Source organism: Emticicia aquatica (genome assembly GCF_923079645.1).
Classification (GTDB): domain Bacteria; phylum Bacteroidota; class Bacteroidia; order Cytophagales; family Spirosomataceae; genus Emticicia; species Emticicia aquatica.
The window spans coordinates 1,326,447-1,441,789 of the sequence record NZ_CAKLPY010000002.1 but is presented as its reverse complement, the minus strand read 5'-3'; the positions used below and the strand labels follow the sequence as shown (position 1 = coordinate 1,441,789).

Below are 115,343 nucleotides of genomic sequence, written 5' to 3'. Positions count from 1 at the left end.
CAAACGTCGCTCCAACTCTTCCATTGATGGCACTTTTACGTAAATTGCCAAAGCATCATCACCAAAATATTTTTTGAGGTTCATTCCACCTTTCACATCCACATCAAAAATTACATTTTTACCTGCATCCCAAAGTCGTTGAATTTCAGTTTTTAATGTTCCATAGTAAGCCCCTGGATAAACCTCTTGCCATTCCACAAACTCTTCACGGTCAATTCTTTCTTTGAAATCATGGATATCAAGAAAATAATAATCTTTTCCATTTTCTTCGTTGCGTCCACGTTTATCACGCGTACAAGCCGAAATCGAAAATCCGAGATTAGTATATTTGCCAATTAAATGTTTGACAATAGTGGTTTTGCCCGAGCCAGAAGGGGCACAAAAAATAATTGCTTTGCCTTTCATTGGAAGATTAGTTAGTGGTTTGATAATTTGTTAATCAAGAACCATAACTGTTTTTAAAGTATTAAAAAAGCCATCAAATTTAAAATTTGACGGCCGAATATTTTTGCAAAGATACTAAAATCAACAACTAAACAATATATGATATAATTTTACTTCGATAAATATAAATCCTAAAAGTACTAGTGCCAAGCCAATTTTTGCTCTAATATCAACGATTGTAGATTGTGGGCAGCATTTCTTCTCAACTTTCATCTGCATCGCTTCTTTGACGCTTTTTTCTAATTTGTAGGTTTCAATACATGGCATACAAGCATCCATGTTTTGTTTGAAGTGTTCTACTTCCTCAGCAGATGCAGAGCCGTCAAGAACAGCCTGTATCATTTTCATGCACTTCTGATGATTTTCACACTGGTACTTCATTGATTTAATAATTATAGGAACAGTAATTTTATTTTGTCCACTTAGTGGTGCTAAAGTATTTTCTTTTGAAATCTCGCTTTTTAAGCACAAATTATTTTGATAAATAATTTACTTAATCATGCGTTTTAACAAATTGACAACAGTAAACTTTTAATATTTGTTCATTTGTGTTGTCATATCTACAAAAAATCTTCCTCTTCTCCTTCTAACTCTTGGGTTTTATAACCCATTGACGAAGCATAACCTTTCAATTTTTCTTTCAAAAGATTTCTTGCACGGTGCAATCTCGACCGAACAGTTCCGATTGGAATATCTAAAATCTTTGCCATTTCTTCATACGTAAAACCTTCAATATCGCACAAAATAATTACTGTTCTGAAATCTACTGGCAAACTATTGAGAGCATTGGCAACTTCGTCGCCAATCATATCTTGTACAGTTTCGGTTCGCAAGTCGGTTGTGGCATCCATTTCGGCATCTTCTGTCGAATTGTAGGTTGTCTCAACGTCATGGTAATCGACCTTTGAAGGTTCTTTACTTTTCTTGCGGTAATCGTTGATGAAACTGTTTTTCAGAATTCTAAACAACCACGCTTTTGCATTAGTTCCTCGTTCAAATGAATTGATAAATCGAAATGCTTTCAAATATGTATCTTGCACCAAATCATTGGCGTCATCTTCATCATTTGTGAGGCGAAAGGCAAAGTTGTACATGGAGTCTATGTGTGGCATAAACTCTTTATCAAAAACTGCGTATTTTTCTTTTTCGGAGTACCGTGCTTCTACTTCTACAATTTCTTCTTCTTCCATAGACTTTTAATTATAGTCGGGCAAAATTACGATTTTTAACAAAAGAACACGAATAAATATTTTTCAAAAATGATATTTATGTAAAACCTCAATTTTTGAGGATGAAAGGGAAAGAAAAACGGCTGAAATTACTTTCGATTATCACCTCCGTCCATCATACTTAAATAGCTAAAGTAGCGACTTTGTGCTATTTTCCCTTCCATAACTGCTTCTTTGACCGCACAATTGGGTTCATCAAGATGCAAACAATTATGAAAACGGCATTCGTTCATCAGTTCTAGTATTTCGGGAAAATAATGTCCTATTTCTTCTTTTTCAATATCCGCCAAACCTAATTCTTTGATTCCTGGTGAATCAATAATAAATGTTTCGTGAGCAATCTCAAACATTTCTGCAAAAGTAGTTGTATGAACACCCTTATTGGCAAATGTAGAAACTTGCGAGGTTCGTAAATCTAAATCTGGAGCAATGGCATTGACCAATGTAGATTTTCCAACACCCGAATGTCCTGACAATAACGAAACTTTTCCTTTCAAAATATTAAAAAAGTCTTGTACGCCAGTGCCATCAATGGCCGATGTAAAGATACATTTATAGTTAAGACTTTCGTATAATTCGGTCAATTCGTGTTGATAACTAATCTGCTCGTCATTCAGTAAATCTAATTTATTAAAAATCAACACCGTTGGAATTCTGAAAGACTCGGCCGCAACCAAAAAACGGTCAATAAAACCCAATGAGGTACGTGGAAAATCTAGCGTAGCTATCAATACGGCTTGGTCGAGATTGGTAGCTAGTAAATGTCCGTGTGCCGTTTTGTGAACCGATTGGCGAATGATGTAGTTTTCTCGTGGCAAAATATCACTAATGATACCTGCATTACGAACTTCATCTTCCATTTCATATACCACTCTGTCGCCAACAGCAATCGGATTGGTTACTTTCAAGCCTTTTATTTTAAACTTCCCTTTTAACCGACATTGCATAATAGTTCCTTCATTGGAACGAACATCGTACCAAGAACCCGTCGAACGCATGACTAATCCAATGTTTTGGCTCAAAATTTGACAGTATTTATCGTGAACAATCTTTTAAACTTAAAATAGGCTTAAAGTAGTTTTTTTCTACAAAAAAGCATCCTTTTAATCAGTTTTAACAATTTTTATTTGAATTGTTATATTTTTTCAAATAAAACAACAATTTGGCACAATTATTTCTCGTCTTATTGTATCAACAACTTGCTTAAGTAACAAAAAAAAGAATAATTACCGTAAAATAAATTTTTAAGCATTTTTTAAGTGTTTGTTGCAACAATTTTTAGTAATTTTTCGTTATTTAGTTGTTCAAAAACACCAAAGAAACACTTTAAACATCATACGACAATGAAAAAAGGAGTATTATTCGGATTAGCTGCTGTGGCTCTAGGAGTTGTAGTTTATTCTTTAAATAAAAAAGGCAAACTATCTTTTCCTTTCAAGCCATCAACAAAATAATTCAGTCAAATGGATTGTAGCCTGAACGGCCTTCAATTTGCCGACATTCTGAGTTTTTAGCACCACACATTTCTTTAAGAATATTGAAAATGTTAGGTGCTTTTTTTATGCTAAAAATGTTTTTGAAACTCTCGTTTTAGCTTTTCTTTTTCAATCGGAACTACGCCAACATATTCGCAAACGAGCCCTCCGCCTAAGTTTGAAATTTCTGCAATGGTTTTTGGAGAAAGCTTTAAAGCCAAACACATCGCAGCAATACTTACCACGGTGTCACCTGCACCCGAAACATCAGTAATACTGCGTAAATGAGCAGGAATATGGTGTGTTTCGCCTGCAAAATCAATAAAAACACCATTTTCTGATAACGTTAGAAAAACACCATTTACACCTAAAGTGTTTTTAGCCGAAGCCACTGCTGCTTTTATTTCATCTAGATTTTTTGCGTCAAAATCAATTTTTAACCCTTCTTTTAGTTCTTTCAGATTAGGTTTGAAAATATCTGTTCCTTGATAATGCAAGAAATTTCGTTTTTTAGGGTCAACAATCGTAGGAATCCCTTTTGTTTTAGCAAAATCAACAATTTGCTTTATACTTTCGGCATCTAAAGCACCTTTGTCGTAATCTTCAAAAATAATAACATCGCACGATTCTGCCAAAGATTTTGCTTTAACAATTAATTGCGAACGCTCATCGGCATTGATTGCACCATCCATTTCAGAATCAATTCTAACAACATGCTGCGAGCCAGCCAAAACTCGTTGTTTTACAGTTGTGATACGAGCTTTGCTACGAATAATTCCGTCGGTTGGTAATTGATTTTCAGCCAATAAATTGATTAAATCTTTGCCTTCCGAATCATCCCCGACAACTGAGCATAAAATAGGCGTTGCTCCAAGCGATTTTATATTCATGGCTACATTTCCTGCACCACCCAAACGAATTTCTTTACGCTTTACATTTACGACAGGAATTGGGGCCTCGGGCGAAATACGCTCTACTTTTCCGAATATATATGAATCAATCATGACATCGCCCACAATTAACACACGGAGCTTATCAAAGGCATCAAAAATTTGGTTTGCTTGCATTAAATCTGTTTTGGAATTTTGATTTTATTGAGTATTTCACTCAAAATCTTAAAATTAAGTTAATGGGAATTAGTTGTTAATTTTGAATAACATTGCAAAACTAAGGATTTTAGAATGATTTTTTTCAAAATTCATACATTTTGGCTCGGAGATTGCGTTATTTGTGGGAAGATTTGCCCAATCGTCTCTAAAAACTAAAAACACATTATGCACAAGACTATCCTATTAATCACTACTTTTATTATAAGCATTTTCTTTTCATCTGCCCAAACGTTAGAACAACTCGGCTCGGCACTAAATACTGAATTTAACGAAGTAAATCCTGTCATTTCTCCTGATGGAAATACGCTATATTTTGGGCGAGTGAGCCACCCTTCTAATACTTTTGGGGCAAAAGGTAGTCAAGATGTTTGGTATTCGGAATTTAGAAATGGTTTATGGTCAATTGCTCGTCGAATGCCCAATAGTATTAATAAAGACCAATATAATGACCTTTTTAGTATCACACCTGATGGAAATACAATTTTGATTTCGGGAGTATATAATGCAGGACGACGTGAAAATGAAGCAGGAATTTCAATGTCAAAAAAAACCAAAACGGGTTGGTCGGAGCCGCAAAAAGTAAATATTCCTAAATTCAACGATTTTTGTAAAGGACAGTTTCTTACTGCTTGCTTGTCGAATGATGGGAAAACTTTGATTTTGGCTTTCAGCGAAAAAAGAAATAGCAAAGAAGATGACCTTTACGTGTGTTTTTTGGGAAAAGATGGCCAATGGACTAAACCCGAAAATTTAGGTGCAGACCTAAATACTGATGATACCGAAACTACACCTTTTTTGGCTTCAGATAATTACACTTTATACTTTGCGTCCAGCCGAAAAGGTGGTTTGGGTGGTACTGATATTTGGGTTTCAAAACGCATGGATAGAAGTTGGAGAAAATGGTCGAAACCAATAAATATGGGTGAAAAAGTAAACAGCGATGCCAATGAACTTTCTTATACAATTTCAGCTTCGGGTGAATACGCTTATATGAGTACCAAGAAAAATTCTGTTGGTAAAGGTGATTTGGTGCGTTTTAAGCTACGTGAAGAGAAAAAAGTTGAACCGACCGTAGCAGGTGTACAAACATCAAACACCAGAATGGAAGAGCAAAGAAGTTTAAGCGAAGGCAAAAGTCCAATTGATAAAAACTCAACAACTCCAACACCAGTTGTGATGATTAGCGGAAAAGTAATTGATGGAAAAACAGGCCGACCGATTGAAGCAAAAATTATTTATCAAACCCTTCCCGACGGAGAAGAAGTTGGAGAAGCTTACACCAATCCATCGACTGGTGAATACAAAATCGTTTTACCTTATGGCTCGAAATACTCTTACCGAGCTGTTGCAAAAGATTTTATCGCTATTGGTAAAAATATCGACTTGACAGAAATAAAAGAATTTAAAGAAATTAGCAACGATGAACTGAAACTTGTGCCTATAAAAGCAGGAGAAAAAGTACCACTTAACAATATTTTCTTTGAATACGCCAAAGCAACTTTACGCTCAGAGTCTTTCCCAGAATTAGATAGAATTGCTGAAACATTAAAAGAAAATGGTAATTTGGTCATTGAAATTCAAGGACATACCGATAACGTTGGGTCGAATGAAAGCAACTTAAAACTTTCACAAGACCGTGCCGAATCCGTACGCTCTTATTTACTTTCAAAGAAACTTCCAAGTAATAGGGTTACAAGTATTGGTTTTGGTGAAACTCGCCCAATTGCAAGCAATGATACTGAAGAAGGCAAAGCTCAAAACCGTAGAGTAGAATTTGTGATTTTGAAAAATTAGAAAACTTTCATTTTATTAACAGAGCCATAATTGTGCTAATTATAGCTCTGTTTTGAGTACTTAAAGCACAACCGTACGATTTCCATAAATAAAAACCCTGTCATTGAAAACCAGCTTTAAGGCTTGCGTTAACACCGATTTTTCTACTTCTTTTCCTTCACGAGCCATATCCGTTGCCATATAACGATGGTCAACTTCTTTTACATTTTGAGCAATAATTGGCCCTTCATCTAAATTATTATTAACAAAATGTGCTGTTGCTCCGATAATTTTTACACCTCTTTCATACGCTTGTCGGTACGGATTTGCTCCTATAAAAGCGGGTAAAAACGAATGATGAATATTAACCGTTTTGTTTGGATAATGCGATACAAATTCAGGCGAAAGAATACGCATATATTTTGCTAAAACTAAATATTCAGGCTGATAAATCTCTAATGTCCGCAAGATGGCATCTTCGTGTTCTTCACGAGTTTTATGTTCGTGCGTAATATAATGAAACGGTATTCCAAATTTGCTCACAAAGGGTTGAAGCGTATTATAATTACTCACAACTGCCAAAATATTTGCATCAAGTTCATCAAAATTATAGCGAATAAGTAAATCTGATAAGCAATGATGCTCTTTTGTTGCTAATATCACAACATCTTTTTTCTTTTTTGGATTGATACGCAAATTTATTTCGGGCGATGCAATGGCTTCACGTAAATCTTTTAACACCTTTTGTGGGTCAAGCTTATCAGGCGATTCAAATTCAGTTCGCATAAAAAACTGACCTTCCGTCAAACCAACCGCTGGACTAACATATTCATCTTGAGAAATAATATTACATTCGTTTCTATAAAGTACGCTTGTTACATGAAAAATAAGCCCTTTTGCATCTGGCCCATCCATTAAAAGAATATGTTTTGTCATTGTTAATATGTACTTGCTAACCGTGCTACGGCTGCATGGTTTTGTTTTAATTATCGTTTAAGATTGCGAATTACGGATTTTAAAAATAAATTTACGTAATACTTCTAAAAAAGAATTGTGAAATTACTCATAACATTTTCCATAATTATCTTTTTATCAGTCAATTATACATCTTTTGCCCAAAAATCAATTGAAGTTATTAAATTTCAAGATTTGGAAAAATTGATGCAAAAAGGTGATGGAATTTATGTGTTTAATTTTTGGGCTTCTTGGTGCAAACCTTGCGTGGCAGAAATGCCCATTTTTGAGACTTTAGCAAATGATTTTCGTCTAAATAACGTATCGGTTATTTTTATTAGTCTTGATTTTAAACGAGATTTAGATGCTGTAAAAAGATTCGTCGAAGAACATCAAATAGCTTCACAAGTTTTTTTAATTGATGAACCTGACTATAATAGTTGGATTGACAAAGTAAGTCCGCAATGGTCAGGAGCGATTCCTGCTACGTTAATAATCAAAGGTCAACAAAAAGAGTTTTACGAACAATCATTTGACTATCAGATGCTTAGTGAAAAAATTCGGCACTTTTTTTGAAATATAAATGTTTTATATACGTTAGTCCATCAACTCAAAATACCTTTTTTATTTTAAAATAAAGGTTGAGTAAAACTTAAATTTAAGCAAAATGAAGAAGCAATTTTTAGTCGTAGTAGTAATGTTGGTTGTAGGAGGTCTGTTTTCGACTTACTTATTTAAAAAAGCGAATGCAGCAGAATTGACCGAAACCCCAAATAATACAAAAAATGGTACTTTAGGATATGTACTTGGCGATGTTGTTGTAGATTTTAAACTGAAAAATGTTGACGGGAAAATAGTTTCCTTAGCCGATTTTCCTTCTGCTAAAGGTTTTATTGTAGTTTTTACTTCAAATCATTGTCCTTTTTCAAAATCTTATGAAGACCGTGTGATTGCCCTAGATAGAAAATATGAAACTCAAGGTTTCCCAGTAATTACGATTAATCCAAATGACCCTGAAGCGTATGAAGAAGATTCGTTCGCAAACATGCAGGCACGTGCCAAAGAAAAAAATTATCCGTATCCGTACCTAGCTGATGATACCCAAAATGTTTCAAAAATGTTTGGAGCAATGCGAACGCCACAGGTATATGTTTTGAAAAAAGACGCTGGTAAAATCGTCGTTAGTTACATCGGAGCAATCGACGATAACGCTCAAGACCCTTCAGGGGTTACAAAACGCTACGTCGAAGATGCCGTAAATAACCTTTTGGTTGGAAAACCCATTGTCACAACTTTCACTAAAGCCGTTGGTTGTGCCATCAAATGGAAAAACTAAATTGTTTCGCTCATAGTTAAGTCAAAAAGCTAATAAATTTTTAAGTGCCATCTGCAAAACAGGTGGCTTTTTCTTTTTTATTGACGAACTTTGTCTGAACATTCAAGATTTCATCATTTATTGGTTTTATGAGCAACAAACTTCCCCCAATTTTTCCTCCGCAACGAATGGAGAAACTCATGGCTTTTGATAGATTATTAACTATCATGGACGAACTCCGTGAGCAATGCCCTTGGGATAAAAAACAAACGATGGATACGCTTCGCCATTTGACAATTGAAGAAACGTATGAACTTTCGGATGCGATTTTGGAAAAAGATTTGCCCGAAATCAAAAAAGAATTGGGTGATATTATGCTTCATTTGGTATTTTATTCAAAAATCGCTTCCGAAACTGGCGAATTCGATGTAGCCGATGTACTTCATGGTATTTGTGATAAATTGGTTTCTCGCCACCCACATATCTATGGCGATGTAATTGCCGAAACCGAAGAAGAAGTAAAACGTAATTGGGAACAATTAAAACTAAAAGAAGGAAACAAATCGGTTTTGGGTGGTGTTCCGCAATCTTTGCCCGCATTAGTGAAAGCGATGCGAGTGCAAGAAAAAGCTCGAGGTGTTGGTTTTGACTGGGAAGAAAAAAGTCAAGTTTGGGCGAAAGTTGAAGAAGAAATGGGTGAGTTCAAGGAGATGTTTGACGTTGAAAACGACAAAGCCATCGACAAAGACAAAGCTGAAGGCGAATTTGGAGATTTGCTGTTTTCGCTCGTCAATTATGCTCGTTTTATTGATATAAATCCTGAAACAGCTTTGGAGCGAACCAATAAAAAATTTATCAAACGTTTTCAATATCTTGAAGAAAAAGCCAAACAAGCCAATAAAAGCCTTAAAGATATGACTTTAGCAGAAATGGATGTTTTTTGGGAAGAAGCTAAAAAATTGTAATTTTCTAGCATTTGAATATAACTAAACTTAAAATATTTTGCCAAGAATACTCGCTATTGACTACGGTGCTAAACGAACAGGATTGGCCGTAACCGACCCTTCAAAAATTATTGCATCGGCTCTCGAAACTGTGCCGACAGATAAATTGTTGGATTATTTAAAAAAATATACCCAAACCGAAGTTGTTGAAGCTTTTGTGGTTGGAATGCCTAAAAACCTTGATGGTACAACTACCGATGGCACGGCCTATGTAGAACGGTTTGTAGTTGAATTGAAAAATATTTTCCCCGAAATACCTATTCATTTGCACGATGAGCGTTTTACTTCTAAAATGGCTGTGCAAACGATGATTGCTGGCGGAATGAAAAAAAAAGACCGTCAAGTGAAAGGAAATATTGATAAAATTAGTGCGGTTATTATTTTACAAAGTTTCATGGAATTATAGATTTGGTCGTATTTTATGCTCAAAAGTTTACTCAATAAAGTTCAGAAAATTGTAGAAGATAAGCCAATTCAGCCGCAAAAAATCTTGCCTGATTCGCTGACAATCAAGAAGATGAATGAAGTTTTAACCAAACATCTTCCTCAAAATTCAGTCGCTTATTGTATTAAGTTATGGAACGAACAGCCTTTTTCGTTTAAAATTTCACGTACTCGCAGTAGTTGTTTTGGGAATTATACTTTTCGTGATGAGCAACACAAAATCACCATCAACCATGATCTCAATGAATATGCTTTTTTGGTAACTTACATTCACGAAATTGCTCATCAGCGAGCTTGGTTAGGGCGTGGTCGAAGAAAAATTGAACCACACGGCAAAGAATGGAAAAAATGCTTTCAAGATTTAATGACACCAATGCTCAACACTGATGTTTTTCCAGAAAAATTGCTTTTTCCATTACAAGCATACATGTCAAATCCTGCTGCTTCTTCGGTCAGTTATGCACCTTTATCGGAAGCTCTTAGAAGCTTTGATAGCGGTGATGATTTAGGCATTTCTCTTTTAGATATTGCTGATAATCAATGGTTTGAGTTTAGAGGGACGATTTTTCAGAAAATAGAAAAACGTCGAACGAGGATTTTGTGTTTAGAAAAAAAATCAAAAAAACGATATACAATTTTAGCAACTGCAAGAGTAAATCCTTTATAATTTAAATTTTTTATCTTGAAAAAAACTGGGTTGACATATTACCTAAATTTGGCTTCGTTTTCTAGTCAATTGCCAAAAATTGCATTAGCTATTTTTACTTTTTGTGTATTCTCTCCATTTTTTAGCAAAGCTCAATCCTCTGTTTTAGCGAACGGCGATTGGTACAAAATTGCTACAACTCAAACTGGAATTCATAAAATTGATGCAAATTTTCTGAAAAATATTGGCATAGATATTTCAAAAATTAATCCACAAAACTTACGGATTTTTGGCAACGGTGGCGGCATTTTACCCCAACCTAATAATAGTATTCGTTTTCAAGATTTGACAGAAAACCCAATTGAAATTATTGGTGAAAACGACGCTAAATTTGACCAATCTGACTTCTTACTTTTTTTTGCCGAAAGTCCTCACAAAATCAGCTTCAAATCTGATAGTCAACTATTTACACACCAAAACAATCCATATTCTGATACTACATTTTATTTTCTTTCTATTGCTGAAACTAAAGGTTTAAGAGTAAAAAATCAAACATTAGTTAATTCCAACAACAATATTGATAGTTTTGACGACTTCTTTTTTCATGAACTTGACCAACGAAATGTAGTAAGTCTGGGTGGCCGAGATTTAGGCGGTTCTGGTCGAGAATGGTACGGTGAATCCTTTGGAATTAGTCCCGAAATCAATTTTGATTTAAAAACTGATGGTATTGTTCCAAACTCTACTATCAAGCTTACTTCGTCTGTTTTGGGTGCAGCGTTTACTTCGACTAAAATTAGCCTAAAATTAAATTCTGATTCACTCATTGGCGAACAAAATCTTCCTGCAATTGGTAGCGGAACTTATGATATCAAAGGCTCAATAAATACACAGGTTTTTACTGCCATTTCTAATGGAAAAAATACCCAAAAATTGACTTTTAGTTTTGATAAAAACAAACTAAGTTCTTCGGTTGCGTATCTTAATTTTTTTGCGTTTCAGTTCAAACGAAAATTGCAATTTTATGAGCAGCAAACAATTGTTCGTTCGATTGAAAGTTTAGCTGCAAAAACATCTAATTTTATTGTAAGCCAAGCAAATTCTACACAAAAAATTTGGGATATTACCAATCCTCTTTCTCCAGATAATATTCCATATCAAACCAATAATTTAGTAGCAAATTTTGGTATTGAAACCCAATCGAAGCTCAAATCATTTATATTGTTTTCGTCCAATAATTTACTTGAGCCTCTTTCTATTCAGAAAATTAACAATCAAAACCTTAAACAAACACAAACGCCTGACCTGCTGATAGTTACCGTAAGAACATGGCAAGAGCAAGCAGAAAGATTAGCTGATTTTCGTAGAAAAAATGATAGTCTAGACGTTGCTGTTGTTGATATTCAGGAAATTTATAATGAGTTCTCTTCAGGAAATCCTGACCCAACTGCTATCCGAGATTTTGGGCGTTTTTTATGGCAAAAAAAACCAGCAAAATTAAAGTATTTACTCCTCTTTGCTGATGCTAGTTTCGATTACAAAAACCTCATTCAGTACGCCTCTATTGATACTCATTTGATGATTCCAACCTATGAAAGTCGTGAATCTTTAAATCCAGTAAATAGCTACGCATCGGATGATTATTTTGGTTTTTTTGAAGAAAACGAAGGCGATTGGCTTGAAAATAATACAGGAAATCATACGATGGAAATCGGTGTTGGCCGCTTACCAATCAAAAATATTGATGAAGCGAAAAATGTTGTTGATAAACTTATTTTTTATTCCCAAAATAGACGTACAGTAGGAAGTTGGCGTAGAAAAATAAGCTTTGTGGCCGATGATGGTGATGCAAATATCCACCAACAAGATGCCGACGATATTTCAGAAATAATGACAAAAAGCACTAAAGATATTTTAGTAAACAAAATTTATTTAGATGCATTTCCACAAATTGCCACTGCTAATGGTGCAATCGCTCCTGAAGCAAATAAAGCCCTCAATAAAAGTATTAATGATGGTGCATTGATAATAAATTACAGTGGCCACGGTGGAACAGACGGTTGGACTGAAGAAAAAATCGTAACCAGAGAACAAATTCAAAATTGGAGAAACCTCAATAATATGCCGCTTTTTTTAACAGCTACTTGCTCATTTGGGCGTTTTGATGACCCTGGCAACGTTTCTGGAGCGGAGATAGCGATGCTTAGTCCAAAAGGGGCAGCAATTGGTTTGCTCACTACCACTCGACCAGTTTATTCAAATACAAATTTTTTATTGAATAATGCTTTTTATCAAGCATTTTCACAAACGAACAAAAATTCTTCTCTCAGATTAGGTGATATTTTCAGAATAACCAAAAATAACTCTTTTAGTGGTGTTTTTAATAGAAATTTTTCTCTTTTAGGCGACCCATCCATGAAATTGGCTTATCCAACTGAAAAAGTAATTTTGACAAAAATTAACAGCACCACCCCAGAAAAACAAACTTTAAAAGCATTATCGAAGGTTAATCTGGAAGGGGAAATCATTCATTCAGAAAATGGTTTACGAAAAAACAACTTCAATGGAAAAATACTCGTCTCTGTTTATGACAAGCCTTCCGAAGTAAGTACACTTGGGCAGAAAACTAATAAATTTTACTATGAAACTTATCGAAATCAAATTTTTGAGGGAGTTGTTGATGTAAAAAATGGAAGTTTTAAAGTTAATTTTATTGTTCCAAAAGATATCAATTATCAAATCGGAAAAGGACGAGTAAATTTTTATGCTGTTTCGACCGATAGTACAAACGATGCAACCGGAAGTTATAATGAATTAATGATTGGCGGTAGTGAATTTCTTATTGCAAGCGATACAAAAGCACCAAATATTGAGCTTTCAATTGATGAGAATAATATTATTGAAGCAAAAATTTCGGATGAAAACGGCATTAATATTTCACAAGCTGGGGTTGGCCACGAAATGATTTTAACACTCAATGACACTTTACAAACAACTGTAAATCAATACTTTATAAGTACCGATGATTATACGAAAGGTTTGTTAAAATATAGTCTCGGAAAGTTACCCGCTGGCCGATATACCGTTAAATTAAAAGTTTGGGATACCTATAATAATTCGACTGAGGTAGCGTTAAACTTTATAGTGAAAAACGATAATTTAAAGATTTTAAAGGCGTATAATTATCCAAATCCTGTCGAAAACACAACAAATTTTTATGTTGAACATAATGCCGAAAATCAAGATTTAACATTTACTTTAGCTATTTTTGACAATTCGGGAAAACAAGTTTTCCAAAAACAAGAGACCTGCTACGTATGTGATAAAACGCAAAACCTTGGCATGAAAATTGAACCAAAAGATTGGATAAATGGCATTTATTTTTATAAAATTTTGGTCTATTCTGTATCCGAAAATACAACTTCTTCTTTTTCAGGCAAAATGGTTTTTTGGAAGTAATGAAGAAAATAAGTTATATTTGACCTTGCAAATTTTTTAAGACTAAATATATTCAGAACCGATAAGTACCCTTGTTATGGGGTAGAATATTAAAATTTCTCACATGAAACGCAAATTAGTAGTCGCTTTGACAAGTGTAGTTTTAATGAATGCTTTGACTAGTCAGGCACAAGTAAATAATAAAAGCGTACAAAGAGTAATTTCGCCAGCTGTTCCTTTTCTTACAATCTCTCCTGATTCTCGTGGAGCTGCGATGGGAGATGCGGGTGTAGCTTCCTCTCCAGATGCCAACTCAATGTATTGGAATACTGCAAAACTTGCTTTTATTGACAAAAACATTGGCTCAACTGTTTCTTATACTCCTTGGCTGCGAGATTTAGTTGACGATATGGGCTTATTACACGCCGCTATTTTCAAAAAAACAGGTAAAGACCAAGCTCTAGGGCTTTCGATGACCTATTTTAATCAAGGGCAAATTCAGTTTACTACTGCTACTGGACAGCCAAACGGTACTTTTCAATCTCGTGAATTCAATATTGCTGGAGGTTATACCAGAAAACTTGGAAGAGATTTCTCAATGGGTTTAAATTTGAAATATATTCACTCAAATCTCATTGGTTCACAAGTTGTCAACAACTCTTCAAGTAAACCCGCTAACACAGTTGCAGGTGATATTTCTTTCTTTTACACTAATGAAAAACCAAGTGTTAAAAATAAAGACCGCGGCGTAAAATATTCTGCGGGTGCAGTTATTTCAAATATTGGTGGAAAAGTAAATTATGGTCGAAACACATTTTATTTACCAACAAATCTTAAAGTTGGTGGTGGATTAAATTATAAAATTGATGCTCACAATCAGTTTAATTTACTGCTTGATGTAAATAAATTATTAGTTCCTACGCCTCCATTGAGAGACAATAATGGTGTGATTGTTAAAGGTAGAGACCCAGAAACTACCGGTGTAATTGCTGGAATATTTGGATCATTTAATGATGCACCTGATGGTTTTAAAGAAGAAATTAGAGAATTTACGGTTTCAACTGGTGTTGAATACTGGTATAATAATTTCTTTGCTATTCGTGGTGGTTATTTTGCAGAAAGCAATGCTAAAGGTGGTCGTAAATATGTAACTACTGGTTTAGGATTCCGAATAATGAATAGCTATCAAGTTGATTTAGCTTATTTAGTTCCAACTTCGCAAGGTAGCCCACTATCAAATACGTGGAGAATTTCCTTGATTTTCGATTTAGATGCTAAAAAAGCAAGTACTACTTCTGAAGATACCGAAACTACTGAAGAACAATAGTTGTTTCTTCAGTCAACAAAAAAGCTCTATGATTTCTCATAGAGCTTTTTTGTTGACGTTTAGTTTATTTCTTTAGCTGATTTTTAACAAATTCTACCCAATCAAGTTCAGTCTCACTAATTTTTATATCTGGTGTAATTCCAACATTATCAATGGCTTTTTGTGGTAAACGTGGGCTTTTTGCTAATGAAAAAGCAACTCGCCAACCATAGCAAGGCAAACCCCAATCTCTTACCTCTATGTAATCTGCTAGTCCTTTAGTATTTTCTCCAAAAACAATGGTTTTTGTGCTTTGCTTTGCTTCTAAAATAAATTGTTCAGCTGTACTTGCGGTATTTTTATTGACCAAAAAAGCAACTTTTTTCGGATTTGGCATTGTTACACCAACAGCAAATTCTTTATCTAGCCCAGTCACAAATTTACCTTTATTGGCCTCCATTTGTTGTAAAACTCTACGCAATTTTGGTGCAAGGCGTTCTTTATAAACTGGATATTCTTCGATGGCTTCTAATTCATGTTTTATTGAAATGATATTTTCTTCAGTTGCCCTAAAAACGCCTCCTTTTCTAACGATTGACCCTGTGCTAATATAGGGTAGCAGCGAGGTAAAAGCAGCATCGTCGCCACCTGGGTTATTTCGAATATCAATAATTAAATTAGGCGTATTTTTCAATATTTCCTCATTCTGCTTTACTAATTCTTGCACAAATTCGGGGGCATTCGGTAGCGTAAATGGTGGTAAAACTACCAATGCCGTTTCTGCATCAAGTTTTTCAATCCGATAATCTGCTATTTTATGAAGTAAATCTTCATTATCGACTTCTTCTTTTGGAATAGGAAATACCTTATTAAATTTATAAATATTCTCAATAACTAAGAAATTTTTTATTTCTCGAGTAAAATTCTTTTCACCTGAAAAGTCAGCATAGTAATAATTAGTTATATATTTTTGCGGTGCAATTTGTACCATTTCAAACTTTGCTTTTCCTGCCTTCCAAGAAGGATTTCGGTCAGCTAAAATAAACCCGACAAACTTTTTAGGATTATTTTTATCTTTCAAAATACCAACTTTATACGCTTTATCATCACTTTCCCAAATTCCTTCTACGGTTTGGAGTTTTGACTCATTTTCCTTTAAATATTGCGTAAAACTTATTTCATTAAAAGCCAATTGTGGTATTTTTGATGCTCGATTCGCAATAACAGCTGGTAACTCCTCAACCGCATAAGGCGTAATTGGACTGATAAACAAATGTCCATCTTTAAAGAAATCAAACCATTTTTTTAGTTGAAAATAACACTCTCTTTCATCTGTTATTTTTTCTGCCGAAAGTCTAACTTCTTGTGTTAGTTTATCATATTCCGCTTGGTTTTTGGGTGTAATTTTATCGCCCCAACCTGCATAATTATCTTTTATTTTTTGAAGAGCAAAATCAAAATTTTGCGAACATGAACAAGTTTGTTGAGAAAAACTTAAATGACTAGCAAATAAGCAGATAATGAATACTAATTTTTTCATTTTGGGTTTAAGTGTTTCTAGAAAAAACAACTAAAATCATGCCTAATAAGCATTTTTGGGTCTAAAAATATTACTAAATTGCCTTTTATCTATTCTTTTTGGTATAAATTTAAAGAGCCACTTCTTTTGAGGAGTGGCTCTTTTTCGGTATTTTAATTATTATTTATACGCAACTGCTGTTTGTTTTTGCGTTCCAAGGTTTTCAATGCCTAGTTCAACAAAATCACCTGCTTTTAAATACCGTGGCGGTTTCAAGCCTAACCCTACTCCTGCTGGTGTTCCTGTCGAAATTACATCTCCTGGAAGCAAAGTCATAAATTGGCTTAGGTAGCTTAATATTGTTGGAATATCAAAAATCATATCATTTGTATTTGAATCTTGCAACATTTCATCATTGACTTTTAGCCATAAACGCAGATTTTGTGGGTCGCCAACTTCATCCGCAGTCGCTAAAAATGGACCAATCGGTGCAAAAGTATCACAACTTTTACCTTTCACCCATTGTCCGCCACGTTCTAATTGAAATTCACGTTCGCTATAATCGTTGTGCAAGCAATATCCTGCAATATAATTGAGAGCATCTTCTTTCTCCACATAACTTGCTTTTTTGCCAATTACAAATGCTAACTCAACTTCCCAGTCTGTTTTAACTGAGTTTTTTGGTATAACTACATCATCATTGGGCCCACAAAGTGCCGTTGTCGCCTTAAAAAACACCACTGGTTCACTCGGAATAGCAGCACCAGACTCAACAGCATGTTTAGCATAATTAAGCCCAATACAAATGATTTTTGATGGACGAGCCACGCACGATGCCAAACGAGTATTATCTGAAACTTCTGAACAGTTTTCAGCATTTATTTCGAGCCATTTTTCTAATCTTTCAATGCCATTTGTTACGAAGAAATTTTCATTATAATCTTCACCAAATGCTGAAACATCAATTTTTTTTCCATTGGAAAGAATAACTCCTGTTTTTTCGTTGGATATTTCACCAAAGCGGAATAGTTTCATGTATTTTATCAATTAATCTCCTCCGTTGTTGGGGAGTTTTATAAATATTTTATGCTAACTCTTTGACCATCAACAATATATCGTCTAGATACTCTCTTGAATTACTCAATCTTGGTACTTTATTTTGTCCTCCTAATTTACCTCTTTTCGACATCCAATGATAGAAAGTTCCATTTTCTACAAAATGTACTTTCGGTAGTAAAAGAGCCATATCTTTGAAGCGTTTCGCATCATAATCTGAGTTTACCTTTCTCAGTGTATTGTCTAACGTTTCGATAAAAAGCTTTTCATCATCAGGTTTTTTAGAACATTCAATAATCCATTCGTGGCAGCCTTTGCTTCCATCACCCATATAAACAGGACCTGCGGTATAATCTGCTATTGTTGCATTTGCCATTGCACAAGCTTCTGTTATAGCAACATCGGCATTTTCAATCACAACTTCTTCGCCAAAAGCGTTAATAAAGTGTTTTGTACGACCGCTTACTTTAATTCTATACGGTTCAATTGATGTAAATTTTACAGTATCTCCGATTTTATACCGCCATAAACCCGAATTTGTAGAAATAACTAAAGCATAGTTTTTATCCATTTCCACTTGCTCAAGTGTGAGGGTTTGTGGCTGTTCTTTTTCCCATTCTTCCATTGGTATAAATTCGTAGAAAACACCATAATCAAGCATCAAAAGCATTTCTCCAACTCTACTTAGTTCATCTTGAATTGCGAAGAAACCTTCAGAAGCATTATACGTTTCTAGGTACGTCACTTGGTCTGAAGGAAAAAGTTTTGTTTTAAATAAATCTCGATATGGCTGAAAAGCCACTGCTCCATGAACAAAAACTTCAAAATTTGGCCAGATTTCGAGTATATTCTTTTTTCCTGTACGCTCTAAAATATTTTCTAATAAAACAACTGTCCATGTTGGTACACCCAAGATACTTGTTACGTTTTCTTGTGTGCAAATCTGAATCATTTGCTCCATTTTTTGCTCCCAATTTTCCATGAGAGCAATTTCGCTTGGTGGTGTGCGAATATAATCAGCCCAAGCAGGCAGATTTTTAGTTATCACGGCAGAAATATCACCTGCTTGTGTATTTATATTGAATGGGTTTTGATGGAGCGTTCCTCCTATTGATAGGCCTTTCCCTTCATATAATTTTGCTTCTGGTCGATTGTTCAAATAGAGCGTCATCATATCTTTTCCACCCCGATAATGACAATCTTCGAGCGATTCTTCTGAAACAGGAATATATTTACTTCGAGAATTTGTTGTGCCAGATGATTTTGAGAACCACTTAATTTCGGATGCCCAAAGCACATTTTGTTCACCTTTTAGCACTCTTTCTATGTATGGATAAAGTTCTTCATACGTCGAAATTGGCACTCTTTCTTGAAAATCTTTGATTGAATCAATGCTGTTGTAGTCGTATTTTAAACCCCATTCCGTATATCGAGCATTCTCTATTAGGTCATGGAAAATACGGTGTTGAGTATCAATCGGATGACGCAAAAAATCTTCAATGCGTTCAATGCGACGTTTAAGAAAGAAACTTAGTATGTCGTTAAGCATGCTCATTTGGTGGGCAAATGACCTCAAACGTTTTTGGTCGATAGCTCAGTGCTTGGGTTTTCAAAATTCTGTGGAAAATTACCTTTTTTTTCTGAATCTCACAAACCCTTTGCTCTATCTGGATAATCTGTAATCAGTCCATCACAGCCAGCTGCCTTCACTTTTTCCATTTCAACACGCTTATTTACAGTCCACGGAATCACTTTTATTCCTAATTCATGTAATTGTTTTACTCTTTTTTCGGTTGCTTGTACAAAATATGGACTCCAAATTTGTGGTTTGAAGCCTAATTTATCAAGATTGGTTTGTACATCATTATTATCAATTGGCTCAATTAAAACCGAAAGGGTTATTTTTTTAAATGTTTTTTCTTCGATTTTTTTGTGCCAATATTTCAATACATTGTAGTCAAAACTCTGTAAAATTACCCTATCAGGTGAAAGTTGTTTAATTATTACTTGATAAACTAATTCTGAAAATTCTTCTACTTTGGGCTGAGAAATACCATACTCCTTTTCCTCACTTTTAATTTCGATATTATATTTTATTGGACTAATTCCTTTTTCCTTTGCATACTTTTCACATGCAACAATCACTTCTTTCAATAGTGGTTTGTAAACCTTTATTTTTTGTTGTTCTGGAAAATCTTTATTGCCTCTTGAGCCAACATCATATTTTTTAATTTCCTTATAATCAAGCAAATACAAGTTTTTCATATTGCTTTTTGTGATAAAATCTCCATTAGGGTCAATGGTGCATGCTGGGTTAAAAAATGGGTCATGCGATACCACTATCTGTTTATCTTTTGAAATTACTACATCTAGCTCTAACGTTTTTACACCTAAATCTATGGCTTTTTTAAAAGCTGGAATTGTATTTTCAGGCATTAACCCTCGGCAACCACGATGCCCTTGTATTTCAAAATCCATTGTTTGAGCAAATGTTAAAACTGGAAATAAGAAAAGTAAAAGAGATTTCATTGTTTTGTTTGCTAAAGTTTATACATTCCACCAGTAGGTAAATTTCAATACTAAAGCTCTATTTTTTACCAAAAAAGTATCTGAATAATAATTGTCTGTATAAACCAAAAATAAATCTGACGCAGGGCTATACCTCCATTGTAATCTAGTATTTAGGTTTACATTTTTATTTTGGTTATTGAACTGCAAAAAATTTGTAAAATATAATTTGTTGGTAAATGTAACATCAATTCTCGGCCCAACTAGCCAGAAATTATATTCTTTATTAACCAGTTCTTTTGGTAAAACTGCATCCGTTTTGAAATTTAATTGATTGTAATTCGCAGCCATTGTGATAGCTACATAAGGTTGAAAACGATAACCGACCTCTCCGTTTAAGCGAATTCTTGTTCCATTTGCGTAATATCCTCCAAATCTACTTGAAACCAAATATGTTAATAATGCTTGCGGTTTTGAAGTATAATCTACACCAAATGAATTCCAACGATGTTCTGTTCCTTTTGCTAAATACGCTTTCGCATAGTTTGTTGGGTCAAATTGGTTTAATAAGTACACATAATTATGTGCCACCCAAGCCATCAATGTATTCGTTTTCCTAAAATTTATTTTATAGGCTATAAACTTTTCGTTTTCAGTTTCCATCGAAAAATCTTTCGTGAAATAATGCGTTAACATCGCACTTGGACCATGGCTTAGGATGTGTTTCGATTTTGGAAAGAATAAATATCCCACTTGCGGATTGAATTTTCCATAATTTAAACGAGGCACGTATCCAACTTCCGCATTAAAATTTGTTCCAACTTGCTCTATTTGTACTCCTGTTGTCCATCTTTTGTTTGTATATAATAAATTTCCAGCTAAAGCTCCATCATTCATTTTTGAATTAGGAGTAAAAGCTTTCAAATACATCATTTTCCCTGTCCAAGCATTGTTTTTAGATAACAAGTTATATTCAATGCCTAAATTACGATTGAATTCTGAAATGTTTTTTGTGTATACAACTGACTGATAATCAAGCGTTTGTTTGTTTACAAACATTACTGCTATATTTGAACGAGCAAAAACACGACGTTGCAGAGCAATCACTCCAAAATTTTGTGCGTTCGATGCTGCATCACTTTTACCAGTTTGCATATCCATCAGACCAATCCGCCAATCTTTATTTAATTTCCCACTAACCCTTGCACCAAAACGTATTGGAGCATTTAAGCCGATTCGTCGGGAGAAAAATGGACGGATAGTTTGATAGCCAAAGTTTGAAAATAAATCTCCATTTTCTAGGAAAAACTGTCTTTTTTCAGGAAATAACAATTCAAATCTGTCAAGATTGGTTTGTTGTTGGTCAACTTCAACTTGTGAAAAATCAGGATTTACAGTTAAATCCATATTCATTGATGATGTCAAACCAACTTTCGCATCAAAACCAAAATCTTTTCTAAAAGCTGTCGGTGTTCCTTTTTCTTGGTCTCTATTTATTCCACCTAATACAAATGGTATTATTGAAATATTTGATGTTGCAGTTGGCGGTGCTTCATCCCAAATCAAAGAGGCTGCATAGGCTAAAGATGCTGTTGGAAATTGTCGTGGAACTGGGGCCCAAGAAGATTTTTCAGTTGTTTTCAAATCTAAACGACTAAAATTCACTCCCCAACGAGTAATCCCTTTTTTATATCTTAATGTTTTAAACGGAATAGCACATTCCCAAACCCATTTGTCGTCATCATATTTGACTTCTGAAACCCATTTATTTTCCCATGTAAGGCTAATACTACTTCCATTAAACATTAATCCATCCCATTGAGCTCCCATCGCATTAGAGCCAAAAGAAAAGCCGTTTGTTTGGTCATCAAAAGTGTCGATAAAAAGTAAATCATTATCATTTTTTCCAAAATTAAAATCTCTTTTCAAAGACTCTACCATATATGGCCCAGGCAATTTGTCATAATTAATGAAGACAACATAAAGATTTTTGTCGTCATACGTCATTTTAACATCCGTCCTAACTTTGGCAAAAGATGTGTCCATTGGTAAAACTTGATAAAAATCAGTTGCTAATTGAGCATCAGCCCAAGCTTTTTCATCAACTATTCCATCTATTTTTAAGGGAGATGTTGCTCGATGTATACGATATTCAACTTTTTCGTTTTTTTTCTGTGCAAATGTTATTAAACAAAAAGATACGAAAAGAAAGCTTAGTAGTGATTTATACATTTGTTAGGGTATTATAAATAGTTTTGTTGTCAACAAATTTAGTGTTTTTACCACCGATTTTATTAATAAATACGCCCAAATTGTAAAAATATGCGACCAACCATAAAAGTATTCATTTTATGGTTGATATATTTATAAACAATTAGCCAACTTTTTTAAAATCAGCAAACGTGATTATAAAAAATGTTGGCTATTATAAAATAACTCTATTAAATTTTGTCTTTTTACTTATGCATTTTCAACCGCATTTCCTTTTTTGCTGTACGAAACCAAACATAAATCAACGTTGGAATTGATAGATAGGTAAATACTAACATCAATAAAATCCCATCATTTATTCCTGTTCCAATAACACCCCTTCCTTCACTTAAATTACTTCCAACTGTGGCTCTACACATCGCACATTGTGCAAACGACATTGAGCAATTAAATATTAACAATACTGCAACCAAAATAAACTTTTTCATTGCTTTAATTTTCTAAATTATTAATAATATGGTTTTATCATTAAATACGCAATTACGCCAGTAACCGATACATATAGCCAAATAGGGAATGCGTATTTTGTTAATTTACGATGTAAATCAAATTCTTTAATCAAAGCAAAATAGTATGCCCTCAAAACTAATGGTAGAACCACTAGTGAAAGCAAAATATGACTTATCAAAACGAAGTAATAAATGTATTTAATCACACCTTCTCCACCATAAGTAGTTGAAGGATTTGTTAAATGGTACATTACATAACAAATCAAAAACAGACCTCCCATCAAAAAAGCCAACGACATTACTTTTTTGTGGCGTTCAACCTGCTTTTGTTTGATTAAATAAAGCCCATATAATAGTAATATTGAGGTTATTGTATTAATTACACCAATCAAATGTGGTAAAACCTTAGTCCAATCACCTAAATCAATTTTTTGTCTAATTCCAAGTAATATCGCAACTACAATTGGTATCGCAACCGAAATGACATTTATTAACGTCATTGATTTTTTATCTTGTTTGACTTTTAATACTTTCATTATTGCTATGCTAAATCAATAAAAATAGATTTTTCGATTCTATTTTTTATTACTTTTATAAATTTCTGTTAGAACTTTTATTTCACCTATTAACCGTTCTACATCTAGTGAATATGTGCCATCGTAAATTCCTCTAATATATCCTTCTTTGTCTATCAATAACAACTTTTCTGAATGGATAAATGTTTCATCAACCTCCTTGATTTTTTTATCATAATCTGAAGCATCTGCTACTGGTAGCTTGTAACCTTTGATAGCAATATCATAAAGTATCTTTTTATCTCCTGTTAAGAAATACCATTTACCATATTTTGCGTCATATTTTTGTGCATATTTCTGCAATACTGCCGATGAGTCATGCTTAGGATCAACTGAATGAGAAACAATTATTACATTAGTATCAGCAGAAAAAATACTTTGAATCCTGGTTAAATTGTTGCTTATTTTAGGACAAATTGTTCCACATCTAGTAAAAAAGAAGTCAGCAACATAGATTTTACCTTTTGTTCGTGCAGAAGAAAATTTTTGACCTTTTTGGTCAACCAACTCATACGTAGGTATTTTATGAAATACCGTATCTGCCCCTTTGACTATTACTTGACCCGTTTCATCTATTTCGGGCATAAAGTAGGGTAATGTGTAGTAGTTTTGCCCAAATAATTTTAGGAAAACAAAAATAAAAGTCGGAACAGCTAATATTCCTATTAGTATTCCGACTTTTGCTGTATTTTTTTGCATTTATTTACCGATAAAAAATAATCTTTCCCATCCAATGTATCCGCCTTCTACAATAAGTGCAACCACTAGCCATGCAACAAACATACATGGCAACACTACTGTCCAAATCAATGACTTAACTTCATGTTTAAGGTGCATAAAAATACCAACGATATAATATGCTTTTACTAGAGTTAAAATAATAAATATTCCAACTTTAGTCCACTTATATAAATCCGCATCTACTGTAAATGCTATTACGAATTCTAATGCTGTAATTCCCAATAAAATCCAAAATGTTCTCCAAATTTCTTTGGTTTGCGATGGCAATTTTTCGCCACTTTCTGTATGTTGAGCCATTTTAATACTATTTTAAACTTTCTAAATTTATTAAAAAAGAGTAATTTAACCTAAACTAAGTAGAAGAATGTAAATACAAACACCCATACTAAATCAACAAAGTGCCAGTATAGACCAACTTTTTCAATCATATCATAATGTCCACGTTTTTCATATACGCCGTTCGCAGTGTTGTAAAATATCAATACGTTTAATACAACACCAGAAAATACGTGAGTTCCATGGAATCCAGTAATGAAGAAAAAGAAGTCTGCAAATGCTGCTGGGCCATACTCATTTCTCACAAGATTTGCACCAAAAATCTTTGTACCATCTGCTAAAGCCAGTCCTTCTTCCGAACCGTGAATAAAGTGACTCCACTCCCATGCTTGAGAACTTAAAAAGGCGATACCTCCAAGAATTGTCCAAAGCATATATTTTTCAACATCAGCTTTATCACGACGATGACCAGCTTCTACAGCAAGCACCATTGTAACTGAACTCATAATCAAAATAAAAGTCATGATTCCAACAAACACCAACGGAGCGTTTATTCCATGAAGGAATGGCACTGAAGCAAAAACTCTTTCAGGAATTGGCCACCACGCATTTGAAAATTCAAAACTTTTGCGTAGTCCTTCAAAAGTAGGAAAACTGTAACGAACCAAACCATACGCAACTAATAAAGCCGAAAACGTAAATGTGTCAGATAATAAAAAAATCCACATCATTAATTTTCCGTATCCAACTTTCATTGGTTGCACGCCGCCTTTCCATATTAAGTGTTCTGCGGTTGTAGAGGTATTTGCACTTGCCATAACTTACAATTATTAGCGGTAATCCGCCTTGGTTAACAATTTCAATTAATTTCGACTCAAATTTAGTCAAAAAGTAAATACTATCTAAAATACAATAAAAAAACGAACAAATATAGCCAAAGAATGTCTAAAAAATGCCAAGCTGTTGCACAAACTTCAACTAAAATAGTATTTTCAGAATCAATCTTTAATCTAAATGCCATTATAAAGGTTGCAAACAAAATCCCTAGTCCTAAGGCCAAATGCACCATGTGCAAACCTGTAAAAATATAAAAAAATGACCCCGACGGATTTCCTTTTAAATAAATTCCTTGGTTTTGTAAATCTTGCCAACCCAAATACTGCATTAATAAGAACACTAAACCGAAAAAAGATGTAATCGCTACATAAATTTTAAGTTTACCAATGTTATTCGATTTTGCAGCAATTAATGAAAAATGCATTGAAACACTACTTACTATCAATACTAATGTACTAAACCAAAAAATTGTTGGAATAGTAAACTCAGCCCAGTTTCCTTCTGCTCTTCTTACCAAGTAAGCACTTGTCTGCGACGCAAACAACATAACTACGGTAATGATAAAGAGCCAAATGATAAATTTCCACTTATTTACGGATAAAACAGGTTGTGCTTCTTGTACGCCTACATTCACAACTGTTTCTCCTTTAATATTTTTATTACTCATATAATTTAGACTTTTAGAGATTTACTCAACTTTGAGTAAAAGGATATTATAGTTTATCCAACAAATACGCAATTTGAACTACTGGCAAATATATAAAAGAGCCAAACATTAATTGCAATGCTGCTTTTCGATCAACTCTTCTCATCAGATGAAATGTTTGAGCTAAAAACAACACACCGAAAATCATTGCTATTACACCCGAATTTATTCCTGTCATACCCAAATAATATGGAACCCAGCATAAAGGCAACAAAAATAGCGTATAAATCATTATTTGGATAGCCGAATTCAAATTTTGCCCACCTTTTGATGGTAAAAGTTTAAATCCTGCTTTATTATAGTCTTCATCGAGTACCCAAGCAATTGCCCAAAAATGAGGAAATTGCCAGAAAAATTGAATCGCAAATAAAATACCTGGCTCAAGTCCAAAGTGATTTACTGCAGCAACCCAACCTATCATCGGAGGAAAAGCACCCGGTAAAGCACCAACTGCTACTGCAACAGGTCCAACTCTTTTTAATGGTGTATAAACAAACCCATATAAAATCATTGAAAGTAGAGCCAATAACCCTGCTTTTACATTAAAAACAAAAAATAAAATATACATTGCAACAGCTGCCATTATCCAGCCAAAAATTGCTGCTTCTTTAACCGTTAATTTACCGCTTGGCAAAGGACGAGACTCTGTTCTCCTCATCAATTTATCTAAATCTTTTTCAATGATTTGATTGATGATATTTGCAGCCGCAGTTGTTGAAAAAGCAGCTATACAAAAAAGTACAAGTTTTGCCCAATCAATTTTTTCAGAAGCAATTATAAAACCAAATGCCCCAGAAAAAACCACTGTTGATGATAACCTAAATTTAGTTATATCGTAGTACGCTTTTAATTTCTGTGAAACTATATTTTGAGAAACTGTTAAACTCATTTATGAAGGTGAAGCCATGCTTCTGAAAACTCTTTCTTTATTTAACAATAAATATATTATAAACTGAATCCCCAATGCGAGTACACCCAAAGTAAGGTGAATTGGTTGTAAAAACCTTGGAAAACCTAAATATGCTAATGAAAGCCCAGAAATCATTTCTATGCCAATTACAATCATCAACCATTTAGTCAACTTAAACACAACTTTTTTCTCCGTTATACTAATATCAACCTTATAATATATTAAGGTATTAGCCGCTAAAATTATTATTGAAAAAAAGGCATGCATTTTAAATTTGCCACCTAAATTAGCTACCCATTCAGTCCTTAATGTTTCGCCCATTAAGTAAGATACTTGGTCAACCATTTCTCTAACTTGAGTTCCTAATAAAATTTGCCCAACCGTCAGAAACATCGTAGCAGTTAGTAAAAAGCTAAGTGAAGTTCTATCTGTAATACTTTCAATCTCAATAATTTCATTATAAGACCTTGCTACTGCATAAAGTAATACAAAAACAATAATTAATGAAACCAACATGTGAAGGGTTATCATCACAGGATGCAGCTCACTTGATACAACTTTTGAACCTAACCAACCTTCAAAACCAACTAAAAGGGTTGCAATAAAGGTCAATGTAACAATTACCTTATCTTTTTTCCAAAAAGTAAAGAACGAACTTAAAAAAGTAGCAAATACCAATAAACCAATTAATACACCTACAAGTCTATTTATGTACTCAATCCATGTCTTTAATGCATTGAATTCTATTTCACCTTTGAGTTTTGCACCATAAATCTCTTTGTAATTACTAGGTAACTGAGAGATGTCTGTTGGGGGAATCCAAGTTCCAAAACATTTAGGCCAGTCAGGACAGCCCATTCCTGAGCCAGTTGCACGAACAATTCCACCTATTAATATTAAGATATAAACTGCTCCAATTGTCCAAAATCCTAGATTTCTAAATATCTTTCCTTGTCTCATATAAGGCTTAGACAATGATTCACAACTTTGAAGGTTGTGAATCATGTATCAATCATCAATCTGGTATATTATAATTGAATTGTATACTTTCTATTTCCTTTTCTTCTCTAATCAATTCATTTTCATGTGGGAAGTTTGATTCTGGAGTTGCAGAGAATGGAATATTTTGAGGTATAAAGTCTGCTTCTGAACCCGGTTTGCTATAATCGTATGGCCAACGATACACAGCAGGAATCTCACCTGGCCAGTTACCATGACCCACGTTAACAGGTGTTGTCCACTCTAATGTGTTAGACTTCCATGGATTTTGTGGTGCTTTCTTACCCCAAAAAATTGAATAAATAAAATTGAACAAGAAGATTAGATTAGCCGCAAATACCACAATTGCTGCTACTGTACTCAATTCTGCTAAATCTTGGTATTTATTTGTGAAATCGAACCCTGTATAGGCATAATATCTTCTTGGGAAACCAGCAATACCTAAATAATGCTGAGGGAAGAATACTAAATAAACCCCAGCAAAAGTTATCCAAAAGTGAATATATCCTAACGTAGGATTCATCATTTTACCAAACATTTTTGGAAACCAGTGATAGACCCCCGCAACCATACCAAAGAATGCTGCCGAACCCATTACTAGGTGAAAGTGAGCTACTACAAAGTATGTATCATGTAATTGAATATCTAAAGCACTATTTCCAAGTATAATACCTGTAACGCCACCCGAAACAAAGAAAGAAACAAGTCCTATTGAGAATAACATTGCAGGAGTAAAGATGATATTTCCTCTCCAAAGTGTCGTAATATAGTTGAAGCCTTTTACCGCTGATGGTACTGCTATAATTAATGTCAACAATGTAAACACCGACCCTAAGAAAGGATTCATCCCTGTCATAAACATATGGTGAGCCCAAACGATAAATGCCAAAAACATAATTCCTAACATTGAGAAAATCATCGCTTTGTATCCAAATATTGGTTTTCTAGCATTAGTGGCAATAATCTCAGAGGTCATTCCCAATGCTGGAAGAATAACGATATAAACTTCTGGGTGACCTAAGAACCAAAATAAGTGTTGGAACAAAATCGGACTACCTCCTTGATTAGGAAGAGCTTGTCCATTGATATAAATATCTGACAAATAGAAACTTGTACCAAAGCTTCTATCAAAAATTAATAAAAGTGCCGCTGACAATAATACTGGAAAAGAGAGAATACCCAAAATAGCAGTAAACGTAAATGCCCAAATAGTAAGTGGCATTTTATCAAACGTCATTCCTTTAGTACGAAGATTTATTACTGTTGTAACATAATTGATACTACCTAATAAACTCGATACAATAAAAATCGCCATACTGATTAACCACATAGTCATACCAGTACCCGACCCAGGAGCTGCGTCTGGCAAAGCACTTAATGGAGGATAAACTACCCAACCACCACCAGCAGGACCATCTTGAACAAATAATGAACAGAACATAATTACACTTGACAAAAAGAAGAACCAATATGATAACATATTAATAAATCCTGATGCCATATCTCTTGCACCTACTTGAAGTGGGATTAGAAAATTAGAGAAAGTACCACTCAAACCTGCTGTCAATACAAAGAAAACCATAATAGTTCCGTGCATTGTTACCAAAGCAATGTAGTAATTTGGGTCAAGTTTACCCGTTTCGTCAAACCATCTTTCGCCTAAAATTGGTTTCAACCAACCTAAATCAATTCCAGGATAACCTAATTGTAAACGGAAAACTAATGAGAGTAAACCTCCTATTAAAGCCCAAACAATTCCTGAAATAAGGTATTGTTTTGCAATTACTTTATGGTCTTCAGAAAAAATATATTTTCTGATAAAACTTTGCGGCTCGTGATGCTCGTGTGCTTCTTCATGTCCATGAACATGAGCATCTGCGTGTGCTACTGCTGCCATATCTATATTATTAGTTTAAGTATTCTAAATATTATCTTAAAGATGTTACCGTTGGCAAACTTGTACTAGCAGAAGCCGTTGTACTATCAGAAGGAGCCTCTGAAGGTAAATACTTCAATGCTTTTGCTTTCAAATTTGCAGGAACTTTATCAAGGAACTCTGGTTTCGAAGCAAGTAATGATTTTTGCTCTTTTTTCCATTTTTCATAATCAGCAGGCTCATCAACAACCAAAATCAATTTCATTGCAAAATGACTTCTTCCACAAACCTCTGTACATGCTATTTCATATTTGAAATCAGGATTTCCTAATTCAGCCTTCATATCAGCAGTCGACTTATCTGCAACAAACCAAAACTTAGTTGGCATTCCTGGAACTGCATCCATTTTAACTCTCATGTGAGGTATAAATACACTATGTAATACATCTCTCGCTCTGATTTTCAAAAGAACTGGTTTGCCTTTTGGTATATGCATTTCACTACTATTTGTGAAATCATCAAATGAATTTTCATCAGTAAAATCAACTCCAAATTCATTTCCTGCCGCATCATCAATCAACTTAAAACTATGATTACCTAGTTTACCATTATCAACTCCACCGTAACGAACCTGCCACCCAAATTGCTTACCCATTATTTCAATAATCTCTGCATCTTTTGGTGCATCTGACATTACTTTATTCCAAACTCTCAGTCCAGTAAAAACCAAACCAGCCATTACAATCGCAGGAATCAATGTCCATACTACTTCAAGTGTATTATTATGTGGGTAGAAATGAGCTTTACGGTTTTTATCATATCGGTATTTTAGAGGAAAATAGAATAAAACTGAGTTTACAATTAAGAAGGCAACAGTAATTACTGCCATTCCGAACCAAAACCAAAAATCAGTTTCTTTTCCATGTACTGATGATGCCGTAGGAATATCTCCAAAAGCCATCAAGAAGTCTTTTTTAGCATATAAGAATGACCAAACAAATCCTATTACACTCAAAATCCAGAAGATAAACAAACCAAAACCGTTCATGTTATTGGCACTGTCCACTACATCATCATTTTGTTCTGTTTCCCCTTTTACTCCCTTCAAAAGGGTCTGTGTTTTTGATATTACTAGTACAGTAAGAACAATAAACACGATTGCTAAAGCTACAATCAATAATGTCATGTTACTATATATTTTACAAGTTTGAATATACTTAAACCCTTATTACTTATAAAAAGATGTTTAACGAAATTGTTTGAAAAAATTAAATATCGTGGTGTAAACTCTCTTCTAAGAATGGGTGGTTTTTTGGGTAAAGATTTGCTTTTGACAACTCATTAGCAACAAAATAGATAAACAAAGAGGCAAAAGTCAATGTTGTTCCCCACTCAATAATACCTATCCCACCTTGATCTTTTGCAATTCCTGGCATGTGCATTTGGTAAAAATCGAACCAATGTCCTATTATTACTGAAATACTACCTAACTTCAAAAAAGTAGGACGTCTTTTAGAATTTCTAGCCATTAAAATTAAGAATGGGAAGAAAAAGTTTAACACAAGACTTATATGGAATGGCCACCAGTATCTACCTTGGAAGCCAGTAAAACGTTCACGGAAATAAATCGTTTCTTCAGGTAAATTTGCATAGAATATCAATAAATATTGCGAAAACCATACATAAGTCCAGAATATTGAAAATCCAAAAATAAATTTACCTAAATCATGTAAATGACTCTCTTTTACTGCTCCTAAGTACCCTTGGTCTTTCAATAAAAGAATTGTAAGCATCATAGTTGCTAAACCTGCTACATGCCAGCTAGCTAAATGATACCAACCAAACATTGTTGAAAACCAGTGTGTATCAATTACCATAGACAAATCCCAAGCAGATGTAGATGCTGTTACTGCAAAGAAAATCAAAAATAATTTTGCTGTATTTCGACTTTTATAGTAGTTCTCTAATCCTCCCTCTTCATCTTCTAAAAGAGAATATTTACGGATTGTTTTCCATCCAAAATACCAAACAACTACATAAGCAACCAATCTTAAGAAGTAGAATGGTAGATTTAAATACCATGCTTTTCCAGCAATGATTTTATCATAATGCTCACTTGCTGGATCCATAATTCCATCATGTGTCCAATGCATCACGATATGTCTTGTTGATGGGATTGCCATTAGTATTATTAATATTACACCAGGAACAATCACAAACGAAGGTAAAGCTTCTGCAACACGCTTAATTGATGAAGACCAGCCAGCTTTAGCAACATAATTATATGCAATAAAAAATGCTCCAACTACTGATATTCCAAGAAAATAGACACTATTCATCCAAATATTGGCAATAATTCTGTGGAAAAGTGTTGCACCATGCTCGCCACCATGTTCAGAGTGACCTGCAGCTTCATGTCCAGCAGCAGCATGTTCGGCACCATGAGATTCCCAAACACCTATTGACCAGCCTTTTGATAATAAGAATGAACCAATTGCAACCATTGCAACGCCTATTAGGGCTGCAATAATAAGATTTCGTTTGGTTTCAGATTTAAACTCAAATCTTTCTTCTGTAGAAGGAATTTCGTGAGTACTATGAGCCATTTTCTTTAAATTTGAACCCTTACACTTAAAGGGTGTTAATGAATGAAATATCTATATACTTACCCTAGAATGGGTATTCCGTCACTCAACGGATTGCGTGTTTAAGATTTATTAGTTACCCAATTGTAACCTGTGTACATAATGTACAATTTTCCATCGTTCTTCTGGATTAACTTGTGAAGCATGAGCCCACATACGTCCCTTTCCAAACGTGATTACATGGAAAATATGACCATCATTCATATTTTTATATGCATCCGACGCATAATTGGGTACACCTTTATATACTTTTCCTACAGCACCATCTCCTGCCCCTTTTTCTCCATGACAGTGTTGGCAGTTTCTTTCATAAAGAACTTTCCCTTCTTCTTCTACTTTATCTGACCAAGGAATTGGATTTTTCAATGATACTTCTGCAACAGCAATACTATCCTTTGGTAAATTATAAACCATCAAATCGTTTACAGTAGTACTATCATCTTGTAAAAATGTAGTATGATAATTTGCACGAGCAATAGTTCCTTCCACTGGACTACGCATATCTTTTCCATCTGCATTAATTGTATTCGCACGCCATTGACTCAATGGTTCATACGCACGAGAGTTGTACATATTAGGAGCAAACTCCCAGCCTGTACTATTATTATCGCTACAAGATGTCAATACAGCTGTAGAAAAAGTTGCAATTGATAATGCGAGCGTAATATTTTTTAATGAAACCTTCATCTTTGAATTCTTTGAATTGATAATCAGATCAATGTTATACTTCTTTCACATTTACTTCGGAAGCACCCGATTCTTTCAATATTTTTGAAATATCGCCTTCAGAAAGTTTGTTTTTAGCAAGGTCAATTGCTAACACAAATTTATCATCCGTACTTCTTACATCAAATATGATTGGTTTAGCAGTTGGTCCCATATCTTCCATAAAAAAGAAAGTAAAAGACATACCAAAAGCTGCCAAAAGGACTGTTAATTCAAACACTATAGGAATATTGGTTGGAAAAGGAAAAAAGTTTTTTCCACCGATATTAATTGGCCAATCCACACCCATCGTCCAAAAAGTGAGAAGTAAAGCACAACAAGTACCTGTTATTCCAAATAAAAAAGCGGCTACTCCCATTCTTGGAAAACTGTACCCTAAAGCACGGTCAAGTCCATGAACAGCAAAAGGAGTATATGCTTCGTGTATTTTAACACCTTGGTGTCTAATGTCTTCAACCGCATGAAGTAATTCATCTCCATCGTCAAAAACTCCTACTAAATATTTGCTATCTGCCATTTTAAATTAATGGTTAAAAATCTTTATTATACGGTTGCTTTCTTCTTCTCTGGATATTTCTCTGATGATGATTTTAATACAGACTTCACCTCAGCCATGTTGATAACTGGCAAAAACTTAGCAAATAAGAAGAATGCTGTAAAGAAGAAACCAAACGAGAAAATATAATCTGAAATATCTCCCATACGCGGAGTAAAATATGTCCAACTTGATGGCAAATAATCACGATGTAACGATGTTACGATGATTACAAAACGTTCAAACCACATACCGATATTTACAATTACTGCCATTATGAAAGACACAAGGATGTTTTCACGTATTTTCTTGAACCAGAATAATTGTGGAGAAAGTACGTTACAAGTCATCATGGCCCAGTATGACCACCATAGTGGACCCGAAGCACGATTAATGAAAGCATATTGTTCATATTCAACACCAGAATAGGCTGCAATGAAGAACTCAGTAATATATGCGATACCAACAACTGAGCCTGTCAATGTGATAATTTTATTCATCAATGAAATATGCTCAAGTGTAACATAATCTTCTAATTTATATACTACTCTCGTTACTAGCATCAAGTTTTGTACCATCGCAAAACCAGAGAAAATCGCACCAGCCACGAAGTATGGAGGGAAGATTGTTGTATGCCATCCTGGAATTACAGAGGTTGCAAAGTCAAAAGATACAATTGTATGTACTGAAAGTACGAGAGGAGTTGAAAGACCTGCTAAAATCAATGAAACGTCTTCATATCTTGCCCAAGCTCTTGCTCCACCTGTCCAACCAATTGCCAGTGCACCATATACTTTCTTGCGAGTACCAGTTGCACGGTCACGGATTGTAGCTAAATCTGGAATTAAACCAATATACCAGAATAAGCAAGATACTGAAAAGTATGTCGAGATTGCAAAAACGTCCCATACTAATGGAGAGTTGAAGTTTACCCACAAAGAACCAAATGTATTTGGTAATGGAAGGGCAAAATATGCTAACCAAGGACGACCCATGTGCATTACAATGAATGACGCTGCACAAATAACGGCAAAAATTGTCATTGCTTCAGCTGCACGATTGATTGATGTTCTCCATTTTTGACGGAACAAAAGTAAAACTGCTGAAATAAGTGTACCAGCGTGACCGATACCTACCCACCATACGAAGTTAGTGATGTCCCACGCCCAACCTACTGTTTTGTTAAGTCCCCAAACACCAAGACCTTCCCACCATGTCCAGAATACCCAAGCTGCACCATATAATAGTACTAATACTGAAATTCCGAAAACAATTTTCCATTCTTTGGTTGGTTTTCCCTCAACCTGCTTACAAATATCTTCAGTTACATCGTGGTAAGATTTACCGTTTAGTACCAAAGTTTCTCTTATTGGTGAAACTACATGCATAGTTTTATTTTTTTGAGATATTTATTTTAAATTTTTTTTTAAACTTTATACCGATTAATAGAAATTATGAGTGATGCTCTTCTTTCTTTTCGGCTTTAGCTGCTTTCACAACACCATCTTTATTACGAATTTTCACTAAGTAGCTCATTTGTGGCTTCACGTTGATTTCTTCCAAAACGTTAAACGCACGACCTTCTTTTTCTACTTCCAACACTTTAGAGATTTGTGACTCTGGGTCAAGCATATCACCAAATGTAATTGCATTGGTTGGACAAGATTGTGAACAAGCTGTTTGAATTTCACCATCAACTGGGCGGCGACGTTCTTTTTTAGCTGTCAATTTACCTGCTTGGATACGTTGAACACACATCGAACATTTCTCAATAACTCCACGTGAACGAACTGTAACATCTGGGTTTAACACCATACGTCCTAAGTCGTTGTTCATATTAAAATCAAAGTTGTCATTTTCAAAGTATTTGAACCAGTTGAAACGACGTACTTTATATGGACAGTTGTTAGCACAATAACGAGTACCGATACAACGGTTATAGGTCATTTGGTTTAATCCTTCTGAGCTATGTGTTGTAGCTAGTACTGGACAAACAGTTTCGCAAGGTGCATTTGAACAGTGTTGACACATCATTGGCTGAAACACAACTTCTGGATTTTCAGCAGCTACTTCTAATGCCTGAAAACCACCTATGATTCCTTTTTCTGCCAAAGCTTCATCATGCGTCATTTCTGAGCTATAGTAACGGTCAATACGAATCCAGTGCATCTCTCTTGCACGAGCAACCTCTGCTTTACCAACAACTGCAACGTTATTTTCTGCTTGACAACTTACTAAACAAGACCCACAACCTGTACAGCTATTAAGGTCAATAACCATACCCCAACTGTGGTTTTTCTTCTCATGTCCATTCCAAAGTGTGATTTGGTAAGGACTTTTCTCTCCTTCTGATGTTTCGATTTTTGGCTCAAAACGACCAGCTTTTACATTGTTTACATATTCACCCAAAACAGACTCTTGTACAACCGCTGTTCGGCCCATTACGGTACTATGAGTTTGTGTTTGTGGCAATGTATATCCGTCTTTTGTCTTCTCAATTTTAGCATCACTTGCCCAATATTTACCATTTGAAATCCATGGGTAAACATTTTCACCAGTATTACCTGATTTTCCTGCAGCAGTACGGCCATAGCCTAATGCGATCGAAATTGTTCCATTTGCTTGACCAGGTTGGATTAATACTGGTAATTCTATTGATTTGCCCGCAACTGTTACTTTTGCCCAATCTCCTTGTGCAATTCCTTGCTCAGTTGCTGTTTTTTGAGAAACTGCAATTACGTTTTCCCAAGTTACTTTAGAAATTGGGTCTGGCATTTCTTGTAACCAAGGGTTATTTGCTTGCAAACCTGTTCCAATTGCTACTGATTCATAAATCGAAACTTCAATTCCTGAGCCTTTAGTTTTAGCAATTTCACCTGCGGCAACATCTATATTACCACCAAAATTTGCACTTGAAGCTGCAGTTCCAGCACCTGGCTCATAAACTCCATCGTGTAATGCTTGTACCCAAGATTTCCCACTAAGGATATTTTTAGTCCAATTTGATTTTAAATATGCTTGATAATCTGCGTTCAAACCTGCCCAAGTCAATAAACTTGATTGTGCTTGACGAGTATTAAAAATCAATGAAATTGTTGGTTGCGTAAGAGAGAAGAAGCCTTTTCTTGGCTCTGCGTCGTTCCATGACTCTAAATAATGAGGAGCTGGAGCAATATATTTACATTTTGAAGCAGTTTCATCGGCACGGTCGGCGAACGAAATTGAAGTAGCAACTTTTGATAATGCATCTCCTAGTTCTGTTCCTCTTGCATGGTCATAAACAGGATTTGACAAGAAAATTGCTGTATTAATTTGTCCTGCTTTTACTTCATTAATAAATGCGGTCATCTCAGCATCATTACCTTGACGGTAATTTATTGGAGTCCCTAAATCAATTGTTGAGCCGTAGCTTCCCAAAAGACTATTCAACGCATTTACAATTGTTTGAACAGCTAGATCGTTAGAACCCGAAACAACTAATGCTGAACCTTTAGCAGCGATAAGGTCTTTAGCACATTTATCTAAGTTTTGAACTTCGATAGCTGCACCACCAACTACTTTACCACCTAAAGCGGCAGCAACTTTATTATAAAGTGCTAAAACAAGCGTTCCTTCTTGAGAAGGTTTTATCATTCCTCTATAATCCGCAGAAGCACCTGTAATTGTCAAACCAGTTTCAAACTGAAAATGACGTGACATTGTACGTTTTCCACCTTTAGCACTACTTACTTTACGAGTTTCAGCCCATTGTCCTGCAAAAGTATTTGGAGCAATCCAAGTTCCTAAGAAATCGGCATTGATACCAACGATAACACTTGCTTTACTAAAATCATATGAAGGAATAATCGCTTGTCCAAATGATGTTTCGTTTGCTTGAACTATCGCGTAAGATGAATTTGCATCATAAGTAACATGCTTTGCAGACGGATATTTTGCGATAAAATCTGCTACTACTTTCTTAGTTGTAGGTGAAAGAATTGTATTTGAAACGATACGGATATTTCCACCTTTCGATAGAGCCGCGATCACTTCTTTATCTAAATCTTCCCATTTAATATCTGAGCTACCTTTTTTTGGTGCTTTTAATTTTTCGTTATCATATAAACTGAGAACCGATGCGTGAACTCTAGCACTTACCGCTCCTTTTGTTACAGATGACAATTTATTACCTTCTATTTTTACTGGACGACCTTCACGAGTTTTTACCAAAATGCTACAATAATCACCGCCCTCAGCATAAGTAGAAGCATACCAGTTAGGAATACCTGGCTCTACACTCTCAGGTTTATTGAGATATGGAATAGCTTTACGAACAGGTGCGTCGCAGGCAGCCAATGATACTGCAGCCATACTAAAGCCTAACACTTTCAAGAAGTCACGGCGGTGCGTCGGCTCGACAGTTTCGATATCGTCTAAATTAAATTCACGATTGGCATTCTTTACAAACCCAATGTCGTTTTTCAACTCCTCAACTCCTTTCCAATACTTTTTATTAGTATTCTCCATAGTACCCTAATTCCCTAAAGGAACTTTTATTTAATGTTATAAACTTTCTTCAGAATGTAACTCTTTGTAAAACGGTATGTATTAATAGTGGCATTTTGCACACTCTAAACCACCATTATCTTGTACTTTCATCGCACCTTTGCTTACAAGGCTATGTGCCTCCATCAATTTAGTATAATAGCCATTGTCTTTGCCATTAACCTCTGATTTGCGGTGGCAGTCAATACACCATCCCATAGTTAAAGATGAGCGTTGTTGTACAACTTCCATTTTCTCAATTTCTCCATGACAGTTTTTACACTCTAAACCGCCAACATTGGTGTGTTGAGCATGGTTGAAATATGCTAAATCAGGCAAGTTGTGTACACGTACCCACTCGATTGGTTTATTACTTTCGATAGCAGAATAAATCTTTTGAATTTCTGGAGACTCACGCTTGATCGCATTATGGCAGTTCATACAGATATTTGCAGAAGGAATACCCGATTGTTTACCTTTATATACGCCTGTATGACAGTAAGCACAATTAATTTTCATTTCACCAGCATGAAGCTTATGTGAGAAAGCAATTGGTTGTTTTGGTGCATATCCTTGATGAACTCCAATTCCGTACATTCCATCGAACGTTGCTTTTGTAGCAAGTAAAATAAATGCCCAAACGATTGCCGAACGAACAGTTTTGTTGGCTGCAATGTTTTTGAAGCTTGCTTTTAATTTTTCACCAAATGAAGCAGAAGATTCTAATGATTCTCCACCTGATAATCTGTTAAGCAATTGAAGGATTCCTAGTAAAGCTACCAAAACTAAAGCCATGATAACTAACAATGAAATCAAAATAACATTGATAAATTTACCACCGCCCGTTTCTGCTGGTTGTGTTACTTTATTAGGGTCAACTGGACCCTCTACTTTTGGAGCGGCAGCAGATTTAACATATGCCAAAATTGCTTTTACTTCATCATCACCAAATGCTCCGAAAGCAGTCATTTGAGTTTTGTTGTATTTGGCATAAAGTTCGTTGGCATATTTATCGCCACTACCTATTACGCCCATTGGATTGTTTATCCATTTTTTGAGCCAAGCATAATCTCGGCGTTCCTCGATTCCAGCTAAACCTGGGCCAACGACAACCTCAGCCGTTACAGCATGACATTGTGCACAGTTATTTTTAAATAACCCTTCCCCTTTCGCTACATCTCCACCAGCACCAGCAGCAGGTGCTGCCGAGGCGGCAGAAGTACTGTCTTGTGCTGTCGCATTTCCCAAAGATATGCTTACAACAACCGCAAGAGCTAAAATTGACTTATAAAATTTACGAATCATATTTATATATAAATGTAGTACACCTACTTTTTCAGACTGCAAAACTACGCTACTATTGTTTTCCATCAAACAGGTTTTGTTATTTTTTTTATAGCCAAACGTAATTTAGAACTATTTTAAATAAATACATAAAACACTGTCTATAAGCACTTTACAATAAAAAACCATTCCACAATCAACGTATATAGATGATAATGGAATGGTATTTTAGCAAGAATATCAGTTTGTATGGAACGCATACATAACATACTGTGTTTGAAAATTCTAATTTGCTATAGATGTTGCAAAGGTACATTATAAAGCTTTTTTTTACAAGGATAACCCCATAAACTTACATTTTTGCATTTAAAACTTTATTTGATATGTTTAGCAAGATTCGGGTTTTGAGAACAATAATCTATTTCTATGTTGCAATTTATTTCAAAATTTACGCCTCAATGATTCACTTAGAAACTCCTACCGAATTTAGTTTTGAACAAACACTCCGTTTTTTAACTCGCAACCAGAAAGAGTGTTTGCACTTTGTCAAAAATGACCAAGTTTTTAAAACCCTTTCCATCAACAATGCTTTAGTACTATTTGCTATTTCTTTCGATTCTGGGTTGCAAATATCAATCCATTCTGAACAGACTGACGAAAAAAACATTAAAATAATAAAAAAATATGTGTCTGATTGGTTTGATTTAGAAGCGGATTTAAAAACATTTTACGAAGTTGCACAAAATGATTCTGTTTTGAAAAATCTTTGTCAAAAATTTTATGGGCTACGAATGATTGGAATGCCTGATTTATTTGAATCATTGATTTGGTCAATTATTGGTCAACAAATAAATTTGAATTTCGCATATTCTTTGAAAGAAAAATTGGTTCAAAACTTCGGTCAGAAATTAATTTTTAAAGATGACGTTTTTTATGCCTTACCAACTCCCGAAAAATTGGCAAGTCTAAACATTGAAGATTTTCAGCCTTTCCAATTTAGTAAAAGTAAGGCCCAATATATATTAAATGTATCGAGAGCATTTGCTGAAGGTCATTTATCTCAAGAAATGCTAGCTAAACTTCCTTTTGAAGAAATTAGACAAAAATTGGTTGCTATCAAAGGTATTGGCAATTGGACTGCGAATTATTCAATGATGAAAAGTTTGAAAAACTATGATGCTTTTCCTGTTGAAGATGTTGGTCTGCACAATGCCGTAAAAACACAATATAATTTACCCGCAAAACCGTCCATTAAAGAACTACATTCGATGTCCGAAAAATGGGCTGGCTGGCGAGGATACGCTACTTTCTATTTTTGGCATTCGCTTTTAGGTTAGATTTATGTGAACTAATTTTGAGCAATTACGATTTTTAAGATAGATAATTTTCTTGATAAATGACAAAAAAAACTTTAATCATTGGTGCTTCAACTGAACCTAGCCGATACGCATATTTGGCAGCAAATAAGTTAGTAAATCACCAACACGAAATAGAGCTTTTAGGCCTAAAAAGCGGAATCGTTGCAGGGAAAGAGATTACTACAGAAAAAGAAAACTTTAGTAATATAGATACAGTAACAATGTACATCAGCCCAAAACACCAAAGTGAGTATTTTGATTATATAGCAGACTTAAAGCCTCGTCGAGTAATATTTAACCCTGGCACTGAAAACCATGAATTTGAGGAGTTTTTAGAAAAAAAAGGTATCGAACCTATCGAAGCTTGTACTTTGGTATTGCTTTCTACGGGGCAGTATTAGCCATTCGGCCTTCAAAACCCATTTCTATCAATTTTTTGTATGCTTCCCAAACCATTTCGGGTATTTCCATTGATACCAAAAACCCTTTTTCTGGATAAATTTTTAGCCGTTGCAAATCGCCAGTCATATTACTGATAACTCTTTCTTTGCTAATATTATTTTGCTCGCAACGAGCGATGTATTCGGCATAAGAATCAGGCTTCGCTACCGAAACAAAGCTAAATTCGGCAAACTGCACCAAGGCAGTAGCATATGTTCGACGTACCATATATGGTTTTTGAACAAGAATAAAACTTTTATAGTCAAGCCTTTTTTCATTCAATAGTTTTCTGGTACAACTAAAATTTTCTCCAGTATTGGTCGCTTTGTTTTCAAGAATAATTGCATCAACAGGAACACCGCTTTTTACAGCAATATCAAAAAAAGCTTCAGCTTCTGACTTAGGTATTTCATTTCTTAGCTCACCAATTGGACGAATAACTCCCCCAGAAAAAATAATAGTTGAAGCCCACCCTTCTTTGTATAATTGTACCGCATAATCTGCAACACTTGGGTCATGGCTGCCTAACACAAAAATAGCATCGGCTGTTTGAAGTGGCTGTTTCAAAAAATGATAATCGTACAAAATCTGAGCGTAATAATCAAAGAGGTTTTCAGCCATTTGCGTATAAATTTTACCAATCGGCAAAATTATTAATTATTACTCAAAAAACATCAATACTTTTATTCATGAATTTCGTCAGAGATTCATCAACTAAAATTAAAAATCAATATTTACTAAAATGGTTAACGCAAAACATTTAGCAACATTCATACTCGGAGCAGCAGCGGGTGTAGCACTTAATAAATATTTTCAAACCGAAGAAGGAGAAAAAGCTTTGGCTGATTTGAAAGTAAAAGCGGGTCAATTTAAAGACGAAGCCGAGCAAGCAATTGACAAAGCTCCTGAATATTTTGAAAAATTAAAAACCGAAGTAAGTGCTACTTTGAAAGACAATTTTCCTGATGCAGAAGTATTTTTGCAAGAATTATTCGGAAAAACTAAAGCAGCAAACAATCCAGCTACGGAAGAACCCAAAGCGTAAGTTTTGTAGAAATAAAAGTAAAGAGAGAAGATGCAATATCTTCTCTCTTTACTTTTATTATTTACTCAAGGTTAAACTCACTTTGTATTCTTTTTGACTGGTTTCGTTGGTATCTTTAGGATAAGGCAGTACATCCGATACCTCCACATTGTATTTTTGTCCGCCAACATCAATAGTTGTTTTAACGGGGTTTGATTCAAAATCAATCGAACCATCTTTTGAAATACTTTTCTCTGTAATTGTAAAGAAAACTCTTGCCATACCTGCCCAAACACAGGTTACATTTTTGGGACATCGACTATCTTCAATTTTGGTTATTTTGATTTTCACACCTTCTTGATACACTACTTCGGTATCAAAACTTAATTCGACCTTGGTGGCTAATTTTGGCGATAAGTCTATTGTTTCTTGCGTACAAGCGGCTGTCGAAGCCAATAAGAGAGCTATTATTAGATTTTTCATAGTTATCATTTTTTTTCTGTTTAAACTAGATTCCCATTTGGTTAAAATGGTTGGAATAACTCTATATATTTCCAAAAATAACCATTCTTCACGAGTTGTACTTCATTTATGTAGATTTTTTTGAATGATAATGACATAAATCATATATTCGCTTCATATAAATTTAAACCTCAATTATTTCCATGCGTTCTCACGAAATTGACTACAAAATCTTTGGCGAAGATATTCAAATCGTCGAAATTGAACTTGACCCAAACGAAACCGTTATTGCAGAAGCTGGCTCGATGCTTTTTATGGAAGACGGAATCATGTTTGAAACCAAAATGGGAGACGGCTCGCAACCGCAACAAAGTTTGTTTGGCAAATTAATGCAAGCAGGTAGTAGAGTTTTAATGGGCGAATCCATTTTTATGACTCATTTTACCAATCGTTCTAATATTAAACGAAAGGTAGCTTTTGCTGCACCATATCCTGGAACAATTAAAGCCGTTGATTTGGCACAAATCATGGGAAATACGCTCATTGTACAAAAAGATGCATTCTTGTGTGCCGCCATGGGAACAAGTATCTCTATCCATTTTAACCAACGCCTTGGTGCGGGTTTCTTCGGTGGAGAAGGTTTTATTCTTGAAAAAATTCAAGGTGATGGAATGGCATTTATCCATTCTGGTGGCGTGGTGATTGAACGCCAACTCAACAACGAAACACTACGCATTGATACGGGTTGTGTAGTTGGTTTTGAGCCGCAATTACAATTTGATATTGAGCGTTCGGGGAGTTTGAAATCAATGGTTTTTGGTGGAGAAGGAATATTTTTAGCAACCCTTCGAGGCACAGGAAAAGTTTGGATTCAATCATTACCAATTTCAAAATTAATTCAACGTTTAACCCCATACGGTGGAAATGCCAGTAAAGAAAGTGGCTCAGTTCTAGGTGGTTTAGGCAGCCTTTTTGAAGGATAAAAAATTGTTGTTGATAGAAAATAGCCACCTCTTTTGGGTGGCTATTTTTATTTGTAGAATTGACAATTATTTATCAAATTTAAAGTAAATTGCCTTTCTTTTTAATTCAACCATCTATTAAGACAATGAATATCAATCGCAGAAAATTTTTGCAACAATCGGCTTCATTAGCCGCTTTGGCATTTATGACCAATGACTTACAAGCCAAAGGAACACTCAAACAATTTGGTTGTCAGCTTTATAGTATCCGTGATGTACTTCCAAATGACCCGAAAAACTACATGAAGCAATTGGCCGATATGGGTTATAAATATTTTGAAAGCTACTCAAAAGACCCATTTTGGGGTATGGCTCCAAAAGATGCAAAAATGTTTTTGGATGACATCGGCGTTAATATGGTCAGTACTCATTTAGGTTTGGGTGATACAAACGAAGAAATGATTGCCAAATGTGCTGAAGGTGGCTTGAAATATGTAATTTGTCCAGGCATTGGAATGCAACCATCAGCCGCTGCTTGGAAACAGAAAGCTGAAACATTTACCAAAAACGGTGAAATCTGTAAAAAATATGGTTTGCGTTATGGTTATCATAATCATGCTTATTCTTTCCAAAATGCCAATGGTATAAAAGGACAAAGAATTTTATTAGAAAACACAGACCCATCAATCGTTTGTTTTGAATTGGATATGTGTTGGAGCGAAGCAGCAGGTGAAAACAGCATTGAACACTTAAAACAATACGGCAATCGCTACGAACTTTGTCACATCAAACAGCTTGCTACGAAAGACCCCAAACCTCAGCAAACCGACCTTGCATCAGGAATAATTGATTATAAAGGCTTGCTTCGTGCAGCAAAAGATAGTGGAATCAAATATTTTTTGGTTGAGCAAGAGCAATATCCAATTGGGCCGATTGAAAGTATGAAAAGCGATGCTATTTATTTGAAAGACTTGAAATTTTAATTTCACTACGAAATGTAAGGCGATGAAAGGGCGTGAAACCATGCTCTTTTATCGCTTTTTTGTGAAACAATGTCGGATAACCTGCATTTTGTTCCCAACGATAATTTGGAAATTCGATTGCAAGTTTTTCCATTAAATCATCTCGATAAGTTTTAGCTAAAATCGAAGCTGCGGCAATTGATAAAAATTTGGCATCACCTTTTACAATGCATGTATGCGGAATAAGCGGATAAGGCGTAAAACGATTACCATCAATCAGTAAATGTTCGGGGCGAAGCTTTAAACTTTCAACTGCTCGGTGCATAGCCAAAAAACTAGCTTTTAGAATATTTATTTTATCAATTTCTTCATTAGAGGCTTCGGCAACCGCAAAAGAAATTGCATCTCGTTCGATTTCAATTCTTAAAGCCTGTCTTTGTTTTTGATTTAATTGCTTTGAATCATTGAGCCATTCATGTGTATAATCTTTGGGCAAAATAACTGCCGCTGCCACTACTGGCCCAGCCAAACACCCTCGACCAGCCTCATCAAGTCCTGCTTCTATGGCATTTATATTATAATATGAACGGAGCATAAAAAAACAAGGTATCTGTTTTGTCTTCACTGCATTAGTGAAACGGAATTTATGAATATTATTTACTTTTAAAAGTTACTCTATCTTCATTTTTTTAATCAAGAAATAAAAACGGCCAGTAAGCAAAACTGCTGAAACTGTAAGTCCCGCCAAAAGGCCCACCCAAATACCGATTGCATCCATTTCCATCTTGAAAGCTAGAAAATAGCCCAAAGGCAACGAAATAACCCAGTAAGCAAACATCGTTATCCACGTCGGAATATTTACATCGGCAATGCCCCGCAAAATTCCTAAAGAAACGACTTGGATTCCATCAGATAATTGAAAAATAGCAGCAACTAACATCAATTGCATCGCAATCTTAATTACCTCATTATCAGATATATACAATTCAACGAAGAAACGATTAAAGACAAAAATCAGCAACATCATGGTTGTCATAAAAATAATCACCAATAACAAAGCGACATTACCCGAAAACCTAATTTTACGAACATCTTTTAGGCCACGACCTTCGCCTACTCTGATTCCTCCCGCAATACCCAAACCCGAAGCCATCATATACGTTGTCGATGCCACATTAATAGCAATTTGATGAGCCGCCAATTGATTTTCGCCTAGCCAGCCCATCATAATTACAGCTAATGAAAAAGCTGCAATTTCAAAGAAAAATTGTAAACCACTCGGTACACCAATTTTAAAAATAATTGACACTAAGTCATTGACTTTCAGTGATTTATATTTTACATGAAGGTATTTTTTGAATGTTTTTGTATTGAATAAATAAGCAAACATTGCAATCATCATCAAAATTCGAGTGATAAGCGTAGATGCAGCCGAACCATTTAAACCCATTTTTGGAAAACCTAGATAGCCATTAATTAAAACAATGTTGAAAATCAAATTTAAAACCAAACCAAAAACTGTTATCATCATGGCTACGTAAGTGCGTGAAAGTCCGTCAGAAAGTTGTTTCGCAGCAGCAAAAACAAACATAAAAGCATTTGAAACAATAATAATTGCCATGAAAGTTGGAGCTTGTAGGTTTATTTCAGGCGATTGTTGAAAAATTTCAAAGAAATAAATACAAATAAATCCCACCACTCCAAGAATCAAACTAAACCACAAAGCCACTTTAATTCCTGCCCTAAAAAGGCGATTAATTTCGACAATATTTCGCTCGGCCTTCGCTTTTGAAATCAGTGGAGCAACCACCGAAAGTCCACCCATACCAATAGAAGCAATCAAAAAAGACATTGAATTGGCAATACCCGCCGAACCAAGTCCAACTTTTCCAATGTACCGACCAACCATTATATTATCTGTAACTCCCATCAAAACTACCCCAAGCTGGGCAATAACAATCGGCAATGCAAGCAGAAAAGTTTTCTTTATTTCTTCTTGGTAATGTTGTGAAAAAATAGGCATAAAAATATAAACAGAAGTGTAATTTTAGGCAAAGGTCGTAAAAATTGGTCAAGAATTATTATAGGTTGTTTAACTTTGCATCTGATACTTAACTTCTTTCAATGAAAAAACTCCTTTTACCCTCTATTCTTATTGGTGCTTTGCTAAATGCTTGCACTTTTCCTGAACAAGGAAATACCCCAACAAACCTTGACGGACATTGGTTAAATCAAGAATATTTGGAAGCTCTCGAAGCATCGCACTCACCCATAAATGTAGCTAAAAACTATACTTTTTATGTAACTGAGTTAATTTATGACCACACAAAAGGAGATTCATTGCTGGTTTTTAATGGTCAAGCAGAGTTTGCTAATTTACCTATGAAACGTCATGGCGATACGCTCAGTTTGAAGCTTAACCAAGATGCAGAAACTAATATTATTTATTCGGCCAATACAAAAACATTGGTTTTTGCGGACAAAGAACTTAACCGAGTTTTTAGATTCGTACGAGCCGATAGCAATCTTATTGACAAAAGTTTTACTCCGAAAGTTGCGTTTCCTTCGGCAGTAAATAAAATTCTTTTTGAAGGCAATTGGGATATTTTTGAACACCTTTCTACCCAAAAATCGGCTAATTTTAGTCGATTCGGCACAATAAATGGCTGGGATAAATACGATAATTATACGGTTTGTGTGAATGGAGATTGTGTATCGAATGAAGACGGCGACGTAATTTTCTTGGGAAATAAAGAAAAATCGGACGCCTACGGTTTTCGTTCAAAAGGAGATTCTATTACAATTTTTGAACTAAAACAAATCAATGACCCCGACGAAAAACCCATTTATAAAAACGGCATTCCGCTGATGCTTTTAGCTAAAAAGAAAAAGTAAATGAAGCATTCATATTCAACAAAAAAGGCTTTTCCATAAGAAAAAGCCTTTTTTGTGCTATAAAATGAAAGTTAAAACTATTCAACTTTACTTAATTTCACGGTGTTTGTACGATTGTTGTCTTGCAACGGCAAACTCAAAGTATTGATAAACAAATCTCCCTTTTGTAATTCGCCTTTTTCAATCAAAACATTTTTAATCGCATCAACTACTTCTTCAACATTTTTGCCTTTCATTGCTTCAGTCATGAAAACTTGCACACCCGAATAAAGGCTCAATTGTGTTGATAATTTTTCGTTATTTGTAAAAATAAATAAACCCGCTTTTGGACGGTGATGCGACAAGCGAACAGCTGTATAACCAGATGAAGTAATGCCAATAATAGCTTTTACTTTCAAGTCACGAGCCAAACGACAAGCGGTCATTACAACATTATCGTTTTCTTTTTCTTCTGATTGGTAAGAGTCTTCAGTAACACGTGTGTGGTGACGGAAATAGAGTTTTTTCTCATCAGCTAGTTCTTCCACTTTCACAATTGTATTTACCATTGTTTCAACGGCCAAAATCGGATATTTACCCGATGCACTTTCGGCACTTAACATGACGGCATCTGCTCCGTCGAGTACGGCATTTGCTACATCGCCTACTTCTGCACGAGTTGGACGTGGACTGTCAATCATGCTTTCCAACATTTGTGTTGCTACGATAACAGGCTTGGCAGCCAAGTTAGACATTTCAACCAAACGTTTCTGAATCATTGGCACATCTTCTGAAGGAAGTTCAACACCCAAATCTCCACGAGCAACCATAATGGCATCACTAGCATTTACGATCGCTTCCATATTAGTAATTGCTTCTGGTTTCTCAACTTTAGCGATTACTTTGGCACTTTTGCCTTGTTCTTTGATATATTTTTGAATATCTTGAATTTCTTCGGCTGTACGAACAAATGAAAGGGCAACCCAATCAACGTCGTTTGCCAAGCCAAATTTCAAATCTTCCCAATCTTTATCTGTAACAGATGGCTGAGAAATATTAGTGTTCGGTAAATTTACACCTTTCTTTTGTTTCAAAAGTCCACCGTAAACAACTTCTGTAATTACGTCAGAACCATCTTTTCCTATTACTTTAACTTCTAGTTTTCCATCATCCATCAAAATTCTCTCCCCAACTTGTACATCATTGTACATACCTTTATAAGGGGTACTTACTCTTTCGGCATTTCCGACGATATCATCGCTGGCAAATCTCAATTGATTTCCCGCAAAAATTTCAACGCCATCGTTGCCACTTTCCATCAGACCAATTCTGATTTTTGGGCCTTGTAAATCTTGTAAGATGGCACATTTGTAGCCATGCTCTTTATTGATTTTTCGAATACGGTCGATACGAACTTGATGGTCGGCGTGCGTTCCGTGAGAGAAATTCAAACGGAAAACGTTCACACCAGCTTTTGCCAATGCCAATAACATTTCTTCGCTTTCTGAAGCAGGGCCGACAGTTGCTACTATTTTGGTTTTTCTTTGCATAGGTGAAATAAAATTTTTATTCGGCTTAGGAATAGTGCAAAAATACTAAAATTGCGGAAGAATTACAGAATATTTGAAACAGAATGGAGCAATGAAATTTTGCAAAATATTTAATAACCTGATTATCAACCTATTAAACAATATTTTTATTATTATTTATTCTTAAAAACATTCCTCAAAATAGTGGACATTTGACCTATAATAGTACTTTGATGATATTTATTACCTACTCCCAACTTAGATTTACCATATTCTTAAATTTAGTTTTTTTAGAAAAAAATTCGTTTTTTTTTGTCTAAAAAAAATATTTGACTAAATTTGTATCACTTAAAAATAACAAAACCATTGAATCATTCGTCAATCGCAATTTCACTTCTCCTTCTACTCAGCCCGTCGGTGTGAGAAATGGAGATTTTGTATATACAAAAGCCCTTTCTTACCACGTGAGAAAGGGCTTTTTTGTGAAAACAGATTGATAAGATTCTCACTTAACCAATATAAATCTCATTAGAAATGAGCGACAAAATTTATGTTTTTGACACTACTTTGCGAGATGGCGAGCAAGTACCAGGATGTCAGTTAACAACTGACGAAAAAGTAATGATTGCCAAAGAACTCGAAAAACTAGGTGTTGATATCATCGAAGCAGGATTTCCTATTTCAAGTCCTGGTGATTTTCGTTCGGTTGTAGAGGTTTCTAAAGCCGTTACCGAGCCAACAGTTTGTGCATTATCACGTGCCGTAAAAGGAGATATTGATGCCGCTGGCGAAGCTCTCAAGTTTGCCAAACGTCCTCGTATTCATACTGGAATCGGGGCATCTGATATTCACATCAAACATAAATTTAATAGTAACCGTGAACAAATTATTGAGCAAGCAATTGATGCAGTAAAACACGCACGAAAATACGTTGATGATGTGGAGTTTTATGCAGAAGATGCTGGCCGTGCCGATTTGGAGTTTTTGGCAAGATTGACCGAAAACGTTATCAAAGCTGGTGCAACTGTTGTGAATCTTCCTGATACAACTGGTTATGTTTTGCCAAACGAAATGTACGATAGAATCAATTATTTGATGAATAACGTACCAAATATCGACAAAGCGATTATTTCGATGCACAACCACAACGATTTAGGCTTGGCAACAGCCAATACAATTGCAGGAATCAGAGCAGGTGCAAGACAAGTGGAAGTAACTATCAACGGAATCGGTGAAAGAGCTGGAAATACTTCATTAGAAGAAGTGGCCATGATTTTGAAAGTGCATAAATCGCTCGGTTATCATACAGATATTGATAGCACAATGTTGTTTCCGATGAGTAATTTGGTTTCACAAACCATGAGAATGCAGGTGCAAGCCAACAAAGCAATCGTTGGACGTAATGCTTTTGCTCACTCGTCGGGTATTCATCAAGATGGTTTCTTAAAACATACAGATACTTACGAAATCATCAATCCACAAGAAGTTGGTGTACCAAAATCTTCGATTGTTTTGACTGCAAGAAGTGGTCGCCATGCCTTGAAACACCGCCTCGAAATGTTAGGGTATAAACTTGAAAAACCTTTATTGGATGATACATATAAGCGTTTCCTTGACTTAGCCGACCAAATCAAAGAAGTAAATGATAAGGATTTGGTAAAGTTAATGAGAGCGTAGTAAATTTTTGTAAATTAAAAAGTAAAATCATCTTAAAAAACTTTCATTTTTTTTTGGATTTATTGAATATTATATATTGATTTACTTAAATAATAAGTAGCAGTTCGCAATTAAAATAAATTTAACTTAATTGTTGCTTTTATAATTGTTAAATCGTAGGTTTGCACCCTCATAATTTCAATCTAAATTTTATCATTATGATAAGCACTATGGGAAAAGTTCCTAAAGTCAGGCCTCCCAAGGAAGTTACAAACAATTCAACAGAAAATATAAAATTCAAAAATTCTGATATAGACGCAATAACTTTAAACTTGGTTAATCCTAAAAATATGAGGCAAGCGTTTTTGTTTTTGCATTTAGAAGCGAAAGATACAATATAAAGTGATTTTAGGAATTACAATTCATACTGAGGTATTTGCTTAACGTAAATACCTCATTTTTTATGTTCATACAATGGAAAGTTCTGACCCCAAAAAAGAGAAACGCTTATTAGAATTCAAAGAATGGCTAATAGCATTTAAAGAGTATTCTAAAAAAGTTAAAGATATTGACATCATTTACATTGATGATGCCGAAGAAATACTTAATGATTGGTATTGGTATACTATGGCCGAAAAGCTCTACCCATATATGGAACAAGGAGATAATAGCAGAATTAATCATTCAAAAATTATTTCAGGGAAAGAACTAACAATCATGGCTATTCAACCTATACAATTTGAAGATGAAATTACTGAAAAAAAATTAAATGCTGAATTAGCATGGGTAATTGCGTGGTCTATATTATCAGGATGGAATAATTATGATAATGATAAGGTTGAAAAAATATTAGACAACAAAGAAATTCAGTTATTTATCAAAGAACATATGACTTGGCTTGAGAAGTTAGACCCAGAATTTGATTATCCTTATTTTTCAAATGCTCAAACTTGGCGTGTATTTAACTTATATCTTCAAGAGTTTCTAAAAAATATAAACTAAGCTTTTATACTTGTGCAGCTCAAAGAAATTATTTTAAAATTTGATAATTGCCTTAAATCTTATAGTTCAACAGATAAAAGTTTTTCAACCTTTATTATTGATTTTTTGGATAATTATGAAACAGAATTGCGAAACTCCTCTGGACTTTTTGATGAGATATTAGATAAAGTTCTAATATCTCAAGAAGATTTTATTAATAGATTAACTTTTATTATTGATGGGGTAAAAAAATCAACGAATTACTACTTATTTCAAAGTAGTATTGACGGAAAAGCATATTCAATACTTCGAGATTCTTTAGTAAAAAGTAAACTACTTTTGCAGCTTTCAAATAATTCATACAAAATTCCACCTAGAAAAGGAGAGTTTTACAGAGTTCGTTCCAGCAAAAAAGACGAAAATTTATCACAAAAAGATTTATTTCATATCCCTTTCAATTTAAGAGGAATTGCATCTACTCAAAGATATAGCTTACCTGGTTTTACACATTTATACTTAGCAAATTCTATATATACCGCTTGGAAAGAATTAAGAGAGCCTGAATACATATCTGTAATTCGTTTTACAAATAACTTTCCAATGATATTCATTGATTTAGACTCGGCGTCTTTTGCGACTCGAAAATTTGATGATATTGAAGATGAACCACAGGCGTTAGTTGATTATGCAATGCTCTTTCCATTACTAACGGTATGTACACTAAAAGTGAAAAATGATAAACATAATTTTAAACCAGAATATGTAATGCCTCAACTTCTTTTGGAATGCATACGGGAATTATCTCCTGATATTGTTGGAGTTCGCTATCGCTCGACCCGAATAGAGTCTTTAAATGTCAAGGAGGATAATTTTATCAATTTTGTTATACCACCCCGTAAAATTAACGATAAAGGGTACTGTAATATACTGCAACAAGCCTTCTCAATGACTGCGGTTGAAAAAATGGACTTAACAGAAATATATGAAGAATTAGAGTATCAAGAACATAAGGAAATAAAAATGCTCAATATTAAAGGTATTCCTCTAGAATTTAAACATTCAAAATTTGCTAAAATGGAAAGTCATTTAGAGTCACTAAATTTAGCACGATATAACTTTAATTCCTAATTTAATCATATGTTTGACTTAACAATGCTTCGTATAAAATTTCAGCAGGATGTTGAGCAATTCTGCCAGTTCCATCTTTTATTTGGTGGCGACAGCTTGTGCCAGGTGCTGCAATAATAACACCTTCTGTTTGTTTTCTAATCGTTGGAAAAAGTACTAACTCCCCTATTTTCATCGAAACTTCGTAATGTTCGGCTTCATAACCAAACGAACCAGCCATTCCGCAGCATCCTGATGGAATCAAATGCACTTCATAATTTGCAGGTAAAGATAAACTCTTTTTGGTAGGTGTGAGCGATGATAATGCCTTTTGATGACAATGCCCATGTAGTTTTATCAATCTTTTTTCTGTCGAAAATACTTCTTTTTTAATATTTCCTCGGTCAATTTCACGAGCAAACCATTCATCAAATTGAAAAGTATTTTGTGCGATTTTCTCCGCCATTTCTCTTAAATCTTGCGGAACAAGTTCTAGATATTCATCTCTCAAAGTTAAAATTGCCGATGGCTCAAGACCAATAATTGGCGTTTTATCTGTGATAATATTTTGCAATAATTCAACATTTTTAATAGCTATTTTCTGAGCTTCACGCACCATTCCTTTTGATAAATACGTTCGTCCACTTTCTACATGATTGGGTATAATTACTTCATATCCAAGCCTTTGCAATAACAAAATGGCTTTTTTGCCAACTTCAACGTCATTATAATTTGTAAATTCATCACAAAAAAAATACACTTTACTTTGAGTTGTCGTTGTTTTGGAGCTATTGTTTAAAAACCATTTTTTTAGCGTTGAACTGTGTAGTTCGGGCATTGTCCTGTCGGGGTGAAAACCAACAATTCGATTGGCAATTCGACGAGTGGCTTCGGTTTTGAAAATAAAATTATACGCCCACGGAGCAATCGAGGCCAAACGCATTTGTTTGGAAAAAGTTCCTATCAATTTTGAGCGAAATGGTACACCTTGTTTATCATAAGTTTGCTGCAAAAACTCAGCTTTCATCTTGCCCACATCCACACTCGATGGACATTCAGATTTACAACCTTTACATGAAAGACACAAATCAAGTACTTCTTTTACACTTTCTTGCGTAATTGTTTGCTGGTTGGTATAATATTGCCTCAAAACATTGGCCCTAGCACGGGTCGTATCTTTTTCGCTCCGAGTTGCCATATAGCTTGGACACATCGTTCCGCCTGTTATTTCAGTTTTACGGCAATCGCCCGAACCACTGCATTTTTCGGCTAAACGTAGTATACTTTCTTGCTTCGAGAAATCAAAAATTGTAACGTGTTTAGGTGTTGGTTTATCAACTTCGTAGCGTAAAAACTCATTCATCGGTGGTGAATCAATGATTTTGCCTTGGTTAAATATTCCTTTGGGGTCAAATAATGTTTTCACTTGTCTGAAAAGTTCATAATTTTTTTCACCCATCATCATCGGAATGAATTCACCACGCAAGCGTCCATCACCATGTTCACCAGAAAGCGAGCCACCATATTTTTTTACCAAAACGGCTGTTTCGGCCAAAATTGTTCGAAAAAGTTGTCGCCCCTCAGTAGTTTTAAGGTTAATCATTGGCTCAACGTGCAATTCACCCGCTCCAGCGTGAGCATACATTGAGTACTGAACTTGATGTTTTTTAAGCAAAACTTCCAAATCTCGAATATAAGCTGGCAAATCTTGTGGGTCAACGGCACAATCTTCAATCAAATTGACACATTGTGTATCACCTTCCAAATTTCGGAGCAAGCCAAGTCCTCCTTTTCTAACTTCCCACGCCTTTTTTGAGTCGTCTTTTAACAAAATTGGATAAGCGTAGCCCAAGTTTTTTTGTTTCAATGCCAAAATCAAATTTTCAGCTTTTTTATTCAAACCAGCTTCAGTTTCATCAAAAAATTCGACCATCAAAATTGCCTTTGGTTCTCCTTCGATGAAAAAACGATTTTTTGCTTGTTCAATATTGGTTTTCGTAAATTCTAAAATAAAATCATCAACCAATTCAGAAGCCGAACAATAGTGTTCGAGTGCCACAATATTGGCCAAAAGAGCTTCGTTTAGTGTGGTTGTATGCACCGCAACCATGCCGACTTCGGCAGGTGGCAGGTCAATCAACTTTAATTTTGCTTCGGTAATAAAACACAATGTTCCTTCTGAACCTGCGATGAGTTTAGCCAAATTAATTTCATTTTCTACAATCGCATCCAAAGCGTAACCTGTATTTCGACGCGTGACATTTGCTTTGGGAAATCCCTCTTTTATCGCTTGTTTATTTTCGGGATTATTAATTAATTTTGAAAGATTTTTATAAATTTCACCTTCTAAAGTACCCAATTCACACTTTTCTTGGAAAGATTTTTCATCCAAATACGAAAATGTTGCTTCATTTCCATCGGCTAAAATGGCTTTTACTTCCAATAAATTATCACGAGTGGCTCCCCAAATAATCGAATGCAATCCACACGAATTATTGCCAATCATGCCGCCAATCATGGCTCGACTTGAAGTTGAAGTTTCGGGGCCAAACATCAATCCATAAGGTTTTAAATAGGCATTCAAATCGTCACGAATAACGCCAGGTTGAACCTTCACCCATTTTTCTGATTGATTTACTTCAAGAATATTGATAAAATTTTTTGAAATATCAACCACTAAACCATTTCCCACTACTTGACCCGCCAACGAAGTTCCCGCTGCACGAGGAATAATTGTAAACCCTTGCTTATCAGCCAGTTGAATCAATTTTTTAATATCTTCAACTGTTTTTGGAATCGCAACCGCGAGTGGTTTTTCTTGGTAAACCGACGCATCAGTTGAGTAAACAGCCTTTATGGCCTCATCAGTTTTTGTATTTTTGAAGTAAAATTCTCCTTCAAATTCTTTCAGCAATGAATCAAACATACGATATTTATTTTGTCTCAAAATTGGGGAAGAAATTGGAGATATACTATATTTTTAATGAAGTATCGAAATGTTTTAATGCTCTAATTTTGAAAAATCAGCTCATTTGACTCAAAAATAACCGCTTATCCAATCTTGTATTTAGGTTTCTACAATATTCCCCTACATTTATTGTTATAAAACTGCCATAAAAGGTTAAATTTGTGGTCTTAAAAACAAAAATGATTGATAGTCAAGTATCAAAACCTTGACATATTGTCAGTTTTTGGGTTTTTGGTGAGATATTTGATAAAAGTAAAGCTTCATAAAAATAAGAATTAACGAACAAGATATATAAAATGCTTAATTTTTTAACAAAGGGAATTTCCCAGATTTTTGGTACAAAGTCTGATAAAGATAACAAAGAGTTACAACCTTACGTAAAACTCACAAACGATGAATTTGTAAAACTTGCGGGTTTATCGCACGACGAGTTTAGAGCAAAAACAAAAGAACTACAAGATTATATTGCTCAAAGGCTTTCGCATATTGATAGTCAAATTGATACCTTAAAAACAAGTATCGACCAAGACCCAGATATGCAAGTTGATGAAAAAGAAGTAGCTTTTAAACAAATTGATGCCCTAAAACTCGACCGCAACAAAGAATTAGAGGTTGTATTGTTAGAGATATTACCAAAAGCTTTTGCAATTGTAAAAGAAACAGCTCGTCGTTTTTCTGAAAGCTCTTCTATTACCGTTACTGCAACGCACCTCGACCGTGAGTTGGCCATGAGAAAATCGCATATCACGATTGAAGGCGACAAAGCTATTTGGCAAAACCAATGGGTTGCCGCTGGAAATTTGATGACTTGGAACATGGTTCACTATGATGTTCAAATCATCGGTGGAGCAGCTCTACACAAAGGAAAAATTTCTGAAATGGCTACGGGTGAAGGAAAAACATTGGTAGCTACTTTCCCAGCATTCCTAAATGCTTTGGCAGGAAAAGGTGTTCATATAGTTACGGTCAATGATTATTTGGCTCGTCGTGACTCCGAATGGATGGGACCTATTTTTGAATTTAATGGCATTACTTGTGAGTGTATTGATAAATATCCTGCCAATACTGCTGCTCGTCGAGAAGCTTATCGTGCAGGAATTTGCTACGGAACAAACAACGAATTTGGCTTCGATTACCTCCGTGATAACATGGTAAATGCACCTGAAGAACTTGTTCAACGTGAACATCATTATGCAATGGTTGATGAGGTTGACTCGGTTTTGATTGATGATGCTCGTACTCCATTGATTATCAGTGGGCCAATGGCTCGTACTGGTGACGAAGAACTGTTTATTTCATTAAAACCTCGTATTCAACGCATTGTTGACGCTCAAAAAACCTTGACAAATGGTTATTTAAACGAAGCTAAAAAATTAATTGCGGCAGGAAACAAAAAAGACGGTGGCGTGGCATTGTTCCGTGCATTCCGTGGTTTGCCAAAAAGTAAACCATTGATTAAATATCTTTCAGAGTTTGGAATGAAAGCGATGTTGCAAGAAACCGAGGCAATTTATTTGGCAGAAAACCAAAAATTAATGCCCGAAGCTGACGCTCCACTTTATTTTACTATTGATGAAAAAAATAACTCTATTGAGCTTACCGACAAAGGAATTGATTTCTTGACAGGCGAAAGCGAAGACCACAGTTTCTTCGTAATGCCTGATTTGGGCGTTGATTTAGCAGCAATTGCCAAAGCAACCGATTTGAGTGAACAAGATAAAATCTTGAAAAAAGATGAGGTAATCCGTGACTATTCGACTAAAGCCGAGCGTATTCACGCTGTAAACCAATTATTGAAAGCATATACTTTATTTGAAAAAGACGTAGAATACGTTGTAATGGATAATAAAGTAATGATTGTTGACGAACAAACTGGTCGTATCATGGACGGCCGTCGTTGGTCAGATGGTTTACACCAAGCTGTTGAAGCGAAAGAAAATGTAAAAGTGGAAGATTCGACCCAAACTTACGCTACGATTACGCTTCAAAATTACTTCCGTATGTACCACAAATTGGCGGGTATGACTGGAACTGCCGAAACTGAAGCTGGTGAATTCTGGAAAATTTATAAATTAGATGTTGTTACGATTCCAACCAATCGTTCTATCGTTAGAAATGACCAAGAAGATAAGGTTTATAAAACTGTTCGTGAAAAATATAATGCCGTTGTTGACGAAATCAACGAATTAGTAAATATCGGTCGCCCTGTTTTGGTTGGTACAACTTCTGTTGAAAATTCAGAGATTTTGAGTAGAATGCTTACGCTTCGTAAAATTCCTCATCAAGTATTGAATGCCAAACAACACGCACGTGAAGCAGATATCGTTGCCGAAGCAGGAAAGCCTGGCACTGTGACAATTGCCACCAATATGGCTGGCCGTGGAACGGATATTAAATTAACAAACGAAAGTAAAGCTGCGGGTGGTTTGGCTATTATCGGAACAGAACGTCATGATTCTCGCCGAGTTGACCGTCAGTTACGTGGTCGTGCTGGTCGTCAAGGAGACCCAGGAACATCACAATTCTTTGTTTCGCTTGAAGACCAATTGATGCGTTTATTCGGCTCTGACCGTATCGCTTCGGTGATGGATAAAATGGGAATGGAAGAAGGCGAGGTTATTCAACATTCAATGATTACGAGTTCGATTGAAAGAGCTCAAAAGAAAGTTGAAGAAAATAACTTTGGTACTCGTAAACGTTTGATTGAATACGATGACGTAATGAATATTCAACGTGATACGATTTACAAACGCCGCAAAAATGCTCTTTTCGGAGATCGACTTTCACTTGACATCGCCAACATCATGTACGATACTTGTAGCGATATTGTGATGAATGCCGAAGGTAATTATGATGAATTTGAATTACGTTGTTTGCAAAAATTAGCAATTCAGCCAGAAATTACGCGTGGAGAATTTACCAAAGGAAATCCAAAATTGATTGATAGACTTTATCAGCAAGCAGAAAGAGCATACAAAGCGAAAAACGACGAAATTCGCAAAAATATGTTGCCTGTTTTGGAAAATGTCTTGAAAGACCGTCGTGCGTTAGTAGACGAACCATTCATCGCAATCGTTGGTGATGGCAACCAAAATATTGGGTTGTATTGTAATTTGAAAGCTGCCGTTGAAAGTGATGGTCGTGAATTAATCAAAGAAATTGAAAAACATATTTCGTTGAATGTAATTGACCAAGAATGGAAGGAACACCTCCGTGATATGGACGATTTGAAACAATCGGTACAAAATGCTTCTTATGAACAAAAAGACCCATTGTTGATTTATAAATTTGAAGCGGTTGAGTTATTCAAAAATTTCTTGAATAAAGTAAATGCTGACACCGTAAGTTTCTTGATGAAAGCAGGTATTGTTGAACTACGCTTTCAACAATTAGCTCCAGTAAAAACTGAAACACCAAAACTTCAGACCAATAAAACTAGCGACGAAAGTAGTAGCGGAGAAGCCGTAACTAAATTAAATCCTTTGAGAAATGTAAAAATTGCCGACCGTAACCAGCGTGTAAGCGTGCAATACAAAGACGGAACCGTAAAACGTGACATAAAATACAAAAACGTAGAAGATGATGTAATTAATGGAAAGGCCGTTTTGGTTGAATAATTAGCCTTATTTATCTATCTGAAAAACAAAAAATCCTAGTCGTTGACTAGGATTTTTTGTTTGAATAGTATGACCAATTTTATTTCGCTCTAAAGAAAACAGTAATCGTTACTCCTTCAAAACCGAAGTTTTCACGTAGTTTATTTTGCAAAAAACGAGAGTACGATTCTTGCACATATTGGGGTAAATTACAGAAAAATATAAATGTTGGCGAAGGTGTTGGCACTTGTACACAATATTTTATCTTGATTTGCTTACCTTTTAACATCGGTGGCGGCGTACGCTCAATGATTGGTAACATGATTTCGTTTAGCTTTGATGTCGTAATTTTCTTGGTTTTATTTTCATAAACCTCCATTACTTTTTCAATTACTTGGAAAATACGTTGTTTTTCAACCACTGACGCAAAAATAACAGGCATATAATTCATCGGAGCTAATCTATCTAAGATTTCCTTCTTCATTTTATCCGCCGTTTTTGAATCTTTTTCCACTAAATCCCATTTATTTACCATCAAAACAATGGCTTTTTTGGCGTTGTGTGCATGACCAATAATACTGATGTCTTGCATCTCTAATCCTACCGCTGCATCAATCAAAACGATACAAACATCAGAGTTTTCGAGGGCTTTTACTGAACGTAATGTTGAGTAAAATTCAATATTTTCGTGAACTTTTGCTTTTTTACGAATCCCTGCCGTATCTGTCAAAATAAAATCTTTCCCGAAAAGCTTATAATGTGTATCAATTGCATCACGGGTTGTGCCAGCAATACTATTGACAATACTTCTATCTTTTCCAGTTAAAGCATTTAAAAATGACGACTTACCAACATTTGGACGACCCAAAATGGCTATTCTTGGCGTACCTTCATCGGGATTTTCAACACCTTCATCTTCAAAGTTTGCTACAACGGCCTCGAGTAATTCACCCGTTCCGCTTCCATCTGCCGCTGAAATTGGGAAAATTTCTTCGCCCAAGCCCATTTCATAAAATTCTGACGCTGTCTGATGACGCTCAAAAGTTTCGGCTTTATTAGCAACAACATAAACAGGTTTTTTTGAACGACGTAAAACATTCGCAAAATCATTATCTAAGTCGGTCAAGCCAGTCATGGTATCAACCACAAATAAAATCAACGTCGATTCTTCGATTGCGATTTCAACTTGCTCACGAATAGCCGCCTCGAAAGTATCTTCCGAACCAACTACATAACCACCCGTGTCAATTACAGTGAAATATTTTTCAGTCCAAACAGCGTGTCCGTAGTGGCGGTCACGTGTTACGCCAGGCATATTATCGGTGATGGCCACACGGCTCTCGATAAGGCGATTAAAAAGGGTAGATTTGCCAACATTTGGTCGGCCTACAATTGCAACAATATTTGCCATAAAAAATCAGTAAACGATTATCGTTAAAAAACGGTAAACAGTGATTCTCTTGCGAGAACTGTGAAAAATAGCCGATAGTTTTCAATCCACAATCGACCGTATAAAATTACGCATCCCTGATAAAGGGGGTGCAAAGATATAAAAAAATAGGGAGAAGTCTATTGATTATCAACAAGATACCAAAACTTTGAGTTCCTATTCGCTCAAAATAATGCTTGAATATCCTGCCAAGAAATAAGTCCAATTGCCAAAACCGCTAACACTAAACCGATTTTGTTGAGTGGCGTAAGTTTCTCTTTAAAGAAAACCAAAGCCACCAAAGCCGACACCAAAATAACACCAATATTGTATAAAGGATAAACAAAAGCTCCGCTATTTCCGTAGGCGGTAAGAGCTAAAATCAGAAAATAAAACGACAAAAAATTAGGCACACCAAGCGTTATACTTGCCAAAATATGCTTGATTTTGATTTTTTCTTTTCCTCTAATTACCTGTATTATCAGCACAGTCATTCCTGCCAAAATTGCACCAAAAACCATCACCAATGTAACTGGAATAGTACGGTCAGCCGACTTTATATAATTGATATTCAGGTAGTTAATTGAAGTATTTGTAATTCCGTACATCAAGAAAACAGCAACAGGCAAAAGAAAATCTAAGCCTTTTGCAGCTACTTTTTCATTGCTTTTTTTGAAAGTACTCAGTCCGACAGCACCCAGAGCCAAAGTCAAACCTAAATAATTTAATCCATCAAATGCACGACCTTGCGTTTTGAAAATCAACAAACTGCAAAGTACTGGAATCACGAGCGAAATATTATTCGCTAATGAGGTTGCCGTCATGCCCATTCGCTGCGTTGAAATACCCGACAATAAAAAAGTAATGATAAAACCTACACCCAAAAATAATGCGTAAAAAGTCCAGTTTTCGGAAAAATTTAGTTCAAAACTTTGGCCTTTCGGCATCAATGCAAGCCCTGTCAAGAAACAAATTGGATAATTAAAAGCAATTGCTTGAAACGTACTTATGTTAAATTTTGGATATAAGCGAAAATTTGTCAGCAACAAAACCGAAAAAACGATACTCAGAATAAGGTAAAACATAATATTTGATTTTGAATAAATGAAAGAATAAACCTTGATTATTTAATCATCTAAATTTTGAATTACTCGTACCCAAATCGCTCGAGTTTTTGTTTTTTATTACGCCAATCAGGTTCGACTCTAATATATTGTTCGAGAAATATCTTTTTCCCAAAAAACTTTTCCATTTCCAAACGAGCCTCAACGCCTACTTTTTTAATGCGTTCACCTTTATGGCCTAATAAAATTGCTCGTTGGGTAGTTCGTTCCACATAAATTTCTGCACTAACTACAATTATATCCTCTTTTTCTTTAAAACTCGAAATAACCACTTCACAACTATACGGCACTTCTTTGACATAATTGGTAAAGATTTTTTCGCGGATAATTTCTGCTGCAAAAAACCTTTCGGGCTTATCGGTCAATTCATCTTTCGGAAAATACGGGTGATGAACTGGTAAAAATGATATAATCTTTGAAAAAAGCCCATCAACATTTTGATGGTGCAACGCCGAAATAGGAATCACTTCAACGGCTTTAAAGTTTTCTTTCCAATAACTGATTTTTTCTTCGATTTGCTCGGGCTTTGCTAAGTCTATCTTATTGATAATCAACAAAATAGGTGTTTCGGTATTTTGTAGTTTCGTAATCACATCATCTTCGTCGTGCTTCTCAAAAATATCTGTTACAAACAAAATCACGTCCGCGTCATCGAGCGAGCCATGCACAAAGTGCATCATTGATTTGTGCAATTCATAAATTGGTTTGATAATACCAGGTGTGTCAGAATAAACCAATTGAAAATCAGTTCCTTCGTGAACGCCATTCACAATGCCCATGATTCGGTGGCGAGTTGTTTGGGCTTTTGAGGTGATGATTGACAACCGCTCACCAACTAAAATATTCATCAACGTTGATTTGCCAACGTTTGGTTTTCCTATAATGCTAATAAAACCAGCTTTGTGGTTTGGGGAAATGTTTTGGTCTTCCATTGGTTGTATCACGAAAAAATATCGTGTAAAAAATAATATTTTGCAAAGATAGTTTTTTATTGTGAAAACTTATCGTACCTTTGCAGTCCGATATACGGAACAACATCGCGGGATGGAGCAGTTGGCAGCTCGTTGGGCTCATAACCCAAAGGTCACAGGTTCGAGTCCTGTTCCCGCTACTAAGGAAGACTTTAAAAGTCTTCCTTTTTTTGTTTTATTCCATTCTACTTTAATAAAATTTCTTTTGAAACTTTGTTTGCTCTTGCAGATAACTTCCAAAATATCTCTTTTACTTCCGCAAAATTTTCTAAAAAACTATCTTTTTTTCTTTAAATTCGCTGCTTTCATCACCAAACAACCCCATGCAATACTTAAAACATCAAAAATTTGCCGACGTTGATATGTATCGCTTTGGTTATTCTCCTATTGGAAAGCCTTGGTTGAGCGTTTATTGTTACTTGATAGAGAACGTTTTGATTGATACTGCACAAAGCAATTGCCAAGAAAAAGTCTTAAAAACGTTTCAAAATAAGCCCATCGAAAAGATTCTGCTTACTCATTGGCACGAAGACCATTCGGGAAATACAGCCAAATTGGCCAAACAACATAACGCTCATGTTTTTGCCCATCCGTTTACAAAAGAGAAGTTACGCCAAGGATTCGATATTTTACCTTATGAAAAATTTCTTTTTGGAAAAATCGAGCCTTTTCAAGGTCAAATCACTGATTTTCAAGGCATTATAACAACCCAAAATCATAAATTATTGCCTATTTTTACTCCTGGTCATGCTGATGACCACACTGTTTTTTTGGAACAAGAGCAAGGTTGGCTTTTTTCGGGCGATTTATATGTCGGCGTCAAAATTAGGGTTTTCCGAAAAGGTGAACAGTTTTGGCCGCAAGTAGATGCTTTCAAGAAAGTATTGACCTACGATTTCGATGTTTTGTTTTGTGGACATCATCCTCGGCTGAAAGATGGCAAGAAAATGCTCGCCCAGAAACTCCAATATTTTGAGGATTTCGCTGGAAAAACATTGCATTTTCATCAAAAAGGTCTTAAAATCAACGAAATTATGCACGCCATGCGTCTGCGAGAAAACAGTTTATTAAAGATTTTGCTCTCCAACGACGTTTCCGTAGAATACATGATTGAGGCAGTAATAAATGAAAAATAAATGTTGATACATATAATTTTTTATTTATAAAATAACATTAACTTTATCATCCTAAAACTATAAACATGAAACGTAGAAACTTTATTCAAACAACAGGCTTAACGCTTGGAACATTGGCACTATCGGGCAAAGAATTATTAGCAAATCTGCTGGCCGAAAACCCTTACAAAATGCGTGATTTGCGTGGTGGTGTAGGCATTTTTACCGAAAGAGGTGGCACAATTGCTTATCTGACAACGCCTAAAGGTATTGCCGTGGTAGATTCTCAATTTCCTGAACAATCAAAACACTTGATTGATGAATTGAAAAAGCTTTCTGAAAAACCCATTAAACTTCTTATCAACACGCATCATCATGGCGACCATTCGGGTGGAAATATTTCTTTCAAAGGCATTGTCGAACACGTCGTGGCTCACGAAAACTCTTTGAAAAATCAACAAATAACAGCCCAAAAACAAAAAACCGAAGACAAACAATTGTATCCTGACGTAACTTTTTCGGATACTTGGAAACAAAAAGTTGGAAAAGAAAGTATCAAAGCTCATTATTTTGGAGCAGGTCATACAAATGGTGATAGTTTTATTCATTTTGAACACGCCAATATTGTTCATACAGGTGATTTAGTTTTTAATCGCCGTTATCCGTTTGTTGACCGTTCGGCTGGAGCTTCGGCAAAAAGTTGGATTTCGGTTTTAGACAAAGCCTTAGCCACTTTCGACAACGAAACAATTTTTGTTTTTGGTCATGCTTTTGACCCTGAAAAAATAACTGGTACCAAAGAAGATATTAAAGTTTTTCAAGATTACTTGGCCAAACTTCTCGTATTTGTTGAAAGCGAAATGAAATCGGGCAAATCAAAGGAAGAAATTTTGAAAACAACCGCAATTCCAGGTGTTACCGAAATGAAAGGTGATGGAATTCAGCGAAGTTTACAAGCAGTTTATGAAGAATTAGGCGGACTATAAATCAAAATTATATGGCTATCAGTCTTTATTTAGGCATATTTAGAGGCTGGTAGTCAACAAATTAGCGAAAACTATTTTTCAAAAAAACATTTTCAAGTACAAAGAGTTATGCTTAACATAGATATTTTAAATGTTTTTCCAATAAAAAAATCATAAGAGCAATGAGTAATGGAATGAACAGTGAGAAAGCAATTCTTTGGGCAGAAAAATGGATTCCAATTGTGATTGACGTAGAAGGTGTTGAAAATCCACCTCGTTATGAAGTTTCAAATTTTGGTCGTCTTAAAAGTTTTCAAAGTAGTGTAAAAGGTGAAATTATCAAAGGTTCTGTGATTCAGGGCTACAAATCGCTCAATATTAGGCTACCGAAAGGCAAATCTTTCAATCGCTATGTACACAAGTTGGTTGCCGAAACATTTGTCCCAAAACCCAGTCCCGACCATAAATTTGTAATCCACCTTGATTTTGATAAGTTGAGCAATCACTTTGAAAACTTAAAATGGGTAACCAAAGATGAAATGGTTTCTCATAATCGAGAAAACCCCGCAGTGATAAATAAACCTATTCCCAAACGCACAAAAAATTATAAATTAACCGAAATAAAGGTTAAAATGATAAAAAAACTGCTTCAGAAAGATAGTACTCGCTTGAAAATGATTGCCAAACAATTTGGCATTACACACACACAATTGAACCGTATTCGTTCGGGAGAAAACTGGGGTTACGTAAAAATTGACGATTAAAGAATGCCCATTTCTTTCAAGATTTGGTTTGTAATCTCGATGCGTTTTGCAACAAATTCGGAGTTGGGCATTGCATTATCTAATGGTTTATGCACCCGCAAGGCAAAGAAATAAACATTGTCTTTCTTTTCTACATAACCTACAAACCAACCAATATCTTTTCCACCTGCTTGAGCCCAACCAGTTTTGGCTCTTAACGTATAATTTTCCGTTTTTTCACGAATCATGACACGCTTCGTAATTTCAAAAGTACGTTTCGAGAAAGGCAATTTTTCTTCGTGAAGCTTTATCAAAAACTCCAATTGATTTTTCGGCGAAATCTGTAAAGCCGAACTCTCACCCAACCAAAACGTTGTCAAATCATTACCGATATGATGGTTGCCATAATTACAAGCTTCCAAATATTTATTGTAATTCTTCTCTCCTATTCGACGAGCCAGTTCTTGGTAAAACCAAACCGTTGAGTTTTTGTAGGCTTCCGTTAGCGTTTGGTCTTTATTCCAAGAATCTAACCAGCGTTTTTCACCGTCCCATTTAATCACATCATTTTCATCTTTAATTGCTCCAACTTCTAAGGCAATCAACGAGTTCGGAATCTTAAAAGTTGAGGCTGGCGATGTGGCTCGCACGAAATCAGCTTTATCAGTTATTTTGTAAGCTTTTTTCTGGTAATCATACAAATAAAAACCGCCTTCGAGATTAGCTTCTTTGAAATATTGGCTAAAATTGACCAATTCTTGGGCAGAAATACTGAAAAATGCACCGAGAAAGAATCCGAGAAAAAATATTTTTTTCATTGCTACAAGAAAGAAGGTTAATTTTGGCAAAATGTTTTACAAATATAAAGAGTGAAATCTAAAAATTCGTGGAAAAAACGAGTTCTATAAATAATACTTTCTTCAAATTTCAAGGATAAACATGAAATATCACCGAGTTTTAGTCGAGGCCATTGTTTTTGCTTTGCAACAGATTTTTAACGAAAATCGTCAAGCCGATAAGGTTATCGAACAAGTATTGAAATCAAATAAAAAATGGGGTAGCCGAGACAGAGCTTTTATTGCCGAAAATACCTATGAGATTGTGCGTTGGTGGCGATTGCTGAAATTCGTTTCAAATATCAATTGTGTAAAAGTTGAAGAAGATGCTCTTTTTTGGCAGATTTTTGGTTCATGGAGAGTTTTGCAAGGCGATAAACTGCCTGAATGGAACGAGTTTTCTAAGCTTAATCCTAAAGAAATTTTAGCCCGCAAAGAAGAAGCCAAAGAAACCAGAAAAATACGAGAATCAATTCCTGATTGGATGGATGCGATTGGCGAACAAGAATTAGGCGAAAAATGGGACGGAGAACTTCACGCCATGAATCATCAGGCGTCGGTAGTTTTACGTACGAATACCCTAAAAACCAATAAATTAGACTTAAAAAAGGCATTTAGAGAAATTGGTATTGACACCGAAACATTACCTAATGTGGCAGATGCCTTGGTTTTACCTAAGCGAGCTAATGTTTTTTCTACCGAACTTTTCAAAAAAGGTTTATTTGAAGTGCAAGATGCTGGAAGTCAGTTAATTGCCTCATTTTTGGATGTTCATGCAGGAATGCGAGTAATTGATGCCTGTGCAGGTGCGGGAGGAAAAACGCTTCATTTGGCAACTTTGATGGAAAATAAAGGCCGAATTATTGCAATGGACGTAGAAGATTATAAACTCCAAGAACTCCAACGCCGAGCAAAACGCAACGGAATCGGAAATGTAGAAACCAAACTAATTGAAGCCAAAACTATCAAACGATTGCGTGAAAGTGCCGATAGATTATTGCTTGATGTACCTTGCTCTGGCTTGGGTGTTTTGAGAAGGAATCCTGATGCAAAATGGAAACTCAAAAGTGATTTTCTAGAAAAAATCAAACAAACACAAGCAGAAATCATTACAAATTATTCAAAAATGCTCAAACATGGCGGAAAAATGGTTTATGCCACGTGTAGTATTTTACCTTCAGAAAGCGAGGCACAAGTACAAAAATTTATTACACAAAACCCTGAATATCAATTAATTGAAGAAAAACGCACTTCGCCCGCCAATGATGGATTTGATGGTTTTTACATGGCTTTGATTGAGAGAAAGTAGAAATGGAGCTCAACTTTTTCTATTAGCATATCTTTCATTAAACTATGATTAACACCTATCAAATTATTTATATATTTGACCAATAAATTCAACTCTAAAAAAATACCTATTCAACAAAACCTATGAAATACATCGCATCAATCGACCAAGGCACAACTAGCACACGTTGTATCATTTTTGACAAAAAAGGGAATATTGTTTCGGTCGGACAAAAAGAACACGAACAGATTTATCCAAAACCAGGCTGGGTTGAGCATAATTCAGAAGAAATCTGGAAAAACACGCTCGAAGTTATCGCTTTGGCTCGTATCAATAAAAACATTAAAGTAGAAGATATTGCTGCTTGTGGCATAACAAACCAACGTGAAACCGCTGTTGTTTGGAACAAACGCACAGGAAAAGCTTATTATAACGCCATCGTTTGGCAAGATACTCGTGTTGGCGAAACTGTAAACGCTCTCACTAAAAGTCATGGTTCGCAATTTTTTCAAGATCGTACAGGCTTGCCTTTGGCAACCTATTTCAGCGGTCTAAAAATCAAATGGATTCTCGATAACGTAGCGGGTGTGCGAGAAGATGCTGAAAAAGGTGAAGCTCTGTTTGGCAATATGGATACCTTTTTAATGTGGAATTTGACAGGTGGAATTAATGGTGGTTTACACATTACTGACGTAACCAATGCTAGTCGCACACAATTAATGAACCTCGAAACTGTTCATTGGGATGCAGAATTAGCCAAAATCATGAACATTCCGTTGCAAATGTTGCCTAAAATTGAGCCAAGTAGCAAAGTTTACGGACATATTACTTCTGATGCCATGAAAGGTGTGCCATTGGCAGGAATCTTGGGTGACCAACAAGCTGCCCTTGTTGGACAAACTTGTTATCAACCTGGTGAGGCAAAAAACACCTACGGAACAGGGTGTTTTTTGCTAATGAATACTGGTACAGAAATCGTTCCATCGAAAGCTGGTTTGCTTACAACAGTTGCCTATCAGTTTGAAAATCAACCTGTACATTACGCACTCGAAGGCTCAGTTGCCATAGCAGGTGCATTGGTACAATGGCTGCGTGATAACATGGGAATGATAGAAAAAAGCACCGATGTGGAAGCTTTAGCTAAAACTGTTGAAGACAATGGTGGAGCTTATTTTGTTCCTGCATTTTCAGGACTTTACGCTCCCTATTGGAAGTCGTCGGCTCGTGGCATCATTGCAGGATTGACTCGCTATGTCAATAAAGGACACATTGCTCGGGCGGTTTTGGAGGCAACAGCTTATCAAACGAGAGACGTTCTAGAAGCTATGGAGAAAGATTCGGGCATTGAAGTAACATCATTGAGAGTTGATGGAGGAATGGTTGTCAACGAATTGTTGATGCAATTCCAGTCGGATATGCTCAAAGTGCCAGTTATTCGTCCAAAAATGATTGAAACTACTGCTTTGGGAGCTGCGTATGCGGCAGGTTTGGCAGTTGGATTTTGGGCAAATTTAGATGATTTGTTACAAAATTGGGGAAAAGACAAAACTTGGAAACCAAAAATGAAAGCCACTGAACGCAAAAAACTATACACAGGTTGGAAGAAAGCTATCAAGAGGTCTTTTGATTGGGAGAAGTAGGGATTATAAATTAAGATTGAAGAGTTAAGAATTAACAATTTTGCGATTACCTTTGAGTTACAAATTGATAATGAGTTCTACAACGGCACTCGTTCAATTTGTAATTCATGCTATCATTAGAATTTCATGCAAAAAGTAGATTTTTTAGTTATTGGTTCAGGAATTGCGGGCTTGAGTTTCGCACTCAAAGCATCTGCAAAAGGGAAGGTTTTGGTCTTGACGAAAGTAAATGCCGATGAAACCAACACCAAATACGCTCAAGGTGGTATTGCCGCTGTTTTCGACCCTAATACAGATTCTTTTGAAAAACATATCAGCGATACACTCATTGCTGGCGATGGACTTTGCGACCGAAAAATAGTTGAAATTGTAGTAAAAGAAGGCCCAGACCGCATCGAAGAATTGATTGATTATGGCACAAATTTCGACAAACACGATGGCGAATATGATTTAACTCGTGAAGGTGGCCATTCGGAAAAACGAATTTTACATTACAAAGATATTACAGGAAAAGAAATCGAACGAGCTTTACTGGAAGAAGTAAGCAAAAATCCGAATATCGAAATTTTGACGCATTACTACGCCGTCGAAATTATTACACAGCACCATTTGGGCGTCGAAGTAAACCGTGAAACCAACGACGTAACTTGCTACGGTGTTTACGCCCTCAACTTACAAAGTGGAGAAGTAGAAACAATTCTATCGAAAATGACTGTGATGGCAACTGGCGGTGCAGGGCATATTTACTCAGCAACAACCAATCCTGTTATTGCCACGGGCGATGGCATCGCAATGGTTTATCGAGCAAAAGGACGTGTGCGTGACATGGAAATGATTCAGTTTCATCCAACATCGCTCTACAACCCTGGCGAGTACCCAAGTTTTTTGATTACCGAAGCCGTTCGTGGCGAGGGTGGTGTTTTGAAAAATAAAAAAGGCGAAGAGTTTATGCTCGGTTACGACCCACGTGGCTCACTCGCTCCACGTGATATTGTGGCTCGCTCAATTGATGCTGAAATGAAAAAAACGGGCGATGACCATGTCTATTTGGATATTTCTTTCAAACCAAAAGAGCTTATTTTGCAGCATTTTCCTAATATTTATGAAAAATGCTTGAGTATTGGGCTCGATATTACGAAAGACCAAATTCCTGTTGTTCCAGCGGCACATTATTTATGTGGTGGAATTTTGGTTGACGAAATGGGGCGTTCGACAATCAATCGTTTGTTTGCTTGTGGTGAATGTTCCTCAACAGGTTTACATGGTGCCAATCGTTTGGCTTCAAATTCGTTGCTCGAAGCAGCCGTTTTTGGGCATAGAATAGCCCAAGAAGCCCTCGAAGATTTTGATAATTTAAGTTTCCAAGATAATGTACCCGATTGGAATGAATTCGGTACAGAGCAATCAAACGAAGAGATTTTGGTAACACATAATCTGAGAGAACTACAAAGAATGATGGCCGATTACGTAGGAATTGTCCGTTCGGATTTTCGTTTGGAAAGAGCCATGCGTCGATTAAATTTAATAAAGCACGAAACCGAAGAATTCTACAAGAAAACTAAACTTTCGATGAAGTTGTGTGAATTACGAAACTTGGTTCAATGTGCCGAATTGGTCATCAAATGTGCCATGAAACGTAAAGAAAGTCGAGGCTTACATTTCACAACAGATTATCCTTATAAACTCGGCGGGAAGCCAGAAAACTCGGTTTTGTAAAGAATATTTTCAAATAAAAAATATTTTACCTAATTTTGCACCCCGATACAAAAGTATCTTGTTCTTTGTCGAAGCAAATGGTTCTTTCGGCGAAGGTTTTTATCACTTAAATTTTTTGAACCAATGTCACAAAAAATCAGAATCAAATTGAAGTCATTTGACCACAATTTAGTGGACAAATCGGCTGAAAGAATTGTGAAAGCTGTAAAATCTACAGGTGCGGTTGTTAGCGGTCCAATTCCGTTGCCAACTCGTAAAGAAATCTTCACTGTTTTGAAATCACCACACGTAAACAAAAAAGCACGTGAACAATTCCAATTGTGTACTTACAAACGTCTGATTGACATCTATTCGGCTAGCCCGAAAACAGTAGATGCCTTGATGAAATTGGAGCTTCCAAGTGGTGTTGATGTTGAAATCAAAGTGTAGTTTTGATAAACTTACTGTAAAAAGCCTATTTGTTGAAAAACGAATAGGCTTTTTTATTGCCCAAAACCTTACATATCTTAAACTTTCTGTTCGATTTTAGCTTTTATTTTCCTACTAATATTTACTCTCTCTGATATTTTAATGCAAAAACACCTTTTATAAACGCCAAACTCTAAAACACAACTACTTGATAATTAACACTTTAAGTCAATAAAAACAAAAACTCAAGATTCATAATTTATATCTCATAACTTTTTCTTCGTCGATATTGATTTAATTCATAAATTTGCATTTATTCTAAGCGATTTACATTCACCATAAAAGATTCAAGAAGTCAAAATGGCATCTACTAAAGAAAAAGCCCCAAAGGTTAAATACAGTAAAGAAACTTATATGTATTGGTACGAATCAATGTACCTCCAAAGAAAATTTGAGGAAAAAGCAGGGCAATTATATGGTCAGCAAAAGATTCGTGGTTTTTGTCACTTATATATTGGACAAGAGGCTTGTTCTTCAGGAGCAGTTTCGGCCTTAACAAAAGATGATAAATGGATTACGGCTTACCGTGACCATGGTCATCCGTTGGCCCTAGGTACTGACCCAAACAGAATCATGGCCGAACTTTTCGGAAAAGTGACGGGTACAACTAAAGGAAAAGGTGGCTCGATGCACATTTTTGATAAAGAAGTTAATTTTATTGGTGGACACGGCATTGTTGGAGCTCAGATTCCTTTGGGAGCTGGTATTGCTTTTGCTGAAAAATATAAAGGCACAAAAAACCTTTGTATGTGTTATTTTGGTGATGGTGCGGTGCGTCAAGGAGCTTTACATGAAGCCTTCAATATGGCCATGACTTGGAAACTTCCTGTGATTTTTGTGGTAGAAAACAATGGTTATGCCATGGGGACTTCAGTTGAGCGTACTTCTAATGTAAGAGAACTTTACACAATTGGTGAAGGCTATGATATGCCTGCCGAGCCCGTTGATGCAATGGACGTAGAAATGGTTCACGAAGCCGTAAAACGTGCCGCTGACCGTGCAAGAGCAGGTGAAGGTCCAACTTTCTTGGAATTCAAAACGTACCGATTCCGTGGTCACTCAATGTCTGACCCACAAAAATACCGTACCAAAGAAGAAGTTGAACAATGGAAAATGCGTGACCCATTAGAAATGGTTCGTCACCGAATTTTGACAAACGGAATTGCAACAGAGGAAGAATTGGACGTAATTGACGCCAAAGTAAAAGAGGTAGTTGAAGCTTCAGTTAAGTTTGCTGAGGAATCTCCTTATCCAACTCCTGAAGCTGCATTTGAAGATGTTTACATGGATGCAGAATATCCTTTCTTAAGAGAATAGTTAGCAAAGATTTTTTACAAAAAAGCCAGTTTTGACAATTCAAAATTGGCTTTTTTTGTAATATCTAACTTTTATCATATTTTTAATCCCCTGAAAATCAATTATTTACAAAGCAAAACAAAAAACACTCTTTTTCTCAAACATATCCACAAATATTCAGTTATCTCTATACACATAATTTATAAAGAAAGGTTTAGACGTACTCTTTTTTCCAAAAACTTTAAGATAACATTGTACGACAATTTTGAATGAGGCGATAAATTAACTTTTCAATAAAGTAAAGAAATGAGTAATTATTCTATTAAAGATTTAGAACAACTATCAGGTATTAAGGCTCACACGCTTAGAATTTGGGAGCAACGATACAACATCATCAATCCAAAAAGAACCGATACGAATATTCGTACCTACGATGATAAAGATTTGAAGTTGGTGCTAAATATTGCTCTGTTAAAAGACCACGATTATAAAATTTCGGAAATTGCAAAATTAAGTTTGGAGGAATTATCGAAAGAAGTTTTGGCGATTTCGGACAAACAACTTAATTATCCCGACCAAATTCATGCACTTACGATTGCAATGATTGATATTGACGAAGAACGCTTCGAGAAAATCATGGCAACAAATATTTTGCAGTTTGGCTTTGAAAACACCATGATAAATATCATTTATCCTTTTCTTAGTCGGATTGGCACGCTTTGGGTTACGGGTTCGATTGGGCCTGCACAAGAGCATTTTATTACAAACCTGATTCGTCAAAAACTGATTGTAGCCATTGATGGACAAATTATTAAGGCTACGTCCGTTTCAAAGAAATACATTTTATATACCCCTGAAGGTGAATTTCACGAAATTCCTTTACTTTTCGCCAACTTTATTCTTCGTGCAAGAAATAATAAAGTTATATATTTAGGACAAAGTATGCCGTTTTCGGAGTTACAGTTTATTTGTGAACACCACAAGCCTGATTATTTATTTTCAGTTATTACATCAACTCCTGGGCAAGACGAAGTTCAGCAATATGTCAATAAACTTGGTGAGGCTTTTTCTGAAATAAAAGTTTTATTGACAGGTTATCAGGTTGTTGCACAGGGCATTGATTTACCGAAAAACACCGAAATCATAACAAATGTGAGACAGTTAATGGCATTTGCTGAAAATTAATTTTTACTATGCCCATAAAAAAAATGCTCGATTTTTAAGAAATCGAGCATTTTTTATGAATTAAATATACTTTTTAGACATTTTCGATGTTTTTCCCCTTCGTAAATGTATAAATCAAAATACCAATACCGAGTAAAACAGCGGGAATACTCAAAATTTGTCCCATGTTTAAAGCCATTTGGTCTTCAAATGTTTCTTGGTTTTCTTTCAAAAATTCGTAGCAAAAACGTAAACCAAAAACCCAAATCAAGAAAATACCTAACAATAATCCTCTTGGTGTTTTTTCTTTAAATTTATTCCATAAATAAAATAAAAGTCCAAATAAAACCAAGCAAGAAAGTGCTTCATATAATTGTGCTGGGTGGCGAGTAATTGCTTCGGGAGTCATTCTTAGTGAACCGTCAGGATTCAGTGTAAAATTATTGAATCGAAATGCCCAAGGTAAATTACTTTCTTTTCCAACAATTTCGTGGTTCATCAAATTTCCTGAACGAATAAAGAAGCCTGCTAAAGCCACTGTAATTACGATGCGGTCTGCTACCCACAAGAAAGGCTGGTCTTTGTGGCTACGAGCATATAAAAGCAACGCCGTAACGATTCCAACCAAAGCTCCGTGGCTGGCTAAACCTTGATAAGGCGGTGTTATCATTTCAAGCAAGAATGTGCCTGGGTTTTTCAAGAAACTATCAAATTCGTAAAAAAAGTAATGACCAAATCTCGCTCCAATAACGGTAGCGACTATCATCACGAATAAAAGTACATCAAGGTCTTTTTCGGGTTTCCCTTCTTTTTTGAAAACATTGACCATGATTTGATAACCAAGCAAAAAGCCCGATGCAAACAAAATGCCGTACCAACGTAGCTCAAAACTACCTAGTTTTACTATAATCGGATTGACGTTCCAAGGAATTTCTAAAAGAATCATTTATGTCTGGGTTTGAAATTTTCTCAAAAATATGAGTTTTATCTGAGAGGTTACGTAATTTTGTGACAGATTGTTGAAAATTCTTATAATCGGCTTATAAGAATAGGTTCAAAGCCTTAGTTTTGCCGTAAAATTAATTCTTTTAAAAAGCATATTGCACTCAGCCAAATGCTTACAGCTCAAAAAAAATAATGAAAATAAATATCGGAATCATTGGTGGTGCTGGTTATACGGGGGGCGAATTGCTTCGTATTTTGCTCAATCATCCACAAGTAAATATTCACTTTGTTAATTCTAAAAGTCAAGCAGGAAAACCCGTTTACTCGACCCATGGCGATTTAATGGGCGATACCGATTTGCTTTTTACCGACCAAATGCCTTTCAACGAAGTACAAGCTATTTTTCTTTGTTCGGGTCATAATGAGTCGAAAAAATTTTTGGCGGAAAATCAACTTCCTGAAAGCCTTAAAATAATTGATTTAAGTACCGATTTTCGTGACCAAAGTAATGGCTTTATTTATGGTTTACCCGAATTGCAAAGAGATTTAATCAAAACGGCGACAAAAATTGCTAACCCTGGATGTTTCGCTACAAGCATCGAATTGGCATTATTACCTTTGGCGAGTGCCGATTTATTGAAAGAAGATATCCACATTAGTGCTGTAACGGGTAGCACTGGTGCAGGACAATCGCTTTCAGCTACAACACATTTTAGTTGGAGAAACAATAATATTTCGATTTATAAAGCTTTCACGCACCAACACTTAAAAGAAATTAACCAAAGTATCAAAACTTTGCAGCCAAACTTTGAGAAAATGGTCAATTTTGTACCTTATCGTGGTAATTTTAGTCGTGGAATCATGGCAAACGTTTATACAAAATTTGCAGGAACTATCGAAGAAGCGAAAGAATTATACAAAAACTACTATGCTTCGCACCCATTTACACATATTAGCGACGACGCTGAGATTGATTTGAAGCAAGTTGTCAACACAAATAAGTGTATTTTACACCTTGAAAAGCATGTGGATAACTTGTTGATAACAAGCGTTATTGATAATTTGACCAAAGGTGCGTCGGGTCAAGCAGTACAAAATTTAAACCTTGTTTTTGGTTTAGAAGAAACATCTGGCTTAAAATTAAAATCAGTAGGATTCTAATTTTGATTGCGATAAACTCGGTGTCTTTGGGTTCGACGAAACACCGAGTTTATTTAACTAATTCTGCTCCAATTGGTCTCATTACTTCGCAAAGCACTTACATGTTGCTTGATTGGCTCATTATCGACAGATGCTAATTCGGGGTCATTTTCCAAGATTTGCACGACTGCTTCACGGGCATATTTCAGTATTTCTCCGTCTTTGGCTAAATCTGCAACTTTTAGGTCGAGCATTCCACTTTGTTGTGTTCCGGCCATATCTCCTGGCCCACGCAATGACAAATCAACTTCCGAAATCTCAAAACCATTATTTGTTCTGACCATCGTATCAATTCTTAGGCGGGTATCTTTACCTAATTTATGGTCGGTCATCAGAATACAATAAGATTGCTCCGCTCCTCTTCCTACTCGCCCACGCAACTGATGCAACTGCGAAAGTCCAAAACGATTGGCACTTTCGATGAGCATAACTGACGCATTTGGCACATCAACGCCCACTTCAATAACGGTAGTTGCGACGAGGATTTGTGTTTCTTTATTTTTAAAACGTTGCATTTCGTAGTCTTTTTCTTTCCAACCCATTTTTCCATGTACAATACTCAAGCCGTATTCAGGAAATGCCCTTGCAATACTTTCGTAGCCATCCATTAAGTTTTTAACGGTCATCGTTTCGGATTCTTCAATTAAAGGATAAACGATATAAACTTGACGACCTTTTTGTATTTCACTTCTCAAAAACTCAAAAACTCTAAGGCGGTCGGAATCATACTTATGTAGCGTTTTGATAGGCTTTCGTCCTTTAGGAAGCTCATCAATAATCGAAATATCCAAATCACCGTAGAGCGTCATTGCTAACGTTCGTGGAATCGGCGTGGCTGTCATTACCAAAATATGTGGTCGGAAATTCTGATTTTTCTCCCAAAGTTTTGCTCGCTGAGCTACACCAAAACGGTGTTGTTCATCAATCACACACAGTCCCAAATTTTTAAACTGTACGTGGTCTTCGAGCAGAGCATGTGTCCCAACAATAATATTGATACTTCCATCTAATAAACCTGCATCAATTGCCCGTCGAGCTTTCTTGCCAACCGAACCTGTTAATTCAACAATTTTTAATCCCATTAAATCAGCAAACTTTTTCAGCCCAGTATAATGTTGGTCGGAAAGAATTTCGGTTGGAGCCATCAAGCAACCTTGAGCGTCATTATCCAAAGCCAGAAGCATCGTAATAAACGCCACGATGGTTTTTCCGCTACCCACATCGCCTTGTAAAAGACGGTTCATTTGTTTGCCCGAACGCATATCTTGAAAAATTTCTCGAATAACTTTTTTTTGAGCATTCGTCAAGTCAAATGGAAGATGGTTTTGGTAAAACTCGGTCAACAACTTTGTTTTGTCAAAAACTTGTCCCGCATAATCATTTCTTCGGATGAGTTTTTGTTTTATCAGCCGAAACTGATTATAGAACAGCTCTTCAAACTTTAAGCGGCGTTGGGCTTGCCGAAGGGATTCTTGATTAATCGGCAAATGAATGTGATAAATAGCATCTTGCTTTGAAATGAGTCGAAATTTCTGTACCAAAGAATTAGGCAATGTTTCTCGAATATTCGTAACGGCAGATTCAAGCAAAGTTCGCATCCAACGGCTAATTTGCTTGCTATCAATATATTTCTTACGAAGTTTTTCGGTTAATGGATAAACTGGTTGAAAATAACCGCCACGCTCATTTTCGGCGGTAAGAATATCCATTTCGGGATGAGTGATTTGCCATTTACTGCCAAACGAATTCGGTTTTCCGTAAACTACATAATCGCCATGCAAGCGAAGATTTTTCTCAACCCAAGTAATTCCTTGAAACCATGTTAGTTCCAAAATTCCTGTGCCATCGGTAAACTGCCCAACCAATCGGGCTTTTGCACCTTCTCCAATTTTTTCCCAAGAACGCAGTCGTCCTTTGATTTGAGCAGCGAACATTCCTTCGTGCAAATCACAAATTTGATGAAATTGTGTGCGGTCTTCATGGCGAAAAGGGTAATATTCTATCAAGTCACCGAAGTTAAAGATACTCAATTCTTTATTAAGTATCTCCGCCTTTGATGGCCCAACACCTTTCAAAAATTCTATTTTAGTGTCAAAAAAAGATGTTCTACGCTCGCTCATAATGCCGAAGTTAGCAGGTTGAATAAATTTGAACAAGTTTTTTTTGAGAAATAAAAAAAAAGAACTAAATTTGCACTCCCAAATACAACACGGAGGTTGTAGCTCAGTCGGTTAGAGCATCGGTTTGTGGTACCGAGGGTCGTGGGTTCGAGCCCCATCTACCTCCCTTTTTTGAAAGCCTATCTTTTTACGAAGATAGGCTTTTTCATTTTTCGCCCAAATACTCATCTCTAATTAAAAATACTCAAAAACCCTGTAAGATTTTTTTGTGTTCAATTTTTCACTAAATTGTCACTTCATAACTTCACATAAAATGTACAAAGCACTTATTCTCGTTTTTTTTTCAACTCAGATTTTTGCCCAAACCCTCAAAGAAAAGTTAGTTGGCGAATGGGTAATTGATGTTATCAAACTCTATGATGATAGTCCGATTCTAAAAGACGATGTCCGAAATATCAAACTGAGATACACTTTCATGAAAAATGATTCATTTCGAGTCACAATTAATGGAAAAACTGGACAAGGAACTTACAAAATCAAAAAAGATACGCTAATTATTGCCAATAGTGCTTATTTCAAGGTTTTAGCTCTTGACGAAATAAAACTGACGATTCTATCAATCAACGTCCAAAATCAGGATAAAGCCTTAAAATTATCTTTTCTGCCTGTGCGTTTTCATAATTTAGGATTTACTCCACAAACTTACCGTACAAAAGGGCAAGACACTATTTATGTTTCAAAGCCAAATTATCTTGAGCCTTTGTTTGTGGATGCAGAAATGTCTGCGGCACAGTTTATTTCGGCTAATTTCTTCTTTCCAGACTACAAAGCTGGCGATTTCTACGCTCGTTTTATCATTACAAAATTGGGAGAAATCAAAGGAATTGAAATTCTTAATAGCACCCATGAAAATTATAATAAATACCTAATAAAAGCCATTAAAGCCAGTAAAGGTAAATGGATGCCAGCCACTTGGGAGGGAAAACCCGTCAATGCTGAAATAAAAATGGGCTTTGATATGGGTTGGTCGGATAAAATGGCTCTTAAAAATCAGTCATCGGCAACTGCTCCAAAGACTACGATTGATGCCAACGAATCAAATTTTTATTTGATGCAAGGAAATATTAATGTGGAAGAAAAAAGATATTCGGCTGCGATAAAAAATCTCTCAAAAAGCCTTGAGTACGACCCGCTCAACATTGATGCGTACTATGCCCGTGCTGCGGTTTTCGCCCTTACAAAAGACACGCAAAAAATGTGCGAAGACTTACTTCAACTCAAAAATTTACAGCAAGTAAAAGCAACGGAATTATGGAAAAAATTCTGCGATAAAAACAAAACCCCTTCGACAAAATAACGAAGGGGTTTTTATTCTTTGAAGCAACATTCCTTACGAAATCCAGCTAAATTGATATTCTATATTTGGCACTTTTGTTCGTTCGGCAACTCTTCTCAAACGATTTGGCAATGCCATCACATAATCTCTTGCTTTTTCGCCAGCTCCATTTAAGTTGGTGATGCTATCAATTTTCCAGTCTTTCAGTAATGACTCCATAATTTCGATGTAGTCATAAGTCGTATAAACACCCAAGCGTTGAGCAGCATCCGAAAAATGAGAAAATGTTTGTCCCATTTGGATACCAGATTCACGCAAGAAGTGAGCAGGCATTACAATTTTTTTCTTCATCATGTCTTCAAATGCCAACATCATTTCTGAAGGGTCAACTTCAAAAATATTACTAATAAATGTTTTATACGCACGAGCATGACGCATTTCGTCAGCCGCAATTACGCCACAAATCTTCGCTAAAGGTGTATTTCCGTATTCTTTTGCCAATTTTGCAGTATTTCTGTGCGAAATATTCGTTGCTAATTCTTGAAAAGACGTGTAAACAAAGTTTTTGTACGGGTCTCTTCCTGTACCAATATCGAAGCCATCGGCAATCAAATATTGGGTTGACGTTTCCATTGCACGCATATTTACACGGCCAGACAAATACAAAAATTTATTAAGTAAATCGCCATGTCTGTTTTCTTCGGCAGTCCAAGCACGCACCCATTTTGCCCAGCCGTTGGGTTCATCTACTTGGTCAACGCCTACCACATCAATCAACCATGATTCATAGGTTGGCAGGGCTTCTTCAGTAATTGTATCGCCAATTAAGACAGCAATATAATCGTAAGGCAAATCCTTGGCTGTTTCACGCAATTCTTTTACTTGATTCAAGAAGTCTTCGCTTGTAGAATCTGGCAAAAAATCGGTCGGTTGCCAGTTTGTGTCAATAGGTTTTAGAAATTCGTCAACGAAATAGTCAATTTTTTGACCAACAAATTTCATCACCTCTAATCTCATATTGGATAATTCCATGATAGTATTTTTTAAAGATTTTTTGTTTCAAAATACGCTGCAAGGTACTTCTTATTTTAGAAAAAACGTAGAATGTTATACTTTTTCTGCAAACTATGTGGTTTTTGCTTACTTTTGTGGAAAATTTTATCTCTGTGAAAAAGACGCTTGATTATTTTCTAAGTTCGGTATATTTAGTCTATTTTGGACTATTATTAGTTGTATTTCATGTACTACAAGTGATTGCATTTAATGTTTTTGGTCGAAAAGCTCAACAAAAAATGGTTTTTGCACTCAACTTTATGATTACTTACGGCTGGTATCTTACGGGTACAACAGTAAAGTTTCGCCAAATGTTCGATTTACCAACTAATCGACCAATTATATTCATCGCCAATCATCAAAGTACATTTGATATTCCTGCTATTTATTGGTTTTTGCGGAGATACAACCCCATTTTTGTTTCAAAGATTGAGTTAGCAAAAGGAATTCCAAGCATTTCTTATAATTTACACAAAAGTAATGCCGCTCTTATTGACCGAAAAGATGGCAAACAAGCTGTCAGTGAAATATTAAAACTCAGTAAATTTATTCAGGATAATAATTTTTCGGCTGTCATTTTTCCAGAAGGAACTCGCTCTCGTTCGGGCATTATGAAACCTTTTGCTCCAGGAGGAATTGCTGCTTTAGCAAAAAAAGCCCCCAATGCTTTAATTGTTCCAATTGCCATTCAAGGAAATAATCTTTTTGACCCCAATAAAGGTCTTTTTCCATTAGTTTCGTTCTCAACACTTTCATGGACAGTGCTTGAACCAATCGAACCAAAAGGAAAAAACGGAGAAGAGATTGCGAGTTTGGCACAAGAAGCCATTAGAGCAGTTTTGGAAAGTTAAATATGCGAGAATAGACAAATTTTAGATTCGTCTATTCTCGGTATAATAAAATATCAAACGCCTGCTGTTTCAGCTTCAGGAGCAATTTTCTTTACCAATCCTTGTAGTACTTTTCCAGGACCACATTCTACAAATTTTGTTGCACCGTCTGCCACCATATTTTGTACCGATTGTGTCCAACGTACTGGTGCAGTCAATTGAGCTATTAAATTCGCTTTAATGGTTTCAACATCGCTCGATGGTTGAGCGTTGACATTTTGATAAATAGGGCAAGTTGGCGTTGAGAAAGTTGTGCTTTCAATAGCTGCCGCCAATTCCGTACGAGCTGGCTCCATTAATGGTGAGTGAAATGCTCCACCAACAGGCAAAATTAATGCTCTTTTTGCACCAGCAGCCTTCATCTGTTCACAAGCCTCAGTTACAGCTTCAATACTTCCAGAAATAACTAATTGGCCTGGACAGTTATAATTTGCCGCAACAACAACGCCGTCAATTCCTGCACAAATATCCTCCACAACATTGTCTGCTAAATTTAAAATTGCTGCCATCGTTGATGGATTTAGTTCACACGCACGCTGCATTGCATCGGCACGTTGAGAAACCAATTTCAAACCATCTTCAAACGATAAAGCACCCGCAGCTACTAAAGCCGAAAACTCACCCAAAGAATGTCCTGCAACCATATCTGGTTGAAAATTTTCGATGGTTGAAGCCAAAATTACGGAATGCAAAAAAATTGCAGGTTGGGTTACATTGGTTTGTTTGAGTTCTTCATCTGTTCCTTCAAACATAACTTTTGTAATATCAAAACCTAAAATTTCGTTGGCTTTTTCAAACATTTGGCGAGCAGCATCTGAACTTTCGTAAAGATTTTTGCCCATTCCACTAAACTGAGCTCCTTGCCCAGGAAATACGTAAGCTGTCATTTTCTATTAACAATAAACAATTATCAATCATTAGTAAAATATTATTACTAACAAATGTTTGCCACTATGGCATATTTCAATTATTGAAATATTATAAATAATTGACATTAAACACTTTCATCAATTATTACTTTGTCTGCATACTTTTCTTAATATCAATTCTTTCTGCAACAATCATTGCCATCGAATAGCGTTGCTTGATGGAAGAATAATATCTTTCAGCATCCAAACGAGAAGCAAAATCTCCTGCTTTCAATTTATAGGTTGGTTGACTGAAAGTCAGATAAGTACTTAATTCGGAGAAGTTTTGGTAAATAAACACTTTTGCTTCATCAAGTTCTCGACGGTCGTTGCCGACATAAACCTGAATGCGATAACCAGTTGAATAACGCACATTTTTGTTACGAACCGCAATTGAGTCAAGAGCAATGTCAACTTGTGAATTGACTTGTTGTGGAATCTGGCTAATTGCTGTGCTTGATTGTTCTTGAATTTCCTCTTTATCTTCGGTTTTCTTTGAGCTCGGTTTGGACTCATATTTCAGCCTCACTTCTGATAAATCTTCGTCATAATCACCAATATTAATGCTGGTAATTTTATTTGGGGTTGCCGAACGCACACACGCCCCAACAATAACCATGAGACAAACACAAAGTATTACTTTTGAAAAAATCTTCATCGTATATGCTTTAGATTTTGGGCAGAACTCGTTTTTATCTTAAAAAGATGCTCAAAATTATAAAAATATACCACGATTAGAAACATTAATAGGATTGTTTTTTATGGTTAAAATAGATTTTCATCTATTTGTATGAAGAAACTCAACTCTATTAGCTGTTTAAATTTATTTATTGAAACAATAAAAGTCTTCGCTAATAAGCGAAGACTTGACTTTTTAGAACACATATTTTGTTGAAAGAAAGTGCGAACTATGCTCTTCAACAATTTCATTGAAAATTTTCTTATTGGCATCGGTATCTTTTGTCGCAACTACCGTTCGGATTGAAAACGCCCGCAAAGCATCTTCTACTGAAAGCGTACCTTCGGCCGAATCTTTTCTTCCTGTAAAAGGAAATGTATCTGGCCCACGCTGACATTGTGCATTAATATTTACTCGACTTACTTGATTAACGAGGGGGTCGATTAAATGAGCAATTTGGTCAGGATTTGTGCCAAAAATACTTACTTGTTGTCCATGCGAAGAATTAATAATATATTGTATTGGCTCTTCCACATCGTCAAATGGAACAACAGGTACGATTGGGCCAAATTGTTCTTCGCTATAAACTTTCATTTTTTCGTTTACAGGATATAAAACGGCTGGATAAACAAACGAATTTATGGTAGTTCCGCCGCCTTCATTTATCACATCTGCACCATTTGCTTTAGCGTCGGCAATACATTCAGCTAAGTATGTTGGTTTATTCGGCTCTGGCAAAGGCGTTAGGTTTACGCCTGATTCCCAAGGCATTCCAAATTTTAGTTTTTCGAGTTCTTCTGTAAATCTGTTCAAGAACTTCTTGGCTATTGAACGATGAACCCAAATAATTTTGATGGCTGTACAACGTTGACCATTAAACGAAAGTGAGCCTAAAATACATTCTTTAACTGCCAATTCGACATCGGCATTTTTCAAGATGATTCCCGCATTTTTAGCATCTAAACCTAAAACGGCTCTCAATCGATTTAATTTTGGGTGCATTTTCTTCAAATCATTAGCCACTTTGCTCGAACCAATGAGTGTCAAAACATTTATTTTTCCTGTTTGCATCAAAGGAGGAACAACGTTTGCTCCTCGTCCGTAAATGGTATTAACAACACCTTTCGGGAAACATTCTTGGAAAGCTTTCAACAACGGATAATGTAAAAGAGTACCATGTTTTGGCGGCTTGAAAAGAATCGTATTTCCCATAATTATGGCTGGAATGAGTGTACAAAAAGTTTCATTTAATGGATAATTAAACGGACCCATGCAAAGTACAACCCCCAACGGTGAGCGACGAATTTGTCCAATAATGCCTTGCTCAATTTTAAAACGAGACGAATTACGGTCAATATCTTTCAAGCAATCAATCGTATCATAAATATATTCAATCGTTCGGTCAAATTCTTTGATAGAATCCGCCAATGATTTTCCTATTTCATACATCAATAAATTCACGATTTCGGTCTTTTTCTCTAGCATTTTTTTGAGAAAATTTTCCATGCACGTAATTCGTTCAATCAAACTCATCGTTGGCCATTCACCACGCCCATTATCATAGGCTCTCATAGCAGCATCTAACGCTTCCATCGCTTCGGCTTCGTCAGTAATCGGATAGCTACCAATAAGAATGCTTTCAAATTTATCTCCATTTTTGACAAAAATTGGAGAATACACGTCTTGTGTCGCACCCGCCCATTGACGCATTTCACCACCAACCAAATATTCTCGTTGATGTAGTGGCTGAATCTGAAATTGTTCGGGAATTTGGCTCGTCTCGGGGAAGATAGCCGTGATTTTTTCTTGTAGATTAGTCATGTTTTTTGCTTAGAATCAAACTTGTTTTGTTGTAAAACACAAACGAATTTACAGAGAGTAACAGCAAAACCAAAGAGAATTTGGTTTTTTGAGTTTATTCAGCAGAAAACTACAATTTTATGTTAAACAAGTGCTAAAAAAGAAAATCTATTTGGTGGGATAAATTTTTATTCGGATTTTTGAATGAATTAATACTTTCACCTAAACTCATCGCCAATTGCTTTATTATACTTTACGCCCATTTGTCACTTTTATTCTAAAGTTTTTTATCAAGCATATTTCCATTAGTGGCTTAGAAAATATTCCAAAATCAGGGGCAGTGATGTTGGCCTCGAATCATTCTAATTCGTTTTTTGACGCTATCATTCTTTGCTGCACAATCGACCGTCGAGTTTGGTCGTTGGCTCGTGGCGATGTTTTCAAAAAAAACTTGGCGAGAAAATTACTTTCAAGCCTATTTATGTTGCCTGTCTATCGTTTGTCAGAAGGAAAAGAAAATTTAAATGGAAATGACGAGACATTTAATACATGTATTAATTTGTTCAAAGAAGGCGAAGTTGTTCTGATTTTTTCAGAAGGAATTTGTACCAATCAAACGAAGCTGCTTCCACTCAAAAAAGGCACGGCTCGATTGGCTCAAAAAGCATGGTCTGATGGTATCGAACTAACTGTTGTTCCTGTCGGAATTACTTATGATACTTTTAATATTTTTGGAAAAATCGTTCATCTAAATATTGGCAAAACAATAACGAAAGCAGCCTTTGAGAGCATTTCGGAAGATGGTTTTTTCTTGAAAACATTCAACGAATCATTGGCTGATAAGATGAATCAACTCTTGAATTGGCATTTTCCAAAAGTTGGTTTCTCCCAAAGTTTAGTTTTCTCATTCAGTTCAATCATTAATTTTCCAGCAAACTATTTGTGTACTTTTATTTCTCGAAAAATAACTAAAGGTTCGGTATTTTTTGATTCTATCACGCTCGGTTTGATGATTGTCATTTTACCAATTTATTGGCTGATTCTCGTTTGTATTTTGGTTAATATCGCATAATTTTTTTTGCAAACAACAGATAATCAGTGTTTTATAAAATTTTATATTAAATCCATCACTTAAAAACAAAAACTCAATCATGGATGATTCCTTTGTCAAACATCTCAAAAATATCTTATTTATTGATATTGAAACGGTTTCTCAAGTTCCTAATTTTGAGCTACTTGACGACCGTTTACAGAAACTTTGGCTCAAAAAAGCAGCTTATCTTCATAACGACGACCAAATGTCGGATGCTGATTTTTATCTAAAAAAAGCAGGTATTTATGCCGAATTTGGTAAAATTATTTGTATCGGAATCGGTGGAATTATGTTTGATGAGGAAAACAAACCTTCTCTACGAGTAAAAATGATTGGTAGCGATAATGAAGCGGATGTTTTGTTGGAGTTCAAAAAAATTATTGAAAAACACAAAGCTGCCAATAATTTGATGCTTTGTGCCCACAACGGAAAAGAATTTGATTTTGCGTATATTTGTCGCCGAATGCTGGTTAATGGTATTGGTTTACCGAGAGTTTTGCAATTTGCTGGCAAAAAACCATGGGAAATAAATCATTTGGATACGCTCGATTTATGGAAATTTGGCGATTATAAGCATTATACTGCGTTAGATTTATTGGCTGCAATTTTTGATATTCCGAGTAGTAAAACCGATATCAGCGGCGACCAAGTCAATGCTGTTTATCATGTTGAAAAAGACCGAGCAAAAATTGAACGATATTGTGCCGCAGACGTTGTAGTTTTAACGCAGTTATATATGAAAATGAATAATTGTGCGTTAATAGAAGAAGAAAATATTGAAGTAAGATTGTAGTAAAATCAATCGTTTTGAAAGAATTACAAAAAATTATAACAAACGTTTATCAATGAAAAAAATCATCTTTTTATTATTCATTGCAGCATCATTTGCGGCATCCGCTCAAATTTTAAAGCCTGCGAAATGGACTTTTACGCCTTCAAAAACTTCGGCGAAAGTCGGAGAAACCATTGATTTAGTTTTCTCGGCAAAAATTGACGAAAATTGGTATATGTATTCTTCTCAATTAAAAGTGGAGGGACCGCTTCCAACAACCGCTAACTTTACCAAAAATGATAGTTATCAAGTTGTGGGTAAATTAACGCCAGTAAAACCAAAGGAAAAATATGATGATATTTGGGGTGGAAAAGTGCAGTATTTTGAACATGAAGCAAAATTTATTCAGAAAGTAAAAATCACCAAGGCAAACCCAGTGATTGAAGGAAAGATAGAATGTCAAACTTGTACAACCAAAGATGGTAAATGCGTACCAAACAAAGATAAATTTAAGTTTGAAGTAAAAACTATTTAGGTTCAAATAATAAAATCGGTCGTAAGAATAAATCTTGCGACCGATTTTTTGTGAATAAATAATCCTTAAAACTTCCATCTTACGAATGCTTCCATTGCTTCGTATTCTGCCAAGCCAAGTTTATTGTATAATTGTGCCGTACCACGATTTCGTTCTTCAGCACGTTGCCAAAACTCACGAGCGTCAGTCCCTTGAAATACCACACCATCTTTTTGTGATTGGTGTTTGAAAATACCCATTCGTTTTTGTAAAACTTGGTCTGGTGACATCGGAACTGCCATTTCGATTTCATGAATATCCCATTCTGCCCAAGCTCCACGATATAACCAAACCCAACAATCTTTCATAAAGTTTTTGTGTTTAAGTCTTTCAACTGCTGCAAAAATAGCATCCAAACAAACTTTATGTGTACCATGTGGGTCGGCTAAATCACCTGCGGCATAAACTTGATGCGGTTTGATTGACTCAATTAAATCAGCAACTACACTCACATCATCTTCGCCCAAAGGTTTCTTCTCAATACGACCTGTTTCATAAAAAGGCATATCCATAAAATGAACATTTTGTTCAGGGATACCAACAAAACGACAAGTGGACTTCGCTTCTCCTCTACGAATTAGTCCTTTTACGTATCTTACGCCATCGGTATCAACATCGCTATCTTTTTTGTTTTTCAAGAATTCTTGGGCATCAGCAAAAAGTTTTTGCGTTTCTTTATTTTCAATACCAAATTTTTCATTGAAATCAACTACGAAATCAATGAAACGAATAGCTTCATCATCGGCCACAGCGATATTTCCTGATGTTTGATAACCGATATGTACGTCGTGTCCTTGGTCAACTAATCTTTGGAATGTTCCACCCATAGAAATAATATCATCGTCTGGATGAGGGCTGAAAATTATCACTCTTTTCTTAGCTGGCAATGCCCGTTCTGGTCGGTTTGTATCATCTGCATTTGGTTTACCACCTGGCCATCCAGAAATACTGTGCTGCAATTGATTGAAGACATCAATATTTATTTCATACGCTTGTCCGTGACGAGCCAACAAATCACTTAAACCATTATCATTATAATCTTTATTCGTTAATTTCAAGATTGGTTTTCCGAGTGTTAATGCTAAGTTTGTAACAGCTTTTTTAACCATTTTACTCGACCAATCTACATCTTCAACCACCCATGGAGTTCTCATTCGGGTAAGTTCGTGAGCGGCACGTTCATCAATGACAAACATGGCATTTGGATGCGTTTGTAAATAAGATGCTGGAACAGTTTCAGTTACACGCCCTTCAACAGCATCAGCAATAACTGGAGCTTTTCTTTCACCCCAAGCTAACAATACCACTCTTTTGGCACTCAAAATTTTTGAAACGCCCATCGTTATGGCTTTCTTTGGCACTTTTACCAAACTTCCACCAAAATCAGATGCTGCAGCCACACGAGTCGAGTGGTCGAGCATCATCAAACGTGTTCGAGAATTAATCAACGAGCCAGGTTCATTGAAACCAATATGTCCGTTTGCTCCAATTCCCAACAACTGAAAATCTAAACCACCAACTGCATCTATTTTTCTTTCGTATTCTTCACTAAAATCTTTTACCTTACTTGCAGGAACGGTTCCATCAGGAATAAAATAATTTTCTTTGGGAATATCCACATGGTCAAACAATTGTTCTTTCATAAATCGCACATAACTCTGCAATGAGTCTGGCTCCATCGGGAAATATTCATCCAAGTTAAAAGATATGACATTTTTAAAACTCAAACCTTCTTCACGGTGCATTCTGATTAATTCGGCATAAACCGTTTTTGGAGATGACCCTGTAGCTAAACCTAAAACACAACTTCGGTTTTGGCGTTGACGCTCTCTTATTAATTCGGCAATCTCGTGAGCAACCGCATTTGATGCCTCTCTTGAATCTTTAAAAATTTTGGTTGGAATCTTCTCGTAAGCAATTGGCTCATTTGTGATAATTTGTTGATCCATTATTGTCGTAGTTTTAGATTTGAGTTGCTAAAATAAAAATATTTCACAAAAATAACTGTTTTTTATTTTAAAACACTTTTCTTAGAAAGAAAGATATAAAATTTTATTAATTTTTGATTTATTAAAAAATATTTTTTTAATAAATCAAAAAAACAGCATAAAAGTGTCATCTAAAAATGCCCGAACATCCCTTGATAAAAGCGAAAATACGCAAAAAGCGTATCAAAACAAGAAAAAACCAAGTAAAATATGGTTTTTTTCTTATTTTGATACGCTTCTTAATAAGTAAAATATTTAACTTCTCGCCTAATTATTAAGCAAAAACCTCTTCGAGTTGCTCTTTTTTAGGAAAATCTGGTGTAACCAAATCTGCTTCTGGTTTATAGATATATGGCATTGGAAAACCTCGTTCTTTAAAGGTTGGTTCTGCCATATTATTATAACGCAGTTGAACCGACCAACGAATATTTTTTGTGATATTTTCGCCAGAACGATGCACCAAGAAAGCAGAAAATACAAGCAAATCGCCTACTTCAAATTGTGTTTGAACATAACTTTCTTCTGGCAAATCTTCTTGAATACTTCCTAAATAACCCGAAGTATCTGATTTCAATAAACCATCTTTATGACTCGCAGGAATTATTTGTAAAGCACCCAAATCTGCTCCACAATCAACCATCGGAAACCACATTACAATGCTATCAAGTGAGCCTTGACCAGTTCTCCAATCTTGATGAGCTCCTAATTTCCAGTGGCTACCACCTTTCGATAAATATCTACTATTGAACTGCATTGCAGGACGAACACCAATCATCGGAAATTCATATCCTAAAGATTTTAGAACATTGATGATTTTTGGCTCAGTACCAAGATGGTGCAATGAAATCAAGTGTTGTGCTTGCTTTCCAGTATTTACAAAAGTGTTAAAATCTGCTTCAAATAGGTCGAACATTGCTTGCTCGAATGTGTCTCGGTCGTTGATATCTACTTTCTTTCCTAAGACTCTTTCGATTTGAATAGTAAATAAATTGCGTGCTTCTGTATAAATTCTGTTGACTTCTTCTTTTGTAAAGAAGTTTTTCAGAATTATAAATCCATCTTTATTGAATTGTTCTCTCATAAGTCCCAAGTCCCAAAAGGGAGGTTTATTTTCTCAAAATTAGGCTTTGTCATTTCTGAAAAAAATGATTTTCGTCAAATATCGTTATTATTTTTCCAAAACTGCATAAGCAAAACCTGCCGCTCCAAATCCGTTACCATTATATAACAAATATTTATTGCCTTTGTGTTCATAACAATGGGCATAATTTATCATTTGGTAATCAAAGTCTGCTGGGTTGTCAGATTTATGAATGCCAACTAACGCATCTTTTCTTTCCCATTTAAAACCATCAATCGACTCGGCGTAACCTAAACGATAGCTTTGATTTCGGTCAATGCGATAATCACGGGTATGACGATAAGAATAATACATCTTAAAAATGCCATCTTCATGAAACACACTCGGACGCCCAACGGCATGAAGAAAATCATCAAAAGGTAATGCAACATCGCCCGTTGGTGTCCAATGAATGCCGTCGTCTGAAACTGCTACTCGACAATCATAAAAAGGTTCTGGATAACCGTGAATGTATTCACATTTTTGACCTGAAATATGCCACATCATCCATTTTCCATTGACAAACATTACCGAAGGTTGTGCTGCCCAAATTGGATTTGAAATCGACCTATCCATAATTGGCCCGCGAAACATTTTCTTGAAATTTAGGCCTCCATCTGTACTTACCGCAAGCCCCATTGATAGGCGATACGAATTATGTGTTCGGTTCCAGCCCGTATAATATAACCAAATATCACCATTGGGCTGTGGCACAAACCAAGACGGCATTGCACCTGTTTCGTCGTATTCACCTGGGCCGCCTAAATCCAAAACATAAGTATCGTGTATGTAAAGAATTTTGGTTGGGTCGTCGTAATCGACATCTATAAATGTGGGGCGAGAATAGCCGTTATCATCTCTTGAAGAGAAATAAACTCTCAAAAAATCTTCGTGCTTAAACGCATACGGCACTTGTGCGTGCGAACGACTATGTGCCAAACTACCGTCAGGCTTATATACGAGTCCTTTTTTTTGCCAAACGCCTCTTTCTAAATTCATTTTATTCTAATTCTTCTTAATTATTCACTAACCATTTTAAGTGTAAGTAATTCTTTTATGGTTACTTATTCTTACGATTTCTTTCTGCTCTGATTTTCCAGTTATCTTTAAAATCTTTTCCTGGAATTTGTAGATTTACATTTACAGTTGGAGCTTTTTTCGTTTTCTTGAAATCAAGTACGTAATAGCCGTTGCCAAAAATCCACTGAAGTTTAACATCCTTGATATTTTTGGGTAAATCTTGCATCGGCACTAAATCTGCAAACATTGGGTTTGCATCCATCAAGATTTGATACGTTTTTTGGTCACGAAGCCACGCTCCTACGCTTTCGTCGCCAACAACTACTCGACCACCAACTTTCACGACACGATTGAATTCTTCAAATGCTTTTGCTCTTTCCGAGAAAGTATTGATTCCACCAAAATGAAAAAGAGCATCAAATGATTCATCTTCAAAAGGTAAATATGAGCCATTTCCGATGAAATAATCAATTTTAACATCTTTTTTATCGGCAAACTTTTCTTTTGCATGGCTCAACATCGCAGGCGATAAATCGGATAAAACTGCGTGGCCGCCTGGAGTTATTTTATCAATAATATAGGCAGAATCTTTTCCAGTTCCAGCTCCAACTTCAAGTACTTTCATACCTGGTTTCAATTTTAACAAACTAATCATTTGTTTTCTGGTGGCGGCTTCATTAGCGTGAAGCGACTCGAAAACCCAAGAAACACCACGGTCATAACGTGTGTGTGCATCATTATATGCCACTTGTTCTTTGCGGTCTTGTTCGAAAAGTTCTCTCGGATAAACCAAGTCAACAATGCTATTTACGTCATAGCTAACAGGTTCTTCAGTTGAAGTATTATTAAGCGTTTTGCCATCTGCTGACAAAACAAGTTTTGTATGTGTTTTTGGGCAAATAATTTGCTCGAAGAAATCGCTCATTTATTTTGTTTTTTTCTTAATTGAGAAGCAAAGTTCGTGTTTTTTTAGAAAGATTTGAAACTTTTAAAGGTTTATATCTTTACTCGAAACCTCCGATTTAACAGCAGGATTACCTTTCCATATACTCCAAGGCTCGGTTTTGGTTTTGGTGAGGTTTGCACCCATGGCAATAAGCGTACCTTCGCCAATAGTGCAGCCATCACGGATGGTCGCATTCACACCAAAGAAAGAGTATTCTCCAACTACACATCTTCCTGACAATACAACGTGTGAGGTGAAATAAACGTGGTCTTTGATTTCGCCATGATGACCAATATGATTTCCACTCCAAAGCACTACATTATTACCAATTTTCACGAAAGGTTGAATCGTATTATCTTCTAAAATAAAACAGTTTTCGCCAATTTGGTCTGTTAATACCGTTGCTCTTGAGCTAATATATGAAATAAAAGAATAACCTTTTTCTTTCGCTTCTCCATAAACTTTTGCTCGAACCATGTTCATTTTTCGCTCGCTTAATGGGGCAAAAAACTTGTATTCGGCAGGAGGGAAAAGCTCGGTAACATTTTCAAAAGGCACTATTGGCAAGCCACAAAAAGTATCTTCTTTGATATATTCTTGATTGACTGTGAATGCCACGATTTCGTGTTCAGAATCGTTTGTTAAGTAATAATGGGCTAATTCTGCCACCAACTCAGTACCGAAAACTACTACTTTTGCCATATTTTGGTTGTTTTAAACTAATTCAAATTTATCTAAGTGTTCATGGATTTCATCGACCGAACAAAACATCAGCATGTCAATTATTGAAAGCCACGGCACAAAATCGTTTTTGAATTGTGTGTATATTATAGATTTAGATTTGATAAAATTAAGTAAGATTTTGTTATCAGCAAAAAGTTGTTTGTCATAAATCGCCATTCCCCCAATTGGATTGATATAATGATTCGCTTTTTCCTGCATACAAATATCCAGAATACGTCCTTGTGCTTTCAAATCTTGATTTCGATAAATCGCTGAACTTTCCACGATTTCAGTATCAATTTTTAAATAGCTACAAGTTGCTTTAAGGCTTGATGTTGCCAATGCTGCAATATTTTCAGCAGAGGCGTTGAAAACTGCATCAACAATCGCATAGCCTTCTTGGTAAAAAGGTGCTTTTTTGTACGATTGTTCAATTGTTTTAAGCATTTTTTTGGCCCAAATTTGCAAGTTATCCACTTCTATTTCACGTATTAACCGATTTTGACTTGCTCCAACCAATGGAATTGTGAACATAGAAGCTTTTCCACTAACCAAAATGTTATTTCGGTTTATCCAGCCTTTATTGATAAACGCTACATCATCATAAACCACAAACTTATCAACTGCTTTTATTAATTGAAAATAACCAATATACGGAAAAATGTAGGGCTGCATAATTCCAACGACTTTGTCCGATTGAATATTTTTTTCAACAACCTCTTCTTTAATATCTATCATTATTTTATTCCTTATTGGGGCGTTAAACTTGCGTTTAATTTTCTTAAAAAAAACTCACTTTCCTCGACCACAGAAACTGTTTGTTTATTACTTTTTCCCAAAACGATGTCTCCTTCTTGAAAAGGAATAACACCTTTAGAATAAAATAAATATTGTGCTTGTGTTGGAATTGGTTTTACAGCACTTCTAAATGGATGAATTGGTATTAGTGTGCGAGAAAACTCTTTTCCCCAAAGCGGATATTCAAAATCTTCATGTTCTTGTTGCGTTCCGAGAGCAACAATCGCATCTGTCGGCACAAGTTCGTCAAATTTTTTATATGCTTCGTAAATATTCGGGCGACCAATCGTGAGCTGCTCTAAGCGATTGGTGTTAAAGATGTTTTTTTCTGCAAAAACAGGATGAATTCTGACAAACAATGTCGTACAAACTGCTGATAATGAAACAATTATAGAAACCAACAAATAATAAAACTTAAGCAATGTTGATTTACTTCCCGACAATTGAAATGTATAAATAGCAAGCATTGGCATACACCAAACCGCCATATTCAAAAAATATCTTGCTTTAATCGGGTCATAAGGTGCCGAATAACACAAGGAAAGAAAGTGCAAACTTGAGGCCAAAGATAGCACCATTAAACTTTTCTCGGACTTCGATATATGTTTATAATTTCGGAGCAATTTGACCAATAAAAATATCATAATCGGCCAAAGCATTCCAAAGCCGATAATTCCCCAATAGGGTCTTTCGAGATAAAACCTAATTGGGTGTTCAAACGAAAAATAAGAAACAACCGTAAAGCGGTTGCCTTCTAGGTTTAGTTTATTCAAAGCCTTATTAGGCAAAACACGGAATTTTTCGTTGAACTTTTGCCCGATTTTAGCACTTCTAAAACCATCAAAGTTGAGAAATTCAGAAGTATATCGTCCAACATTCAATCCTAAATTTCGGACTTTATCTTTTGTCGAAAAATGTTCAATTCCATGCCAATTCATTACAATTGGTGGAGCAGAAAGACTTCCCAAAGAAAATTTGCCTACTTCTTTTACATTTCCAATATAACCCGTTGGCAAAACATATATTCCGATCGCAAGAACAAACGTAATGAGAAACAACTTTATGTTTTTGTAAAATTCTTTTTTAAGTAATACCGTGTGTATTGCAACAACCATTGCCGCAGGAGCAATCAGAAGAAAAGTTACTTTATGGCCAATCCAAATACCTGACATCAGAGCTATTAAGCTTAGGTTTAGTTTGGTTGGTTTTTCTTTGAATGAAAACATAAAATAGGTTAAACAACCTAAATATGCCGTCAAAACAATGTCAGTTTCGGTTGTAGTTGCTTGTACCAACGCCGTTGGTAACAATGCAGATAATAATGCAACCCAAACAGATGCCGTAAAATTATTGAATATTTTAGCTGCAATACCGTAAGCAGACAAGGCAAAAAACCAATAACTTAAATAATGAATAACCTTAAAGCCTTTTTCTCCGAAAACATGATAAAATACTATTTGCAACGTTGGCAATGAATTTGGATAAAAATCAACTGTCCAAGTTGTTCCTTGAAGGCGATTCATATTTCCATTTTGAAGATAATAAGCACATTTTACTAAATGACCTGTCATACTATCCCATTCATTTGGCACCGTTACAAAGAAAATGATAAGATTAATGATTGTTGTGGATATTAGGCCTATAAACAAAATACTAAATGCAATTTTACTTAAAAAAGGGCGATTTTGCCAAAAAGCGACAAATTTCCCTTGAGTGTTTTTTACAGCATTAATAAGTATAAATGGTTGTTTATCTGTAATTTTCTTAAAAAATATATAATAAACAAACGCCAAAATATTTATTCCAATTCCCCAACAAACCGCTTGATTGATTAAGTTTAACTCTGACAATAAAAAACCTGTTGGAATTACACACGAAACCAAACCAAAGAAGATTTTGATTAAATAATCGCTTAGGCTATCAGAAATGAAAGACGCATTTCGATGAATTTGCCAGAGGAATAAAAGAGAAGAAAGTATAAATATTATGTACATTTAGTCAAAATAAGTAGTCGGCGGAACGACTTTCGTTTTGTAATTTTCTGACAATCAATAAAACTACATTTACAATTAAAGAAAGGCTTGTATGTTGCAAAGATAGTGAAAGCCTTTCTTTATTGTCGAAAATATCTTAAACTATATTAGAAATTCAAATAACTGTGGTTTATCGTTGATATATTCAAACTGTACATTATAGGCTTTCATTCGTTCGATAAGTGGCTGAAAATCAGCTTGTTGCTTTAGTTCTATTCCAACCAAAGCTGGGCCACGTTCACGGGCTGTTTTCTTAGAATATTCAAAATAAACAATATTATCGGTCGGACTAAGTACATCATTCAAAAACTCTTTGAAAGCTCCCGCTCGTTGTGGAAACCGTACAATAAAATAATGTTTTAAACCTTCATATAATAACGAACGCTCTTTGATTTCTTCGGTTCTTGTGATGTCGTTATTTCCTCCACCAATGATACAAACTACGTTTTTCCCTTTAATTTCATCTTTAAGAAAATCTAATGCAGCTACCGATAATGCTCCCGCTGGTTCCGCAACTATGGCTTCTTCATTATAAAGTTGCAAGATAGTTGAGCAAACTTTTCCTTCGGGAATTAGTAAGATTTCATGATTAAGATTTGCTTTACAAACCTGAAACGTTAAATCTCCCGCTCGTTTTACGGCCGCACCATCAACAAATTTATCAATTTCATCGAGCGTTACAACCCCGCCTTTGTCAAAAGCTGTTTTCATTGTTGGCGAACCGAGCGGCTCAACGGCAACCAGTTTAGTTTTGGGTGAAAGTTGTTTAAAAACCGTTGAGACACCAGAAGCCAAACCTCCACCACCGATAGCAAAAATCAAATAATCTATTTTGAAACTGGCATCTTTGAAGATTTCTAATCCAACAGTCCCTTGTCCTTCCATTACTTGTAAATCATCGAAAGGATGCACAAAGGTAGCATTTTGTTCTTCGCAATATTTTTTTGCTGCATAAAAAGCGTCGTCGTAAGTATCACCAACAAGTTCGATTTTGACAAACTCTTTCCCAAACATTCCCACCTGCTTAATTTTTTGAGGTGGTGTGGTTGTGGGCATAAAAATAGTTCCTTGAGCTTTCATTTTACGACAAGCGTACGCCAAACCTTGGGCGTGGTTTCCTGCACTTGCACAAACAACACCTTTTTCACGTTGCTCTTGGGTCAGGCTTACCATTTTGTTATATGCTCCTCTAATTTTATACGAACGAACAACTTGTAAATCTTCTCTTTTGAGGTAAATATTTGCTCCGTAACGCTCCGAAAGATTAAGGTTGTGCATCAATGGTGTGTGAGTTGCCACGCCAACGAGGCGTTCGGCAGCGAGATAGATGTTATCTAAATCGGGAAAAATTGTTTCTTGTTTAGTCTTAATGTTTGTTGTTGCCATGCGATGAAGTGTTGTGTATTTTTTCTACAATACCCCCAAATATACAAAAAGCACAGAGATTTTATCCCTGTGCTTCGTTGCAATTATTTTTTTCAAAGAAAATTAGTTTCTTTCTGGACGTAAGCTACGAACAGTTTTACCTGCTTGCCACATTTCTGACTCACGAAGTTCAGCTAATTCAACTTCTAATTTCTCACGGTAATCTGGCTCAGAGTTACGTGTGATTGATTGAGTAGCTTCTTTTTGTGATTTTACGCTTTGATATAATTTCTTGAAAACAGGTTTTGTAGCATCGTGGAATGGTTTCCACCAGTCTAACGCACCACGTTGAGCAGTTGTCGAACAGTTTGCGTACATCCAGTCCATTCCATTTTCAGCAACTAATGGCATCAATGATTGAGTTAATTCTTCAACCGTTTCGTTGAAAGCCTCAGATGGAGAGTGACCATTTTCACGCAATACTTCGTATTGAGCAGCAAAAATACCTTGGATTGCACCCATCAAAGTTCCACGCTCACCAGTAAGGTCAGATGTTACTTCACGATAGAAATCAGTTTCAAATAAATAACCAGAACCTACACCGATACCCATTGCGATGGCTGTTTCACGAGCATGTCCTGAAGCATCTTGGAAAACTGCAAAGCTAGAGTTCAAGCCTTTTCCTTCAACGAACAAACGACGAAGAGATGTACCAGAACCTTTTGGAGCAACCAATACTACGTCAACATTTTTAGGTGGTTTGATACCAGTTTTTTTACTGTACGTAATACCGAATCCATGAGAGAAATATAAAGTTTTTCCTTTTTTAAGGTATTGTTTCACTGTTGGCCAAAGGGCGATTTGAGCTGCATCTGACAAAAGGAAACAAATGATTGTACCTTTTTTCAACGCATCTTCGATATTGAAAAGTGTTTTACCCGGAACCCAACCATCAGCAACTGCTTTGTCGTACGTTTTACCAGGGCGTTGTCCAACAATTACGTTGAAACCATTGTCACGCATATTCATTGCTTGACCTGGGCCTTGTACACCGTATCCAATTACAGCGATAGTTTGTTTTTTCAAAAACTCTCTTGATTTTTCGAGTGGGTACTCTTCGCGGGTTACAACTTCCTCTTCAACACCGCCGAAATTTAATTTTGCCATTTTTATTGATTTGTTTTTGGTTTAATGCAACTTTTATACTTTTGGCAGAACGATTATGATTTTTTTAACAAAAAAGGTTAAAAACACCGTTCATGCGACAAATTTACAAATAATACTCCCATTCTGTAATTTCTTCGGGTAAATACTCAATTAATCCTTGAGGAGTTTTACCTACTGCCACTCTTCCTGAACGAACGAACTCGATAATTCCGTGGGGTTTGATATATTTGAAGAAGTCAAAAATTTCAGTTTCTGTGCCTGTTTTTTCGATAACTACGTAGTCGAGGCCCCAGTAAACCACCCAAGCCTTATAAATTTTGTTGATAGTTTCGACATCGACTGATTTACCGTTTAAAGGCGTAGAAATCTTAAACAAAGCAATTTCGTTATAAACGATATCTTCATTGAGATAGCCAAAAACGGCCAATACTTCAATGATTTTCCGAATCTGGCGTACGAGCTTTTCTACCTCTTCACGTTTTTCGTGTTTGATAACGATCGTGAAACGAGAAATACCCTTACGCTCAGTTTCTGAAACCGTCAATGATTCAATGTTGATTCTTCGACGGGTAAATATAATTGTGATTTTGTTGAGTAATCCGATACTATTTTCGGTAAATACGCAGATTGTGTATGTTGTCATTCCCCCAGTTTTGGTTTAAAAATTATTATCATTAACTATGGTCTGGGGTTATTCCAAACGAATCTCCGAAACGCTTGTTCCCGCAGGAACCATTGGAAATACATTTTCTTCTTTTTCCACAATTACCTCTAAAAGATATGCTTTCTTAGAATCAAGCATTTTATCAAGCGAATCACTTAGGTTTTCTCTTTCTGAGCAAGTATGCCCATCAATTCCGAATCCTTTAGCAATTGTAATAAAATCTGGGTTTTGTAACTCAACGAATGAATACCGATTATCAAAGAACAATTGCTGCCATTGACGCACCATTCCCAAGAAATTATTGTTTAAAATAATCATTTTCACAGCCAAACCACTTTGGGCAATTGTACCAAGTTCTTGAATCGTCATTTGGAAACAGCCATCCCCAATAATCCCAACAACTTCACGGTCTGGAGCTCCTACTTTTGCACCAAACGATGCAGGAATAGCAAAACCCATTGTTCCTAGTCCACCCGAAGCAATAAACGAATTAGGTTTTCTGAATTGATAGTAGCGAGCTGTAACCATCTGATGTTGACCCACATCAACAACAATACAAGCTTCACCATTTGTTTTATCAGAAAGTAAAGCCACCACTTCGGCCATTTTTATTTTTCCTTCTTGATTTAAATCACGAAGCGTTACTTTATCGTATTCTTTTACATCAAGTTTTCTAAACTCGTTTTTCCAGCCAGTAAAATCTCCTTTTTTAACTAATGGAAAAAGCATTTTAAGAGCCTCTTTCGCATCACCAATTACTGGAGCTTCGGTTTTCTTGATTTTTTCAACTTCTGACGGGTCAATTTCAATATGAACAATGCGGGCTTGAGGAGCAAATTTTGTTGAATCGCCTGTTACTCGGTCATCAAAACGCATCCCGATAGCAATTAGTACATCACATTCATCGGTCATTACATTGGGAGCATACATTCCGTGCATACCTAACCAACCCATGTAATTTGGGTGATTATTTGGCATCGCCGAAAGGCCTAATAATGTACTTGCACAAGGAATATCTGTTTTTTCAACAAAATCAAGTAATTCTTGCATTGCATCAGCAATCAACACCCCATGACCAAATAAAATATAGGGTCTTTTTGCTTTATTTATTAACTCGGCAGCTTTTTCGATTTGTTCTTGTTTTGGTACAACACGCGGATTATAACTAACCATTTTCTCTACTTTTTTGTAAGAAAAAGCTTTTGTCATTTTAGCTGCTTGTGCATCACGAGCAAAATCTATAACTACTGGCCCTGGTTTTCCTGACTTAGCAATAAAAAATGCTTTTGCCATGATTTCTGGTACTTCATCGGGATCAGTAATTTGATAGTTCCATTTACAAACTGGTGTTGTTACACCAATCATATCGGTTTCTTGGAAAGCATCTGTTCCTAACAATGTTGACTTTACTTGTCCAACAATACAAACCAATGGTGTACAGTCAATAATTGCATCAGCAATAGGTGTAATAAGATTTGTTCCTCCAGGCCCTGATGTAACCAAGCAAACACCTGTACGCCCACTTACACGAGCATACCCTTGTGCAGCGTGTCCAGCACCTTGTTCGTGACGAACTAACGTGTGCTTAATTCTATCAATATAGTCATACAGTGCATCATAAGTTGGCATAATTGCCCCCCCAGGATATCCAAAGATATTGTCAACACCTTCGGCCAATAAACACTCCATCATTGCTTGAGCTCCCGAAAGAAAATTCCCTACTGTATTTTCTTGGGCAGAAGCAATCAATGTTTCTTGTTTTAATTCGATTTCCAATAAATTTCCCATATCGTAAATGATACTTTAGGATGAATTTTTATTTTAGTTTGTTGTAATGCTTATAAATCTGTAACACAACCTTCGCTGGCTGAGCTTACGTTTTTAATGTATTTTTTAAGAATACCTCTATTGAATTTTGATTCTATTCGAGTCCATTCGGCACGACGAGCGGCTAATTCTTCGTCAGAAACATGTAAAATCAATTTATTGTCAACGGCATCAATCGTTATTTTATCTCCATCTTTTACCAAAGCGATAGTTCCACCTTCGTAAGCTTCTGGGGTGATGTGTCCAACCACAAACCCATGTGTACCACCTGAGAAACGACCGTCGGTAATCATCGCTACGCTATTTCCTAAACCTGCACCCATTACGGCAGATGTTGGTTTTAACATTTCTGGCATTCCTGGCCCACCTTTCGGCCCTTCATTTCTGATTACAATTACATGCCCTGCTTTGATTTCACCTTTACTCAAAAACTCAATCACATCCTCTTCTCTCTCACAAACCTTTGCTGTTCCTTCAAATTTTTCACCTTCTTTACCTGTGATTTTCGCAACTGCACCTTTTTCGGCAAGATTACCATACAAAATTTGCAAGTGCCCCGTTGGCTTAATTGGTGTTTCTATTGGTTTTATGATTTTTTGGGCGTCAAAATCTAAATCAGGAACATCAGCTAAATCTTCAGCAATTGTTTTTCCAGTAATTGTAATACAATCGCCATGTAAAAGACCTTTTTTCAACAAATACTTCATTACAGCTGGTACTCCACCAATGGCCAACATATCTTCCATATAATATTTACCAGATGGTTTTAAGTCTGCTAGTAAAGGAGTACGGTCAGAAATATCTTGAATATCTTTCAATGTAAAATCTACTTCTGCTGCGTGAGCAATAGCCAAATAATGCAAAACCGCATTTGTAGAGCCACCCATCACCATTACCATTGTCATTGCATTTTCAAATGCTTTGCGAGTCATAATGTCTCGTGGACAAATATTTTTCTCCAACATATTTTTCATCGCTGCACCAATAGCAATACACTCGGCTTTTTTACCTTCATGTGTTGCAGGATACGACGAAGAGTTAGGTAACGTCAAGCCCATTGCTTCCATTGAAGACGCCATGGTATTTGCGGTGTACATACCTCCACAAGCACCTGCACCAGGGATAGCATTTTTGATTACACCTTCGTAATCTTCATCAGAAATATTTCCTGCGAATTTTTTACCTAAAGCCTCAAAGGCAGAAACAATATCTAATTTTTGACCTTTATATTCTCCAGAACGAATTGTTCCGCCATAAACCAACATTCCTGGGCGATTCAGTCTTGCCAACGCAATCATTGCTCCTGGCATATTTTTGTCACAACCAACCACCGCAATTACACCATCATACCACTGTGCAGCCACTACATCTTCTATTGAATCAGCAATAATATCTCGGCTAGGCAATGAATAACTCATTCCGTCATTCCCGTTTGTCATCCCATCAGAAACTCCGATTGTATGAAAAATCAGCCCTACCATGCCATTTTCTTGAATTCCTTTCTTCACATGAACAGACAAGCCATTAAGGTGCATGTTGCAAGTGTTTCCTTCATATCCTGTGCTTGCAATACCGATTTGGGCTTTCTGCATATCATCATCTGACAAGCCAACTCCGTAAAGCATCGCTTTTGCTGCAGGATTCGTGATTTCTTGAGTTAGGGTACGGCTGAATTTGTTTAATGTGGCCATTGTATTTGTTTGTTGTAAAAATTAGTTATAAATACTCAAATTAGAACAAAAGACCTCCTCCACTGTGTGAAGAAGGTCTTTTGCATTTTCAAAGCATGGCCCTCTTCTAATCGTTTAGACGAGTAGAAGTAAAATTGGGACGATAAAATTGCTTTGATATATCATTGAAAAATATTCTCTTATTGCGAATATTCGCCAAATGCGAATCGTTTCTGATACAAATAAATTTACTTTCGTTTATATTTCCAAATATTTCTTTCAAAAATTTATTGTTCACTTTGTTGTGTGAATCTCATTTTCAAAAAAAGTAGTATTAAAAAAATATCTTATTTGCTTCTTTTTGTTTAATATTGGACTCAAATTCTTGTTAATTAAATCTCAATGAAAATCTATAAAACTTTACAAGGGTTCGTAATCGAACACACTGGTCAATATTATATCTCACGTCATACAGATTGGGATTTATTTATTAATCGTGAAGATTTATTTTTTGAATTACAACGGGAAATACAACTTTTACCAGCCGCATCCGAATATAAATCATTGATAGATAATGGTTTATTAGCACCTATTCAATCCCAAGAAGTTTGGGCGGCAGGAGTTACGTATCTGCGTAGCCGTAATGCAAGAATGGAAGAATCAAAAAATGCAGGTGGCGATAATTTCTACGACCGTGTTTATGATGCTGAAAGACCTGAAATATTTTTTAAAGCAACACCTAATCGAGTGGTCGGTTCTGGGCAAGCCGTCAGAATTAGACGAGATTCTAAATGGAATGTTCCTGAACCAGAGTTAACCTTATTTATCAACTCAAAAGGGCAAATTTCTGGTTATACTGTTGGTAATGATATGAGTTCGCGAGATATTGAAGGAGAAAATCCTTTATATTTGCCACAAGCCAAAACGTATGATAAAAGTGCCGCTATTGGCCCTTGTATTGCCATTTTCGATGAACCCATTTCTCCAGAATCAACTATTTCGATTGAAATACTTCGCTATGAAATTCCGCTTTTTTCTGATTCGATAGAAATTAATCGTATGAAACGAAAACTCGTTGATTTGGCTGAGTTTTTATTCCGTGAATCTTCTTTTCCAAATGGCTGTTTCTTAATGACAGGTACTGGACTTGTGCCTAATGATAATTTTACTCTTGAGGTAGGCGATGAAATACGTATTACAATCGACGGAATTGGCACTTTAGTAAACACCGTAGAAATGAAATAAACAGTCTAATAATGATTGTTAATAATTTACAGCTATTCTTATATCAAAACTAATGCAACTTACAGGAAGGAATATTATTGGCTTTGAATCTTTTTCGGAAGGGACGGTCGCCATTCAAGCAACAAATCCAGCAACAGGTGAAACACTTGCTCCTTTGTTTTACAAAGCAACCCTCGATGAACTCAATTATGCTACCGAAAAAGCTGAGAAAGCTTTTCAGGTTTATCGAAAAAAATCAGGTATTGATAAAGCGATTTTTCTTGAAAAGATTGCCGAAGAAATTGAAAACTTAGGAGATTTACTCATCGAAAGATATATTTCCGAATCTGCATTACCACAAGGTAGAGCAATTGGAGAACGAGGTAGAACCATTGGACAATTAAAACTTTTTGCTCAGCTTTTGCGTGACGGTTCTTGGGTAAATGCACGTATCGACACTGCTCTTCCCGAACGCCAGCCTGCTCCACGTCCTGATATTCGTGCCATGGAAAGACCAATCGGTGTGGTTGGTGTTTTTGGTGCGAGTAACTTTCCTTTGGCATTTTCAGTTGCTGGTGGAGACACCACATCTGCTCTTGCGGCTGGTTGTTGTGTGATTTTTAAAGCCCATCCAGCTCACTTGGGTACATCTGAATTAGTTGGACTAGCGATTCAGAAAGCTGCCAAAGCGTGTAATATGCCTGACGGCGTATTTTCGTTACTCTTTGATGATACCCACGAAATCGGAATGGCATTAGTGAAACATCCTTCCATCAAAGCAATTGGTTTTACAGGTTCATATAAAGGAGGGAAAGCACTATTCGATGCTGCCGTTGCTCGTCCAGAGCCTATTCCTGTTTATGCTGAAATGGGTAGTGTAAATCCTGTTTTTGTTTTACCTCGCATTTTAAAAGAAAAAGGAAAAACCATTGCCGAAAATTATGTTTCATCAGTAACTCTTGGTGTTGGACAGTTCTGCACAAACCCCGGCATATTATTATGCCAAAGCGATGAACTATTTATGAAAGAGTTGGAACAACAATCGACCAAATCGCAAGGTGGAAATATGCTTACGGCAGGAATTAAAGATGCCTACTTGAAAGGCATCGAACATTCAAAAAATTATACAAAAATCATTGGCATTGGAAAAGCTCCAGAAGGTCTGTCAGCTGTTGAATCTGTTATTTTACATACTAGTGTTGAGGAGTTCAATCAAAACCCTCATTTATCTGAAGAAATTTTTGGCCCAACAAGTTTAGTCGTCGAAGCAAACTCAAAAGAAGAAATACTCTCGGCAGCTCACAATTTAAATGGCCATTTAACTGCAACAGTTCATGGAACAGATGAAGATTTTGCAGAATATACTGATTTGCTAGAAATTTTAGAGCAAAAAGTTGGAAGAATACTCCTCAATGGTTTCCCAACTGGGGTTGAGGTTTCGCATGCGATGGTGCATGGTGGTCCATTTCCTGCAACAACCGACTCTCGAAGTACATCGGTTGGAACAATGGCTATTACTCGCTTCACAAGACCAGTTTGTTATCAAAACTACCCTGATGTATTATTGCCTTTTGAGCTTAAAAGTGATAACCCATTAAGTATTTGGCGATTAGTTGATGGTGAAATGAAAAAATAATCAACTAATCCTTAACAAAAAAGAAGTCCCCAAATCAATTGATTTGGGGACTTCTTTTTTGTTATACTTTACTTAGAAAAAATTATTTCTGGTTTGCTTTACGAATAAGGTCGTAAAATTTAGCACTATTAGCAGAAATACAATCTCCCGAATTATTCAAATTGTATAAATTATTTGCCGTATCAGCAATTTCATATTGATTTGTTTCATCCAAATAACGAACCGATTTGAAAACACAAGGAGCAATTTTGGCATTAAACTTATTGATAATACCATATTTATTATTCCCCTTAGAGACAATCGCCATTCCGTTTTTGAATGGACTAATCTCGGTATATTCAAACGTAATCTGGACTTTTCCTTTTTTGTCAATAAAACCGTATTTGTTGTTATCGTATTTCACCCCAATTAACCCTTCTGACGAAAATAGCAACTCATTGTAGGATGGAGCTAAAACTTCTTTTCCTGTAAAATCTAATAAACCCCACTTCTCTCCTTTTAACATCGCTAAATTGGTTCTATCAAATTTACGAATATTTTTATAGGCTTCCGATGTAAATCTTTTCAATGTATTTTTATCAACAAGATTATATCCTTCATCAAATGTGCCTTTTTCAGTTGGCGATTGTGTTCGAACAACTATCAATGTACTTGCAAGAATCGTATCAGTAACCATGTATCTCACACCTTCTGGTGCAGAAGGATTAATTCTATCAATAACAATCCTACCAAATCTATCATAGACAATATCTACTGTGCAATTCCCTACTGGTTTGCTACAATTGGTCAGTTTTTCAGAAACAACCGCAAGACCTGTTAAATTAAATGGCTGAACTTCATCATAAACTGGCGGAATAACCTCTGTTCCATCAAAGCTAATATATCCACATTTTAATGTAGTTTTTTCTGCTATTGTTTTACATGCAGATGCTAAACCAAATCTGTTAAACTCGCCAATTGAAGCGTATGTTTCGCTTAATTTTCTTTCATTTAATTCAATTAAACGAAGTCCAGCAGCATCTTTTGCAACAACTGACGCTGCTGTTGGAGATACACTTGGGTCTATTATTACACTACGAATATAGTCATAAGATGGTTTTATTCTTGTATTTCCATCTGAGTCGATTAAACCAACTTTCTTGTTTTGTTCAACAAGTATCCAACGGTTTGCTTCGGTAAGTGCAATTCTGTCAAAAATTACATCTGTTATTGTTGAACCATCAATTTTGATTAGTCCGTATTGTTTACCATTTCTTACTTTAAATATATTACCGATAAAAATTTCAATTTCATCATAGCCAGCTGAGATTGGTTTTTTTATTACGTCATAGCTATTATCAATTAAGGCAAATTTATTGCTCTTAAATTTCGCTAAACTAACACCGTAACGAATAGCCTTCGCCTCTACAATATCTGCCAACACATCGCTTTCTGTTCCATCTGCTGAAATAAAGTGCCAAAAGAACTTTTTAACTAATGCTTTTCCATCATTAAATGGTTCTGCATAATCGTACTGTGCAGGAATCACTTCTTCTCCACACAAGTTCAAAAAGCCAAAAACCATGTCTTTTTTGATACGTGCGTATCCTTGATGATAATTATCAATTAAACCGTAGCGTGGGTTTCCCTTCAACGATTCTAAAGCAAATCCCGTAATCGCTCTACCTTCGTCGTCTTGAGTACTTATATAAGAGCCTTTTTCTTTCTCTGCAAAACATTGTCCACTTTGGCTAACCGAAAAAGTTTTATTCAACTGACTTGCTTGTTCAAGTTTAGAAACATTATCAATTGTAATTTTATTTACAATTTCTAGTTCACGCTTATACGCGTTTTCGATTTGCGAAAGATAATTCGGAAATTGTTCGTGTGTCAGAAAATCTTGTTTAACTAATAAACTATCCAAATCTTTGGGAAGAGTCTTCTTTTTATTGTCTTCAAATTGTGACATCGAACTTTTTGCATAACTCACAACTGATTTACGGGCAACTGCACCAGAGACATATTGCTGCTGTGTATTAGCAAATCCTCCAGTTGAATCTTTTGGAGACATTGATACCGCTTGTACCACTTGTGCTTGAGCGAATGAGCCATTAAAAAAGCTAAAAAACAAGAATAAAATTAAGGAAAATTTCTTCATAGTGGTTGGTTTGCTATTACTTCAGCAGAATTATTGTTTTTTTTCTAGGAACATTTGGCAAATTATACGCAATTATCATAAAAAAACTCGAAAAATAAAAAAAAATTTCACAATGCTACCTTTTGAAAAGCAATTGTTCTTTTGTTATATATTAAATTTTTAAGCAATTTCTTTACAAAAATAACCTTTATTCACAATAAATAACGATGAATTATAAAAGTAAATTAGACGACAAAAACCGCAAGGGTATTTATTCCTTGCGGTTTTTTTTATAACTATTCCTAAAATTTTATTTTTTAGGAGCTGGAGCTTGTGCTGCTGCTTGTGCTGGTGGTGTTACACCTAATTTTTTGAAAACTAAGTCAGAAATATTATCTGCATCTGGAGCAACTAACAAAATTGGTGTTGTGCCTGGGCCAGCATCAGTATTGAAAACATAAGTATAACCATTTTCTTTAGCTACATCTTTCACTGTTTTATCAATTTTTTCTAAAACTGGTGCCAACAATTGTTGTTGTTTTTGTTGCAAAGCTGTTTCCGAACTTTGTTGGAATTCTTGAATTGCTGTTTGTCCGCTTTGCAATTCTTTTTCACGGTCAGCTTTAATTACAGCCGACATTGTTGCACCATTTTTTTGATAGTCTTCGTATTTTGCTTGAAATGCTGCAATTTTATCTTGCAAAAGCTTGTCATATTGAGCTTTTTCAGTTTTTAATTTGTTTTCAATATCTTTTGCATCAGGTATGTTGTTAAGAATATAATCAACATTAGTGTAGCCAATTTTTGTAGTTTGGGCATTTACATTAGCAATACCAACAAACATCAAAGCCGTGATAAACGTGGCGAAAAATTTTGTCTTCATTTTTGTTACTATTTTTTTGGTTTGGTTACTTGGTTATTTTGGTTTTTATCTTCCTTCAACGAGATTCCTAGAGCTTCCATTACATAATCTGTGTAATCGTGCCTTGGGTCTGTGTAAATCATGCTTAAATCTGATGCTTTATCAAATATAAACATTAATTGTTTTTGTCGAGCAACTTTTTCACACGCTTTGTAGATGTCGTCTAATATTGCCTTCATCAACTCTTTCTTTTTCAAGAATAATAAGCCGTTCATGCCAAAAACTTTATTATTTAGTTCTTTTATTTCGGACTCTTTATCGTCAATATTTTTTTGGCGGTCACGCTTCATGTCAGCTGTTAGCAAAATTTCTTCTTGTTGAAATTGCTGACGCATTTTTTCTAATTCTGTATATTTACTTTGAATGTCCAAAACCCATTTTTCAGAATACTTTTCCATATCCTCTTGGGCTTTTTTATATTCGGGCATTTTGCTTGTAATGAACTCCGAATCAATGTAACCAAACTTTTGAGCAAAGCTTTGTATCGAAACGAGTGCCAAAAATAGTAAAAATATTGTCTTTTTCATCCAAAAATATTTTTCAATGCGTGAATTATTGAATGTTTTTTATTTAATGGCTAGTTGAGGCATCCTTTATTTTTTTGCTCTGACCTTACTAACGTATAATTGGTAACTTTTTATTATACCATTAACATGTACTTAACAATTCGGATTTATAATCAATGATAAGAAAACTTTGTTTACTTATCGAATTTGCTGCCCAATACTAAATGTAAATGTTTTCAAACCGCGATTCGATAATCCTGGAATTGGGTCAAACCCTTTGCCCAAGTCAAGTCCAATCATACCAAATGCAGGCATGAAAATTCTTGCCCCAACACCAGCTGTACGGCGAAGTTTGAAAGGATTGAAGTCTTTGTAGCTTCCCCAGCTATTTCCTGCTTCTGCAAATCCTAAAACGAAAATTGTTGCTTGTGGGTTAAGAGAAACTGGGTATCTCAATTCGGCTGCATATTTACTATAAATAATTCCTCCCATACGGCTTAAAGTTACACTCCCATCACTCGTTCTAAGTTTTTCTGACTCCTCCAGCGATAACTCGTGTACAATTCCTTCATCATATCCTCTTAAACCAATCAAATCGGCACCTACATTCATAGAGTTTTGGAGACCCATTCCAGCTCCACCTAAAATAAATCTACCGAATGGACTAAAGTCTGAGCTTTTGCTGTATTTACCCAAAAAACCCATATTTGCCTTAGCATGGAAAATTAATTTTCCAACTACGGGTGCGTACCAATCTCCATCAAACATCCATTTATGACCTTCGACCCATTTGAATTTGTCTGTTACAGGTGAGCTTCTAAGTAGTGAATACGGTGGATTAAATGTGGCATTTAATGTAAACTGAGACCCCGAACGAGTAAACTGTGGATTATCTAAGCTATATCTTGATACAACAAATGCCATTGATAAATCATTAGCTACCCCTTTCTGAAAACCAGGAATAAAATAACTATTGTCCACATTATATCTTTGATATGACAACGATGCGTTGAAACTAAAGTTACGGTCTGGCCAGTTCAACCTTTTTCCGTAAGTAATTGAACCTCCTGTATTTTTAAAATATCCCGAATAAATTCCACCTCCACCACCATAAATTGAAGCATAAGCAGCACCATATTGTTTTTCTAACGCTCTTTGGTAACCTCTGTTATCTGACGATGTATGAAAAATGCTAACAGCAAAAGAGTTTGGTTTACGTCCACCCAACCAAGGTTCTGTAAATGAAAGCGAATATGTTTGATAGAATCGACCACTTGCTTGTAATCTCAAAGCTAAACGTTGCCCATCGCCAGCTGGAAGTGGTTTCCATTTTTTAAGATTAGAAATATTTTTTGCTGAAAAATTATTAAAAACAACGCCAAATGTTCCAACAAAACCTTGCAAACCACCCCAACCACCAGAAAGTTCGATATTGTCACTTGGTTTTTCTTCTACGTTATATTCAATATCAACCGTTCCATCTGCTTGTGGGATTGGTTTGGGTTCTATTTTTTGTGGGTCAAAATAGCCTAATCTTGACAATGTTTGTTGCGTTTCAATAAGGTCAGTTTTACTAAACTTTTGGCCTGGTCTGGTTAAAAGCTCACGCATTACAACGTGGTCGCTGGTCTTTGTGTTTCCATTCAAAATAATTCGATTGATTGTTGCTTGCTTTCCTTCTCTAATACGCATCTCAATATCTATCGAATCTCCATCAACTGCAACTTCAACTGGGTCACAGCTAAAAAACAGATAACCGTCATCCATATAAGCCGAACTCACATCTCCTTGTGGAATACCATTAATTTTTTTGTTAAGCTCTTCTGGATTATAAATATCTCCTTTCTTGATTGCCAAAATTGTTTCTAAATCTTTCGTTTTACGCAAGTAGTTTCCTGTCCATGTAATATTACGATAGTAGAAACGAGTTCCTTCATTAATATTTAATACAATCCTGATATTGTCTCCAGTGGTAGAAATTGCCGAATCGGAAGTTACTTGAGCATCACGATAACCTTGTTTATTATAATACTCAACAACTTTTTGCTTATCTTCTTCAAATTTTTTCGGAATATATTTTGATGGGGTAAAAATACGAAGAGGGGCTTTAATCTTTGTGCTTTTGAGTTTCGATAAAACCTTCCAATCTGGAAGTTCATTTACACCTACTAACTGAATATCATCAATTTTAACTTTGCTCTTTTTATCTACATTTACTATTAATGCAGCATTATTAGCACGAATTGTGTCCGAAATTTGCTTTATTTGAACCGTTGTATTTAAGAATCCTTTCTCAACGTAGATTCTCTTAATCGTAAGTTGAATATTTTTGATTAAAGCGTCTGTGATTACCTTTCCTTTATTGGCTTTTACTTTTTCGCTAACGGCATCAATTTCTCCTTTACGCAGCCCTTTGAATACAAATTTATTTAAACGAGGGCGTTCCCTAAGATGAATATCCAATTCTACTTTATCAACTTCGATTTTCGTGATATTAATTGCAACATCTTCGATAATTCCCTGTTCCATCAATCGACGAATTGCGGTGCTTATCCGTTCTCCTGGAATACTTATTTTGTCATTTACATTTAGTCCAGAAACGGAAACTAATGTATTGGGGTCAAGAAATTTTACTCCACTAACAGTAATCTTTGAAATAATATATTCTTTCGGACGCTCGTAGCTTACAATGGTCTCTTTGGTTTGGTCAAATTTTCGTCCTACTCCAAGTGGAAATTGAGCAAAAAGATTTGATGAAATAAACAAAAAAATGATAAAAGAAAGTAACTTTTGGATACGCATAATATTATTATCAAATAATCAATTTTAGGAATGATTCGCTTTTATCTACTCAAACGATAACGTTTGTAATACTTATTTTTAGGCTTGTATGCTAACTTTGTTGTACTATTAGCTCTGTTTATCTAGTAAACTGTTTTCGATAATTTATTTGCTCTTGGCCGAACTTTACTTAATCTGCTCACTTGTTTTTCCGAAACGTCTTTCACGTTGTTGATAAGATAGAATGGCATCAAACAAGTGCTGTTTACGAAATTCTGGCCAAAATAAATCATCCATGAAATATAACTCAGCATAAGCCAACTGCCAAAGCAAATAATTACTTATGCGGTGGTCGCCACCAGTACGAATCATTAAATCAACATCGGGAGCATCTTCGGTAGCTAAAAATTGAGAAAAGACTTTTTCTGAAATTTCTTCAACCTCCAACTCTCCTGTCTTTATTTTTTCGGCAATTTTTTTGGTGGCTTGTACGATTTCCCATTTCCCACTATAACTTAACGCTAAAATTAGTGTTAGTCCTGTATTATTTTTTGTTAATTCAATCGAATCAAGTAGTTTTTTGCGAGCTGATTTAGGAAGGGAATCTAACTCTCCAATTGTTTTTAGACGAACATTATTTTTATGTAAATCTGGTATTTCTTCTCCAATTGTTTTAACTAACAATTGCATGATACCATCCACTTCTAATTTTGGACGACTCCAGTTTTCGGTCGAAAATGTGTATAAAGTAAGATATTTTACACCCAGTTCCACACACCCTTCAACGGTATCTCGAACCGATTTTACACCATGATGATGCCCAAAGATTCGCATCGCACCCTGTTGCTTTGCCCAACGACCGTTGCCATCCATTATAACGGCTATATGAGCAGGTAAATTGCCCAAATCAATGTTTTCTTTCACAGGTAAATCAATTAACAGTAATGAATTATCAAGATTCTATTTGACTAATAATGCAAAAAGGATTGCAAAGGTAGAAAAAAAGAACTGTGATTGATAAGTTTTTGATGATTTGTCGCTTTTTTCTTACTTTTCTCACAGAAAAAACTACGTAGGATATAGTTTTATTGGGGAAAAAACTATTTGGGGAGAATAATAACTATCTTGGACTAGGGCAATATACTTTATAGAACAGATAACTTATTGAAAAATTAGTATAATAATACATATCCTTCACTTTTGTTCCAGGAACTTGATACTTTAACAAATATTGGAATTTAGGATTACTAGGGTCAATTCCTGGAGGAACTTGTATTTGAAGGTTTCCACCAGAATAACCAATGTTATCCAAAAAGTCTGTGGTTGTGTGTCTTGCTCCAAACTCTACGCCCCAGTTCCATTGGCCTTTCCATTGTTTTTTAAAACCAATTCCTAAAAGCATTGCTTGCTCAGTTTTATTAGAGTTGAATGGGGTAAAAACGGATGGGTTTATATCTGTTTTGATTTTCGCCTTTGATTCAATCAAAGTTGCCCCATAACCGCCAAAAACATAAGGTGTCCAATTATTTACAATTCTTGAGGCGTTTGTTCGGAAGTTTAAAAAGTTATATTCTACTTGCCCACTTCCCTCTATCAATGTTGCATTAAAACTATATTCTCTTGATTGATGAAATGGGTCAAGTTTCATGTAAGTATCTTTTCCTACAACGCCACCATACATTGCTTGTGCTTTAAATGAAACCGCTCGACTAAAATTCATTCTCACGAAACCGTTTCCACCTGGACGAACAACCAGTGGCTTAAATTTGGGCATAACGTCTCCTTTGTACTGGCATACACCTGCACCCACACCGACTTCCCATTTTTGAGCGAAAACACTTAATTGTAATAAAACTAGAGATAACAATCCGAAAGTTTTTCGTACTACCAATTTAAAAAGAATCATTAAGGAGTTAGTTTTTACACCGCTTTCGCGGACCACTTAAAATCAAATATTGTGTAGTGTTATTTAATAGGCGGACATTTAACTTGGCTACTAATGATATAACTTAATGTAAGTTGTGTTGTAAAATATGAATCCCAACGCTGTGTACCTCTTGCACTATTTGGATAACCAAAAACAGTAGTTCCATTTGAGCTTGGTGTTCCTGGAGTTGCAAGACCTAAAATATTTGTAGCAATATTTGCAAAATCTGCAATTCTACTTGCTCCCGTACTTGCAGCAATATCTTCACCCGCTCGATTTGCGAATATTGCTCCTAAAGGCGATACAATGGCTAATGCTGCGGGGTCAGGATAATTGCTTTTGCCAACATCATCTAAATAGTCAAACGGTGTTATTCGCAAACCTCCTTCGAGTCCTAAATCAAATTTTTCGTTTATTTTTATTTTAAGCCCTAAGCCTAAAGGAAAAACTGGTTGTATAAGCGAATATGCTTTCGGGGCAGTAGGGTCAACTCCTTGACCTGACGTTTGCTTATCTTTTAAGTTTGTCCAACCGCCAAGTAAAACTTGATTTGTAGCCGCATTAATCGTTGCAACGTCTCGTGCTTGCGGATTATGGGCATAAAATCCAAAGCCAATAAAACTATAAGGCATCAATCGGCTTCTGCCCTGTGGTCCTTTACTATATTGTGGTAAGAGATTAAACAAGCCTGTTAGTGTAAACTCTTTTATATCATTTCTAAAATGAAGGTTTCTTAGAAATGGTTGATAAAATTTCGTTAGATTTCGTTGCGAATAAGTATAATCATCACCAGCGATTCGGGTATAAGAAAATGCAACACGAGCAGCCAATTGTGGAGACAACTGTCTAGTATAATTGACAGTACCATTCCATCTTACATTAGTAATGAGTCCGTAATAAAAAAATCTGTACGGTGATAAATCTCCAAAGTAGTGCGAACTTCCGCCACCAAATCCAACCGAAGAATATTGATTGAGTTTATTTTTTTTACTAAAAATACCTGATTGGGCAAAGTTTTCTTGCGTTGCTAAAAGCATCGCTGAAAAGCAGATTAATAAGCTATATGTTGTTTTCTTGATTTTTAACAATTTCATACAATTAGCAGGTTTGTCAAATTATTTAACGTAATAATAAAAACTTTTATTGTTAATTTCTGGCATCAATGCCCCACTTTAGTTTTCCTCGCAGAGTACTCAAGAAGTCATCGCCTTCCATTCTAACCATTTTTGCCTTAAAGTCCTCTTTCTTTACAGTAATTGTCGCTTCTTCTTCTGCACCAATAATTTTTGCT

At 35.6% G+C, this 115,343-nt stretch carries 100 protein-coding genes and 2 tRNA genes (2 of these 102 cut by a window edge); 38 read left to right on the top strand and 64 right to left on the bottom strand.

The window, feature by feature from the left end; translation table 11 throughout:
* The 5 genes from gmk to MJQ71_RS15695 all read right to left on the bottom strand — a co-directional run.
* A protein-coding gene (gene gmk, locus MJQ71_RS15715; RefSeq protein ID WP_238807581.1) for a guanylate kinase crosses the window boundary here: on the bottom strand, positions 1-405 show its 5' portion. Its footprint begins 198 nt before the window's first position; only the first 405 of its 603 coding nucleotides appear in the window; it begins with the start codon at positions 403-405; its stop codon lies off the left edge, out of view.
* Between the two features lie 120 nt (positions 406-525).
* Complete coding sequence (locus MJQ71_RS15710; RefSeq protein WP_238807580.1) at positions 526-792, bottom strand: hypothetical protein; 267 nt, start codon at positions 790-792, stop codon at positions 526-528.
* A 212-nt stretch (positions 793-1,004) separates the two neighbouring features.
* Positions 1,005-1,634 carry a sigma-70 family RNA polymerase sigma factor gene (locus MJQ71_RS15705; RefSeq protein WP_238807579.1) on the bottom strand — a complete coding sequence of 210 codons (630 nt, stop codon included), beginning with the start codon at positions 1,632-1,634 and terminating at the stop codon, positions 1,005-1,007.
* 128 nt (positions 1,635-1,762) lie between these two features.
* The gene (rsgA, locus tag MJQ71_RS15700) at positions 1,763-2,671 is read right to left on the bottom strand and encodes a ribosome small subunit-dependent GTPase A (protein WP_238807863.1); all 909 of its coding nucleotides are present in this window, start codon (positions 2,669-2,671) and stop codon (positions 1,763-1,765) included.
* 566 nt (positions 2,672-3,237) lie between these two features.
* Positions 3,238-4,215 carry a bifunctional heptose 7-phosphate kinase/heptose 1-phosphate adenyltransferase gene (locus tag MJQ71_RS15695; RefSeq protein WP_238807578.1) on the bottom strand — a complete coding sequence of 326 codons (978 nt, stop codon included), beginning with the start codon at positions 4,213-4,215 and terminating at the stop codon, positions 3,238-3,240.
* A 207-nt stretch (positions 4,216-4,422) separates the two neighbouring features.
* Here MJQ71_RS15695 and MJQ71_RS15690 point away from each other — a divergent pair, with 207 nt between their 5' ends.
* Positions 4,423-6,051, top strand: coding sequence for an OmpA family protein (locus MJQ71_RS15690; protein ID WP_238807577.1), 1,629 nt, complete (start codon positions 4,423-4,425; stop codon positions 6,049-6,051).
* A gap of 60 nt (positions 6,052-6,111) precedes the next feature.
* Here MJQ71_RS15690 and purU read toward each other — a convergent pair whose 3' ends face one another.
* Positions 6,112-6,966, bottom strand: coding sequence for a formyltetrahydrofolate deformylase (gene purU / locus MJQ71_RS15685; RefSeq protein WP_238807576.1), 855 nt, complete (start codon positions 6,964-6,966; stop codon positions 6,112-6,114).
* 117 nt (positions 6,967-7,083) lie between these two features.
* Here purU and MJQ71_RS15680 point away from each other — a divergent pair, with 117 nt between their 5' ends.
* Both MJQ71_RS15680 and MJQ71_RS15675 read left to right on the top strand, forming a co-directional pair.
* Positions 7,084-7,560 carry a TlpA disulfide reductase family protein gene (locus MJQ71_RS15680; RefSeq protein ID WP_238807575.1) on the top strand — a complete coding sequence of 159 codons (477 nt, stop codon included), beginning with the start codon at positions 7,084-7,086 and terminating at the stop codon, positions 7,558-7,560.
* Between the two features lie 91 nt (positions 7,561-7,651).
* Positions 7,652-8,320, top strand: a complete 669-nt coding sequence (locus MJQ71_RS15675) for a thioredoxin family protein (RefSeq protein WP_238807574.1) — start codon at positions 7,652-7,654, stop codon at positions 8,318-8,320.
* 40 nt (positions 8,321-8,360) lie between these two features.
* Here MJQ71_RS15675 and MJQ71_RS15670 read toward each other — a convergent pair whose 3' ends face one another.
* Positions 8,361-8,501 carry a hypothetical protein gene (locus MJQ71_RS15670; protein ID WP_238807573.1) on the bottom strand — a complete coding sequence of 47 codons (141 nt, stop codon included), beginning with the start codon at positions 8,499-8,501 and terminating at the stop codon, positions 8,361-8,363.
* Here MJQ71_RS15670 and mazG point away from each other — a divergent pair.
* From mazG to porV, 5 genes are all read left to right on the top strand, one after another.
* A complete protein-coding gene (mazG, locus tag MJQ71_RS15665) occupies positions 8,488-9,264 on the top strand; it encodes a nucleoside triphosphate pyrophosphohydrolase (RefSeq protein ID WP_238807572.1) in 777 nt (258 codons plus the stop codon). The two genes, MJQ71_RS15670 and mazG, sit on opposite strands and share 14 nt — an antisense overlap.
* Before the next feature lie 37 nt (positions 9,265-9,301).
* Positions 9,302-9,709, top strand: a complete 408-nt coding sequence (gene ruvX / locus MJQ71_RS15660) for a Holliday junction resolvase RuvX (protein ID WP_238807571.1) — start codon at positions 9,302-9,304, stop codon at positions 9,707-9,709.
* 15 nt (positions 9,710-9,724) lie between these two features.
* Positions 9,725-10,414, top strand: a complete 690-nt coding sequence (locus MJQ71_RS15655) for a SprT-like domain-containing protein (protein WP_238807570.1) — start codon at positions 9,725-9,727, stop codon at positions 10,412-10,414.
* A gap of 15 nt (positions 10,415-10,429) precedes the next feature.
* Positions 10,430-13,852 carry a type IX secretion system sortase PorU gene (porU, locus tag MJQ71_RS15650; protein WP_238807569.1) on the top strand — a complete coding sequence of 1,141 codons (3,423 nt, stop codon included), beginning with the start codon at positions 10,430-10,432 and terminating at the stop codon, positions 13,850-13,852.
* A 103-nt stretch (positions 13,853-13,955) separates the two neighbouring features.
* On the top strand, positions 13,956-15,158 hold the full coding sequence (gene porV / locus MJQ71_RS15645; RefSeq protein WP_238807568.1) for a type IX secretion system outer membrane channel protein PorV: 1,203 nt from the start codon (positions 13,956-13,958) through the stop codon (positions 15,156-15,158).
* Between the two features lie 64 nt (positions 15,159-15,222).
* Here the strand turns inward: porV and MJQ71_RS15640 are convergent, their stop codons facing one another.
* The 21 genes from MJQ71_RS15640 to MJQ71_RS15540 form a co-directional block, all read right to left on the bottom strand.
* The gene (locus MJQ71_RS15640; protein WP_238807567.1) at positions 15,223-16,677 is read right to left on the bottom strand and encodes a S41 family peptidase; all 1,455 of its coding nucleotides are present in this window, start codon (positions 16,675-16,677) and stop codon (positions 15,223-15,225) included.
* Positions 16,678-16,836: 159 nt separating this feature from the next.
* Entirely contained in the window at positions 16,837-17,691 is an 855-nt protein-coding gene (locus tag MJQ71_RS15635; protein WP_238807566.1) for a fumarylacetoacetate hydrolase family protein, read from the bottom strand.
* A gap of 49 nt (positions 17,692-17,740) precedes the next feature.
* Positions 17,741-19,267 carry a GH3 auxin-responsive promoter family protein gene (locus MJQ71_RS15630; RefSeq protein ID WP_238807565.1) on the bottom strand — a complete coding sequence of 509 codons (1,527 nt, stop codon included), beginning with the start codon at positions 19,265-19,267 and terminating at the stop codon, positions 17,741-17,743.
* 92 nt (positions 19,268-19,359) lie between these two features.
* Positions 19,360-20,241, bottom strand: coding sequence for a glycerophosphodiester phosphodiesterase family protein (locus MJQ71_RS15625; protein WP_238807564.1), 882 nt, complete (start codon positions 20,239-20,241; stop codon positions 19,360-19,362).
* Positions 20,242-20,259: 18 nt separating this feature from the next.
* The gene (locus tag MJQ71_RS15620) at positions 20,260-22,452 is read right to left on the bottom strand and encodes a DUF5916 domain-containing protein (protein WP_238807563.1); all 2,193 of its coding nucleotides are present in this window, start codon (positions 22,450-22,452) and stop codon (positions 20,260-20,262) included.
* A 224-nt stretch (positions 22,453-22,676) separates the two neighbouring features.
* Positions 22,677-22,919: a CAMCR motif-containing small membrane protein gene (locus MJQ71_RS15615; protein ID WP_238807562.1), complete on the bottom strand. Its 243-nt coding sequence runs from the start codon at positions 22,917-22,919 to the stop codon at positions 22,677-22,679.
* Positions 22,920-22,939: 20 nt separating this feature from the next.
* Positions 22,940-23,476: a DUF420 domain-containing protein gene (locus MJQ71_RS15610; protein ID WP_238807561.1), complete on the bottom strand. Its 537-nt coding sequence runs from the start codon at positions 23,474-23,476 to the stop codon at positions 22,940-22,942.
* Positions 23,477-23,515: 39 nt separating this feature from the next.
* Positions 23,516-24,214: an SCO family protein gene (locus MJQ71_RS15605; RefSeq protein ID WP_238807560.1), complete on the bottom strand. Its 699-nt coding sequence runs from the start codon at positions 24,212-24,214 to the stop codon at positions 23,516-23,518.
* Positions 24,215-24,553 (bottom strand): cytochrome C oxidase subunit IV family protein, encoded by a 339-nt coding sequence (locus MJQ71_RS15600; protein WP_238807559.1) that lies wholly within the window; start codon positions 24,551-24,553, stop codon positions 24,215-24,217.
* A 50-nt stretch (positions 24,554-24,603) separates the two neighbouring features.
* Positions 24,604-25,350 (bottom strand): cytochrome c oxidase subunit 3, encoded by a 747-nt coding sequence (locus MJQ71_RS15595; RefSeq protein ID WP_238807558.1) that lies wholly within the window; start codon positions 25,348-25,350, stop codon positions 24,604-24,606.
* Between the two features lie 80 nt (positions 25,351-25,430).
* A complete protein-coding gene (locus MJQ71_RS15590; protein WP_238807557.1) occupies positions 25,431-26,036 on the bottom strand; it encodes a cytochrome c oxidase subunit 3 in 606 nt (201 codons plus the stop codon).
* A gap of 46 nt (positions 26,037-26,082) precedes the next feature.
* Complete coding sequence (gene cyoE, locus MJQ71_RS15585) at positions 26,083-26,964, bottom strand: heme o synthase (RefSeq protein ID WP_238807556.1); 882 nt, start codon at positions 26,962-26,964, stop codon at positions 26,083-26,085.
* The gene (locus tag MJQ71_RS15580; protein WP_238807555.1) at positions 26,965-27,945 is read right to left on the bottom strand and encodes a COX15/CtaA family protein; all 981 of its coding nucleotides are present in this window, start codon (positions 27,943-27,945) and stop codon (positions 26,965-26,967) included.
* Positions 27,946-28,000: 55 nt separating this feature from the next.
* Positions 28,001-29,881 carry a cytochrome c oxidase subunit I gene (locus MJQ71_RS15575; RefSeq protein ID WP_238807554.1) on the bottom strand — a complete coding sequence of 627 codons (1,881 nt, stop codon included), beginning with the start codon at positions 29,879-29,881 and terminating at the stop codon, positions 28,001-28,003.
* 31 nt (positions 29,882-29,912) lie between these two features.
* Positions 29,913-31,046: a cytochrome c oxidase subunit II gene (locus MJQ71_RS15570; RefSeq protein WP_238807553.1), complete on the bottom strand. Its 1,134-nt coding sequence runs from the start codon at positions 31,044-31,046 to the stop codon at positions 29,913-29,915.
* A gap of 82 nt (positions 31,047-31,128) precedes the next feature.
* Positions 31,129-32,466, bottom strand: a complete 1,338-nt coding sequence (locus tag MJQ71_RS15565; RefSeq protein ID WP_238807552.1) for a quinol:cytochrome C oxidoreductase — start codon at positions 32,464-32,466, stop codon at positions 31,129-31,131.
* A gap of 111 nt (positions 32,467-32,577) precedes the next feature.
* A complete protein-coding gene (locus MJQ71_RS15560; protein ID WP_238807551.1) occupies positions 32,578-33,192 on the bottom strand; it encodes a c-type cytochrome in 615 nt (204 codons plus the stop codon).
* 34 nt (positions 33,193-33,226) lie between these two features.
* Positions 33,227-33,748 (bottom strand): DUF3341 domain-containing protein, encoded by a 522-nt coding sequence (locus tag MJQ71_RS15555; protein WP_238807550.1) that lies wholly within the window; start codon positions 33,746-33,748, stop codon positions 33,227-33,229.
* Positions 33,749-33,774: 26 nt separating this feature from the next.
* Complete coding sequence (gene nrfD / locus MJQ71_RS15550) at positions 33,775-35,154, bottom strand: NrfD/PsrC family molybdoenzyme membrane anchor subunit (protein WP_238807549.1); 1,380 nt, start codon at positions 35,152-35,154, stop codon at positions 33,775-33,777.
* A 64-nt stretch (positions 35,155-35,218) separates the two neighbouring features.
* Positions 35,219-38,272 carry a TAT-variant-translocated molybdopterin oxidoreductase gene (locus MJQ71_RS15545; RefSeq protein WP_238807548.1) on the bottom strand — a complete coding sequence of 1,018 codons (3,054 nt, stop codon included), beginning with the start codon at positions 38,270-38,272 and terminating at the stop codon, positions 35,219-35,221.
* Positions 38,273-38,353: 81 nt separating this feature from the next.
* Entirely contained in the window at positions 38,354-39,595 is a 1,242-nt protein-coding gene (locus MJQ71_RS15540) for a c-type cytochrome (RefSeq protein WP_238807861.1), read from the bottom strand.
* A gap of 437 nt (positions 39,596-40,032) precedes the next feature.
* Between MJQ71_RS15540 and MJQ71_RS15535 the strand changes: the two genes are divergently transcribed.
* A complete protein-coding gene (locus MJQ71_RS15535) occupies positions 40,033-40,911 on the top strand; it encodes a DNA-3-methyladenine glycosylase family protein (RefSeq protein ID WP_238807547.1) in 879 nt (292 codons plus the stop codon).
* Between the two features lie 59 nt (positions 40,912-40,970).
* A complete protein-coding gene (locus MJQ71_RS15530) occupies positions 40,971-41,333 on the top strand; it encodes a CoA-binding protein (RefSeq protein WP_238807546.1) in 363 nt (120 codons plus the stop codon).
* Here MJQ71_RS15530 and MJQ71_RS15525 read toward each other — a convergent pair.
* Positions 41,317-41,994, bottom strand: coding sequence for a YdcF family protein (locus MJQ71_RS15525; protein WP_238807545.1), 678 nt, complete (start codon positions 41,992-41,994; stop codon positions 41,317-41,319). The genes MJQ71_RS15530 and MJQ71_RS15525 overlap by 17 nt on opposite strands.
* Before the next feature lie 121 nt (positions 41,995-42,115).
* On the opposite strand from MJQ71_RS15525, the gene MJQ71_RS15520 reads away from it, so the two are divergent.
* Positions 42,116-42,418 (top strand): YtxH domain-containing protein, encoded by a 303-nt coding sequence (locus MJQ71_RS15520; protein WP_238807544.1) that lies wholly within the window; start codon positions 42,116-42,118, stop codon positions 42,416-42,418.
* A gap of 57 nt (positions 42,419-42,475) precedes the next feature.
* Here the strand turns inward: MJQ71_RS15520 and MJQ71_RS15515 are convergent, their stop codons facing one another.
* Entirely contained in the window at positions 42,476-42,880 is a 405-nt protein-coding gene (locus MJQ71_RS15515) for a hypothetical protein (RefSeq protein ID WP_238807543.1), read from the bottom strand.
* Between the two features lie 182 nt (positions 42,881-43,062).
* On the opposite strand from MJQ71_RS15515, the gene MJQ71_RS15510 reads away from it, so the two are divergent.
* Both MJQ71_RS15510 and MJQ71_RS15505 read left to right on the top strand, forming a co-directional pair.
* A complete protein-coding gene (locus MJQ71_RS15510) occupies positions 43,063-43,842 on the top strand; it encodes a TIGR00266 family protein (RefSeq protein ID WP_238807542.1) in 780 nt (259 codons plus the stop codon).
* Between the two features lie 125 nt (positions 43,843-43,967).
* Positions 43,968-44,804 (top strand): sugar phosphate isomerase/epimerase family protein, encoded by an 837-nt coding sequence (locus MJQ71_RS15505; RefSeq protein ID WP_238807541.1) that lies wholly within the window; start codon positions 43,968-43,970, stop codon positions 44,802-44,804.
* On the opposite strand, the gene rnhB is transcribed toward MJQ71_RS15505, so the two are convergent.
* Positions 44,776-45,378, bottom strand: a complete 603-nt coding sequence (gene rnhB, locus MJQ71_RS15500; protein WP_238807540.1) for a ribonuclease HII — start codon at positions 45,376-45,378, stop codon at positions 44,776-44,778. The genes MJQ71_RS15505 and rnhB overlap by 29 nt on opposite strands.
* 75 nt (positions 45,379-45,453) lie before the next feature.
* Positions 45,454-46,806, bottom strand: coding sequence for an MATE family efflux transporter (locus MJQ71_RS15495; RefSeq protein ID WP_238807539.1), 1,353 nt, complete (start codon positions 46,804-46,806; stop codon positions 45,454-45,456).
* 101 nt (positions 46,807-46,907) lie between these two features.
* On the opposite strand from MJQ71_RS15495, the gene MJQ71_RS15490 reads away from it, so the two are divergent.
* Positions 46,908-47,678 carry a hypothetical protein gene (locus MJQ71_RS15490; protein ID WP_238807538.1) on the top strand — a complete coding sequence of 257 codons (771 nt, stop codon included), beginning with the start codon at positions 46,908-46,910 and terminating at the stop codon, positions 47,676-47,678.
* 77 nt (positions 47,679-47,755) lie between these two features.
* On the opposite strand, the gene pyk is transcribed toward MJQ71_RS15490, so the two are convergent.
* Entirely contained in the window at positions 47,756-49,207 is a 1,452-nt protein-coding gene (pyk, locus tag MJQ71_RS15485) for a pyruvate kinase (protein ID WP_238807537.1), read from the bottom strand.
* Between the two features lie 513 nt (positions 49,208-49,720).
* On the opposite strand from pyk, the gene MJQ71_RS15480 reads away from it, so the two are divergent.
* The 4 genes from MJQ71_RS15480 (at position 49,721) to MJQ71_RS15465 (ending at position 52,951) form a co-directional block, all read left to right on the top strand.
* Entirely contained in the window at positions 49,721-50,863 is a 1,143-nt protein-coding gene (locus tag MJQ71_RS15480; RefSeq protein WP_238807536.1) for a 2-isopropylmalate synthase, read from the top strand.
* A 209-nt stretch (positions 50,864-51,072) separates the two neighbouring features.
* Positions 51,073-51,243, top strand: coding sequence for a hypothetical protein (locus MJQ71_RS15475; protein WP_238807535.1), 171 nt, complete (start codon positions 51,073-51,075; stop codon positions 51,241-51,243).
* A gap of 73 nt (positions 51,244-51,316) precedes the next feature.
* Positions 51,317-51,844 carry a hypothetical protein gene (locus MJQ71_RS15470; RefSeq protein WP_238807534.1) on the top strand — a complete coding sequence of 176 codons (528 nt, stop codon included), beginning with the start codon at positions 51,317-51,319 and terminating at the stop codon, positions 51,842-51,844.
* A 12-nt stretch (positions 51,845-51,856) separates the two neighbouring features.
* Positions 51,857-52,951 carry an RES domain-containing protein gene (locus MJQ71_RS15465; protein WP_238807533.1) on the top strand — a complete coding sequence of 365 codons (1,095 nt, stop codon included), beginning with the start codon at positions 51,857-51,859 and terminating at the stop codon, positions 52,949-52,951.
* Between the two features lies 1 nt (position 52,952).
* Here the strand turns inward: MJQ71_RS15465 and MJQ71_RS15460 are convergent, their stop codons facing one another.
* Positions 52,953-55,856 carry an FAD-binding and (Fe-S)-binding domain-containing protein gene (locus MJQ71_RS15460; protein ID WP_238807532.1) on the bottom strand — a complete coding sequence of 968 codons (2,904 nt, stop codon included), beginning with the start codon at positions 55,854-55,856 and terminating at the stop codon, positions 52,953-52,955.
* 338 nt (positions 55,857-56,194) lie between these two features.
* Between MJQ71_RS15460 and secA the strand changes: the two genes are divergently transcribed.
* Entirely contained in the window at positions 56,195-59,515 is a 3,321-nt protein-coding gene (gene secA, locus MJQ71_RS15455; RefSeq protein ID WP_238807531.1) for a preprotein translocase subunit SecA, read from the top strand.
* A gap of 79 nt (positions 59,516-59,594) precedes the next feature.
* On the opposite strand, the gene der is transcribed toward secA, so the two are convergent.
* The 3 genes from der to era all read right to left on the bottom strand — a co-directional run bounded on the left by der (position 59,595) and on the right by era (position 62,979).
* On the bottom strand, positions 59,595-60,905 hold the full coding sequence (der, locus tag MJQ71_RS15450; protein ID WP_238807530.1) for a ribosome biogenesis GTPase Der: 1,311 nt from the start codon (positions 60,903-60,905) through the stop codon (positions 59,595-59,597).
* 203 nt (positions 60,906-61,108) lie between these two features.
* On the bottom strand, positions 61,109-62,008 hold the full coding sequence (locus MJQ71_RS15445) for an EamA family transporter (protein WP_238807529.1): 900 nt from the start codon (positions 62,006-62,008) through the stop codon (positions 61,109-61,111).
* Between the two features lie 62 nt (positions 62,009-62,070).
* Complete coding sequence (gene era / locus MJQ71_RS15440; protein ID WP_238807528.1) at positions 62,071-62,979, bottom strand: GTPase Era; 909 nt, start codon at positions 62,977-62,979, stop codon at positions 62,071-62,073.
* Positions 62,980-63,085: 106 nt separating this feature from the next.
* On the opposite strand from era, the gene MJQ71_RS15435 reads away from it, so the two are divergent.
* The 4 genes from MJQ71_RS15435 to MJQ71_RS15420 all read left to right on the top strand — a co-directional run bounded on the left by MJQ71_RS15435 (position 63,086) and on the right by MJQ71_RS15420 (position 65,862).
* A tRNA-Met gene (locus MJQ71_RS15435) sits at positions 63,086-63,158 on the top strand.
* 183 nt (positions 63,159-63,341) lie between these two features.
* Entirely contained in the window at positions 63,342-64,154 is an 813-nt protein-coding gene (locus MJQ71_RS15430) for an MBL fold metallo-hydrolase (protein WP_238807527.1), read from the top strand.
* A gap of 65 nt (positions 64,155-64,219) precedes the next feature.
* On the top strand, positions 64,220-65,119 hold the full coding sequence (locus MJQ71_RS15425) for an MBL fold metallo-hydrolase (RefSeq protein WP_238807526.1): 900 nt from the start codon (positions 64,220-64,222) through the stop codon (positions 65,117-65,119).
* Between the two features lie 161 nt (positions 65,120-65,280).
* A complete protein-coding gene (locus tag MJQ71_RS15420; protein ID WP_238807525.1) occupies positions 65,281-65,862 on the top strand; it encodes an NUMOD4 domain-containing protein in 582 nt (193 codons plus the stop codon).
* Here the strand turns inward: MJQ71_RS15420 and blaOXA are convergent.
* A complete protein-coding gene (gene blaOXA, locus MJQ71_RS15415; RefSeq protein WP_238807524.1) occupies positions 65,859-66,659 on the bottom strand; it encodes a class D beta-lactamase in 801 nt (266 codons plus the stop codon). The two genes, MJQ71_RS15420 and blaOXA, sit on opposite strands and share 4 nt — an antisense overlap.
* A gap of 121 nt (positions 66,660-66,780) precedes the next feature.
* Here blaOXA and MJQ71_RS15410 point away from each other — a divergent pair, with 121 nt between their 5' ends.
* From MJQ71_RS15410 to MJQ71_RS15385, 6 genes are all read left to right on the top strand, one after another.
* Positions 66,781-67,986 carry an RsmB/NOP family class I SAM-dependent RNA methyltransferase gene (locus MJQ71_RS15410; protein WP_238807523.1) on the top strand — a complete coding sequence of 402 codons (1,206 nt, stop codon included), beginning with the start codon at positions 66,781-66,783 and terminating at the stop codon, positions 67,984-67,986.
* 122 nt (positions 67,987-68,108) lie between these two features.
* Positions 68,109-69,605 (top strand): glycerol kinase GlpK, encoded by a 1,497-nt coding sequence (glpK, locus tag MJQ71_RS15405; protein WP_238807522.1) that lies wholly within the window; start codon positions 68,109-68,111, stop codon positions 69,603-69,605.
* Between the two features lie 126 nt (positions 69,606-69,731).
* Positions 69,732-71,321 (top strand): L-aspartate oxidase, encoded by a 1,590-nt coding sequence (nadB, locus tag MJQ71_RS15400; protein ID WP_238807521.1) that lies wholly within the window; start codon positions 69,732-69,734, stop codon positions 71,319-71,321.
* Positions 71,322-71,444: 123 nt separating this feature from the next.
* On the top strand, positions 71,445-71,750 hold the full coding sequence (rpsJ, locus tag MJQ71_RS15395) for a 30S ribosomal protein S10 (protein WP_188767361.1): 306 nt from the start codon (positions 71,445-71,447) through the stop codon (positions 71,748-71,750).
* A 339-nt stretch (positions 71,751-72,089) separates the two neighbouring features.
* Entirely contained in the window at positions 72,090-73,106 is a 1,017-nt protein-coding gene (pdhA, locus tag MJQ71_RS15390) for a pyruvate dehydrogenase (acetyl-transferring) E1 component subunit alpha (RefSeq protein WP_238807520.1), read from the top strand.
* A 285-nt stretch (positions 73,107-73,391) separates the two neighbouring features.
* A complete protein-coding gene (locus tag MJQ71_RS15385) occupies positions 73,392-74,270 on the top strand; it encodes a MerR family transcriptional regulator (protein ID WP_238807519.1) in 879 nt (292 codons plus the stop codon).
* A gap of 73 nt (positions 74,271-74,343) precedes the next feature.
* Here the strand turns inward: MJQ71_RS15385 and lgt are convergent, their stop codons facing one another.
* Positions 74,344-75,195 (bottom strand): prolipoprotein diacylglyceryl transferase, encoded by an 852-nt coding sequence (gene lgt, locus MJQ71_RS15380; RefSeq protein WP_238807518.1) that lies wholly within the window; start codon positions 75,193-75,195, stop codon positions 74,344-74,346.
* A gap of 191 nt (positions 75,196-75,386) precedes the next feature.
* Between lgt and argC the strand changes: the two genes are divergently transcribed.
* Positions 75,387-76,355 carry an N-acetyl-gamma-glutamyl-phosphate reductase gene (argC, locus tag MJQ71_RS15375; RefSeq protein ID WP_238807517.1) on the top strand — a complete coding sequence of 323 codons (969 nt, stop codon included), beginning with the start codon at positions 75,387-75,389 and terminating at the stop codon, positions 76,353-76,355.
* Between the two features lie 53 nt (positions 76,356-76,408).
* On the opposite strand, the gene recG is transcribed toward argC, so the two are convergent.
* Positions 76,409-78,514 (bottom strand): ATP-dependent DNA helicase RecG, encoded by a 2,106-nt coding sequence (recG, locus tag MJQ71_RS15370; RefSeq protein WP_238807516.1) that lies wholly within the window; start codon positions 78,512-78,514, stop codon positions 76,409-76,411.
* Positions 78,515-78,605: 91 nt separating this feature from the next.
* Between recG and MJQ71_RS15365 the strand changes: the two genes are divergently transcribed.
* Positions 78,606-78,681: transfer RNA gene (locus MJQ71_RS15365), tRNA-His, on the top strand.
* 146 nt (positions 78,682-78,827) lie between these two features.
* Positions 78,828-79,871 carry a tetratricopeptide repeat protein gene (locus MJQ71_RS15360; protein ID WP_238807515.1) on the top strand — a complete coding sequence of 348 codons (1,044 nt, stop codon included), beginning with the start codon at positions 78,828-78,830 and terminating at the stop codon, positions 79,869-79,871.
* A gap of 33 nt (positions 79,872-79,904) precedes the next feature.
* Here the strand turns inward: MJQ71_RS15360 and MJQ71_RS15355 are convergent, their stop codons facing one another.
* Positions 79,905-80,882 carry an acyl-ACP desaturase gene (locus tag MJQ71_RS15355; RefSeq protein WP_238807514.1) on the bottom strand — a complete coding sequence of 326 codons (978 nt, stop codon included), beginning with the start codon at positions 80,880-80,882 and terminating at the stop codon, positions 79,905-79,907.
* Positions 80,883-81,016: 134 nt separating this feature from the next.
* Between MJQ71_RS15355 and MJQ71_RS15350 the strand changes: the two genes are divergently transcribed.
* A complete protein-coding gene (locus MJQ71_RS15350; RefSeq protein WP_238807513.1) occupies positions 81,017-81,754 on the top strand; it encodes a lysophospholipid acyltransferase family protein in 738 nt (245 codons plus the stop codon).
* Positions 81,755-81,807: 53 nt separating this feature from the next.
* On the opposite strand, the gene fabD is transcribed toward MJQ71_RS15350, so the two are convergent.
* From fabD to MJQ71_RS15335, 3 genes are all read right to left on the bottom strand, one after another.
* Positions 81,808-82,680: an ACP S-malonyltransferase gene (fabD, locus tag MJQ71_RS15345; protein WP_238807512.1), complete on the bottom strand. Its 873-nt coding sequence runs from the start codon at positions 82,678-82,680 to the stop codon at positions 81,808-81,810.
* A gap of 127 nt (positions 82,681-82,807) precedes the next feature.
* Positions 82,808-83,359: an SPOR domain-containing protein gene (locus MJQ71_RS15340; RefSeq protein WP_238807511.1), complete on the bottom strand. Its 552-nt coding sequence runs from the start codon at positions 83,357-83,359 to the stop codon at positions 82,808-82,810.
* A 216-nt stretch (positions 83,360-83,575) separates the two neighbouring features.
* A complete protein-coding gene (locus MJQ71_RS15335; protein WP_238807510.1) occupies positions 83,576-85,201 on the bottom strand; it encodes an NADP-dependent glyceraldehyde-3-phosphate dehydrogenase in 1,626 nt (541 codons plus the stop codon).
* 217 nt (positions 85,202-85,418) lie between these two features.
* Here MJQ71_RS15335 and MJQ71_RS15330 point away from each other — a divergent pair, with 217 nt between their 5' ends.
* From MJQ71_RS15330 to MJQ71_RS15320, 3 genes are all read left to right on the top strand, one after another.
* Positions 85,419-86,252: a 1-acyl-sn-glycerol-3-phosphate acyltransferase gene (locus MJQ71_RS15330; RefSeq protein ID WP_238807509.1), complete on the top strand. Its 834-nt coding sequence runs from the start codon at positions 85,419-85,421 to the stop codon at positions 86,250-86,252.
* Positions 86,253-86,331: 79 nt separating this feature from the next.
* Positions 86,332-87,066, top strand: a complete 735-nt coding sequence (locus MJQ71_RS15325; RefSeq protein WP_238807508.1) for a ribonuclease H-like domain-containing protein — start codon at positions 86,332-86,334, stop codon at positions 87,064-87,066.
* 52 nt (positions 87,067-87,118) lie between these two features.
* On the top strand, positions 87,119-87,580 hold the full coding sequence (locus MJQ71_RS15320) for a protein-disulfide reductase DsbD domain-containing protein (RefSeq protein WP_238807507.1): 462 nt from the start codon (positions 87,119-87,121) through the stop codon (positions 87,578-87,580).
* A 65-nt stretch (positions 87,581-87,645) separates the two neighbouring features.
* Here the strand turns inward: MJQ71_RS15320 and nagB are convergent, their stop codons facing one another.
* From nagB to ilvD, 12 genes are all read right to left on the bottom strand, one after another.
* A complete protein-coding gene (gene nagB / locus MJQ71_RS15315; protein WP_238807506.1) occupies positions 87,646-89,568 on the bottom strand; it encodes a glucosamine-6-phosphate deaminase in 1,923 nt (640 codons plus the stop codon).
* A 313-nt stretch (positions 89,569-89,881) separates the two neighbouring features.
* The gene (locus MJQ71_RS15310) at positions 89,882-90,688 is read right to left on the bottom strand and encodes a phytanoyl-CoA dioxygenase family protein (RefSeq protein ID WP_238807505.1); all 807 of its coding nucleotides are present in this window, start codon (positions 90,686-90,688) and stop codon (positions 89,882-89,884) included.
* 87 nt (positions 90,689-90,775) lie between these two features.
* Positions 90,776-91,726 carry a glycoside hydrolase family protein gene (locus tag MJQ71_RS15305; RefSeq protein ID WP_238807504.1) on the bottom strand — a complete coding sequence of 317 codons (951 nt, stop codon included), beginning with the start codon at positions 91,724-91,726 and terminating at the stop codon, positions 90,776-90,778.
* A gap of 61 nt (positions 91,727-91,787) precedes the next feature.
* Entirely contained in the window at positions 91,788-92,672 is an 885-nt protein-coding gene (locus MJQ71_RS15300) for a class I SAM-dependent methyltransferase (protein WP_238807503.1), read from the bottom strand.
* 63 nt (positions 92,673-92,735) lie between these two features.
* Positions 92,736-93,395 carry an acetyltransferase gene (locus MJQ71_RS15295; RefSeq protein ID WP_238807502.1) on the bottom strand — a complete coding sequence of 220 codons (660 nt, stop codon included), beginning with the start codon at positions 93,393-93,395 and terminating at the stop codon, positions 92,736-92,738.
* A gap of 12 nt (positions 93,396-93,407) precedes the next feature.
* Positions 93,408-94,154, bottom strand: coding sequence for a WbqC family protein (locus MJQ71_RS15290; protein WP_238807501.1), 747 nt, complete (start codon positions 94,152-94,154; stop codon positions 93,408-93,410).
* Between the two features lie 11 nt (positions 94,155-94,165).
* Entirely contained in the window at positions 94,166-96,208 is a 2,043-nt protein-coding gene (locus MJQ71_RS15285; RefSeq protein ID WP_238807500.1) for a glycosyltransferase family protein, read from the bottom strand.
* 141 nt (positions 96,209-96,349) lie between these two features.
* On the bottom strand, positions 96,350-97,633 hold the full coding sequence (ilvA, locus tag MJQ71_RS15280) for a threonine ammonia-lyase (protein ID WP_238807499.1): 1,284 nt from the start codon (positions 97,631-97,633) through the stop codon (positions 96,350-96,352).
* Between the two features lie 102 nt (positions 97,634-97,735).
* Positions 97,736-98,779 carry a ketol-acid reductoisomerase gene (ilvC, locus tag MJQ71_RS15275; protein WP_238807498.1) on the bottom strand — a complete coding sequence of 348 codons (1,044 nt, stop codon included), beginning with the start codon at positions 98,777-98,779 and terminating at the stop codon, positions 97,736-97,738.
* 103 nt (positions 98,780-98,882) lie between these two features.
* Positions 98,883-99,422 (bottom strand): acetolactate synthase small subunit, encoded by a 540-nt coding sequence (gene ilvN / locus MJQ71_RS15270; protein ID WP_238807497.1) that lies wholly within the window; start codon positions 99,420-99,422, stop codon positions 98,883-98,885.
* A 48-nt stretch (positions 99,423-99,470) separates the two neighbouring features.
* Positions 99,471-101,231: a biosynthetic-type acetolactate synthase large subunit gene (ilvB, locus tag MJQ71_RS15265; RefSeq protein ID WP_238807496.1), complete on the bottom strand. Its 1,761-nt coding sequence runs from the start codon at positions 101,229-101,231 to the stop codon at positions 99,471-99,473.
* Positions 101,232-101,281: 50 nt separating this feature from the next.
* Positions 101,282-102,961, bottom strand: coding sequence for a dihydroxy-acid dehydratase (gene ilvD / locus MJQ71_RS15260; protein WP_238807495.1), 1,680 nt, complete (start codon positions 102,959-102,961; stop codon positions 101,282-101,284).
* 381 nt (positions 102,962-103,342) lie between these two features.
* Between ilvD and MJQ71_RS15255 the strand changes: the two genes are divergently transcribed.
* Both MJQ71_RS15255 and MJQ71_RS15250 read left to right on the top strand, forming a co-directional pair.
* On the top strand, positions 103,343-104,185 hold the full coding sequence (locus tag MJQ71_RS15255; protein ID WP_238807494.1) for a fumarylacetoacetate hydrolase family protein: 843 nt from the start codon (positions 103,343-103,345) through the stop codon (positions 104,183-104,185).
* Between the two features lie 52 nt (positions 104,186-104,237).
* Positions 104,238-105,800 (top strand): aldehyde dehydrogenase (NADP(+)), encoded by a 1,563-nt coding sequence (locus MJQ71_RS15250; protein ID WP_238807493.1) that lies wholly within the window; start codon positions 104,238-104,240, stop codon positions 105,798-105,800.
* Between the two features lie 82 nt (positions 105,801-105,882).
* Here MJQ71_RS15250 and MJQ71_RS15245 read toward each other — a convergent pair whose 3' ends face one another.
* From MJQ71_RS15245 to MJQ71_RS15210, 8 genes are all read right to left on the bottom strand, one after another.
* Positions 105,883-107,937, bottom strand: coding sequence for a WG repeat-containing protein (locus MJQ71_RS15245; protein ID WP_238807492.1), 2,055 nt, complete (start codon positions 107,935-107,937; stop codon positions 105,883-105,885).
* 289 nt (positions 107,938-108,226) lie between these two features.
* Complete coding sequence (locus MJQ71_RS15240; RefSeq protein WP_238807491.1) at positions 108,227-108,799, bottom strand: OmpH/Skp family outer membrane protein; 573 nt, start codon at positions 108,797-108,799, stop codon at positions 108,227-108,229.
* 8 nt (positions 108,800-108,807) lie between these two features.
* Positions 108,808-109,365, bottom strand: a complete 558-nt coding sequence (locus MJQ71_RS15235) for an OmpH/Skp family outer membrane protein (RefSeq protein ID WP_238807490.1) — start codon at positions 109,363-109,365, stop codon at positions 108,808-108,810.
* Between the two features lie 177 nt (positions 109,366-109,542).
* Complete coding sequence (bamA, locus tag MJQ71_RS15230; RefSeq protein WP_238807489.1) at positions 109,543-112,146, bottom strand: outer membrane protein assembly factor BamA; 2,604 nt, start codon at positions 112,144-112,146, stop codon at positions 109,543-109,545.
* A gap of 165 nt (positions 112,147-112,311) precedes the next feature.
* Positions 112,312-113,049 carry an undecaprenyl pyrophosphate synthase gene (uppS, locus tag MJQ71_RS15225; RefSeq protein ID WP_238807488.1) on the bottom strand — a complete coding sequence of 246 codons (738 nt, stop codon included), beginning with the start codon at positions 113,047-113,049 and terminating at the stop codon, positions 112,312-112,314.
* A gap of 196 nt (positions 113,050-113,245) precedes the next feature.
* Complete coding sequence (porG, locus tag MJQ71_RS15220) at positions 113,246-114,031, bottom strand: type IX secretion system protein PorG (protein ID WP_238807487.1); 786 nt, start codon at positions 114,029-114,031, stop codon at positions 113,246-113,248.
* 59 nt (positions 114,032-114,090) lie between these two features.
* Positions 114,091-115,146: a hypothetical protein gene (locus MJQ71_RS15215; RefSeq protein WP_238807486.1), complete on the bottom strand. Its 1,056-nt coding sequence runs from the start codon at positions 115,144-115,146 to the stop codon at positions 114,091-114,093.
* A 52-nt stretch (positions 115,147-115,198) separates the two neighbouring features.
* Positions 115,199-115,343 carry the end of an NAD kinase gene (locus tag MJQ71_RS15210; RefSeq protein ID WP_238807485.1) on the bottom strand. Its footprint extends 740 nt past the window's final position, so 145 of the gene's 885 nt are visible here — the last part of the coding sequence; the start codon falls outside the window, past its right edge; the stop codon is at positions 115,199-115,201.

Bases quoted from the DNA above. Each gene is read 5' to 3' on its own strand.
- MJQ71_RS15710 (WP_238807580.1), bottom strand. From the start codon at position 792: ATGAAAATGATACAGGCTGTTCTTGACGGCTCTGCATCTGCTGAGGAA.
- MJQ71_RS15705 (WP_238807579.1), bottom strand. From the start codon at position 1,634: ATGGAAGAAGAAGAAATTGTAGAAGTAGAAGCACGGTACTCCGAAAAA.
- rsgA (WP_238807863.1), bottom strand. From the start codon at position 2,671: ATGCGTTCGACGGGTTCTTGGTACGATGTTCGTTCCAATGAAGGAACT.
- MJQ71_RS15695 (WP_238807578.1), bottom strand. From the start codon at position 4,215: ATGCAAGCAAACCAAATTTTTGATGCCTTTGATAAGCTCCGTGTGTTA.
- MJQ71_RS15690 (WP_238807577.1), top strand. From the start codon at position 4,423: ATGCACAAGACTATCCTATTAATCACTACTTTTATTATAAGCATTTTC.
- purU (WP_238807576.1), bottom strand. From the start codon at position 6,966: ATGACAAAACATATTCTTTTAATGGATGGGCCAGATGCAAAAGGGCTT.
- MJQ71_RS15675 (WP_238807574.1), top strand. From the start codon at position 7,652: ATGAAGAAGCAATTTTTAGTCGTAGTAGTAATGTTGGTTGTAGGAGGT.
- mazG (WP_238807572.1), top strand. From the start codon at position 8,488: ATGGAGAAACTCATGGCTTTTGATAGATTATTAACTATCATGGACGAA.
- MJQ71_RS15670 (WP_238807573.1), bottom strand. From the start codon at position 8,501: ATGAGTTTCTCCATTCGTTGCGGAGGAAAAATTGGGGGAAGTTTGTTG.
- MJQ71_RS15655 (WP_238807570.1), top strand. From the start codon at position 9,725: ATGCTCAAAAGTTTACTCAATAAAGTTCAGAAAATTGTAGAAGATAAG.
- porV (WP_238807568.1), top strand. From the start codon at position 13,956: ATGAAACGCAAATTAGTAGTCGCTTTGACAAGTGTAGTTTTAATGAAT.
- MJQ71_RS15640 (WP_238807567.1), bottom strand. From the start codon at position 16,677: ATGAAAAAATTAGTATTCATTATCTGCTTATTTGCTAGTCATTTAAGT.
- MJQ71_RS15635 (WP_238807566.1), bottom strand. From the start codon at position 17,691: ATGAAACTATTCCGCTTTGGTGAAATATCCAACGAAAAAACAGGAGTT.
- MJQ71_RS15630 (WP_238807565.1), bottom strand. From the start codon at position 19,267: ATGAGCATGCTTAACGACATACTAAGTTTCTTTCTTAAACGTCGCATT.
- MJQ71_RS15625 (WP_238807564.1), bottom strand. From the start codon at position 20,241: ATGAAATCTCTTTTACTTTTCTTATTTCCAGTTTTAACATTTGCTCAA.
- MJQ71_RS15620 (WP_238807563.1), bottom strand. From the start codon at position 22,452: ATGTATAAATCACTACTAAGCTTTCTTTTCGTATCTTTTTGTTTAATA.
- MJQ71_RS15615 (WP_238807562.1), bottom strand. From the start codon at position 22,919: ATGAAAAAGTTTATTTTGGTTGCAGTATTGTTAATATTTAATTGCTCA.
- MJQ71_RS15610 (WP_238807561.1), bottom strand. From the start codon at position 23,476: ATGAAAGTATTAAAAGTCAAACAAGATAAAAAATCAATGACGTTAATA.
- MJQ71_RS15605 (WP_238807560.1), bottom strand. From the start codon at position 24,214: ATGCAAAAAAATACAGCAAAAGTCGGAATACTAATAGGAATATTAGCT.
- MJQ71_RS15600 (WP_238807559.1), bottom strand. From the start codon at position 24,553: ATGGCTCAACATACAGAAAGTGGCGAAAAATTGCCATCGCAAACCAAA.
- MJQ71_RS15595 (WP_238807558.1), bottom strand. From the start codon at position 25,350: ATGGCAAGTGCAAATACCTCTACAACCGCAGAACACTTAATATGGAAA.
- MJQ71_RS15590 (WP_238807557.1), bottom strand. From the start codon at position 26,036: ATGAGTAATAAAAATATTAAAGGAGAAACAGTTGTGAATGTAGGCGTA.
- cyoE (WP_238807556.1), bottom strand. From the start codon at position 26,964: ATGAGTTTAACAGTTTCTCAAAATATAGTTTCACAGAAATTAAAAGCG.
- MJQ71_RS15580 (WP_238807555.1), bottom strand. From the start codon at position 27,945: ATGAGACAAGGAAAGATATTTAGAAATCTAGGATTTTGGACAATTGGA.
- MJQ71_RS15575 (WP_238807554.1), bottom strand. From the start codon at position 29,881: ATGGCAGCAGTAGCACACGCAGATGCTCATGTTCATGGACATGAAGAA.
- MJQ71_RS15570 (WP_238807553.1), bottom strand. From the start codon at position 31,046: ATGACATTATTGATTGTAGCTTTAGCAATCGTGTTTATTGTTCTTACT.
- MJQ71_RS15565 (WP_238807552.1), bottom strand. From the start codon at position 32,466: ATGGCTCATAGTACTCACGAAATTCCTTCTACAGAAGAAAGATTTGAG.
- MJQ71_RS15560 (WP_238807551.1), bottom strand. From the start codon at position 33,192: ATGAAGGTTTCATTAAAAAATATTACGCTCGCATTATCAATTGCAACT.
- MJQ71_RS15555 (WP_238807550.1), bottom strand. From the start codon at position 33,748: ATGGCAGATAGCAAATATTTAGTAGGAGTTTTTGACGATGGAGATGAA.
- nrfD (WP_238807549.1), bottom strand. From the start codon at position 35,154: ATGCATGTAGTTTCACCAATAAGAGAAACTTTGGTACTAAACGGTAAA.
- MJQ71_RS15545 (WP_238807548.1), bottom strand. From the start codon at position 38,272: ATGGAGAATACTAATAAAAAGTATTGGAAAGGAGTTGAGGAGTTGAAA.
- MJQ71_RS15540 (WP_238807861.1), bottom strand. From the start codon at position 39,595: ATGATTCGTAAATTTTATAAGTCAATTTTAGCTCTTGCGGTTGTTGTA.
- MJQ71_RS15535 (WP_238807547.1), top strand. From the start codon at position 40,033: ATGATTCACTTAGAAACTCCTACCGAATTTAGTTTTGAACAAACACTC.
- MJQ71_RS15530 (WP_238807546.1), top strand. From the start codon at position 40,971: ATGACAAAAAAAACTTTAATCATTGGTGCTTCAACTGAACCTAGCCGA.
- MJQ71_RS15525 (WP_238807545.1), bottom strand. From the start codon at position 41,994: ATGGCTGAAAACCTCTTTGATTATTACGCTCAGATTTTGTACGATTAT.
- MJQ71_RS15520 (WP_238807544.1), top strand. From the start codon at position 42,116: ATGGTTAACGCAAAACATTTAGCAACATTCATACTCGGAGCAGCAGCG.
- MJQ71_RS15515 (WP_238807543.1), bottom strand. From the start codon at position 42,880: ATGAAAAATCTAATAATAGCTCTCTTATTGGCTTCGACAGCCGCTTGT.
- MJQ71_RS15510 (WP_238807542.1), top strand. From the start codon at position 43,063: ATGCGTTCTCACGAAATTGACTACAAAATCTTTGGCGAAGATATTCAA.
- MJQ71_RS15505 (WP_238807541.1), top strand. From the start codon at position 43,968: ATGAATATCAATCGCAGAAAATTTTTGCAACAATCGGCTTCATTAGCC.
- rnhB (WP_238807540.1), bottom strand. From the start codon at position 45,378: ATGCTCCGTTCATATTATAATATAAATGCCATAGAAGCAGGACTTGAT.
- MJQ71_RS15495 (WP_238807539.1), bottom strand. From the start codon at position 46,806: ATGCCTATTTTTTCACAACATTACCAAGAAGAAATAAAGAAAACTTTT.
- MJQ71_RS15490 (WP_238807538.1), top strand. From the start codon at position 46,908: ATGAAAAAACTCCTTTTACCCTCTATTCTTATTGGTGCTTTGCTAAAT.
- pyk (WP_238807537.1), bottom strand. From the start codon at position 49,207: ATGCAAAGAAAAACCAAAATAGTAGCAACTGTCGGCCCTGCTTCAGAA.
- MJQ71_RS15480 (WP_238807536.1), top strand. From the start codon at position 49,721: ATGAGCGACAAAATTTATGTTTTTGACACTACTTTGCGAGATGGCGAG.
- MJQ71_RS15475 (WP_238807535.1), top strand. From the start codon at position 51,073: ATGGGAAAAGTTCCTAAAGTCAGGCCTCCCAAGGAAGTTACAAACAAT.
- MJQ71_RS15470 (WP_238807534.1), top strand. From the start codon at position 51,317: ATGGAAAGTTCTGACCCCAAAAAAGAGAAACGCTTATTAGAATTCAAA.
- MJQ71_RS15460 (WP_238807532.1), bottom strand. From the start codon at position 55,856: ATGTTTGATTCATTGCTGAAAGAATTTGAAGGAGAATTTTACTTCAAA.
- secA (WP_238807531.1), top strand. From the start codon at position 56,195: ATGCTTAATTTTTTAACAAAGGGAATTTCCCAGATTTTTGGTACAAAG.
- der (WP_238807530.1), bottom strand. From the start codon at position 60,905: ATGGCAAATATTGTTGCAATTGTAGGCCGACCAAATGTTGGCAAATCT.
- MJQ71_RS15445 (WP_238807529.1), bottom strand. From the start codon at position 62,008: ATGTTTTACCTTATTCTGAGTATCGTTTTTTCGGTTTTGTTGCTGACA.
- era (WP_238807528.1), bottom strand. From the start codon at position 62,979: ATGGAAGACCAAAACATTTCCCCAAACCACAAAGCTGGTTTTATTAGC.
- MJQ71_RS15430 (WP_238807527.1), top strand. From the start codon at position 63,342: ATGCAATACTTAAAACATCAAAAATTTGCCGACGTTGATATGTATCGC.
- MJQ71_RS15425 (WP_238807526.1), top strand. From the start codon at position 64,220: ATGAAACGTAGAAACTTTATTCAAACAACAGGCTTAACGCTTGGAACA.
- MJQ71_RS15420 (WP_238807525.1), top strand. From the start codon at position 65,281: ATGAGTAATGGAATGAACAGTGAGAAAGCAATTCTTTGGGCAGAAAAA.
- blaOXA (WP_238807524.1), bottom strand. From the start codon at position 66,659: ATGAAAAAAATATTTTTTCTCGGATTCTTTCTCGGTGCATTTTTCAGT.
- MJQ71_RS15410 (WP_238807523.1), top strand. From the start codon at position 66,781: ATGAAATATCACCGAGTTTTAGTCGAGGCCATTGTTTTTGCTTTGCAA.
- glpK (WP_238807522.1), top strand. From the start codon at position 68,109: ATGAAATACATCGCATCAATCGACCAAGGCACAACTAGCACACGTTGT.
- nadB (WP_238807521.1), top strand. From the start codon at position 69,732: ATGCAAAAAGTAGATTTTTTAGTTATTGGTTCAGGAATTGCGGGCTTG.
- rpsJ (WP_188767361.1), top strand. From the start codon at position 71,445: ATGTCACAAAAAATCAGAATCAAATTGAAGTCATTTGACCACAATTTA.
- pdhA (WP_238807520.1), top strand. From the start codon at position 72,090: ATGGCATCTACTAAAGAAAAAGCCCCAAAGGTTAAATACAGTAAAGAA.
- MJQ71_RS15385 (WP_238807519.1), top strand. From the start codon at position 73,392: ATGAGTAATTATTCTATTAAAGATTTAGAACAACTATCAGGTATTAAG.
- lgt (WP_238807518.1), bottom strand. From the start codon at position 75,195: ATGATTCTTTTAGAAATTCCTTGGAACGTCAATCCGATTATAGTAAAA.
- argC (WP_238807517.1), top strand. From the start codon at position 75,387: ATGAAAATAAATATCGGAATCATTGGTGGTGCTGGTTATACGGGGGGC.
- recG (WP_238807516.1), bottom strand. From the start codon at position 78,514: ATGAGCGAGCGTAGAACATCTTTTTTTGACACTAAAATAGAATTTTTG.
- MJQ71_RS15360 (WP_238807515.1), top strand. From the start codon at position 78,828: ATGTACAAAGCACTTATTCTCGTTTTTTTTTCAACTCAGATTTTTGCC.
- MJQ71_RS15355 (WP_238807514.1), bottom strand. From the start codon at position 80,882: ATGGAATTATCCAATATGAGATTAGAGGTGATGAAATTTGTTGGTCAA.
- fabD (WP_238807512.1), bottom strand. From the start codon at position 82,680: ATGACAGCTTACGTATTTCCTGGGCAAGGAGCTCAGTTTAGTGGAATG.
- MJQ71_RS15340 (WP_238807511.1), bottom strand. From the start codon at position 83,359: ATGAAGATTTTTTCAAAAGTAATACTTTGTGTTTGTCTCATGGTTATT.
- MJQ71_RS15335 (WP_238807510.1), bottom strand. From the start codon at position 85,201: ATGACTAATCTACAAGAAAAAATCACGGCTATCTTCCCCGAGACGAGC.
- MJQ71_RS15325 (WP_238807508.1), top strand. From the start codon at position 86,332: ATGGATGATTCCTTTGTCAAACATCTCAAAAATATCTTATTTATTGAT.
- MJQ71_RS15320 (WP_238807507.1), top strand. From the start codon at position 87,119: ATGAAAAAAATCATCTTTTTATTATTCATTGCAGCATCATTTGCGGCA.
- nagB (WP_238807506.1), bottom strand. From the start codon at position 89,568: ATGGATCAACAAATTATCACAAATGAGCCAATTGCTTACGAGAAGATT.
- MJQ71_RS15310 (WP_238807505.1), bottom strand. From the start codon at position 90,688: ATGAGAGAACAATTCAATAAAGATGGATTTATAATTCTGAAAAACTTC.
- MJQ71_RS15305 (WP_238807504.1), bottom strand. From the start codon at position 91,726: ATGAATTTAGAAAGAGGCGTTTGGCAAAAAAAAGGACTCGTATATAAG.
- MJQ71_RS15300 (WP_238807503.1), bottom strand. From the start codon at position 92,672: ATGAGCGATTTCTTCGAGCAAATTATTTGCCCAAAAACACATACAAAA.
- MJQ71_RS15295 (WP_238807502.1), bottom strand. From the start codon at position 93,395: ATGGCAAAAGTAGTAGTTTTCGGTACTGAGTTGGTGGCAGAATTAGCC.
- MJQ71_RS15290 (WP_238807501.1), bottom strand. From the start codon at position 94,154: ATGATAGATATTAAAGAAGAGGTTGTTGAAAAAAATATTCAATCGGAC.
- MJQ71_RS15285 (WP_238807500.1), bottom strand. From the start codon at position 96,208: ATGTACATAATATTTATACTTTCTTCTCTTTTATTCCTCTGGCAAATT.
- ilvA (WP_238807499.1), bottom strand. From the start codon at position 97,633: ATGGCAACAACAAACATTAAGACTAAACAAGAAACAATTTTTCCCGAT.
- ilvC (WP_238807498.1), bottom strand. From the start codon at position 98,779: ATGGCAAAATTAAATTTCGGCGGTGTTGAAGAGGAAGTTGTAACCCGC.
- ilvN (WP_238807497.1), bottom strand. From the start codon at position 99,422: ATGACAACATACACAATCTGCGTATTTACCGAAAATAGTATCGGATTA.
- ilvB (WP_238807496.1), bottom strand. From the start codon at position 101,231: ATGGGAAATTTATTGGAAATCGAATTAAAACAAGAAACATTGATTGCT.
- ilvD (WP_238807495.1), bottom strand. From the start codon at position 102,961: ATGGCCACATTAAACAAATTCAGCCGTACCCTAACTCAAGAAATCACG.
- MJQ71_RS15255 (WP_238807494.1), top strand. From the start codon at position 103,343: ATGAAAATCTATAAAACTTTACAAGGGTTCGTAATCGAACACACTGGT.
- MJQ71_RS15250 (WP_238807493.1), top strand. From the start codon at position 104,238: ATGCAACTTACAGGAAGGAATATTATTGGCTTTGAATCTTTTTCGGAA.
- MJQ71_RS15245 (WP_238807492.1), bottom strand. From the start codon at position 107,937: ATGAAGAAATTTTCCTTAATTTTATTCTTGTTTTTTAGCTTTTTTAAT.
- MJQ71_RS15240 (WP_238807491.1), bottom strand. From the start codon at position 108,799: ATGAAGACAAAATTTTTCGCCACGTTTATCACGGCTTTGATGTTTGTT.
- MJQ71_RS15235 (WP_238807490.1), bottom strand. From the start codon at position 109,365: ATGAAAAAGACAATATTTTTACTATTTTTGGCACTCGTTTCGATACAA.
- bamA (WP_238807489.1), bottom strand. From the start codon at position 112,146: ATGCGTATCCAAAAGTTACTTTCTTTTATCATTTTTTTGTTTATTTCA.
- porG (WP_238807487.1), bottom strand. From the start codon at position 114,031: ATGATTCTTTTTAAATTGGTAGTACGAAAAACTTTCGGATTGTTATCT.
- MJQ71_RS15215 (WP_238807486.1), bottom strand. From the start codon at position 115,146: ATGAAATTGTTAAAAATCAAGAAAACAACATATAGCTTATTAATCTGC.